This is a genomic window from Massilia sp. KIM, from assembly GCF_002007115.1.
In the GTDB taxonomy this organism is placed as follows: domain Bacteria; phylum Pseudomonadota; class Gammaproteobacteria; order Burkholderiales; family Burkholderiaceae_D; genus Telluria.
Genome location: NZ_MVAD01000001.1, coordinates 2,669,345 through 2,781,949 on the forward strand (window position 1 = coordinate 2,669,345; position 112,605 = coordinate 2,781,949).

The 112,605-nt window shown below is 68.5% G+C and carries 102 protein-coding genes, 1 tRNA gene and 1 pseudogene (2 of these 104 only partly in view); 38 read left to right on the plus strand and 66 right to left on the minus strand.

The features are described from left to right. A protein-coding gene (locus B0920_RS11610; protein ID WP_078032646.1) for a DUF4394 domain-containing protein crosses the window boundary here: on the plus strand, positions 1-580 show its end. The gene continues 1,073 nt to the left of window position 1, outside the view; the window shows 580 of its 1,653 coding nt (coding positions 1,074-1,653); its start codon lies beyond the left edge, outside the window; its stop codon occupies positions 578-580. Between the two features lie 42 nt (positions 581-622). On the opposite strand, the gene B0920_RS11615 is transcribed toward B0920_RS11610, so the two are convergent. Both B0920_RS11615 and B0920_RS11620 read right to left on the minus strand, forming a co-directional pair. After that, positions 623-1,324, minus strand: a complete 702-nt coding sequence (locus B0920_RS11615) for an anti-sigma factor domain-containing protein (protein WP_078032647.1) — start codon at positions 1,322-1,324, stop codon at positions 623-625. Next, complete coding sequence (locus B0920_RS11620; protein WP_078032648.1) at positions 1,321-1,878, minus strand: sigma-70 family RNA polymerase sigma factor; 558 nt, start codon at positions 1,876-1,878, stop codon at positions 1,321-1,323. The genes B0920_RS11615 and B0920_RS11620 overlap by 4 nt, the downstream gene beginning before the upstream one ends. A 375-nt stretch (positions 1,879-2,253) precedes the next feature. Between B0920_RS11620 and infA the strand changes: the two genes are divergently transcribed. Then, a complete protein-coding gene (infA, locus tag B0920_RS11625; RefSeq protein WP_078032649.1) occupies positions 2,254-2,520 on the plus strand; it encodes a translation initiation factor IF-1 in 267 nt (88 codons plus the stop codon). On the opposite strand, the gene B0920_RS11630 is transcribed toward infA, so the two are convergent. Next, positions 2,517-3,497: a GlxA family transcriptional regulator gene (locus B0920_RS11630; protein WP_078032650.1), complete on the minus strand. Its 981-nt coding sequence runs from the start codon at positions 3,495-3,497 to the stop codon at positions 2,517-2,519. The two genes, infA and B0920_RS11630, sit on opposite strands and share 4 nt — an antisense overlap. Positions 3,498-3,596: 99 nt before the next feature. Here B0920_RS11630 and B0920_RS11635 point away from each other — a divergent pair, with 99 nt between their 5' ends. Next, positions 3,597-4,220 (plus strand): cysteine hydrolase family protein, encoded by a 624-nt coding sequence (locus tag B0920_RS11635; protein WP_078032651.1) that lies wholly within the window; start codon positions 3,597-3,599, stop codon positions 4,218-4,220. A gap of 6 nt (positions 4,221-4,226) precedes the next feature. Here B0920_RS11635 and B0920_RS11640 read toward each other — a convergent pair whose 3' ends face one another. Then, on the minus strand, positions 4,227-4,970 hold the full coding sequence (locus B0920_RS11640; RefSeq protein WP_078032652.1) for an SDR family oxidoreductase: 744 nt from the start codon (positions 4,968-4,970) through the stop codon (positions 4,227-4,229). A gap of 92 nt (positions 4,971-5,062) precedes the next feature. Here B0920_RS11640 and B0920_RS11645 point away from each other — a divergent pair, with 92 nt between their 5' ends. Further along, positions 5,063-5,986, plus strand: coding sequence for an AraC family transcriptional regulator (locus tag B0920_RS11645; protein ID WP_078032653.1), 924 nt, complete (start codon positions 5,063-5,065; stop codon positions 5,984-5,986). Between the two features lie 11 nt (positions 5,987-5,997). On the opposite strand, the gene B0920_RS11650 is transcribed toward B0920_RS11645, so the two are convergent. From B0920_RS11650 to B0920_RS25605, 6 genes are all read right to left on the minus strand, one after another. Beyond that, positions 5,998-7,206 carry an MFS transporter gene (locus B0920_RS11650; RefSeq protein ID WP_078032654.1) on the minus strand — a complete coding sequence of 403 codons (1,209 nt, stop codon included), beginning with the start codon at positions 7,204-7,206 and terminating at the stop codon, positions 5,998-6,000. Continuing rightward, the gene (locus B0920_RS11655; RefSeq protein WP_078032655.1) at positions 7,203-8,075 is read right to left on the minus strand and encodes a hypothetical protein; all 873 of its coding nucleotides are present in this window, start codon (positions 8,073-8,075) and stop codon (positions 7,203-7,205) included. Before B0920_RS11655 ends, B0920_RS11650 begins: the two co-directional genes overlap by 4 nt. Positions 8,076-8,092: 17 nt before the next feature. Beyond that, positions 8,093-8,881, minus strand: a complete 789-nt coding sequence (locus B0920_RS11660; protein WP_078032656.1) for a hypothetical protein — start codon at positions 8,879-8,881, stop codon at positions 8,093-8,095. Continuing rightward, positions 8,878-9,393: a hypothetical protein gene (locus tag B0920_RS11665; protein WP_078032657.1), complete on the minus strand. Its 516-nt coding sequence runs from the start codon at positions 9,391-9,393 to the stop codon at positions 8,878-8,880. Before B0920_RS11665 ends, B0920_RS11660 begins: the two co-directional genes overlap by 4 nt. Positions 9,394-9,454: 61 nt before the next feature. Then, complete coding sequence (locus B0920_RS11670; RefSeq protein WP_078032658.1) at positions 9,455-9,745, minus strand: DnaJ domain-containing protein; 291 nt, start codon at positions 9,743-9,745, stop codon at positions 9,455-9,457. Between the two features lie 89 nt (positions 9,746-9,834). Continuing rightward, a complete protein-coding gene (locus B0920_RS25605; protein WP_143745714.1) occupies positions 9,835-10,014 on the minus strand; it encodes a hypothetical protein in 180 nt (59 codons plus the stop codon). A 122-nt stretch (positions 10,015-10,136) separates the two neighbouring features. Here B0920_RS25605 and B0920_RS11675 point away from each other — a divergent pair, with 122 nt between their 5' ends. From B0920_RS11675 to B0920_RS11685, 3 genes are all read left to right on the plus strand, one after another. Further along, positions 10,137-11,903, plus strand: a complete 1,767-nt coding sequence (locus B0920_RS11675) for a glutamine--tRNA ligase/YqeY domain fusion protein (protein WP_078032659.1) — start codon at positions 10,137-10,139, stop codon at positions 11,901-11,903. A 203-nt stretch (positions 11,904-12,106) separates the two neighbouring features. Continuing rightward, positions 12,107-13,948 (plus strand): CHASE domain-containing protein, encoded by a 1,842-nt coding sequence (locus tag B0920_RS11680; protein ID WP_229455392.1) that lies wholly within the window; start codon positions 12,107-12,109, stop codon positions 13,946-13,948. Positions 13,949-14,195: 247 nt separating this feature from the next. Next, positions 14,196-15,143, plus strand: coding sequence for a glycine-rich domain-containing protein-like (locus tag B0920_RS11685; protein WP_143745715.1), 948 nt, complete (start codon positions 14,196-14,198; stop codon positions 15,141-15,143). A gap of 85 nt (positions 15,144-15,228) precedes the next feature. Here the strand turns inward: B0920_RS11685 and B0920_RS11690 are convergent, their stop codons facing one another. The 3 genes from B0920_RS11690 to B0920_RS11700 form a co-directional block, all read right to left on the minus strand. Next, positions 15,229-15,489 (minus strand): hypothetical protein, encoded by a 261-nt coding sequence (locus tag B0920_RS11690; RefSeq protein WP_078032661.1) that lies wholly within the window; start codon positions 15,487-15,489, stop codon positions 15,229-15,231. A gap of 275 nt (positions 15,490-15,764) precedes the next feature. Next, entirely contained in the window at positions 15,765-16,034 is a 270-nt protein-coding gene (locus B0920_RS11695; RefSeq protein WP_078032662.1) for a hypothetical protein, read from the minus strand. 18 nt (positions 16,035-16,052) lie between these two features. Next, complete coding sequence (locus B0920_RS11700; RefSeq protein WP_078032663.1) at positions 16,053-16,943, minus strand: SDR family oxidoreductase; 891 nt, start codon at positions 16,941-16,943, stop codon at positions 16,053-16,055. A gap of 172 nt (positions 16,944-17,115) precedes the next feature. On the opposite strand from B0920_RS11700, the gene B0920_RS11705 reads away from it, so the two are divergent. Both B0920_RS11705 and B0920_RS11710 read left to right on the plus strand, forming a co-directional pair. Further along, on the plus strand, positions 17,116-18,144 hold the full coding sequence (locus B0920_RS11705; protein ID WP_078032664.1) for a CDP-6-deoxy-delta-3,4-glucoseen reductase: 1,029 nt from the start codon (positions 17,116-17,118) through the stop codon (positions 18,142-18,144). Then, entirely contained in the window at positions 18,141-19,391 is a 1,251-nt protein-coding gene (locus B0920_RS11710) for an MFS transporter (protein WP_078032665.1), read from the plus strand. Before B0920_RS11705 ends, B0920_RS11710 begins: the two co-directional genes overlap by 4 nt. A 20-nt stretch (positions 19,392-19,411) precedes the next feature. Here the strand turns inward: B0920_RS11710 and B0920_RS11715 are convergent, their stop codons facing one another. Then, complete coding sequence (locus B0920_RS11715; RefSeq protein WP_179119145.1) at positions 19,412-20,977, minus strand: methyl-accepting chemotaxis protein; 1,566 nt, start codon at positions 20,975-20,977, stop codon at positions 19,412-19,414. A 40-nt stretch (positions 20,978-21,017) separates the two neighbouring features. Continuing rightward, complete coding sequence (locus B0920_RS25960) at positions 21,018-21,308, minus strand: hypothetical protein (protein ID WP_179119146.1); 291 nt, start codon at positions 21,306-21,308, stop codon at positions 21,018-21,020. Positions 21,309-21,560: 252 nt separating this feature from the next. On the opposite strand from B0920_RS25960, the gene B0920_RS11720 reads away from it, so the two are divergent. Both B0920_RS11720 and B0920_RS11725 read left to right on the plus strand, forming a co-directional pair. Then, on the plus strand, positions 21,561-21,929 hold the full coding sequence (locus B0920_RS11720) for a DUF1330 domain-containing protein (RefSeq protein WP_078032667.1): 369 nt from the start codon (positions 21,561-21,563) through the stop codon (positions 21,927-21,929). Positions 21,930-22,311: 382 nt separating this feature from the next. Then, complete coding sequence (locus tag B0920_RS11725; RefSeq protein ID WP_078032668.1) at positions 22,312-22,686, plus strand: HPF/RaiA family ribosome-associated protein; 375 nt, start codon at positions 22,312-22,314, stop codon at positions 22,684-22,686. A gap of 47 nt (positions 22,687-22,733) precedes the next feature. Here B0920_RS11725 and B0920_RS11730 read toward each other — a convergent pair whose 3' ends face one another. Beyond that, on the minus strand, positions 22,734-23,531 hold the full coding sequence (locus B0920_RS11730; protein WP_078032669.1) for a helical backbone metal receptor: 798 nt from the start codon (positions 23,529-23,531) through the stop codon (positions 22,734-22,736). Positions 23,532-23,635: 104 nt separating this feature from the next. On the opposite strand from B0920_RS11730, the gene B0920_RS11735 reads away from it, so the two are divergent. The 3 genes from B0920_RS11735 to B0920_RS11745 all read left to right on the plus strand — a co-directional run bounded on the left by B0920_RS11735 (position 23,636) and on the right by B0920_RS11745 (position 26,509). Then, on the plus strand, positions 23,636-24,598 hold the full coding sequence (locus tag B0920_RS11735) for a GGDEF domain-containing protein (RefSeq protein ID WP_078032670.1): 963 nt from the start codon (positions 23,636-23,638) through the stop codon (positions 24,596-24,598). Positions 24,599-24,725: 127 nt separating this feature from the next. Then, a complete protein-coding gene (sbcB, locus tag B0920_RS11740) occupies positions 24,726-26,174 on the plus strand; it encodes an exodeoxyribonuclease I (RefSeq protein WP_078032671.1) in 1,449 nt (482 codons plus the stop codon). Positions 26,175-26,185: 11 nt separating this feature from the next. Continuing rightward, positions 26,186-26,509 (plus strand): hypothetical protein, encoded by a 324-nt coding sequence (locus B0920_RS11745; protein WP_078032672.1) that lies wholly within the window; start codon positions 26,186-26,188, stop codon positions 26,507-26,509. A 665-nt stretch (positions 26,510-27,174) separates the two neighbouring features. On the opposite strand, the gene pyrF is transcribed toward B0920_RS11745, so the two are convergent. Then, positions 27,175-27,996, minus strand: coding sequence for an orotidine-5'-phosphate decarboxylase (gene pyrF, locus B0920_RS11750; protein WP_078032673.1), 822 nt, complete (start codon positions 27,994-27,996; stop codon positions 27,175-27,177). A gap of 145 nt (positions 27,997-28,141) precedes the next feature. Between pyrF and B0920_RS11755 the strand changes: the two genes are divergently transcribed. The 7 genes from B0920_RS11755 (at position 28,142) to B0920_RS11785 (ending at position 33,002) form a co-directional block, all read left to right on the plus strand. Next, a complete protein-coding gene (locus B0920_RS11755) occupies positions 28,142-28,753 on the plus strand; it encodes a LemA family protein (protein ID WP_078032674.1) in 612 nt (203 codons plus the stop codon). A gap of 1 nt (position 28,754) precedes the next feature. Continuing rightward, entirely contained in the window at positions 28,755-29,585 is an 831-nt protein-coding gene (locus B0920_RS11760) for a YgcG family protein (protein WP_078032675.1), read from the plus strand. After that, the gene (locus B0920_RS11765) at positions 29,585-30,094 is read left to right on the plus strand and encodes a TPM domain-containing protein (RefSeq protein WP_078032676.1); all 510 of its coding nucleotides are present in this window, start codon (positions 29,585-29,587) and stop codon (positions 30,092-30,094) included. Before B0920_RS11760 ends, B0920_RS11765 begins: the two co-directional genes overlap by 1 nt. A gap of 50 nt (positions 30,095-30,144) precedes the next feature. Beyond that, entirely contained in the window at positions 30,145-30,912 is a 768-nt protein-coding gene (locus tag B0920_RS11770) for an SDR family NAD(P)-dependent oxidoreductase (RefSeq protein ID WP_078032677.1), read from the plus strand. 574 nt (positions 30,913-31,486) lie between these two features. Continuing rightward, positions 31,487-31,807 (plus strand): hypothetical protein, encoded by a 321-nt coding sequence (locus B0920_RS11775; RefSeq protein WP_078032678.1) that lies wholly within the window; start codon positions 31,487-31,489, stop codon positions 31,805-31,807. Between the two features lie 61 nt (positions 31,808-31,868). Then, complete coding sequence (locus B0920_RS11780) at positions 31,869-32,288, plus strand: VanZ family protein (protein ID WP_229455395.1); 420 nt, start codon at positions 31,869-31,871, stop codon at positions 32,286-32,288. Positions 32,289-32,459: 171 nt separating this feature from the next. Next, positions 32,460-33,002, plus strand: coding sequence for a hypothetical protein (locus B0920_RS11785; protein WP_143745716.1), 543 nt, complete (start codon positions 32,460-32,462; stop codon positions 33,000-33,002). A 152-nt stretch (positions 33,003-33,154) separates the two neighbouring features. Here B0920_RS11785 and B0920_RS11790 read toward each other — a convergent pair whose 3' ends face one another. The 6 genes from B0920_RS11790 to B0920_RS11815 form a co-directional block, all read right to left on the minus strand. Next, a complete protein-coding gene (locus tag B0920_RS11790; RefSeq protein ID WP_078032680.1) occupies positions 33,155-34,993 on the minus strand; it encodes a glycoside hydrolase family 2 protein in 1,839 nt (612 codons plus the stop codon). Then, positions 34,980-36,077, minus strand: a complete 1,098-nt coding sequence (gene galK / locus B0920_RS11795; RefSeq protein ID WP_078032681.1) for a galactokinase — start codon at positions 36,075-36,077, stop codon at positions 34,980-34,982. The genes B0920_RS11790 and galK overlap by 14 nt, the downstream gene beginning before the upstream one ends. Before the next feature lie 6 nt (positions 36,078-36,083). Then, the gene (locus B0920_RS11800) at positions 36,084-37,172 is read right to left on the minus strand and encodes a Xaa-Pro peptidase family protein (RefSeq protein WP_078032682.1); all 1,089 of its coding nucleotides are present in this window, start codon (positions 37,170-37,172) and stop codon (positions 36,084-36,086) included. Continuing rightward, on the minus strand, positions 37,169-38,263 hold the full coding sequence (gene galT / locus B0920_RS11805; RefSeq protein ID WP_078032683.1) for a galactose-1-phosphate uridylyltransferase: 1,095 nt from the start codon (positions 38,261-38,263) through the stop codon (positions 37,169-37,171). Before galT ends, B0920_RS11800 begins: the two co-directional genes overlap by 4 nt. Positions 38,264-38,665: 402 nt before the next feature. Beyond that, entirely contained in the window at positions 38,666-40,177 is a 1,512-nt protein-coding gene (locus B0920_RS11810; protein ID WP_078032684.1) for a dipeptidase, read from the minus strand. Positions 40,178-40,492: 315 nt separating this feature from the next. Continuing rightward, entirely contained in the window at positions 40,493-40,870 is a 378-nt protein-coding gene (locus B0920_RS11815) for a hypothetical protein (RefSeq protein WP_078032685.1), read from the minus strand. Between the two features lie 419 nt (positions 40,871-41,289). Between B0920_RS11815 and B0920_RS11820 the strand changes: the two genes are divergently transcribed. Next, a complete protein-coding gene (locus B0920_RS11820; protein WP_307188904.1) occupies positions 41,290-42,297 on the plus strand; it encodes an asparaginase in 1,008 nt (335 codons plus the stop codon). A 73-nt stretch (positions 42,298-42,370) separates the two neighbouring features. Next, a complete protein-coding gene (locus B0920_RS11825) occupies positions 42,371-43,393 on the plus strand; it encodes an SDR family oxidoreductase (protein ID WP_078032687.1) in 1,023 nt (340 codons plus the stop codon). Position 43,394: 1 nt separating this feature from the next. On the opposite strand, the gene B0920_RS11830 is transcribed toward B0920_RS11825, so the two are convergent. Then, positions 43,395-44,219: a hypothetical protein gene (locus B0920_RS11830; RefSeq protein WP_229455397.1), complete on the minus strand. Its 825-nt coding sequence runs from the start codon at positions 44,217-44,219 to the stop codon at positions 43,395-43,397. A 125-nt stretch (positions 44,220-44,344) separates the two neighbouring features. On the opposite strand from B0920_RS11830, the gene B0920_RS11835 reads away from it, so the two are divergent. Further along, positions 44,345-45,130, plus strand: coding sequence for a hypothetical protein (locus B0920_RS11835; RefSeq protein WP_078032689.1), 786 nt, complete (start codon positions 44,345-44,347; stop codon positions 45,128-45,130). Positions 45,131-45,134: 4 nt separating this feature from the next. Here B0920_RS11835 and B0920_RS11840 read toward each other — a convergent pair whose 3' ends face one another. From B0920_RS11840 to B0920_RS11920, 17 genes are all read right to left on the minus strand, one after another. Beyond that, the gene (locus B0920_RS11840) at positions 45,135-45,830 is read right to left on the minus strand and encodes a fumarylacetoacetate hydrolase family protein (protein ID WP_078033391.1); all 696 of its coding nucleotides are present in this window, start codon (positions 45,828-45,830) and stop codon (positions 45,135-45,137) included. A 58-nt stretch (positions 45,831-45,888) separates the two neighbouring features. Continuing rightward, positions 45,889-48,717: a GAF domain-containing protein gene (locus B0920_RS11845; protein WP_078032690.1), complete on the minus strand. Its 2,829-nt coding sequence runs from the start codon at positions 48,715-48,717 to the stop codon at positions 45,889-45,891. Positions 48,718-48,885: 168 nt separating this feature from the next. Next, on the minus strand, positions 48,886-50,211 hold the full coding sequence (locus B0920_RS11850; protein ID WP_078032691.1) for a DUF3422 family protein: 1,326 nt from the start codon (positions 50,209-50,211) through the stop codon (positions 48,886-48,888). Positions 50,212-50,248: 37 nt separating this feature from the next. Further along, complete coding sequence (locus B0920_RS11855; RefSeq protein ID WP_078032692.1) at positions 50,249-51,190, minus strand: LysR family transcriptional regulator; 942 nt, start codon at positions 51,188-51,190, stop codon at positions 50,249-50,251. 114 nt (positions 51,191-51,304) lie between these two features. Beyond that, positions 51,305-52,288, minus strand: coding sequence for a galactofuranose ABC transporter, permease protein YjfF (gene yjfF, locus B0920_RS11860; RefSeq protein ID WP_078032693.1), 984 nt, complete (start codon positions 52,286-52,288; stop codon positions 51,305-51,307). After that, entirely contained in the window at positions 52,285-53,403 is a 1,119-nt protein-coding gene (locus B0920_RS11865; protein ID WP_078032694.1) for an ABC transporter permease, read from the minus strand. Before B0920_RS11865 ends, yjfF begins: the two co-directional genes overlap by 4 nt. Next, a complete protein-coding gene (locus B0920_RS11870; protein ID WP_078032695.1) occupies positions 53,400-54,923 on the minus strand; it encodes a sugar ABC transporter ATP-binding protein in 1,524 nt (507 codons plus the stop codon). The genes B0920_RS11865 and B0920_RS11870 overlap by 4 nt, the downstream gene beginning before the upstream one ends. Positions 54,924-54,930: 7 nt before the next feature. Continuing rightward, positions 54,931-55,893, minus strand: coding sequence for an ABC transporter substrate-binding protein (locus B0920_RS11875; protein ID WP_078032696.1), 963 nt, complete (start codon positions 55,891-55,893; stop codon positions 54,931-54,933). 114 nt (positions 55,894-56,007) lie between these two features. Then, on the minus strand, positions 56,008-58,377 hold the full coding sequence (locus tag B0920_RS11880; protein ID WP_078032697.1) for a glycoside hydrolase family 127 protein: 2,370 nt from the start codon (positions 58,375-58,377) through the stop codon (positions 56,008-56,010). Between the two features lie 77 nt (positions 58,378-58,454). Beyond that, complete coding sequence (locus B0920_RS11885; RefSeq protein ID WP_078032698.1) at positions 58,455-59,996, minus strand: alpha-N-arabinofuranosidase; 1,542 nt, start codon at positions 59,994-59,996, stop codon at positions 58,455-58,457. Positions 59,997-60,024: 28 nt separating this feature from the next. Beyond that, the gene (locus B0920_RS11890) at positions 60,025-61,944 is read right to left on the minus strand and encodes a glycoside hydrolase family 97 protein (RefSeq protein ID WP_078032699.1); all 1,920 of its coding nucleotides are present in this window, start codon (positions 61,942-61,944) and stop codon (positions 60,025-60,027) included. Between the two features lie 168 nt (positions 61,945-62,112). After that, a complete protein-coding gene (locus tag B0920_RS11895) occupies positions 62,113-62,880 on the minus strand; it encodes an SDR family NAD(P)-dependent oxidoreductase (protein ID WP_078032700.1) in 768 nt (255 codons plus the stop codon). A gap of 33 nt (positions 62,881-62,913) precedes the next feature. Beyond that, a complete protein-coding gene (locus tag B0920_RS11900; protein ID WP_078032701.1) occupies positions 62,914-64,485 on the minus strand; it encodes an aldehyde dehydrogenase (NADP(+)) in 1,572 nt (523 codons plus the stop codon). Beyond that, positions 64,482-65,474: an AraD1 family protein gene (araD1, locus tag B0920_RS11905; RefSeq protein ID WP_078032702.1), complete on the minus strand. Its 993-nt coding sequence runs from the start codon at positions 65,472-65,474 to the stop codon at positions 64,482-64,484. The genes B0920_RS11900 and araD1 overlap by 4 nt, the downstream gene beginning before the upstream one ends. Positions 65,475-65,559: 85 nt before the next feature. Further along, positions 65,560-67,302, minus strand: a complete 1,743-nt coding sequence (locus B0920_RS11910) for an IlvD/Edd family dehydratase (RefSeq protein WP_078032703.1) — start codon at positions 67,300-67,302, stop codon at positions 65,560-65,562. Between the two features lie 200 nt (positions 67,303-67,502). After that, positions 67,503-68,381, minus strand: a complete 879-nt coding sequence (locus B0920_RS11915; RefSeq protein WP_078032704.1) for an SMP-30/gluconolactonase/LRE family protein — start codon at positions 68,379-68,381, stop codon at positions 67,503-67,505. Continuing rightward, positions 68,381-69,430, minus strand: coding sequence for an aldose epimerase family protein (locus tag B0920_RS11920; protein ID WP_143745717.1), 1,050 nt, complete (start codon positions 69,428-69,430; stop codon positions 68,381-68,383). The genes B0920_RS11915 and B0920_RS11920 overlap by 1 nt, the downstream gene beginning before the upstream one ends. Before the next feature lie 628 nt (positions 69,431-70,058). Here B0920_RS11920 and B0920_RS11925 point away from each other — a divergent pair. Then, positions 70,059-71,072, plus strand: a complete 1,014-nt coding sequence (locus tag B0920_RS11925; RefSeq protein ID WP_078032705.1) for a porin — start codon at positions 70,059-70,061, stop codon at positions 71,070-71,072. A gap of 88 nt (positions 71,073-71,160) precedes the next feature. On the opposite strand, the gene B0920_RS11930 is transcribed toward B0920_RS11925, so the two are convergent. Together B0920_RS11930 and B0920_RS11935 are read right to left on the minus strand one after the other, a co-directional pair. Next, positions 71,161-72,870 (minus strand): methyl-accepting chemotaxis protein, encoded by a 1,710-nt coding sequence (locus B0920_RS11930; protein WP_078032706.1) that lies wholly within the window; start codon positions 72,868-72,870, stop codon positions 71,161-71,163. 47 nt (positions 72,871-72,917) lie between these two features. Then, positions 72,918-73,397, minus strand: a complete 480-nt coding sequence (locus B0920_RS11935; protein ID WP_078032707.1) for a chemotaxis protein CheW — start codon at positions 73,395-73,397, stop codon at positions 72,918-72,920. 260 nt (positions 73,398-73,657) lie between these two features. Here B0920_RS11935 and B0920_RS11940 point away from each other — a divergent pair, with 260 nt between their 5' ends. Both B0920_RS11940 and B0920_RS11945 read left to right on the plus strand, forming a co-directional pair. Beyond that, on the plus strand, positions 73,658-74,188 hold the full coding sequence (locus B0920_RS11940; protein ID WP_078032708.1) for a GNAT family N-acetyltransferase: 531 nt from the start codon (positions 73,658-73,660) through the stop codon (positions 74,186-74,188). 89 nt (positions 74,189-74,277) lie between these two features. Next, positions 74,278-76,866: an ATP-binding protein gene (locus B0920_RS11945; protein WP_229455408.1), complete on the plus strand. Its 2,589-nt coding sequence runs from the start codon at positions 74,278-74,280 to the stop codon at positions 76,864-76,866. Here B0920_RS11945 and B0920_RS11950 read toward each other — a convergent pair. Then, positions 76,856-78,493, minus strand: coding sequence for a M28 family peptidase (locus B0920_RS11950; RefSeq protein ID WP_078032710.1), 1,638 nt, complete (start codon positions 78,491-78,493; stop codon positions 76,856-76,858). The genes B0920_RS11945 and B0920_RS11950 overlap by 11 nt on opposite strands. A 133-nt stretch (positions 78,494-78,626) precedes the next feature. Between B0920_RS11950 and B0920_RS11955 the strand changes: the two genes are divergently transcribed. Next, positions 78,627-79,034 (plus strand): putative quinol monooxygenase, encoded by a 408-nt coding sequence (locus B0920_RS11955; protein WP_218669354.1) that lies wholly within the window; start codon positions 78,627-78,629, stop codon positions 79,032-79,034. Between the two features lie 18 nt (positions 79,035-79,052). Here the strand turns inward: B0920_RS11955 and B0920_RS11960 are convergent, their stop codons facing one another. The 11 genes from B0920_RS11960 to B0920_RS12010 all read right to left on the minus strand — a co-directional run bounded on the left by B0920_RS11960 (position 79,053) and on the right by B0920_RS12010 (position 93,115). Then, positions 79,053-80,195 carry a sensor histidine kinase KdpD gene (locus tag B0920_RS11960; protein ID WP_078032712.1) on the minus strand — a complete coding sequence of 381 codons (1,143 nt, stop codon included), beginning with the start codon at positions 80,193-80,195 and terminating at the stop codon, positions 79,053-79,055. A gap of 124 nt (positions 80,196-80,319) precedes the next feature. After that, a complete protein-coding gene (gene kdpE / locus B0920_RS11965) occupies positions 80,320-81,012 on the minus strand; it encodes a two-component system response regulator KdpE (protein WP_078032713.1) in 693 nt (230 codons plus the stop codon). Next, positions 81,005-83,701: a DUF4118 domain-containing protein gene (locus B0920_RS11970; protein WP_078032714.1), complete on the minus strand. Its 2,697-nt coding sequence runs from the start codon at positions 83,699-83,701 to the stop codon at positions 81,005-81,007. Before B0920_RS11970 ends, kdpE begins: the two co-directional genes overlap by 8 nt. A 3-nt stretch (positions 83,702-83,704) precedes the next feature. Next, on the minus strand, positions 83,705-84,301 hold the full coding sequence (gene kdpC / locus B0920_RS11975; protein WP_078032715.1) for a potassium-transporting ATPase subunit KdpC: 597 nt from the start codon (positions 84,299-84,301) through the stop codon (positions 83,705-83,707). 11 nt (positions 84,302-84,312) lie between these two features. Then, on the minus strand, positions 84,313-86,412 hold the full coding sequence (kdpB, locus tag B0920_RS11980) for a potassium-transporting ATPase subunit KdpB (RefSeq protein ID WP_078032716.1): 2,100 nt from the start codon (positions 86,410-86,412) through the stop codon (positions 84,313-84,315). 3 nt (positions 86,413-86,415) lie between these two features. Beyond that, positions 86,416-88,152 (minus strand): potassium-transporting ATPase subunit KdpA, encoded by a 1,737-nt coding sequence (gene kdpA, locus B0920_RS11985; RefSeq protein WP_078032717.1) that lies wholly within the window; start codon positions 88,150-88,152, stop codon positions 86,416-86,418. Further along, entirely contained in the window at positions 88,152-88,241 is a 90-nt protein-coding gene (locus B0920_RS11990) for a potassium-transporting ATPase subunit F (RefSeq protein ID WP_078032718.1), read from the minus strand. The genes kdpA and B0920_RS11990 overlap by 1 nt, the downstream gene beginning before the upstream one ends. A gap of 210 nt (positions 88,242-88,451) precedes the next feature. Continuing rightward, on the minus strand, positions 88,452-89,216 hold the full coding sequence (locus tag B0920_RS11995; protein ID WP_078032719.1) for a TorF family putative porin: 765 nt from the start codon (positions 89,214-89,216) through the stop codon (positions 88,452-88,454). A 135-nt stretch (positions 89,217-89,351) separates the two neighbouring features. Continuing rightward, entirely contained in the window at positions 89,352-90,365 is a 1,014-nt protein-coding gene (gene rfaD, locus B0920_RS12000) for an ADP-glyceromanno-heptose 6-epimerase (RefSeq protein WP_078032720.1), read from the minus strand. Between the two features lie 34 nt (positions 90,366-90,399). Beyond that, a complete protein-coding gene (gene waaF, locus B0920_RS12005) occupies positions 90,400-91,422 on the minus strand; it encodes a lipopolysaccharide heptosyltransferase II (RefSeq protein WP_078032721.1) in 1,023 nt (340 codons plus the stop codon). A 55-nt stretch (positions 91,423-91,477) separates the two neighbouring features. Further along, entirely contained in the window at positions 91,478-93,115 is a 1,638-nt protein-coding gene (locus tag B0920_RS12010; protein ID WP_078032722.1) for an ABC-F family ATP-binding cassette domain-containing protein, read from the minus strand. 220 nt (positions 93,116-93,335) lie between these two features. On the opposite strand from B0920_RS12010, the gene B0920_RS12015 reads away from it, so the two are divergent. Continuing rightward, a complete protein-coding gene (locus tag B0920_RS12015; protein WP_078032723.1) occupies positions 93,336-93,731 on the plus strand; it encodes a DUF2946 domain-containing protein in 396 nt (131 codons plus the stop codon). Positions 93,732-93,832: 101 nt separating this feature from the next. Then, positions 93,833-95,986, plus strand: a complete 2,154-nt coding sequence (locus tag B0920_RS12020; protein ID WP_078032724.1) for a TonB-dependent siderophore receptor — start codon at positions 93,833-93,835, stop codon at positions 95,984-95,986. Between the two features lie 85 nt (positions 95,987-96,071). Here the strand turns inward: B0920_RS12020 and B0920_RS12025 are convergent. Next, a pseudogene (locus B0920_RS12025) lies at positions 96,072-96,662 on the minus strand (2-hydroxychromene-2-carboxylate isomerase); the annotation flags it as partial. A 17-nt stretch (positions 96,663-96,679) separates the two neighbouring features. Then, entirely contained in the window at positions 96,680-97,603 is a 924-nt protein-coding gene (locus tag B0920_RS12030) for a LysR family transcriptional regulator (protein ID WP_078032725.1), read from the minus strand. Positions 97,604-97,707: 104 nt separating this feature from the next. Between B0920_RS12030 and B0920_RS12035 the strand changes: the two genes are divergently transcribed. After that, a complete protein-coding gene (locus B0920_RS12035; RefSeq protein WP_143745781.1) occupies positions 97,708-98,463 on the plus strand; it encodes an SDR family NAD(P)-dependent oxidoreductase in 756 nt (251 codons plus the stop codon). Positions 98,464-98,478: 15 nt separating this feature from the next. On the opposite strand, the gene cyoE is transcribed toward B0920_RS12035, so the two are convergent. Continuing rightward, positions 98,479-99,405 carry a heme o synthase gene (gene cyoE / locus B0920_RS12040; RefSeq protein WP_078032727.1) on the minus strand — a complete coding sequence of 309 codons (927 nt, stop codon included), beginning with the start codon at positions 99,403-99,405 and terminating at the stop codon, positions 98,479-98,481. A 467-nt stretch (positions 99,406-99,872) separates the two neighbouring features. On the opposite strand from cyoE, the gene B0920_RS12045 reads away from it, so the two are divergent. The 5 genes from B0920_RS12045 to crtB are packed head-to-tail and all read left to right on the plus strand — an operon-like array spanning position 99,873 to position 105,818. Then, on the plus strand, positions 99,873-100,862 hold the full coding sequence (locus B0920_RS12045) for a polyprenyl synthetase family protein (protein ID WP_078032728.1): 990 nt from the start codon (positions 99,873-99,875) through the stop codon (positions 100,860-100,862). A 4-nt stretch (positions 100,863-100,866) separates the two neighbouring features. Continuing rightward, positions 100,867-102,171 (plus strand): glycosyltransferase, encoded by a 1,305-nt coding sequence (locus B0920_RS12050; RefSeq protein WP_078032729.1) that lies wholly within the window; start codon positions 100,867-100,869, stop codon positions 102,169-102,171. After that, entirely contained in the window at positions 102,164-103,351 is a 1,188-nt protein-coding gene (crtY, locus tag B0920_RS12055; protein ID WP_218669355.1) for a lycopene beta-cyclase CrtY, read from the plus strand. The genes B0920_RS12050 and crtY overlap by 8 nt, the downstream gene beginning before the upstream one ends. Beyond that, positions 103,348-104,850, plus strand: coding sequence for a phytoene desaturase (locus B0920_RS12060; protein ID WP_218669356.1), 1,503 nt, complete (start codon positions 103,348-103,350; stop codon positions 104,848-104,850). The genes crtY and B0920_RS12060 overlap by 4 nt, the downstream gene beginning before the upstream one ends. Beyond that, on the plus strand, positions 104,847-105,818 hold the full coding sequence (gene crtB / locus B0920_RS12065; RefSeq protein WP_078032730.1) for a 15-cis-phytoene synthase CrtB: 972 nt from the start codon (positions 104,847-104,849) through the stop codon (positions 105,816-105,818). The genes B0920_RS12060 and crtB overlap by 4 nt, the downstream gene beginning before the upstream one ends. Here the strand turns inward: crtB and B0920_RS12070 are convergent. Continuing rightward, complete coding sequence (locus B0920_RS12070) at positions 105,712-106,248, minus strand: sterol desaturase family protein (RefSeq protein ID WP_078032731.1); 537 nt, start codon at positions 106,246-106,248, stop codon at positions 105,712-105,714. The two genes, crtB and B0920_RS12070, sit on opposite strands and share 107 nt — an antisense overlap. 132 nt (positions 106,249-106,380) lie before the next feature. On the opposite strand from B0920_RS12070, the gene B0920_RS12075 reads away from it, so the two are divergent. After that, complete coding sequence (locus tag B0920_RS12075) at positions 106,381-106,791, plus strand: DUF2141 domain-containing protein (RefSeq protein WP_078032732.1); 411 nt, start codon at positions 106,381-106,383, stop codon at positions 106,789-106,791. 263 nt (positions 106,792-107,054) lie between these two features. Here B0920_RS12075 and B0920_RS12080 read toward each other — a convergent pair whose 3' ends face one another. The 3 genes from B0920_RS12080 to B0920_RS12090 are packed head-to-tail and all read right to left on the minus strand — an operon-like array spanning position 107,055 to position 109,767. Next, positions 107,055-107,948, minus strand: a complete 894-nt coding sequence (locus B0920_RS12080; protein ID WP_078033395.1) for an alpha/beta fold hydrolase — start codon at positions 107,946-107,948, stop codon at positions 107,055-107,057. 10 nt (positions 107,949-107,958) lie between these two features. Beyond that, positions 107,959-108,534: a DNA-binding protein gene (locus tag B0920_RS12085; RefSeq protein ID WP_078032733.1), complete on the minus strand. Its 576-nt coding sequence runs from the start codon at positions 108,532-108,534 to the stop codon at positions 107,959-107,961. A 24-nt stretch (positions 108,535-108,558) separates the two neighbouring features. Then, positions 108,559-109,767 (minus strand): cation:proton antiporter, encoded by a 1,209-nt coding sequence (locus B0920_RS12090; RefSeq protein ID WP_078032734.1) that lies wholly within the window; start codon positions 109,765-109,767, stop codon positions 108,559-108,561. A 349-nt stretch (positions 109,768-110,116) separates the two neighbouring features. Here B0920_RS12090 and B0920_RS12095 point away from each other — a divergent pair, with 349 nt between their 5' ends. Further along, on the plus strand, positions 110,117-110,533 hold the full coding sequence (locus tag B0920_RS12095) for a hypothetical protein (protein WP_078032735.1): 417 nt from the start codon (positions 110,117-110,119) through the stop codon (positions 110,531-110,533). A gap of 54 nt (positions 110,534-110,587) precedes the next feature. On the opposite strand, the gene B0920_RS12100 is transcribed toward B0920_RS12095, so the two are convergent. The 4 genes from B0920_RS12100 to B0920_RS12115 form a co-directional block, all read right to left on the minus strand. Further along, positions 110,588-110,986 (minus strand): VOC family protein, encoded by a 399-nt coding sequence (locus B0920_RS12100; protein ID WP_078032736.1) that lies wholly within the window; start codon positions 110,984-110,986, stop codon positions 110,588-110,590. Between the two features lie 93 nt (positions 110,987-111,079). Then, positions 111,080-111,346 carry a UBP-type zinc finger domain-containing protein gene (locus B0920_RS12105; protein ID WP_078032737.1) on the minus strand — a complete coding sequence of 89 codons (267 nt, stop codon included), beginning with the start codon at positions 111,344-111,346 and terminating at the stop codon, positions 111,080-111,082. A gap of 302 nt (positions 111,347-111,648) precedes the next feature. Further along, on the minus strand, positions 111,649-112,425 hold the full coding sequence (locus tag B0920_RS12110; RefSeq protein WP_078032738.1) for an HNH endonuclease: 777 nt from the start codon (positions 112,423-112,425) through the stop codon (positions 111,649-111,651). 113 nt (positions 112,426-112,538) lie between these two features. Next, positions 112,539-112,605 (minus strand) — tRNA-Ser (locus tag B0920_RS12115); it runs 24 nt beyond the window's last position.

Genomic DNA, 112,605 nt, shown 5'->3' on the forward strand with positions numbered 1-112,605 from the left:
CCCGGCGACCGGCGCGGCCACCTTCAAGGCCAGCCTGAGCGCCGACGCCAGCGACACCAGCGCACCCTACACCGCGCTGGCCGGCGCCGCCTTCGCGGTCGACTTCAACCCGGTGGCCGACCGCCTGCGCGTGATCTCGAACACCGGCCAGAGCCTGCGCATCAACCCGGACACCGGCGCCACCATCACCGACGGCGCGATCAACCGCGCCTCCGGCCCGGCCAGCGTCGCGGCCGCAGCCTACACCAACAGCATCCCGGGTGCGGCCACCACCCAGCTGTTCGACCTGGACGACACGGCCGACGTGCTGGCGCTGCAGAATCCGCCGAACGACGGCACCCTGACCAACGTGGGCATGCTGGGGCTGGACATCGCCGGGGACAATGCGCTGGATATCGCGGGCGGCGCCAACGGCATGGTGCTGGCGGCCCTGCGCACCACGGCCGGCGGCCCGAGCACGCTGTACCGCGTCGACCTGGCCACCGGCGCCGCGACGCCGGTCAACGGCGCCGCCACCCCGGCGACTTCGAACGTCGGCAACAACCTCGGCCTGCGCGACCTCGCGGTCTGGATCAGGTGATGAAGGCGGGCGGCGGCCGGATCAGCTCATGAAGGCCGCCGCTCAGCCCATCTTGACCGCGCGGCCGATGTAGAGGATCGGGCCGGTCGGACGGCCGATCGGCGAACCGGTGCGCGGTTCGAGGGTGATCTCGAACAGCTGGTTCGGCTCCACCGGCGGCAGCTTGTCGAGCTTGACCTCGACCGCCTGCCCCGGCTTGACCAGGCCCAGCGACACCGGCCCGCTCCAGCCGTCGGCCTTGGTCCAGAGCTGGAGGGCGCGCTCGTCCGGCACCACGGTGGACACCAGCGGCTCGAGGCGCAGCGTGTCCTGGTCGACCATCTTGAGCACCCATCCCGGCGCCGCGTTCTGCGGCGCCGCCAGCACCACCATGTAGCGCGGCGCCTCGACCTGCTGCAGGCGCAGGCCCACCACCACGGCCATGATGGCGGCGGCCGCGAAGCCGCCGGCGGCCAGTCCGCGCCACAGGCCCAGGCTTTCCCACCAGCGTGGGCGCCGCGCGCGCGGCGCGCTTGCCTGCGCCGGCGTCACGCTGTGCGCGATGCGTTCCCACAGGCGCGGTGGAGGCGCCACCGGCTCCACCAGCTGGTTCAGGGGCAGCAGGCGGCTTTCCCAGAAGCCGACGGCGGCGACCAGGGCCGGGTCATCCGCCAGGGCCTGCTCGACCTCGCGCCGCTCGGCGGCGTCCAGGGTGCCGAGCACGTATTCGCCGGCCAGCTCGAAGGGGTCGCGGTTCGGATTCATACCATGCACTCCCTCAGCGCGCTCAGTCCGCGCTTGATCCAGGCCTTCACCGTGCCCAGCGGCGACTTGAGACGGGCGGCGATCTCGCTGTGCGAGAAGCCCTCGACGTAGGCGAACAAAATGCTGTTGCGCTTGCCCGCATCGAGCCGCTCCAGGCAGTCGCGCAGCCGGCCCAGCTCTTCGCGCAGCTCGAAGGCCTCGAGCACGCCCTCGCTGCGGCGCTCGGCGTCGAGGTCGTCGAGCGCCTCCTCGTCCAGTCCCACTTCGCGCGCGCCGTCGCGGATCGCATCCAGCGCGCCATGGCGCACCACGGTGTAGATCCAGCCGCGCCCCGATCCGCGCGCCGGGTCGAAGCTCGCGGCCCGGGTCCAGATGTTGACGAAGGCGTCGTGCAGCACGTCCTCGGCGCGCTGGCGTTCGCGCACGATGCGCAGCGCCACGCCGAACAGGCGCGCGCTTTCCTGGTCATACAGGCGGCGCAGGGCCTGGCGCTCGCCACGGGCGATGGCGCTCAGCGCGGCCTCATAGTCGAAGGTCTCGGGTGCGGTCGTCACGGGGTCCGTTCTGGGTTGGGATTGGCCGGCGTGGCAGGATCAACAAGCTGGTCGATTATATAAGACGGGCCGCGCGCCGCCGCGTCGGCGGCGACAAAAAAATCAAGCCTGGAAATTCTGAAGAGCGTCCCCATCTCCTGTGGCAGACGCAGGACGACAGCGCCTGCGCCCGACGCCCGGCACCTGGCAGATAGCCTTGGCCGTGGCGCCCTTGCAAGAATGGCAGCCCTGCCACCGAGCCAGCCGTGACGCTGGCTCGTTCGTTTTCCCGCCGGCCCGCGCAGCGCGCCCGCCCGGCACGTTCCACCGTCACATCCGCCCGCCCTGCGCACTCGCGCCGGCCGCGGCATTCGTTAATTAACCGGAGAACCCATCATGGCAAAAGAAGAACTGATTGAAATGCATGGCGTCGTGTCCGAAGTCCTGCCCGATTCGCGCTTTCGGGTCGCTTGCGACAATGGCCACGAACTGATCGCCTACACCTCCGGCAGGATGCGCAAGAACCACATCCGCATCATCGCCGGCGACGCGGTCAGCCTGGAGATGTCGCCCTACGACCTGAAGAAGGGACGCATCACCTTCCGCCACCTGGCCAAGGGCAACGCCCCTGCCCGTCCCGCCAACCGCGGCGAGCGCCGCTAATCGCCCCCGGGCGCGTGCTGCGCCCGGAACTGCCTGCGGTAGGCCGAGGGCGAGGTGTGCAGCACCGCGCGGAAGTGCTGGCGCAGGGAGAGCGCGCTGCCGAAGCCCGCTTCGTCCGCGATCACCTCGACCGCGGCGTCGCTGCGCTCCAGCATGCGCTGGGCCTGGGCCAGGCGCTGGGCCAGTAGCCACTGCTTGAAGGAGGTCCCGGTGGCCTGCCGGAAGTGGCGCGTGAAGTGGCGCCGGCTCATGGCGGCGCGTTCGGCCAGCGCATCCAGGCTGTGGGCCAGCGACAGGTTGCGCGTCACCCACTCCAGCACCTCGGCGAAGCGTCCGTCGCTCGGGCTCACCGGCAGCGGGCGCTCGATGAACTGGGCCTGCCCGCCCTGGCGGTGCGGGGCCACCAGCAGCCGGCGCGCCACCCGGTTGGCCAGGTCCGCCCCGCGCAGCGCGCGCAGCAGATACAGGCAGCAATCCAGTCCCGCCGCCACCCCGCCCGAGGTCAGCACCTGGCCTTCGTCCACGTACAGCTTTTCCGGGTCGACCTTCACCTTGGGGTAGCGCGCGTGCAGCGCATCCGCGTAGGCCCAGTGGGTGGTGGCGGTCTTCCCGTCCAGCAGGCCCGCCTGCGCCATCGGGAAGGCGCCCAGGCACAGGCCGACCACGCGCGCGCCCTGGCCGGCGGCGCGGCGCAAGGCGTCCAGCAGCGCCGGCGGCGCAGGCCGGCAGTCGTCGTGCCAGGTCGGCATGATGACGATGTCGGCGCCGTCGACCGCGTCCAGGCCGTGGTCCGCCGCGATCGAGAAGCCGGCCGAGGTGGCAAGCGGCGCGCCGCCCTCGGCGCATACCAGCACCTCGAAGCCGCCCGCCTCCTCCGGCACGGCGCCGAACACCACGCCCGGCACCGACAGGTGGAAGGGCGTGATGCCGTCGAAGGCGATGACGGCGATGCGTACCGGTGAGGGAGACTTGGCCATGATGGCCCGATTCTATCGCAGATTGACCTTCGGGCCACTGTCGGGCTGCCGGCACGGGGCGCAGAATGCATCCCATACCAACCCAAGGAGGACAGCACCATGAGCACCACCCCGCGCCGCGCCCTGGTCGTCATCGACGTCCAGAACGAATATTTCGACGGCGGCCTGCCGATCGCCTATCCGCCGGTCAGCCAGTCCCTGCCCAACATCCTGCGCGCCATGGGCGCCGCACGCGAGCACGGCATCCCCGTGATCGTGGTCCAGCACGAGACGCCGCCGGGAGCCCCAGTGTTCGCCAGGGGTTCGCACGGCTGGGAACTGCATCCCGAGATCGCCGCCCAGCCGGCCGACCACCGCATCGACAAGACCATGGCCAGCGTGTTTACCGGCACCGGCCTGCGCGAGTGGCTGGCCGCGCGCGGGATCGACACCCTGGTCATCGCCGGCTACATGACCCAGAACTGCGACGCCGCCACCGCCTACGCCGCCGCCCATGACGGCCTGAAGGTCGAATTCCTGTCCGACGCCAGCGGCGTGCCGGCCTACGAGAACGCCGCCGGCAAGGCCAGCGCCGAGGAGATCCACCGCGTGTTCAGCGTGGTCTTCCATTCCAACTTCGCGGCGGTGAGCACCACCGAGGCCTGGATCGGCGCCGTCAAGGATGGCGTCGCGCTGGAAGTGGACAACGTCTACCTGTCGGCCCAGCGCGCGCTGCGCGGCTAGGACGCGTCAGGCCGCCACGGCCAACTGCTGCGCATCCTCGCCCGCGGGGATGCGCATTGGCGCGTTGGGGTCGGTCACCGCCCGCCATACCGCCTGCGCCACGTCCTGCGCCTGCGTCACCGGTCCGGCCTCGCGCGCCGCGCCGAACACCGCGTCGAGGAGCGGCCGGTACGCCTGCGGGACCTCGGCCTGCATGTGGCCGCGGGCATTCTCGCCGAAGCGGGTTCCGGGCGAGCGCCCCGGCAGCACCAGCCGCAGGCGGATGCCGAGCGGCGCGACTTCCAGCGCCAGCGATTCCGTGAACGCGTTCACGGCGGCCTTGCTGGCCGTGTAAACGGACAGCAGGGGCAGCGGCTGGTAGGTCACGCTCGAGGTGACGTTGACGATGGTGCCGCCGCCCCGTGCGCGCATGCCGGGCAGCACCGCCTGGGTCAGGGCGATCGTGCCGAGGGTGTTGGTGTCGAACACGCTGCGCGCGGTCGCCATCGAGGTCGCCTCGAGCGGGTACAGCACGCCGACGCCGGCGTTGTTGACCAGCGCATCGACCGGGCCTGCCGCGTCCAGCGCGCGGGCGATGCTGTCGTGATCGGTGACGTCCAGCGCCAGCAGGCGCAGGCGCTCGGACGCCGGAAACAGCGACGGATCGGGCTTGCGCATGGTGGCGACCACGCGCCAGCCCTGGCCGAGGAAATGGCGGGCGATGTCGAGCCCGAAGCCGGACGAGCAGCCGGTGATCAAGATGGTTTGCATGGACACTCCTTGAATGGTGGAGCTCCCAGCATAGGCGAGCAAGCCAGGACGCGCTACAATCGACCATCCATAATTCGTTTGCGAGAGTCCAGATGAGCGATCCCTTGGCCGAGATGGTGGCCCTGCTCCAGCCCGCCGCCCGCCTCGTCAAGCTGGTCGGCGCTGCCGGCGCCTGGGGTGCGCGCCGTGTGGAAACCGGGCAGCCCTCCTTCTGCGCGGTGCTGGACGGCCACCCCGTGCTGACCCTGCAGGGGGAAGCGCCGCTGCCGCTGGCGCCGGGCGACTTCGTGCTGGTCCCTGCCACCTGGGAGTTCACGATGTCGGGCGCGGCCGCGCCGCCGGCCGCCGCCTTCGAGCGCGCGCCGCTGCAGCTCGGCCCGGGCGAAGTCCGGCACGGCGACCCGGAGGGCGAACCCGACACCCGTTTCGTGATCGGCCATTGCGTGTTCGGCGCGCCCGACGCCGCGCTGCTGGTGTCGCTGCTGCCGCGCATGGTGCACGTGCGCGGCGACGCCCGCCTGGCCAGCCTGGTCGAGCTGGTGCGCGACGAATCGCGCGCCCAGCGTCCCGCACGCGACGTGGTGCTGGCGCGGCTGCTCGAAGTGCTGCTGATCGAAGCGCTGAGAAGCGCGGACGGCACGGCCGCCGCGCCCGGCCTGGTGCGCGGCCTGGCCGATCCGCGCCTGGCGGCGGCGCTGCGCCGGATCCATGCGCAGCCCGCCCAGGCCTGGACGGTGGCCGAGCTGGCGAAGGAGTCGGCGCTGTCGCGCTCCGCCTTCTTCGAGCGCTTCAGCGCAGCGGTCGGCATGGCGCCGATGGAATACCTGCTGGCCTGGCGCATGGCCCTGGCCAAGGACTTGCTCCGGCGCGGCGCCTGCCGCATCGCGGAAGTGGCGCAGCGGGTCGGCTACAGCTCGGCCAGCACCTTCAGCGTGGCGTTTACCCGCCACCTGGGCGTGCCGCCGGCGCGCTTCGCGCGCGACGGGACCACGAGCTCCGCTTCCCCGCTCCAGTAGCGGGCGCCCCCTTACTTCGCCAGCGCAACCGGCGCCAGGCCGCGCAGCCGCAGCGCGATGCCCAGCGCCAGCAGCAGCACGCCGCCCAGCATGGCCACCACGCCCGGCCAGGCCCAGTGTTCCCACACGTAGCCGGTGGCCCAGCCCACCACGCTCGAACCCAGGTAGTAGAAGAACAGGTAGATGCCCGAGGCCAGCGCCTGGGGCGGCTGGGCGCGCCGTCCGACCCAGCTGCTGGCCACCGAATGCGAGGCGAAGAAGCCGAAGGTGGCCAGGCCGACGCCCAGCACCACCGCGAGCAGCGAATCGTGCAGGGTCAACAGCAGGCCACCGATCATGAGCAGCAGCACCAGCCACAGCACGTTGCGGCGGCCGATGCGGTCGCCCAGCCGGCCGGCCCACATCGAACTGAACATGCCCAGCAGGTAGAGCAGCGACAGCGCCCCGACCGCGGCCTGGCGCAGCTCGAAGGGCGGCGCCAGCAGCCGGTAGCCGATGTAGTTGTAGAGGCTGACGAAGGCCCCCATCAGCAGGAAGGGCAGGGCGAACAGCCAGGGCAGGCCGGGGTCGCTCAGGTGCAGGCGCAGCCCGGCGAGGAAGCCCGGCCCGCGCCAGCGCGGCGCGTTCGCATGGCGCGAAGGCGGCAGGCTGCGCGCGAATTCCCAGGCCGCGACCAGGCCCGCCACGCCGAGCAGGCCGACCGCGATGCGCCAGGACACGAAGTCGCTGAGCAGGGCCGAGAGCACCCGCCCGCTCATGCCGCCGAAGGCGCTGCCGCTGATGTACATGCCCATCGCCAGCCCGAGCGAGGTCGGCTCGATCTCGTCGCTGAGGTAGGCCATGGCCACCGCGGGCAGGCCGCCCAGCATCAGGCCGAGCAGCGCGCGCACCGCGACCAGCTGCGGGTAGCTGGCGGTTAGCGCGCAGGCGATGCTCAGCAGCGCGCCGCTGTACATTGAGGCCACCATCACGGTCTTGTGGCCCCAGCGCTCGGCCACGCTGCTGGACGCCAGCAGGGCCAGCGCCAGGGTGGCGGTCGAGCTGGAGAGCGCCAGGCTGCTCTGGGCGGGGGTCAGGTGGAAGTCCTGCGCCAGCAGCGGCATCAGCGGCTGGACGCAGTACAGCAGGGCGAAGATGGAAAAGCCGCCGAAGGCCATCGCGCGGTTGATGCGCCGGAATTCCGGACTTCCGGACGCGATCCGACCGCGCGCCGCGCTCACGGGTAGTCGGCCTCGAGCTCCGAGCCGGCGTAGTTTTCCAGTTCGGTGAACAGTTGCTTGAGGCTGGCCTTGGTGCGGATGTTCTGCAGCACCGTGCAGTGCGTGCGGTAGGTCTCGATGCGCTCGGCGATCACCGCCTTGTGGGCGTCCGGCACGCGCGCGATCAGCTCGGCCCAGCCGGCCTCGAAGTCGGGATCGTTCTTGCGCACCGACTTGACGAAGCGCTCGAACTCCTTCTGGCCGGTGCGCGCGGTGATGCGCCCTCCCCCTTCGACCGCGAAGATGATCGCCAGCGCGATCACGCCCTCGGCGTTCAGGTCCGGATCCTCGACCGGTCCTTCGTAGTGGTTGCGGCGCAGCCATTGGGCGGCGCGCACGATGGCCTGCACCTTCTTGCGCTGCTCGACCTGGCCCAGGTAGCGCTCGTAGCCCGACCAGCTCTCGCCCGGGTCGGCGGTGCACAGGTCGACGAACAGCTCCTTCAGGCGGCGCTGGCTGTACACCGGATCGTTGTCGTACTCGCCCACCAGGCTGTCCTCGGGCAGCGCGGCCAGCTCGCGGATCAGGCGGAAGCCCGCCTGGAACACGAACTCGGCGCCCTCCTCGATCAGCACCTCGAGCGACTCCAGCTCGTCCTCGGTGTCGGCCAGGTGCTCCAGGCCCAGCGAGACGCCGCCCACGGTCAGCAGCAGCGCGCGCTGGATGCCTTCCGCGGTGCGGTCATTGGTGAACTTCTCGGCCACCATCGCGGTGATGCCGGACAGCTCGTCGGCCAGGATCGCGGCCTCGTCCGCGCTGGCCTCGGCCGGCAGCAGCTTGATCGCGCGCACCAGGCGCGGCGGCTTTTCGATGACGATTGCAGGCAGCATCGCTCCGTTCGCCCCCGTCACGAGAAGATGTCCGTGCCCATGCTGCGGCGTGTGCTGCGGCGCGGCAGGCTGCGCACCGACGGCACCTGCTTGCGCAGGCGGTACAGCAGTTCGCGGGTGGTGCGCTGCTGGAACTCGGATTCCTCGTCCGGGTCGTCCGGCAGCTCGATGTCGGCCATCTCGGCGCTGTGGCGGAATTCCGGGAACACCTCCAGCAGCGAACGCTCCCAGCCGTCCTCGCTGGCCTTGGCCAGGTCGATCGCCAGCGGCACGATGTCGCTGTCGCCGCTGGTCTGGCCAGTCACGTAGCGCCCCTTGGACAGGATTTCGCCCGCCACTTCCAGGATCTCCTTCGGCGCCAGCGACCAGATGATGGCGAACACGGTGGCGCCGTGGTCGGTGCTCGAGGCGGCGGCCAGCAGCTCCTGGCGGCGCTCCTCGTCATCCTGGGCGTACACCACGCCATACACATGGTTGAACAGGTTCTCGGCGATCCGTTCCGGATCGTCCTCGATCATGTCGTCCGGCCAGGTCGCGGCGAGGTAGGCCAGGCTCTCGGCCCAGGCCGCGGGCGGCACCAGCATGGTGGCGAGCGAGGTCTTGGAACCGTCGAAGCCCGACAGGTGCAGGGCGGTGACCTGGGGCGGCAGTTCCTGCAGCACCTGGGCCACGGCGTAGTCGCCGTGCTCCTCGGCCGCCTTGGAGAACACTTCCTCGGCGTGCTCCAGGGAGCCTGCCAGCACCAGTTCGCCGACCTGCCTGGTCAGCGCGGGCAGGTTGCTGCCCTTGTTGTCGTCGTCGCTCATTCGCGCTCCCCTCCTTCCGGATCGAACAGCTGGGTGAAGTCATCCGTGGCGGCCGTGCTGTCCATCTCGTCGTCCTCGTCGCCGTCGTCGCCCTCGGCCAGCTGGTCGAGCGACTGGTCGATGTCGTCCCAGCGGCCCTGGTTCTTGTACAGGAAGGCGGTGATGATGGCCTGGCGCGCCAGTTCCGGGTGGTTGGCGGTCATGGAGGCGTACATGGCCTGGCCATCCTCGCCGCCGCATTCGGCCATCGCGAACACGCGCGCCGGGTCGCCGCCCTCGTAGTCGGCGGCCTCGCGCATCAGGCCCTTGGGGTCCTTGAAGCGGATCTTGTCGACCAGGGCGAAGGCCATCAGGTTGACGTCGTCCAGGCCCGAGCCGCCGGCGTATTCGGCCACCAGCGCCCCGACCATCATGTCGTAGTTCTTGCGGTTGGGCGGGTCGCCCAGGGTGCCCTCGATCTGCCCTTCCAGTTCACGCGACTGGAAGGAGAATTCGGGATGTACGTGTTTCATCGTGGTTGTCCTGTTGATTCATGGTTGCCGCGCGCGGGCGGACCCTGCGGCCGTCGGCGCGTCAGGCCTGGAGATTGACGCCGTTGAGCGCGAACAGCGAGCGCCACAGTTCGAAGGCCTCGGCCTCGGCGTCGAGCACGATGCGGTGGTTGACGCTCTGGTTGTACTCGTCGCGCTTGACGGGGTCGGACAGGATCTCGTACGCCTTGGTCACTGCCTTGAAGCGCGCTTCCGCGCCCGGCGCCTGGTTGCGGTCCGGGTGGTAGCGCATCGCCAGCGAACGATAGACCTTCTTGATCTCGTCGTCGCTGGCGTTCGGCGCGACGCCGAGGATCGCGTATAAATTTTCCACTTGGAACTCTCCCGGCAACAGCCGCCCGGCGGACGGCAAAACAGAGATTATCCTATAGAAAACGTCAACTTGTCAGGCTTGCCTAGCGGCTAACACCGGTAGGGAGGCAGCAAGGACGGCCGCGGGTGCGCCGGCGGCGGCGCCGGACGGCCGGGCGGCGCCGGCGGCAGCGACGGCATGGGCAGGCTGCCGACGGCCAGCAGCCAGGCCCGCACCAAGTCCGGATGGGTGGCGAGGGTTTTCATGGATTGACCTTGCAAGGGTGTCATGGGTCCTCCAAGTATGGGCGCACGCCTTGCCGCGCACCGTGCGCTCCACCACATAGGGAACCAGGGTGGCCCCCGTCTACGGTAAAATGATGGGAATAACCTTTCCATCCATACCCATTTTCATGAGTAACGATAAGAATACCCCGGCGGCCGGAAACGCGCCGGCGCCGACCCTGTCGTCGAATTTCGTGCGCGCCATCGTCGAGAACGACCGCGCGGCCGGCACCCACAAGCGCGACGGCATGCCGGATGTGATCACCCGCTTCCCGCCCGAACCCAACGGCTACCTGCACATCGGCCACGCCAAGTCGATCTGCCTGAACTTCGGCCTGGCGCGCGACTACGCCGGCCGCTGCCACCTGCGCTTCGACGACACCAATCCCGAGAAGGAAGACCAGGAATACGTCGACACCATCATGGACAGCGTGAAGTGGCTCGGCTTCTCCTGGGAGCAGGGAGGCCAGGAATACCTGCACTACGCCAGCGATTATTTCGACCAGCTGTACGAGATGGCCGAATACCTGATCCGGACCGGCAAGGCCTACGTCGACAGCCAGAGCGCCGAGGAGATGGCAAAAAACCGCGGCAACTTCGGCACGCCGGGCACCAACTCGCCTTTCCGCGACCGCCCGGTCGAGGAATCGCTGCAGCTGTTCCGCGACATGAAGGCCGGCAAGTACAAGGACGGCGAGCATATCCTGCGCGCCAAGATGAGCGAGGACGCGATGGCCTCGCCCATCATGACCAACCGCGACCCGGCCCTGTACCGCATCCGCCATGCGCACCACCACCGCACCGGCGACAAGTGGTGCATCTACCCGATGTACGACTACACGCACCCGATCTCGGACGCGCTGGAGAACATCACCCATTCGCTGTGCACGCTGGAGTTCACCGACCACCGCCCCTTCTACGACTGGCTGGTCGAGACCCTGGCCGACGGCGGCTTCTTCCAGCGCCCGGTGCCGCGCCAGTACGAATTCGCGCGCCTGAACCTGACCTATGTCGTGACCTCCAAGCGCAAGCTGCGCTCGCTGGTCGACGAGGGCATCGTGAGCGGCTGGGACGACCCGCGCATGCCGACCATCGTCGGCCTGCGCCGCCGCGGCTACACGCCGGAATCGATCCAGCTGTTCTGCGAGCGCATCGGCGTTTCCAAGGCCGACGGCTGGATCGACATGAGCACCCTGGAAGGCGCCCTGCGCGACGACCTCGACCCGAAGGCGCCGCGCGCCATCGCCGTGCTGCGTCCGCTCAAGCTCATCGTCGACAACTTCCCCGAGGGCGAAGCCCACGAGTGCACCTCTCCGGTCCACCCGCACCACCCGGAATGGGGCGTGCGCCGCTTCCCCTTCACCCGCGAGCTGTGGATCGAGCGCGAGGACTTCATGGAAGTGCCGACCAAGGGCTACTTCCGCTTCACCCCGCCGGTCGGCGACCAGCCGGGTTCGCGCGTGCGCCTGAAGTACGGCTATGTGGTGGAATGCACCGGCTACGACAAGGACGCCGAGGGCAACGTGACCGCGGTGCACGTGAAGTACTTCGAGGATTCCAAGTCGGGCACCCCGGGCGCGGACAACTACAAGGTCAAGGGCAACATCACCTGGGTCAGCGCCGCCAGCGCGCTGCAGGCCGAGGTGCGCCTCTACGACCGCCTGTTCCTCGACCCGCAGCCGGACGCCGGCGGCAAGGACTTCAAGGCCGCGCTCAACCCGAACGCGCTGGAGACCGTGACCGCCTACCTGGAGCCGGGCCTGAAGGACGCGGTGGCCGACCAGCGCTTCCAGTTCGAGCGCCACGGCTACTTCGTGGCCGACCGCGTGGAGTCGACCCCGGGCAAGCCGGTGTTCAACCGCGTGACCACGCTGAAGGACAGCTGGGGCAAGTAAGCCTTCGCTGTCGCCCCGCAAAACCGCCGCGGTTCACGCCCCGGCGGTTTTTCTTTTGCCTTCGGATGCATGTCGCCATGGAAAGGACTGTGGTATTTACGATAACCTATCAGGTTTGATAGGTATCATGTCCCGCGACATTGCTTAGCTTAACAATATTGATTCACGTTAAGTAGGCCCTTTCACGATCCGGGAACCAGACGATGACGCCAGACCGCCACCCAGCCGGGATGTTCGCGAGCCCGGCCGTCGTCGTGACCGGCGCCCTGCTGTCGCTCATGGTCGGCTGCGCCGGCTACCTGGCCACCGCCGAAGCGATCGAGAGCGACGCCCGCGCGCGCTTTCGCACCATGGCGCGGGCGGCCCAGTACACCATCGACGCGCGCATCAAGAGCTACAGCGACGTGCTGCGCGGAGTGGCCGGCCTGTTCCGCGCCGACCCGGAAACCAGCGCCGGCCAGTTCCACCAGTACGTCGAGCAGCTCGACATGGCGCGCAACTTCCCCGGCATCGAGGTCATCAACTATGCGCGCAGCGTGCGCGCGCCGGCGCTGCCGGCGCTGGAAGCCGAACTGCGCGAGCGCATGCGCGGCCTGGGCGTGGTCAGCGACCATCTGCCCCTCGCGCCCCAGCCCGGTCGCGACACCTATACGGTGCTGGTCTACATCGAACCGCGTTCGCGTCCCGATCTCGAGAAGCTCGGCATGGACCTCGAGGCGCGCAGCTACACGCGCCAGGTGCTGGCCCATGCGCGCGACGCCAACGTGCTGAGCGCCTCGGGCACCCGGATCGCGATCCAGCCCGGCCCCAACCAGAGCAGCCAGGCGCTGCGCCTGCCGGTCTACCGCAGCAGCATGCCCACCGCGACCATCGCCCAGCGGCGCCTGGCCTACGTCGGCTCAGCCGGCATCGGCTTCAGCGTGTCGCGTTTGGTGGGCGGGGTGCTCGACGAATTCCCGGTCAAGGGCACGCGCCTGGTGCTGTCCGACCTCAGCGAGGTCCCGGCCGAGCCGGGCGAACTGCCGCCGCGCGCCATCCTGTACGACAGCATGGCCACGGTGCGCCAGCCCCACCCGCCGCCGCCCAGCGAGGACGGCGTGTTCTCGGCCAGCCTGCCGATCGAGTTCAACCAGCGCCTGTGGCGCGCCGACTTCAGCATCGCGCGCTCGGCGCTGTACACCAGCTTCGACATGTACTACCCCTGGCTGGCGGCCTTCGCCGGCGGCATGAGCACGGCCCTGCTCTACGCCCTGTTCCAGACCATGGCCTCCTCGCGCCGCAACGCCCTGCGCATGGCCGAGGACATGACGCGCGAGCTGCGCGCCAGCCAGGCCAAGCTCCAGGCCAGCCACGAGAAACTGCGCATGCTGGCGGCGCACGCCGAGCAGATCAAGGAAGGCGAACGCAAACGCATCGCGCGCGAGATCCATGACGACCTGGCCCAGAACCTGCTGGCCCTGAAGATCGAAGCCGAGATGCTGGCCAACCGCACCCGCGGCGGCGCGCACCGGCGCCTGCACGCGCGCGCCCAGGACACGGTGCGCCAGATCGAGCTCACCATCCGCAGCGTGCGCCAGATCATCAACGACCTGCGGCCCAACGTGCTCGACCTCGGCCTGTCGGCGGCGGTCGACTGGCAGGTGGCCGACTTCGGGCGCCGCACCGGCATCGTGTGCGAGCTGGTGGACGACGGCGAGGAGCACCGCATCGACGACCACTGCGCCACCGCCTTCTTCCGCATCCTGCAGGAATCGCTCAACAACGTGGCGCGCCACGCCCACGCCTCGCATGTCTGGATCGACCTGCGCCAGCACGCCGACATGCTGACCATGACCATCCGCGACAACGGCGTCGGCATGCAGCCGGGTAGCCGCAACCGCAACGGGTCCTTCGGCCTGGTCGGCATCGAGGAAAGGGTCGGCATCCTGGGCGGCTCGTTCTCGATCAGCAGCGGGCCGGAAACCGGCACCACCATCGTGGTCACCATCCCCGTCACCAGCCCGGCCGCCCCCGCCGGCGCGTCCTCCGTTCCCGTCGCCGCCTGAGCCTGTCGAAAAGCTGCTGCGAAGCAGTTGTGCTCAAAAAACACCAGATGTGCTTGCTTGACCGAGGTCAACAGTTTCCCTGCGCGCACGCAGGAAAATGTTCACTGCTGTCACCGGTCAAGACCCGGTCCCGGCCTTTTTCCCATCCGTTCACAGAGGAGGACCATCGTCAAGTACGCCAACAGTGCCAAAACAGGGATCTACGCAGTACCCCCACCATCACAATACTGAATACGAGGTGATCACGATGTCGACGAATACCGAATTCGAAGCTCTCCAAGCCCTTGACCTCACACCGATCAAGTTGAAACTGATGCACGTGGAATCGGGCGAAGGCTGGTCCGAAGTACGCGCCAACGCCGTCGAGACGGAGTACCGGCGCTTCCTGTTCCTGATGAAGAAGTACCCTGACTGCGCGGCTTCGCCGACGGTGGACGTCGACACCTTCTGGCACTACCACATCCTGGACACCATGAAGTACGCACGCGACTGCGAGCAAGTGTTCGGCTACTTCCTGCACCACTACCCCTACGTCGGCATCGGCGAAGGCGCCGTCGAAGGCGAACAGGTCGCAGCCGGCGAGCGCATGCGCGCCCTGTACGCCGCCGAGTTCGGCGCACAGGCCGCCGGCAAGCAGGCATGGTGCGCCTCGCCGGGCAAGGCAGCCGACAGCGCATGGTGCGCGTCGCCGGGCAAGGCGGCCGACAGCGCATGGTGCGCTTCGCCGGGCAAAGCCGCCGGCAGCGCATGGTGCGCCTCGCCGGGCAAATCCGCCGGCAGCGCATGGTGCGCCTCGCCGGGCAAATCCGCCGACAGCGCATGGTGCGCCTCGCCGGGCAAGGCCGCGGACAGCGCATGGTGCGCTTCGCCGGGCAAGGCCGCTGACAGCGCATGGTGCACTTCGCCGGGCAAAGCCGCCGACAGCGCATGGTGCGCCTCGCCGGGCAAGGCGGCGAGCAAGGGGAACGACACCGCATGGTGCGCTTCGCCGGGCAAGGGCGTCGCGACCGCATGGTGCGCGTCGCCCGGCAACAAGATCGCCGAGGCCGTCAAGACCGCATGGTGCGCGTCCCCGGGCAAGGACCTGAGCGCAGCGGGCGACACCGCATGGTGCGCTTCGCCTGGCAAGTCGGCATCCCAGGCCGGCGCCACCGCCTGGTGCGCCTCGCCGGGCAAGCAACTGCTCGCTGCCTGAACAGACACGGCCCCGTCTTCCCGCGGCCGGCCGGCGGATGCCTCCGCCCGCCGGCCGCGGCGTTTCCGCCCCGCTCGCTCCCCTCTCAGGCGGCCGCCCCGGCCTCTTCCTTGACCATCAACGCGCGCAGTTCGCGGATGCTGAAGTCGCTGACCTCATGCATGCGCAGCAGGATGGTGGCGCCGATCGGCAAGGTGTTGTGGCGGATCTTGCTGATCACCGGAGGCGCGACTTCCAGCACGCGCGACAGGGCCGCGTCGTTCTTCAGGCGCAGCCTGGCGATGATGGCGTCGAGGACGCGGTTGGGATCGTATTGCGCACCGGGCGGCAGGCGTCGGATAGGCATGGCGGCTCTTTCAAGAATATTGTAAATTTGATAAATTCGTAAATCTTTCGGCGAAAGTTAACCCCTGGAGCTCAAACGGCACCTTTTATATGGCATTTTTCGCGGAATGCGAAATCATACACATACTGATTAATCTTTGCTCAAGACCCTGATTTTTTGCTATCGGCAGGGGCGTGACGGGGCGCGGCCATGCTTGGGGCATGGCCGGATCGTGGGAAGGACGGTGGAATGGGCCGGGGCGGCCTGACGCGCTTGCTTGCGCTGCTTATTTGCGCTTACTTGCGCTTGGCGGGCTGCTTCGGCGCCGACGTCGACGCGCGACGCGGCGCCTGGCGGCCGCCCCTGGCATGGGCGCTGGCCTGGTACAGGGTGCGCGCATCGGCATGCGCGCGATCGAGGGTGCGCATCGACGGCTGGTCGTCGTGGGCCACGAAGTAGTCCTTGTCCTGGGCCTCGACCACGATCCTGATCGCGGCCGCGTCGTCCAGGTTGTACTTCTCGACGATCAGGGTCGTCACTTCATCCAGGTATTCTTCGTAAGTCATGGCTTCTCCTCGGGGCCGTCATTGTACCGGCGCCATGCGGGCCAGCGCCATGTCCACGTCCGGATAGCGCAGGCGCACGCGCAGCTCGCGCTTCATGCGCGTGTTGTCGAGCCGGCGCGACTCCGACATGAAGGACAGCAGCATCGGGCTCACCACCTGGCGCAGCTCGGCGCGCGGCAGGCGCGGCGGCCTGGGCATGCCGAAGCGGTCCGCCACCGCGTCGAAGTAGTCGCCCATCTTCATGCGCGTGTCGTCCACCGCATGATAGACCCGTCCCGGCCGGCCGTGCAGCAGCGCCTGCAGCACGATGCGCGCCAGGTCGTCCGCATGCACGTGGCTGGTGTACACGTCCTCCTCAGGCCGCAGCGCCGGCGTGCCCTGCTCCAGGCGCTTGAGCGGCAGGCGCTCGCGCGCGTAAATACCCGGCACGCGCAGGATGGCCAGCTGCACGCCGCCGGCCACGGCCCAGGCGCGCAGGACCCGCTCGGCATCGACCCGGCGCGCGGCGCGCGGGTTGCGCGGCGCGACGGGCCGGTGCTCGCGCACCAGCGCGCCGCCGCAATCGCCGTACACCCCGGTGGTGCTGACGTAGACCATGCGGCGGACGCCACCACCCAGTGCCGCCGCCAGGCGGCGGGTGCGCAGGTCGCGTTCGCCGTCCTGCTGGGGCGGCGCCAGATGCAGCACCCAGGGCGCCAGCCCGCGCAGGCGCGCCAGCGTGTGCGGCTGGTCGAGATCGGCCACCACGGGCACCGCGCCGGCGGCGCGCAGCTCGGCGCAGCGCTCGTGCTGGCTGGTCAGGGCGAACACGCGGAAGCGCTCGCGCAGCAGCGGCAGCAGGCGCATGCCGACGTCGCCGCAGCCGACGATGAGCAGGCGCGGACGGTCGAAGGCGGGGATGGTGGTCATGGTCGGGGGCGCGTAAAGCCGCCTACTCTAGCACAGCAGACGGGGCGGCGCCGGGCGGCGGATGGCGCTCCGGTGTAGAATAGCGCCCCATTACGTTGGCAAAACGCCATCAGATCAACCCGCGGCGCCATGCCGCCCGCGTCCAGCGCGACGCCCAACCGAACGACATCGCATGAGCTTCCAGATTACCGTCCAGCCGAGCGGCCACCAGTTCACCTGCGAGGCCGACGAAACCGTCCTCACGGCCGCCATCCGCGCCGGCATCGGCCTGCCCTATGGCTGCAAGAACGGCGCCTGCGGCTCCTGCAAGGGCAAGGTCCTCGACGGCCAGCTGCACCACAAGCCGCACCAGCAGCGCGCCCTGACCGAGCTCGAACAGGCCCAGGGCATGTCCCTGTTCTGCTGCGCCGTGCCCGAGGCCGACCTCGTGATCGAGGCGCGCGAAGTGGGCGGCAGCAGCGAATACCCGCTGCGCAAGATGCCGACCCGCATCGCCGCGATCCGCCGCGCCGCGCCCGACGTCGCCATCCTCAGCCTGCAGCTGCCGGCCAACGAGGCCCTGGCCTACCGCGCCGGCCAGTACATCGAATTCCTGCTCAAGGACGGCAAGCGCCGCGCCTACAGCATCGCCAACGCGCCCTCCTTCGACGGTCCGCTCGAGCTGCACGTGCGCCACATGCCGGGCGGCCTGTTCACCGACCACGTGTTCGGCGCCATGAAGGAACGCGACATCCTGCGCTTCGAGGGCCCGCTCGGCACCTTCTTCCTGCGCGAGGAGTCGAACAAGCCGATCGTGCTGCTGGCCTCGGGCACCGGCTTCGCGCCGGTCAAGGCCCTGGTCGAGCACCTGATGCACCTGAAATCGACCCGCCCGGTGCGCCTGTACTGGGGCGGACGCCGTCCGCAGGACCTGTACATGGACGCGATGTGCCGCGCCTGGGAAAGCGCCCTGCCCGACTTCCGCTACGTGCCGGTGGTGTCGGACGCCCAGCCCGAGGACAACTGGCGCGGCCGCGAAGGCTACGTGCACGCGGCCGTGATGCAGGACATTCCCGACCTCTCAGGCTGGCAGGTCTACGCCTGCGGCGCGCCGGTGATGGTGGACTGCGCGCGGCGCGACTACGTGGCCGAGTGCGGCCTGCCGGCGGACGAGTTCTTCGCGGATTCCTTCACCTCCGAAGCCGACCTGGCGCAGTCGTGAGCGTGGCGTCCCCGGGACGCCTGGCGGTCCTGCGCAACCGCAACCTGTCCCTCTACCTGTCCGCGCGCTTCCTCGGCACCCTGGCGGTGCAGATGCAGAGCGTGGCCATCGGCTGGCAGGTCTACCAGATCACCGGCAGCCTGTTCGACCTCGGCCTGATCGGCCTGGCCCAGTTCGCGCCCTTCCTGGTGCTGATCCTGTGGGCCGGCCACGTGGCCGACCGCCACAACCGGCGCCTGATCGTCCTGCTGTGCATGGCCACCCAGCTCCTGTGCAGCCTGATGCTGGTCGCCTTCACCGCCAGCGGCAGCCGGACGGTGTGGCCGGTGTTCGTGATCCTGGTGCTGTTCGGCAGCGCGCGCGCCTTCATGATGCCGGCCTCGCAGGCGGTGCTCAAGAACCTGGTGCCGGACCACGCCTTCAGCCAGGCGGTGGCGCTCGGCTCCTCGACCTTCCACGTGGCGGTGATCGCCGGCCCGGTGATCGGCGGCCTGCTGTACGCCCTCGGCCCCCAGGTCGTGCACATGAGCGCGAGCTGCCTCCTGGCGCTGGCGGTGCTGCTGATGGCGGGCACGCGCAGCGTGCAGCAGGTGGTGAACAAGGCGCCGGTCAGCTGGCACACCCTGCTCGAAGGCCTGCGCTTCGTGTGGTCGCGCCCGATCGTGCTCGGCGCGATCTCGCTCGACCTGTTCGCGGTGCTGTTCGGCGGCGCGACCGCCCTGCTGCCGGCCTACGCCCACGACGTGCTGCACGCCGGCCCCACCGGCCTGGGCTTGCTGCGCACCGCGCCCGGCGCCGGCGCGGCCCTCTGCTCGATCCTGCTGGCGTTTTATCCGATCACGCGCCGGGTCGGCGCCTGGATGTTCGGCGGGGTGGCGCTGTTCGGCCTGTGCACGCTGGTGATGGGCCTGACCGACAGCTTCCCGGTGGCGCTTGGCGCGCTGTTCCTGCTGGGCGCGGGCGACATGGTGAGCGTCTACATTCGCCACCTGCTGGTGCAGTACGAGACCCCGGACGAGATCCGCGGCCGGGTCAGCGCCGTCAACGCGGTCTTCATCGGCGCCTCCAACGAGCTGGGCGAATTCGAGTCTGGCGTGACCGCCGGCTGGCTGGGCCTGGTGCGCGCCATCCTGCTGGGCGGCGCCGCCACGCTGGCGGTCACCGGGCTGTGGGCGCTGCTGTTCCCGGTGCTGTCGAAGATGGACCGCTTCCCGCACCACGAGGGCGGGAAGGCGGCAAAGGCCTAGGCCGACGCCCAGGCCGAGACTTAGGCGGCCAGCGCCTGCGCCTGGCCGCGTTCGGCGTCGAGGCGGAAGCGCCCGACCTGTTCGCGCAGGTGGCGCGACTGCTCGTGCAGCGACTGGGCCGCGCTGCTGGCCTGCTCGACCAGGGCCGCGTTCTGCTGGGTCAGGCCATCGACGTGGCCGAGCGCGTCGCTGATGTCGCGCACCTGGCTGGCCTGGCTGTCGCTGGCCGCGGCCATCTCGCGCATCGCGGCCGACAGCCGGTTCACGCTGGCCACGATCTGGGCCATGGTCTGGCCGGCCTGGCCGACCAGGGCCGAGCCCTCGCCGATCGCGCTCACCGATTCGCCGATCAGGGCCTTGATTTCCTGGGCCGCCACCGCCGAGCGCTGGGCCAGGTTGCGCACCTCGCCCGCCACCACGGCGAAGCCGCGACCCTGCTCGCCGGCGCGCGCCGCTTCCACCGCCGCGTTCAGGGCCAGGATATTGGTCTGGAAGGCGATGCCGTCGATCACCGCGATGATGTCGACGATGCGCGCCGAGGCGGCGTCGATGGTGTCCATCTTCTCCACCACCTTCTCCATCAGCGCCCCGCCCTGCAGCGCCACGCTGGACGCCGACGCCGCCACCTGCTCCGCGGCCTGGGCCGAGTCGGCGTTGTTGCGCACCGTGGTGGTCAGCGAGGCCATCGAGGCCACGGTCTGCTCCAGCGAGGCCGCCTGCGAGGAGGTGCGTTCGGACAGGTGCTGGTTACCGGCCGCCATCTCGTCGCTCACCGTGGAGATCTCGACCGCGCCGTGGCGCACTTCGCGCACGATGCGCTCCAGGCCCAGGCGCATCCCGTGCAGGGTGCGCATCATGGTGCCCAGTTCGTCCTTGGTGCGCGCTTCCAGCTTCACGGTCAGGTCGCCGCGCTCGACCGCCTCGGCGAAGCGGCAGGCGCGTTGGATCGGACGGGTGACGCTGGACGTCACCATCAGCGCGAGCAGCGCCGCCAGCAGCGCCGCCGCCGCCGAGATCGCGACCACGATCCAGCGCGCGCGGCTGGTGACGGCGCCGATGTTGTCGCTGGCGGCGCTCATGTCGGCCTCGATGGCGTCGATCGCGGCGTCCAGATCGACCACTACCCTGCGCCGCAGCGGGGTGCATTCGTTGATCAGGAAGGCGCCGAAGCCTTCCATCGCCATGCTCTCGCGATACTGGCGCACGCGCAGCAGTTCCTTGGCCATGAGGCGCAGGCCGTCGCTGGCCTTGTCGTAGGCGGGGCGGCCGGCCAGCACCGGCTCCAGCTTGTCGAGGCGGGCCATGTAGGCTTCGCGCTGGCGGTCCAGCAGGTCCAGTTCGGCGCGCGCCTGGGCCTCGTCCTGGACGATGTAGGCGTTGCGCGCCGAGATGCCGGTCTGGGCCACGGTTTCGCGGATCTCGTACAGCGGCTCCAGCTGCTGCTGGCGGATGACCGTGGCGGCGTCGATCGCGTCGACCGTGGCGCCGAGGCGGTTCAGGGCGATGAAGGTAATGGCCAGCATCAGGGCCACCACCAGTCCGAAGCACAGCGCGAGGCGCGTGCCGATGTTGAGATTCTTGAACATGATTCCCTGGTAGAAGCGGTTCCGGGCTGGGAAGGACGCGTCAGCGTCCCGCGGGCGGCTGCTCGACCCAGCCCTGGTCGAGGAAGCGGGCGGCCAGGAGGTCCTGGATGCAAAAGGCGTAGGCGAGCGACAGCAGCGGCAAGGTGAAGGCCACCATCCAGCCGCAGCACAGCAGGATGGGGATGACGAGGATGACGCCGGCCATGAAGACATGGGTCCAGAGTCCTTGGTAGGCCAGGTAGGCGATGTTGCCGAACAGGGCGAGCAGCGAGCTGCGCGTCCCGACGGTCTCGCAGCGGCCTGTGCCGGGGTGCCTGAATGTGGTCGCCATGATTGAAAATATGAACAGATGAGCCGATTCTACAAATCGGGGACGCCGGGAAATCTCTCAAATCGTTGCAATTGAGAAAAATATGTTTAGCGAGCGGGCTAAACAGGCCGCGATCAGCGGAATTCACATCCGCGCGCGTGGCAGAAGTGCGACAAGCGGGCCGCCGCGAGCGTCTTTCGATTACCTGACAAGTAATCGCCGCCTCCGCTCAGCCCATCGACAATGTGCTCCATCAAACATCAGGAGGACACCATGAGCGCATATGCCATCGCCATCATCGACAGCACGACCATGAACCAGGAGATCGTGCATTACCTGGAGCGGATCGACGCGACGCTCGCGCCCTATGGCGGCGAATACGCGATCCATGGCGGCCCGTGCGCGGTACTGGAAGGCAGCTTCGACGCCGACCTGGTCGCGATCCGTTTCCCGGACCGCGAGCAGGCGCTGGCCTGGTATCGCTCGCCCGAATACCGCGCCATCCAGCCCCTTCGCAGCGCCAACACCGTCGGCCGGGTGTTCGTAGTCGACGGCGTCCCGCCCGGCCACCGCGGCATCGATCTGCTCACCCCGCCAAGTCTCAAGCCCCACGCCGCGCCACAGTCGACACGCGCCAGCTAAGCGCCTACTCGCACGAGTCCCCTAGAACAACTGGGGTCGGAGTCGAATTGTTTGACAACTTTTGACAATTGCTCGAAAAATCGACTCCGACCCTCTTTTTTTCTTTGCACATTGGCAAAATCGGGTGCACGCCGTTTGAGTTGTCGCAGGCTCGGCTTACTTGTGCTTCTGACGATCCATGCTTTGGCGAGCTCGACGAGCAAAAAACAAATGGGGTCGGAGTCGAGTTTTCGATCTAGAGTGAAAAGTTGTCAAACAATTCGACTCCGACCCTAGTTTTCGCGGTTTGAAGCCGACTCTGCTTTTGTAAGGGCGCGGGATCGGGCGCGGCGGTTTTGGTGGGACGTGTAAGATGGGGAAAACGTGACAACAGGAGCAAGCCATGCAAATCAACGTGAATACCGATAACACCATCTCCAATCACCAGGGGCTGGACGAGCATGTGGAATCCGTCGTGCGCTCCTCCATCGGACGCTTCGACGGCCACGTCAACCGGGTCGACGTGCACCTCAGTAACGAGCACCGCGAGAAGAAGGCCGACGGCGGCAACTACTGCATGATGGAAGCGCGCGTTTCCGGCTACCAACCGGTGGTCGTGCACGACCACGGGGTCGACCTGCGCCAGGCCATCCACGACGCCGGCGCCAAGCTGGCCCGCGCCCTCGACAGCGCCATCGGCCGCCTGCAGGATAAGAACAAGCACAGCACGCCCGCGATCGTCGATCCGCTCTCGGACAAGCACCTGACGGATTCCTGATCCGCCAGCCCTCCATGCCGGCACGTCCCCCGGGGCGTGCTTTTTTTTCAGCCTTCCAGCATCTCCCGCAGTAAGCGCAGGTAGCGCAGGCCGGCCAGCGCGCGGCTGCCATACCAAGACATCATCTCGCCGTCGACCAGCAATACCGGGATGCCGAGCTGCTTCTCGAGCGCATCCGCATGCGCTTCCGTGAAGCGGTAGGGCTCGGTCGACAGCAGCACCGCGTCCAGCCCGTCCACCAGCGCCTGCGACCACTCGAAGCGCGGATAGCGCGCCTGCCCCAGATCGGGGATCTTCCAGCCCAGCTCGGCCAGCATGGCGGCGATGTAGGTGCCCGCCGAAATGCTCATCCACGGATCCTGCCAGATGCAGTACAACACCGTGCGCGGCGGCCCCGGCGGCAAGGCGCGCAGCTGCGCGAGTTCGTCCTCGAACTGCGCGCACCAGGCTTCGGCCCTCTCCTCTACGCAGAACACGCCGCCCATCAGCCGCGCCAGCTCCAGGTTGTCGCGCGGCCCGAGCGGATGGGTCACCACGATGTGGGGGACGAATTCGGCCAGCGCGTCCACGGTCGGTTTTTCATTTTCGTCAATGTTGACCACCACGTGGGTGGGCGCCAGCCGGCGGATCTTGTCGAGATTGACGTCCTTGGTCCCGCCCACCTTCGGAATCGCCGCCACCGTTTCTTTCGGATGGATGCAAAAGCCGGTGCGCCCGACCAGCTGCGGGGCCAGGCCCAGATCGCACAGCAGTTCGGTAATCGAGGGCACCAGGGAGACGATGCGGGCGCCCGGCGCGGGCGCATGGACGCGGCCGAGCGCGTCGCGGAGAGCGGAATTGGTCATGGCGGTATTGGACCACTGTTGTTTATGGAACGCCACCCCAAACTCAGCAGTAACTTGCGGTATCATGCAATGGATGTTGACTGTAAGCACGCTCGAGGATTCACTTGGAACAGATCGGCACCTTTGGTGCTTCCCGCTATACCGCCCGCGACCTGCAACTCTTCCGCGGCGAACATGACCCCGCCGTTGCCGCCGCCCTGGCCGCCTGCACGGTGGTGCGGCTGGCGTGCGGGCAGCGCATCGAGGACGGCGCCCGCGCCCGGCTCTACATTGTGCTGTCGGGCATGCTCGAGATCGCATCCAACACCCTGACCGGCGACGACGAAGGCACCAGCCGCATCCTGCCCGGCGAGAGCGCGGGCGAACAGGCGGTGCTGGACGACGCGGTCAACCTGGCCGCCATGACCGCCCTCGAGGACTGCGAGCTGCTGGTGGTCGAGTCGGACCTGGTGTGGGAACTGATCGACCGCTCCAACGTCCTGGCGCGCAACCTGCTGCGCCTGCTCTCCTTCCGCGTGCGCGCCGCCAACGCCCTGCTGCGCCGGCGCCAGAAGCTGGGCGAGTTCTACCGCCAGCTCTCGCTCAACGACGGGCTCACCGGCCTCTACAACCGCGCCTGGCTCAACGAAATGCTGCCCAAGCTGGTGGCGCGCGCCCGCCAGGACGGCGCCCCGCTGTCGCTGGTGATGATCGACCTCGATCACTTCAAGCGCTTCAACGACACCCACGGCCACCTGGCCGGCGACGCCGCGCTCTCGGCGGCGGCCAATGTCATCCGCAGCGCCCTGCGTCCCTCGGACTTCGCGGTGCGCTACGGCGGCGAGGAAATGCTGGCGGTCCTGCCCGACACCAACGCCGAGCTGGCCACCATAGTGGCCGAGCGCCTGTGCCTGCGCCTGCGCGCGGCCATCGTATTCCCCGACATGCGCCTGGCCCTGCCCCATCTCACCGGTTCCTTCGGGGTTGCCTGCCTGGCACCGGGCGGCGACGAACGCAGCCTGGTGGCCGACGCCGACGCCGCCCTCTACCGCGCCAAGCAGGCCGGCCGCGACCGCGTCAGCGCCTGATCCCCGCGTCCCCCCTGAGCACACGGGCCGAGGGCGCGGCCATGACGGCTAGCCATGACGGCTAGCCGTGACGGCGCGGCCGATCTATGCCACCATGGCGGCCGTCCGCATACGACAAGAAGAATACATGAGCACCCATACCTTCCTCTGGCACGACTACGAAACCTTCGGCGCGACCCCGCGCCGCGACCGCCCGGCCCAGTTCGCCGCGATCCGCACCGATGCGGCGCTCAACGAGATCGGCGAGCCGATCATGCTGTACTGCCAGCCGGCCAACGACTTCCTGCCCGATCCGCAGTCCTGCCTGATCACCGGCATCACCCCGCAGCAATGCCTCGAGCGAGGCGTGCCGGAGTATGAATTCGCGCGCCGCATCGAGGCCGCCTTCAGCGAACCCGGCACGGTCGGGGTCGGCTACAACACCATCCGCTTCGACGACGAGGTGACCCGCTTCCTGTTCTGGCGCAACCTGATCGACCCATATGCGCGCGAATGGCAGAACGGCTGCGGCCGCTGGGACCTGCTGGACGTGGTGCGCATGGTCTACGCCCTGCGCCCGGAAGGCATCGAATGGCCGACCCGCGAGGACGGCAAGCCGAGCTTCCGCCTGGAGCACCTGAGCGCCGCCAACGGCCTGGCGCACGACAGCGCCCACGACGCGCTGTCCGACGTGCGCGCCACCATTGCCCTGGCGCGCCTGATCCGCGACAAGCAGCCGCGCCTGTTCGACTTCTGCCTGGAGCTGCGCCGCAAGGACCGCGTTGCCGCCGAGATGGGCCTGCATCTCGACCCGTCGCAGCGCCAGCCCTTCCTGCACGTGTCCGGCATGTTCCCGGTCGAGTACGGCTGCCTGGGCCTGGTGTGGCCGCTGGCCCAGCACCCCACCAACAAGAACGAGATCCTGGTCTGGGACCTCCGCCACGATCCGTCCGAGCTGTTCGGCCTGGACGTCGAGACCATCCGCATGCGCATGTTCACGCGCAGCGCCGAGCTGCCCGAGGGCGTGAGCCGCCTGCCGGTCAAGAGCGTGCACCTGAACAAGTCGCCGATGCTGGTGGGGAACCTGAAGACCCTGAAGCCGGAGCTGGCCACGCGCTGGGACATCGACCTGGAGCGCGGCCGCGCCCACGCCGCCATCGCCGCCGCCGGGCGCGACATGAAATCGGTCTGGGCCCAGGTGTTCCAGAAGCCGGCCGCGGGCGATGCGGTGGACGTGGACGAAGACCTGTACGGCGGCTTCGTCAGCAATGGCGACCGGCGCAAGCTGGAATCGCTGCGCGCCGAAGCGCCCGCCGCCCTCGCCGGCCAGCGCCCCAGCTTCGAGGACGAGCGCCTGAGCGAGCTGCTGTTCCGCTACCGCGCGCGCAACTTCCCGCACACCTTGTCGGAGCAGGAAATGCAGCGCTGGGAAGATCACCGCGCGGCCCGCCTGTTCGACGGCGCGGCCGGGGCAAGGACGGTGGAGCAGCTGTTCGGCGAGATCGACGCCTTGTCGGAGACGGCGGACGAGCGGGCCGAGGAGATCCTCGGGGCGCTCTACGACTATGCCGAGCAGATCGCGCCGGCGCGTTATTGAAAGGGGAAGCGATGAACAAACCACCTTCGCTGCTGTGGCTGGCGGGAGTGCTGCTGGCCCTGGCCCTGTTCGGCGTCGTTGGGGCGAAGTACATGCTCAAGACGCATTCGAGCAATACCATGAGCCAGCTGGGGACCGTGTGGCCGCAGGTCGAGAGCATGCCGGAGCAGGACAAGAACTTCCTGGTGGAGTTGGCACTCACCTGCAATCTGTCTACGCGTGAGGCCGTGCGGGCCGAGACGGTGGATTGCCTGCGTTCGGCGGCGGACAAGCTGGGGCCGGAGGCGAAAGGCAGGCTGGAGGGCTTGCTGCGGCAGGGCTCCAATCAAGGCTGAAGGAATCTCGCCCCGGCACCGCTCGTCAGCGTGAAACCGTCGCACCGGCGTAGGCCCTTAACCGTCGCATCGGCGTCGGCCCTTAACCGTCGCACCGGCGAAGGCCGGTGCCCCAGTCCGTGGCGCTGCGGCAGCGCATGCAGAACTTGGGTTCCGGCCTTCGCCGGAACGACGTGCATGAGCTAATAGATGGCCCTCAACCGTCGCACCGGCGAAGGCCGGTGCCCAAGTTCGGGGCGCTGTCACGGCGCTTGCAGAACTTGGGTTCCGCGGGGCCGCCGAGGCCTTCGCGGGAACGACGTGCATGGGCTGGTGGGATGTGGGTCAGTATCAGCCGCGATGTACGTGGATCGCATCGCGCTGCTCCATCGCATCTTCCTCTCGTTAGCCTACAACCGTCGCACCCGCGAAGGCGGGTGCCCAAGTTCGTGGCGCTGTGGGAGCGCATGCAAAACTTGGGTTCCGGCCTTCGCCGGAACGACGTGCATGGGCTGGTGGATAGCCCTCAACCGCCGCATGTGCGAAGCCTCGAAACCGTCGCACCGGCGAAGGCCGGTGCCCAAGTTCGTGGCGCTGCGGCGGCGCATGCGGCACCTGGGTTCCGGCGGGACCGCCAAGGCCTTTGCCGGAACGAGCTGCGAGGGCTGGTGAAACGTGGTTCGCCCTCAGCCGCGATGCGCGTTGATCGCGTCGCGCGTCTCCATCGCCACCCGGCGCGCGGCCGCGGCGAAATCCTCGCCCTCCTTCGGCGCTGCGTACAGAATGGCGCGCGAGGAATTGATCATCATCCCGGTCCCGTCGGCGCTGCGGCCCGCCTTGACGGTCGCTTCGATATCTCCGCCCTGGGCGCCGATGCCCGGAATCAGCAAGGGCATGTCCCCCACCAGCTTGCGCACCTGCGCGATCTCGTCGGGGAAGGTCGCCCCCACCACCAGCGCGCTCTGGCCGTTCTTGTTCCACTTGTCGGCCACCAGGCGCGCCACGTGCTGGTACAGCGGCACCCCGCCCACGTCCAGGAACTGCAGGTCCGAACCGCCCGCGTTCGAGGTGCGGCACAGCACGATCACGCCGCGGTCATCCCAGGCCATGTAGGGCTCCACCGAATCGAAACCCATGTAGGGATTCACCGTCACCGCGTCCGCGCCATAGCGCTCGAAGGCCTCGCGTGCGTACTGGTGGGCGGTGGCGCCGATGTCGCCGCGCTTGGCGTCCAGCACCAGCGGGATGTGCGGGTAGGTGTCGCGCAGGTAGCGGCAAATGGCTTCCAGCTGATCCTCCGCCCCCAGCGCCGCGAAATAGGCGATCTGCGGCTTGAAGGCGCAGGCCAGGTCGGCGGTCGCGTCGATGATGGCCTTGCAGAAGCGCGCGATGCCGTCCGGCGCGTCGCGCAGCTCGGCCGGCAGGCGCGCCAGGTCCGGGTCGAGGCCCACGCACAGCAGCGAATTGTTGCGGGTCCATGCCGCCGACAGCTTGTTAATGAAATTCACGTGGCACCCCTTGTAACTTAGTCATGGCAAACCCAATATTGTACCCGGCAGGCTTGCGGCGGGCAGCAATCCGGCGCCGACGCGCCCTCGCCCGGGTATTTACTGTATATTTTGCTTATTCAACAACTTGTACGGACTAACCATCATGACGCATTCCCTGTTCTCCCGCTGGTTCCGATTCCTCAGCGTGGCCGTGCTGGCCACCACGCTCCTGAGCGGCTGCGGCTACAACGAGTTCCAGACCAAGGACGAGGCCGTCAAAGCGTCGTGGGGCGAGGTGGTGAACCAGTACCAGCGCCGCGCCGACCTGATTCCCAACCTGGTGAACACCGTCAAGGGCTATGCCTCGCACGAGCGCGAAACCCTCGAAGCCGTCACGCGCGCCCGCGCCCAGGCCACCAGCTTCCAGATCACGCCCGAGGTGCTGAACAACCCGGAAGCCTTCCAGAAATTCCAGCAGGTGCAAGGCGAACTGTCCGGCGCACTCTCGCGCCTCATGGCCGTGTCCGAAAAATATCCCGACCTGAAGGCCGACACCAGCTTCCGCGACCTGCAGTCCCAGCTCGAAGGCACCGAGAACCGCATCACGGTGGCGCGCCAGCGCTACATCGCGGCGGTCCAGGACTACAACGTCACGGTGCGCAAGTTCCCGAATAACCTGACGGCCATGGTCTTCGGCTACGAGACCAAGCCTTCCTTCACCGTCGAGAACGAGAAGGCGATCTCGACCGCGCCGACCGTCGACTTCGGCAAATAAGATGGGGCGCCTGCGCTGCCTCTGGTCCCTGGTGCTGGCCCTGGCCTTCCTGGCCGCGGCGCCAGCCTTCGCCCAGCTCAAGGAAGTGCCGCCGCGCGCGGCGCGCGTCACCGACCAGGCCGGCATGCTGGAAGCGGTCCAGCGCCAGCGCCTGGAAGCCGTGCTGGCCGACTACGAGGCCCGCACCGGCAGCCAGATCGCTGTCCTGCTAGTCGCCTCCACCGAGCCCGAGGCGATCGAGCAGTACAGCATCCGCGTCGCCGATGCCTGGAAGCTGGGCCGCAAGGGCGTGGACGACGGCGTGCTGCTGCTGGTGGCGCGCGACAACCCGAGCGCGCTGCGCCGCCTGCGCATCGAGGCCGGGCGCGGCGTCCAGGGCGTGCTGACCGACGCCCAGTCGAAACGCATTCTGCAGGATGTGATCGCGCCGCATTTCCGCCAGGAGCATTACTACGAAGGCCTGGTGGCCGGCGTGGGGGCGATCGCCGCCCTGCTCGACAAGGAAAGCTTCCCGGCGCCCCAGGAGCCGCGCGGGCAATCCGGGCCGGTGCAGGACGAGGGTGTCGGCGGCTGGCTGTTCGGCCTCATTCCCCTGATCGTCGGCTTCCTGATCCTGCGCTCCATGTTCCGCCCGCGCCGCTCGCGCATCGCGCCCGGCTGGGGCCATAGCAGCTTGGGCAGCGCGACCACCGGCTTCATTCTGGGCAATATCATCGGCAATATGCACCGCGGCGGAGGCGGCGGCTTCGGCGGGGGCGGCGGCTTCGGCGGCGGCGGCTTTTCGGGAGGCGGCGGCAGCTTCGACGGCGGCGGCGCCTCGGGAGACTGGTAATGGGCTTCGCACAAAGACTGCGCCGTGCATGGCGTCACCTGAGCAGCAGCAAGGCCGAGGCCAGGCGCGCCTTCCCCGACGCCACCCTGCGCGCGATCGCCGAGGCCATCACCCAGGGCGAACAGACCCACCGCGGCGAAGTGCGCGTGGTCGTCGAGCGCGCCCTGCCCCTCGACTGCGCCTGGGACGGCGTGAGCAACCGCGAACGCGCCATCGCCCTGTTCGCCGACTGCGGCGTGTGGGACACCGAGGACAATTGCGGCGTGCTGATCTACGTGAACCTGGCCGAGCACAAGGTCGACATCGTGGCCGACCGGGGCATCGACCGCCGCATCGACCGCGCCACCTGGCAGGCCGTGTGCCGCACCATGACCGAGGGCTTCAAGCAAGGCAGGTTCCACGACGCCACGCTGGCCGCCATCGGCCAGGTCAACGACCTGCTGCGCCAGCATTTCCCTGCCGACGGCGCCCGGCCCAACGAATTGCCTGACAAACCCCTGATGCTGTGAGCGGCGCTGTGGGTAGAATGGCGGCTTTCCCTCATCAGCGAAAGGCCGCCATGAAACTCCAACAGAAGATCGCCATCGTCACCGGGGCCAGCCAGGGCATCGGCTATGCCTGCGCCGAACGCCTGCTGCGCGAAGGCGCCCAGGTCATGCTGGCCGACATCCGCCCCGAAGGGCGCGACGCCGCGGCCCGGCTGGGCGCAGGCGCACACTTCTTCCAGGCCGACGTTAGCCGCAAGACCGAAGTCGAGGCCCTGGTCCAGGCCACGCTGGACGCCTTCGGGCGCATCGACATCCTGGTCAACAATGCCGGCGTCACCCACGCCGCCGACTTCCTCGATCTCGAGGAAGAGGACTTCGACCGCGTGCTGCGCATCAACCTGAAATCCATGTTCCTGTGCAGCCAGGCCGTGGCGCGCCACATGGTGGCGCGCGGCGAAGGCGGCAGCATCATCAATATGTCGAGCGTCAACGCCGAGCTGACGATTCCGAACCAGGTGCCCTATGTGGTGTCGAAGGGCGGCGTCAACCAACTCACCCGGGTCGCGGCCATCAGCCTGGCCCAGCACGGCATCCGCGTGAACGCCATCGGCCCCGGCACCATCCTCACCGAACTGGCGAAACAGGCGGTGCTCGGCAGCCCGGAAGCGCGCCGCACCATCCTGTCGCGCACCCCGCTCGGCCGCTGCGGCGAGCCGGAGGAAGTGGCGTCCATCGCCGCCTTCCTGGCCAGCGACGACGCCTCCTACATGACCGGCCAGACCCTGTATGCCGACGGCGGGCGCATGGCGCTCAACTACACGGTCCCGGTGCGCGAATAAGCGCCAGGAATACGCGCTCAGGCCAGATATGCGTTATTGGAATGTCTGGTATCCGCAATCTAAATTGGACTGATATTTGGAGGCCCAGCATAATGCACCTGTCTCCACTATTCTCCTCCAAGAAAATAGTCTTCAAGCCCGCTCTGAGCGGGCTTTTTTTTGTCCTGGCGCGGCACAGGACGGCGACCAAATCTGGTTTCGATCTTCGCGCTTCGGCTTGGTTCCCTCGATCCTGCGCACTGTTGAGAACTGTCACACCTGCGTCACAAAGCTTCCCTATACTTTGACTCACCTGCCGCACACGCAACCGATATGCGTGGTGGCAGCAAGGTGTGGTGCGCCGGGGGCGCAGCCACACCGACCGCTTTCTCTGTCTCTTGGCCCTATCTTGGGTTGTGCCCGCCCGTTCCAGGTGGGCATTTTTTTCTCCCGTGTAGCAACAGTGCAAGAAAAAACTCGCCACAGAGCTTGAAGCCTTGCGGCATTTGGGCAATGATGAAGTTCGTGCAGCTGCTTTTCTTTTTCTTGAGGGCGGTTGCGGCGTTACCACGACACGATAATGGGAGCCTGACCTATGAGCGTACGTGCACCTGACTTGAACTCGCACTTGCCCGGCGATACCGCCGTGGCATGCCGGCGTCACCACGAGGCCGGAGACCTCATCCTCAGCGAACTGAATCCGCAAGCCGTCGTCGACCATCTCGACGGCGACACAGTCCCGCTCAACCTGCTGACCTTCGGCCAGGTACGCGAAGTCTGCCCGAAGTGCCAGCACACCCATCTCAAACTGGTGCTGCGCCAGAGCAGCGTGCGCAAAGCCCATCTGTTCTGCGCCGATTGCGCCGCCTGCTTCGACGCGCACTACGCCGACGGCGCTCCGGCGCTGACAATCTAACCGGAACTGTTGTGTGGGCAAGGAGCCCCGGGGCATGGTATGGTTGGCATTTTGACCAGCCATGCCCGCCATGCCCGCCATGCCCTTCCTGTCCACCCTGCTGACGCTCGACGCCACCGCCCGCCTGCGCCTGCGCGCCGTGGCCCTCGCCCTGTTCGCCGGCGTCGTGATCGCCGGCTCGATTCCCGGCGCGCGGGCCAGCGTGGGAGTATGGGTGACCGGACTGGTGCTGCACGGCTGCACCTATGGCTTCCTGACCGCGCTCTGGTACCTGGGCAGCGCCGGCGGCGCCGCCGCGCGCGCCGCCAAGGCCGTGCTGGCGATCGCCCTGATGGGCGCCTTCGACGAGCTGGTGCAGAGCTTCCTGCCCTACCGCTCGGGCGACATTCGCGACTGGCTGATCGACATCACGGCCGCCCTGCTCGCCTCCGGCGTGCTGGCCGTCTGCACCCTCAAGGCCGCCCCGGCCCGTCTTCCCTGAGACCGGCGCACGGAACAACGCCGTAAAAAGTTCCGTGCTTTACCCTTCTGCTTGATCCAGTCGAGCTCCAGCCCGAGTCCGCTGGAACGCCCGCCCCGTTCCCGCCTCTTAACAGCGTGGCGCGCTGCATCGTCACGCACACCCACTGAAACCAACACACGAGGAGCGAACATGAAGCGACAACAAAGAAGCGTGGTCCTGGCGGGCTTGCTGGCGGCGGCGCTGGTCTTGTCCGGCTGCAAGAGCATGGGCTGGGGCGGGGAATCCGGCGCCTCGGGTTCGAGCTCGTCGGGCGCGACCACGGGCAGCGGTGGCCAGTCCGGCAGCGGCGGTTCCAGCAGCCATGGCTCGGGCAGCGCCACCGGCGGCTCGGGCAACCCCATCGGCAGCAGCGGCAGCCAGGGCGCTTCCGGCGCGGCCGGCGCCACCGGCTCCTCGTCCGCCCAGGAAGGGGCAGCCGGCGCGGGCCAGTCGATGGCCCCCAACGGCACGGTGCTGGTGATCGAGGCGGTTCCCTCGGCCGCGGCCGGCATGAACGGCAGCGCGACCAGCGGCTCCAGCGGCAGCCAGGGGGCCACCGGCGGCAGCGCCGACGCCTACCGCATCACCCTGCGCATGGACGATGGCAGCACCCAGGTGATCATGCAGGGCACGCCGCCCGATTTTCGCAGCGGCGACCGGGTGCACGTGGGCGGCGGCGCCATCCAGCGCTGAGGCCCCGCCCCGCCTCCCGACCGCGCGTAGGCAGGCGCGGTCCACTCCGCGCGGCCCAGGCAGCGTCGCCCGGGCGACCCGGCACGGCTGACCTGGCACGGCTGACCCGGCCCCGGCCGAGCTTGCTCGCCCGGGCGACCCCGCGCCGGCGTTCAGGCGGGTGGCCGTTGCTGCGGGTCCGGCAGCAGCGGGTCGCCGCTCGCCTCCAGGTCCTTGCGCGGCTGCAGGCTCACGTTGCGCGTGGCGGCGCTGATCACCTCCAGCGGCAGCTTGGGCGTGCGGTCCGCATTCAGCAGGCCGTTGGCTTCCTGGAAGGTGTCGGTGAACTGGGTGTAGCAGAAACCGCTGAACATGAAGGTCTCGTTCACCACCTGCAGCAGGCGGCGATACAGGTTCAGGAAGCTGTCCGAGGTATGCGCGCGGGTATAGCCCCAGGTGGTCTTGTCCGCTTCCGGATCCTGCTTCGGATCGTAGGCGATGCCGCCGAACTCGGTCAGCACGATCGGCTGGCCGCGATGCGGGAAGCCGTCCAGGGTGAGGATGCGCCCGCCCGGACGACGCTGGTCGAACAGGGTGCGCACCGGGTCGGTGACCGCGTAGCGCGCCTGCAGCTTCTCGGGGTCGCAGTCGTAGTCGTGGATGCCGAGGATGTCGGTGGCCGAGGCTTCCCAGCCGTCGTTGCCGATCACCGGGCGCGTCGAATCGAGCGTGCGCGTCAGGTGATAAAGGGCTTCGACCGCATTGCGATGCGCCTGGGTCAGGGTCAGGTTGGGCACGCCCCAGGATTCGTTGAAGGCGACCCACACGATGATGCAGGGATGGCTGTAATCGCGCTGGATGGCCTCGGTCCATTCGCGCACCATGCGCGTGATCGCGCGCGAACTGAAGCGGTAGGCCGAGGGCATTTCTTCCCACACCAGCAGGCCCAGGCGGTCGGCCCAGTACAGGAAGCGCGGGTCTTCGATCTTCTGGTGCTTGCGCACGCCGTTGAAGCCCATCGCCTTGACCAGTTCGACGTCGCGCTTGAGGTGCTGGTCGGACGGCGCGGTCATGAAGGATTCCGGCCAGTAGCCCTGGTCGAGCACCAGGCGCAGCTGGTAGGGCCGGCCGTTGAGCATGAAGCGGTCGCGGTTGATCGACACCGAGCGCAGCGCCGTGTAGGAACGGATGCGGTCCAGCACCACGTCGCCGCAGCGCAGGGTGACCTCGGCGTCGAGCAGGGTCGGCCGTTCAGGGCTCCACAGGATTTCGTTGCGCGAGTCGTCGATGCCGGGGTCGGACAGCGCGATCTTGCGGTTGGCCTCGCCGGCCAGCAGCTTGTAGTAATCGTCCGCGAGCAGCTGCTCGCCATGCCAGATCTTGACCTCGACGAACAGTTCGCGCTGGGTGTCGCCGGTCGCGAACACCTCGCAGCCGATCTCGTAGGTCTCGAAGATCGGGGTCCAGCGCAGCGACTGGATATAGGTGGGCGCGACCTGCTCGACCCACACGGTCTGCCAGATGCCGGTGGTGCGCGGATACCAGATCGAGTGCGGCTCCAGCAGCCAGTCCTGCTTGCCGCGCGGCTTGGCCAGGTCGGCCGGATCATCCTCGACCCAGACGGTGACGGTCTGCTTGCCGTCCTCCTTCATGGCGCCCGTGATGTCGGCCGAGAACGGCGTGTGGCCGCCTTCGTGCTCGGCCACCAGCTGGCCGTTCACCCACACCCGCGCCGAGTAGTCGACCGCGCCGAAGTGCAGGATGGTGCGGCCGTCGTTGGCCGCCAGCTCGAAGTCGCGCTCGTACCAGCAGACGCGGTGGAAGCCCGTGTCGTGGATGCCGCTCATCTCGGTTTCCGGCGCGAAGGGCACCGTGATCTCGTGGGTCCATTCCTTGACGCCTTCCGGCATGCTGTAGCGTCCTTCGTCGTCGAAGCAGAATCGCCACTTGCCGTTCAGGTTCAGCCACTGGTCGCGCACCAGTTGGGGACGGGGGTATTCAAACTGAGTCATTATTATCCTTTCGGTCAGTCGGAACCGGAACCAGGATCCGGCCCTGTCGTCCTTGTTGGTTGTATGCCGCCAGCGCGATGGCGGCGGCCTCCTGCGCGTGGCCGGCCCGGCACAAGGCCACGCAGGCGCCGCCGAAGCCGGCGCCGGTCAGGCGCGCCCCGAGCACGCCGGGCGCCTTGCGCAGCGCGTCGCACAGGGCGTCCAGCTCGGGAATCGACACCTCGTAATCGTCGCGCAGGCTGAAGTGGGAAGCGTTCATCAGTTCGCCGAAGCGCTCGGCGCTCACGCCCTTCGCCGCCTCCAGCACGCGCAGGTTTTCATGCACCACGTGGCGGGCGCGCTCGCGCAGCGGCGAAGGCAGCGCTTCCACCGACTGCGGATCGGCCACGTCGCGCAGCGCCTGCACGCCCAGCTTGCGCGCCGCTTCCTCGCATTCTGCGCGCCGCTCGTTGTACTTGCTGGCCGCCAGCTTGCGCGCCACGCCGGAGTCGACCACGATCACCTCGGTCCCGGGCGGCAGCGGCACCAGGCGGTGCTCGAGGGTGCGCGCATCGATGAACAGCATGGTCTCCTGGTCTGCCAGGCTGGACGCCATCTGGTCCATGATCCCGCAGTTCACGTGCGCGTACTCGATCTCGGCGCGCTGGGCGATGCGCGCCAGCTTCACGTCGTCGAGTTCGAAACCCAGCAGCGCGCGCATGGCGCGCAGGGTCGCCACTTCCAGCGCCGCCGAAGACGACAGGCCGGAGCCGACCGGCAGGTTGGTCTCGACGTAGATGCGCAGCGGCGGCACCTCCACGCCCTCGGCCTGGACCAGCCGGATGCAGCCCTCGATATAGCTGCCGAAGCCCTGCGGCGGGCTGCCGTCCTTGGGGAAGGTGACGGTGGCGTCCAGGGTCGGCGAATAGAAGTGGAAGTGATCGTCGCCGCTGCGGCTCATCGCCACCACGGTGCGCTGGGGCGTCGCCGCCGGCAGCATGTAGCCGTCGTTGTAGTCGGTATGCTCGCCCAGCAGGTTGACGCGCCCCGGCGCCGAGGCGTTCACCTCGGGCGCGCCGCCGAAAAAGGTGTCAGTCGTTACCATCGTTAATCACGCCTCCAGCCAAAGCGGCCGCTTGCGGCCATGTACGTCCAGCGCCGGCCAGCCGGGGTCGAACGTCAGGTTCTCGAGCCCTTGCGGGCCGAGCAGGAAAGTGTCTTCGATCTTCATGCCGGCGAAGCTCGGATTGAACGCGAAGGCCATGCCGGTCTCGAGCTGGGTGGCGGTGCTCGGCCCGGCGAGGATCTCGCGCGCCTGGTAGCCGGTGATGCCGCCCTGGTGGTGCTCGGCGATCGCGTCCTCGCGGTCGGCGTGGCGGTAGGCTTGGGCCAGCGCGTGGTACACGGCCGACAGCGACTTGCCCGGCGCCACCGCCGCCAGGCCGGTGGCCTCGACGTCGTGCAGGACCCGCTGTTCCTCCGGCGCCGGGCCGAAGCTGACGAAGCGCGTCAGGTTGGCGTACAGGCCGTGGCGACGGGCGCAGAAGACCAGCATCGCGCGCCGGCCGATCGGCTCGGCGGACGGGGTCGGATGGCGGTACAGCGGCAGGCGCCGCTCGCCGGCGGCCAGCACCAGGGCCGGGTGGATGCCGCGCCGCCACAAGGCCTCGGCGCCGGCGCCGGCCAGCTCGAATTCGGTCCACTCCGGCCGCGCGCGGCGCAGCGCCTCGCTCATGGCCTCGGCGGCCTCGCGTCCCAGCAGGCGGTAGCGCTCATGCTCGCCCGGTCCCAGCACCAGGCGGCGCTGGCGCAGGGCCAGGGGCAGCGGCTGCTCGCCGTTCACGGGCCGGTCCGACAGCAGGACGCGTCCCGCCGCCGCGTTCTGGACGTAACGCTCGCGCAGCTCGGGTTCGGCCCAGGGCTCGATGTGGAAGGTGAAGCCGGGCGGGATTTCCTCGGCGCGCAGGCGCTCGGCCTCGATGGCGTCGGTCAGCACGCAGGCTTCGTCGGCCGTGACCAGCACCTCGGCCACGCCGGTGTCGGCGGCCAGCAGCACGCTGCTGGAGCCGCCCGCGGTGACCCAGGCGAACCAGTCCACCCCGCGCAGCCGGATCGCGCCGGCGCCGGCCTGGGCCAGCGTGGCGCGCAGCAGCGCCAGCTTGTCCGCGACCTCGGCGGCACGCGCCTCCAGTCCCATCATGCCGGGTCCTCCAGCCTGACCTCCACCTGCTGCAGTTCATAAGCCGTGGTCTCGGGCAGCACGTCCATCGCGAACATGCCGGCCGCCAGCTCGGTGCCGGCCAGGTACTTGAGCCGGTCCTTGGTGCGGTAAGGCGGATAGAACTGGCAATGCAGCTGGGTTTCCGGATGCTCGGCGCCGTCGGTCGGCGCCTGGTACCAGGCCATCAGGTAAGGGAAAGGCCGGTTCCACAGGTTCTCGTACTTGAGCAGCACGGTCTTGAGCGCGCGCGCCAGGCTTTCGCGCTGGGGCGGCGTGAGCGCCGCGAAGTCCTTGCAGGGCGCGGTCGGCATCACCCACACCTCGTAGGGGTAGCGCGCGCAGGCCGGCACGAAGGCGATCGCGTACTCGTCCTGGAACAGCACGCGCTTGCCGTCGGCGGCCTCGTCGCGCGCCATGTCGCACAGCAGGCTGGCGCCGTGCTGCAGGTAGTACTCGCGTTCCTGGGCCAGCTGGCGCGCCGGCACCGCCGGCACGAAGGGATAGGAGTAGATCTGGCCATGCGGATGGTGCAGGGTCACGCCGACCTCGGCGCCGCGGTTCTCGAAGGGCAGCACGTAGTGGATATGCGGCTGGCTGCCGATGCGCACGGTGCGGTCGCCCCAGACCTGGAGCAGCAGCTCGATGCGCGACAGCGGCAGGTAGGCCAGGCCGGCGTCCGGGTTCTGGGTGAACACCACCACCTCGCAATGGCCGTTGGCCGGCGCGGTCGGCACCGTCAGGGTCGGCGGGTCGTGCGACTCCAGCGCCAGCGAGGGGAAGCGGTTGTCGAACACCGCGATCTCGTAGTCGCCAGCCGGCATCTCGGTCGGGTGCTCCGGATCCTTGATCGGCGCCAGCGGGTTGTACTGCGGCGGCGGCTGGTAAGTCCTGTTCTGGCGGAAGGCCGCATAGGTCACCCACTCGCCGCGCAGCGGATGCCAGCGCAGGTGGGGATTCGCGTGCTGGGGATCGGCAAAGGGACTGGGCGCGGTGAGCCCCTCCGGGATCGGCTGGTTGCTGTAGAGAGTGAGATTGCGTCCGTCCGGTTTCTTCAGGTCTTTACTGTGCATGGCAATGGATGATTGTCGTTCACGTCCGGCGCGAGCCCGGCAGGAGCCGGAGCGACCGGCACGGACAAGCGTGCCCGGATCGATGCGCTCGCGGATAAGACGATCCTATCATGCTGTTTTCGCCACATTTTTCGCACGTACAAGCCTCATTTTCCAAGCGTCAATGAGACCTTGGGACCAGGGTAGGCGCCCTCTGGCCCAAGCCCTTGACTCTCCAAGGGAGAACGCATGGGGTAGCGCTATCAGCAGCCCCTTGTGTAAGCTCAGTCCTACAAGATCGCTAGAATTTTTTACACGTTTTGGCAAGCAAAACGCTGACAGGCGGCAGAGCGGCCAGAGGAGATCCGGCCAGCGCCATGGGACGGAAGGCAGAGGCCAGCCGGCCCCTGCCCTCCTGGGGACTTATCTGGCCAGCTCGGCCAGCACCGCGGTGTACATCTGCAGGTTCAGCAACAATTGCTTGGTGGTGATGAATTCATGCTCCGAGTGGCCGGTATAGACCTTGCCCGGCATGGCCGGGCCGAAGCTGACGGCATTCGGGAACAGGCGCGAATTGGTGCCGCCGCCGATCGCGACCGGCTTCGGATCCTTCATGCCGGTGAAGTACGAGAACACCTTCATCAGGGTCGGCAGTTGCGGCGGATTCTTCTGCACCCAGGGGTCGCCGATGCGCACCGCGATGTTGGACAGCGCCAGGTTGCGGCCCTGCCATTGGGCCAGCGCGGCATTGATCTCGTTGCTCAGCTGCTCGCCAGTCTTGCCCTGCGGGCGGCGCAGGTTGATCGACACTTCGATGCCGTCCTCGCGCTGCTTGATCACGGTGGGCGCGAAGCTCATCGGCCCCATGAAGCCGTCGCGGTAGGCGATGTTGCCGAATTTCTCGCCATGGATGCCGGTTCCCACCATCTCGTTGAGGTAGTTCACCACGCCGCCGGCGGTGGTGTTGGTCCAGGGGCGCACCGCCAGCGCGTCGGCCAGCATGCTGATCGCGTTCACGCCGTCTTCCGGCTTGGAGGAGTGGGCCGAGACGCCCTTGGCACGGATCGCCAGGCTGCTCCCCTGCCATGCGAAGTCGTAGCGCATGCCCTCGTGCCGCGCGCCGCGCGCACGGATCGCCTTTTCGAGTTCCGGGTTGGCGTTGGCGATCAGCGCGTTCGCGTCTTCCGGAATCTGGCTGCCGAAAAAGCCGCCGCCGAATTCCGCCACCCAGGGCTCGCCCTCGGGCGCGGCCTGGGCGCCCGCCTTCGGAACGGTCACCGCCACCGTGCCATAACCCTTCTCGGCCGTCACCGCCGGGTACTCGGCGTCGAGCGTGATGTTGATCTGCGGCGGCTCGTGGGTCTTGAGGAATTCGACCAGCGGCTGCCAGTCCGATTCCTCGCCCATGTAGACGTAGAGCTCGATGCGCTTGGAGAGCGGCACCTGGCGGTCCTTGAGGGCCTTCATCGCGTAGAGCGCGGTGGCGATCGGCCCCTTGTCGTCCTCGGCGCCGCGCGCCAGCAGCTTGCCCGGCTCGCTGGTGCGGTCGAGCTCGAAGGGCGATTTCTTCCACTTGCTCGCATCCACCGGCTGCACGTCGCCGTGGGTGATCACGCCGACCCGCTCGCTGCCCGCGCCCAGGCCGACGATCACCACCCAGCCGTGGTCGGCGTAGTCGAGGCCGAGACGCTCGGCTTCCAGCTTGAGCGCGTTCTTGAAGGCGATGTGGACCGGATTCTGGTCCGAGGGGAGCTTGGGGTCGGCCACGGTGTTGTAGCTGACCAGCTTGGCCAGGGTCTCGACGATGTCCTGGCGGTAGGCCGAGACCGCATGCTTGGCGGCCTTGACGGCGGCGTCCCCGGGTACGGCGGGCGCCGCATTGCCTGCAAGGGCGGTAGCCAGCAGCAGGCTGGCAAGCAGAGTTCTTCTCATCATGTGTTGCCGGTCTCCAGTTTGCAAAAGCGCAATGAGTCTAGCATGGGCCCGGCAGGGATGGTGCGCAGCGCGGGCGCGTGCAAGCGCCGCCGGCAAGGCGGGAGAACGGCACGGGGAAGATGTGGGCGGGTGGAGCGGCGCAGGGTGCGCGGAGAGGCTGAAGATGCAGGCCGGCGGGCAGTTCCGCGCGCGGGTCCCGCATCCTCGCTGGGGCTTGCAAAGTGTGGTGCGCGGAAGTATCGCCGTGGCCCACCATGGCGATCTCCTCAGCGCAAACCATTGGGTCCGGCCGGCCCGGCGGCCGGCCGCGTCGGATCAGCGCTTGGCCAGGATCTGGCGGCCACCCGGCTCGGTCACGCGCACTTCTTCGGCCGTGCGACGGTCGCCGTGGAAGCTGATGCGCATGTCCTTGCTCGGCGCGACGAAGCGGTTCTTGCCGACGTGGATCAGTTCGACCGGGCCGTCGCCGAAGTCGGCGTACACGGTGCGGTTCTTGCCGGTGACGGTCAGCACGCGGCCGTCTTCCAGTCCGTACTCGCCCTGCACTTTGGTGTAGTTGGTCCAGGTCAGGTGCACCTGGGCGGCCGGCGAGGTGACGACCACGCGTTCGGTGCCTGCGCCTTGCGGGCCGGCCATGGCGGACATCGAGAGGACGGCGGCGCCGGCGAACAGAGCGATACGGTTGATGCGCATGATGAAATTCCTTTCAGGTCGAAATCTGGAGAACGGACCTGGCGGCATGCTGTCTTGCGATTCGCCACGCGGTCCACGCTGTCGGTTTCGCCAGCGTCTGTGTTTGTCTGGCGATGTGGGAAGTCTAGTCTTGTCAGGATTGGCAACAAGCGGCGAAGGCATGAGGCGCTGAAAATGGGCGATGAAATGCGAAAAACGCGCCCTGGACGGGGCATGCATATTCGCGTGCGGCGAGCACGTCTGCACGCAGTGCATATCTCCTCCGCGAGAGGTCCGATGCAAGCCAGAAAGCCCGTCGCGACGGGCTTTCTGCGATATCGACGCAAGCGCGGCCGGGCGTGCGTCCTGCTGCATCAAGATGCCGTAGAGTAGCGTCATCCAATCATTTTTTTAGGCCCGATATGCACCCGATTCCCTTGGTGGCGACCACCCGTGGCTATGCCGACAGCGGCCTGGTCGTCGAGAACGTGCACAGCGGTTCCATCGCCGTGGTCGACACGGCCGGACGCCTGCTGTGGCAGGCGGGCGACCCGCATTACCCGACCTTCACGCGCTCGGCGCTCAAGCCCTTCCAAGCCCTGCCCTTCATCCTGTCGGATGGCCCGGCGCGCTTCGCGCTCACACGCGACGAGCTGGCCCTGCTGTGCGCCAGCCATTCGGGCGAGGAGCGCCACCTGGCCGGGGTGAGGTCGATCCTGGACAAGATCGGGCTCGACCCCGGCCACCTCGAATGCGGTTGCGCCACGCCCTTGTATTACGAGGCGGTGGGCAAGCCGGCGCCCCAGGACCGCAGCTGGACGCCGCTGCACCACAACTGTTCCGGCAAGCACAGCGGCTTCCTGGCCTGGTGCCGCCTGCACGGCGCACCCACCCAAGGCTATGTCGAGCCCGGCCACCCGCTGCAGCAGGCAATCCGCAGCACCCTGGCCGACACCGCCGGCATGCCCGAGGATGCGATGGCGACCGGCATCGACGGCTGCTCGGCGCCCAATTACGCGATGCCGCTGTCGCGCCTGGCCCACCTGTATGCACGCCTCGCGCAGGGAAACAGGGACGAAGCGCTGGGCGGCGCCATGGGCCAGCTCTTCGATGCGATGACAGCGCGGCCCGACCTGGTCTCGGGCGAGGAGCGCACCGACCTGCACTGGATGACGGCGGGCGGCGGCGACTGGGTCGCCAAGATCGGCGCCGACGCGGTGCAGGCGATCGGCGTGCGCTCGGCCGGGATCGGGATCGCGATCAAGATCTCGGACGGCAACAGCCGCGCATTGCATCCGGCCGTGTTCGGCGTGCTGGACCAGCTCGGCATGCTCGACGACGCGCGCCGCGCGCAACTCGAACGCTATCGCCAGCCTCCGATCAGGAATGCGCGTGGCGTGGCGGCGGGCGACATCCGCACGCTGTTTACGCTGCAGCCGGCGGGCTGAACGTTCCACGGGGTATCGAACGCACATCAGGCGGCTATCGTCGTAGCATGAAACGCATTGCCCCGGAGGTCACATGCGCGTCCTGCACCGCCACGCCAGCCTGTTCCTGCTGTTCGCCAGCCTGCTGCTGGGCGGCTGCGCCACGCTCTCGGGCAGCGACGCGGCCGCCATCGGCGGCAAGACCTATGTCGTCACCGGCGCCTCGAGCGGACTGGGACGCGGCGTCGCCGAGCGGCTCGGCAGCCTGCGCGCCAACGTGGTGCTGGCTGCGCGCCGCACCGACGCCCTGGAAGAGGTTGCCGCGCAGGTCAGGGCCAAGGGCGGCGCGGCCCTGGTGATCGGCACCGACGTCGCCAGGCCTGAGGAAGTTCAGCGCCTGGCGCAGGCGGCGGTGCAGCGCTTTGGCCGCATCGACGTGTGGATCAACAATGCCGGTGTCGGCGCGATCGGCCGTTTCGAAGAGATTCCGCTGGAAGACCACGCGCGGATCGTCGACGTGAATCTCAAGGGCGTGATCTACGGCAGCCATGTGGCACTGCGCCAGTTCCGCCAGCAGAACGGCGGAGTCCTGGTCAATATTGGCTCGGTGGAAAGCGAAGTGCCGCTCGCCTACCACGCCAGCTACGCCTCGACCAAGGCGGCCGTGCTGGGCCTGGGACGGGCGCTCAACGAGGAGTTGCGCCTGGCGGGGCTGCGCGACCGCATCCAGGTCGCCACCGTGCTGCCCTGGGCCACCGACACGCCCTTTTTCACCCATGCGGCCAACTACACCGGGCGCCGGTCGCGCATGCCGTTCATGGACGACCCGGCCAAGGTGGTGGAGGTGATCGTGCGCGCCTCGGTGCATCCGCGCGAGGAAGTGCCGGCCGGCTGGAAGGCGCGTGGCGCCTATTGGTCGCACCGCGTCGCTCCCGATCTCACCGAAAGGATCTCGGCCAACATCGCGCATACTCAGCAATTCGAGAAGGCGCCGCCGATGGCGCCGACCAGCGGCGCGGTGCACAAGCCGATGCAGGGCGCGGCCACGCGCGGCGTCGACGGCGGCATCCGCGCCCGCATGCGCCAGGAGGACGCGGCGCGCGAAGGCGGCGACTAGGCTAGGCCGCCAGCCGGCGCAGCATGGCGGCCACCGCGTCCAGCACCGTCCTGTCGCCCCAATACTCATTGTGGGCGAGCGGGTTCCAGCTGCGCAGCACCATGCTCAGCACGCCGTCGTTGGCGTTGATGGCGCGGTCCTCGACCAGCGCCCGGTAACCGGGCGACAAGGGCTGCAGCGGCCAGCCGAGCGCGTCGTCGGGATCGTAGAAGTTGATCCACTTGAACAGGGGCGTCGGCGGCGCGATCGGGATGATGTGCATCTCCTTGTGCGCGGCTACGAAGATCGGGATGTTGCAGCCGGTCGTGACCAGGCCGGCGCAGCTGCCGCCGCCCAGGAAGCTCTTTTCGCTGGCGGTGAGGGTCCGGTTGTAGGTCGCCTGGGCCCAGGCGTCGATGTTGCGCCAGATGCCGGCGCCGACCGGCTTGCCGGCGGCGGCCTTCTGGGCGTCGTACAGGTAGCTCGACAGCACCTGGCAGCCGAGCGACTGGGCGAGGAACACCACCGGCATGCTCGGACGCACCGCGTGGGCCGACATCAGGGTGCGCGCGATCTCGCCCTGGGCCAGCTCGTAGACCGAGCCCGGGATCTCCTTGCGGTTCTCCAGCCCGGCGGCGTCACCGAAGCCGAACAGCACGAACTTGCGCAGGTCGTCGTAGCGCACCTCGCTGCCCGACTTCACCCGGTCCCAGACCATGTACTGGTTGTCCTGCAGGATCTTCTGGTAGTACACCGAGTACATGCTGGCCTGATCGGCGACCGTCCCCAGGCGGGCCCGCACGGCCGCCATCAGCCCGTCGGCATAGTTGGGAAGGGTTTCTCCCATTCCATGCACCGTAATGAGTGCCACCTGCGCCATGATCGCCTCCCTCGTACTGCGCTATCTCAAGTCTACAGCGTACCAAACCTGAGGTAATCGCGAGCGCGTTGCGGAACTGGCACAATCCGGACATGGACATCCTGTTTGACCGCTATCGCGAGCACATCCGCGCACTGGACCTGGCGCAGATCGCTTCCGCGTCCGACATACCCGAACACTTCCTGCTGGCGCGCGAAGGCCGCTACAGCAGCTGGTACATCCCCTTCGAGTCGGTCAACCCGGCGGCGCGGGTGGTCGTGGTCGGGATCTCGCCCGGCTTCGTGCAATGGAAGAACGCGATGCGCGAGGCGCAGCGCCAGCTCGCGGCGGGCGCCGCGCGCGCGGACATCCTGCGCGCGGCGCGCCTGACCGGGGCCTTCAGCGGGGCGATCCGGCCCAACTTCGTGGCCCTGCTGGATGCGATCGGGGTGCAGCGCTGGCTCGGGATCGCGAGCTGCGCCAGCCTGTTCGACGCGCACGCGGAGCTGGTGCAGGTGAGCGCGATCCTGCGCCACCCGGTGTTCGTGGATGGGAAGAACTACAGCGGGACGCCGGCCATGCCCCGCCATGCCTTCCTGCGCGAGCAGATGCTGCGCTATTTCGCCCAGGAGGCCGCCATGCTGCCGGACGCGCTCTACATCCCGATGGGAGCGAGCGTGGGCGAAGGGCTGGACTGGCTGGCGCGCGAAGGCCTGCTGCGCGCGGACCGGATACTGCATGGGCTGCCGCATCCGTCCGGAGCGAACGCGGAGCGCGTCGCCTATTTCCTGGGGCGCAAGGACAGGGCGGCCCTGTCGGCCAAGACCAATGGCGCGCAGATCGATGCCGCGCGCCTGGCCTTGCTCGAGCGGATGCGGGCGGTGATCGGCGGGGGCTGAGCGCTCAGCGCGTCCCGATCACCAGTTCGAATTCGCCGACGCCGTCCACGCCGCCGCGCAGGCGGTCGCCGGGCTGCAAGGCGGCGACACCGGAGGGCGTGCCCGAATAGATCAGGTCCCCGGCCTGCAGCGTGACGAAGCGCGACAGATAGCTGATCACCTCCGCCACGCCCCAGATCATCTCGTTCAGGTCGCCCTCCTGCTTCAGCTGCCCGTTCACCTCGAGCCAGATCCTGCCCTGCCCCGGATGCCCCACGTCGGCCACCGGCCGCAGCGCGCTGCACGGCGCCGACGCATCGAAGCCCTTGGCCATGTCCCAGGGCCGGCCGGCGTCCTTGGCCACCGCCTGCAGGTCGCGCCGGGTCAGGTCCAGTCCCACGCCATAGCCCCACACCAGCCCGAGAGCCTGTTCCGGCGCCACCTCGGCCCCACCGGCGCCCAGCGCCACCACCATCTCGACCTCGTGGTGCAGGTCGGCGGTCATGGGCGGATACGGGACCGTGCCGCTGGCGGGCACCACCGCGTCGGCCGGCTTGGTGAAGAAGAACGGCGGCTCGCGCGAGGGGTCGCTGCCCATCTCGCGCGCATGGGCGGCGTAGTTGCGGCCGACGCAGAACACGCGGCGCACCGGGAAACGGGCGGAGGAACCCGCCACGGCCACCGAAGGCTGGGCGGGAGCGGAGATGACGAATTCGGACATGCTCATCCTTTCATAGACGGAAGGCCTATGATAACCGCGCCGCCCGCCGCGCGCCGGGTCAGGCCGCCGCGGCAGCCTGGGCTTGGGCCGGGGCCGGGGCCGGGGCCGAAGCCAGGTCCTGGGCCGGAGCCAGGTCGGGGACCGGGACCGGGACCGGGACCGGAGACTCCGCCGAAGCCAAGGCCGGGGCCAGGGCCGCGCTCGCGGCCGCGGCGTCGAGGATGCGCACCAGCGCCGTCATGTCCACCGGCTTGACCAGGTGGTGGGCGATGCCGGCCGCCAGCGACCGCTCGCGGTCCTTCGGCTGGCCATAGCCGGTGATCGCCACCAGCACCGTGTGCGCAGTCTCCGGCTGGGCGCGCAGCTTTTCCGCCAGCTGGTAGCCGTCCATGTCGGGCAGGCCGATATCGATCAGCATCAGGTCCGGGCGCTCGCTGCGCGCACGCCGCAAGGCCGCCGCCGCATCGTAGTCGACCGAGGCGGCGTAACCCTGCACCGTGAGCAGGGTGGCCAGGCTGTCGGCCGCATCGGCGTTGTCGTCGACCACGATCAGGCGCAGCTGGCGCTGCGGCGCGAGGCCGGCGCCCGCTCCCGCGTCCTGGGGCGCGGCCGGCGCGCCCTGGTCCGCCGTCACGCAGGGCAGGCTCAGGGTGAAGCTGCTGCCCAGGCCCACGCCGTCGCTGTGGGCCGTCACCTCGCCTTCGTGCAACTCGACCAGCTTCTTGACCAGCGCCAGGCCCAGGCCCAGGCCGCCCTGGGAACGGGCCAGGGTGCGCGCGCCCTGGGTGAACAGGTCGAACACGTTCGGCACCAGGTCGCCCGGCATGCCCGAGCCGTTGTCGCGCACCTGCAGCTGCATGCGGCCCTCGCGCGCCTCGAGCTGCAGGGAGATCGCGCCGGCCTTCTGGGTGTACTTGGCGGCGTTGTTGAGGATGTTGGCCACGCTTTGCACCAGGCGGGTCTGGTCGCCCTTCACCCAGACCGGCTGGTCGGGCATGCGCAGGGTGACCTGGTGGGCCTTCTCCAGCACCAGCGGGCGGGTCTGGTCGAGCGCCCCCGCGACCACGTCGCGGAAGTCGATCACGCCCAGCTTGAGCTTGACCAGCCCGCGCGTCACGCGCGAGACGTCGAGCAGGTCGTCGATCAGGCGGCTCATGTGGCGCACCTGGCGGCTGATGATGGTGCTGGTCTGGCAGATCCGCGGCTCGCTCGCGAACTGCATGCTGAGCAGGCTGGCCGAGCTGCTGATCGGCGCCAGCGGATTGCGCAGCTCGTGCGCCAGCATGGCCAGGAATTCGTCCTTGGTGTGGCTCAGGCGCTCGGCCTTCACCCGCGCCGCGCGCTCGCTCTGCAGCAGCGCGTCGCGCTCGCATGCCGACTTCTGCGCGTATTCGTAGAGGCGCGCATTGTCCATCGCCACCGCAGCCTGGGCGGCCACGCCGGCGATGATGCGCTCGGTGCGTTCGGTGAACACGTCCGGCTCGGCATGGCCGAAGAACAGCCCGCCCAGCACCCGGCCCGAACGCGACACCACCGGCACCGCCAGGTAGCTGCGCAGCGGCAGCTGGCCGTCGGCCACGCCCTGCTCCCAGGCGGCGTGGCGCGGGTCGCGGCGGATGTCGTCGCAGCGCAGCGGACGGTCGCCGTCGAACACCGGGCGGAAGATCGCGCTGGCCGGGAGCAGCTCCAGGCTCTCGTGGAGTTCGCGCGCGGCGCCCGAGAGCGCGTGCAGGTGCGGCGTCTCGCCGTCGCCTTCGCCCTTGTAGAAGAAGGCGCCGAAGCGCGCGCCCGAGAGTTCGACGCCGGCGTCGGTCACGGCCTGCAGCAGCGCGTTCAGGTCGAGGGTCGAGGCCAGCACCTGGCCGGTACGGTTGACCATCTCGAGGATGCGGGTCTCGTCGCGCAGGGTTTCCTCCACCCGCGAGCGGCGCACCACCTCGCGCGTATGGCGCGCCACGTCCTCGGCCATCGCCACCTCCTGCTCGGCCCAGTGGCGCGCGCGCGGCTCGTGCAGGTAGAAGATGGCCGCCATCTCGCCCTCTTCCATGATCGGCACGATCACCATCGAGCGCGCGCCGATGCTGGCATAGCCTTGCGCATAGGGCGCGGCGCGCGGGTCGAGCGCGATGTCGTCCAGGCACAGGGTGCGGCCTGCGCGCAGCTGCTCGATGATGGCGGGGCCGAAGCTGTCCAGCGGACGCGATTCGCCGGCCAGGCTAGCCATGCTGCCGTCGGTCCAGTCGCGGTCGACGCTGACGAAGCGCCCGCCGGGGTCGATCTCGCCGTAGCCGACCCGCCCCACGCCCAGGGTCTCGCCGGTCATCGCGCTGGCCGCTTCCATGATGTGGACCGCGTCGGCCAGCCCGCCAAGGGTGTCGCTCAGCTTCAGGTGGAAGGCGTGACGGTGCTCGGACAGCACGTCGGAGGTGGTCTCGGCCAGCACGCAATAGACGCCGACGACCCGCCCCGCATGGCGCACCGGCGAGTAGGAGGCGCAGAAATAGCGGCGCTCGCGCTTGCCGTTGCGGACGAATTCGCTCAGGGCGTTGTGCAGCTGGACCGATTCGCCGGCCAGGGCGCGCTCGAAGCTGGCGCGCACGCGCGGCCACAGTTCGGGACGCACTTCCGGGAAGGGCGCGCCCTGGGCGTCCGGGTGCCCGTCTCCCAGCAGCTCGCCGTAGGCCGCGTTGTAGAACATGCGCAGCTCGGGTCCCAGGGCCATGAGCATGGGGAAGCGTGACGTGGAAATCAGGTCGGCCAGCGCACGCGGGCCTTCCGGCCAGGTGGCGGGTTCCCCGAGGGGATAGGTGGGCCATACGCGGCCCTGCGGATGGTCCGGCAGCGTCACACCGCCGACAGCCACAAGTGGAATGCTGTCGTTGCTCATCAGGATCAGCCCAGTTCGGGTTCAGGCAAGGCTGGCGTGCACCGTGCGCCGTCGCGCAGGCCGCTTGTTGTTTTGTTGCACAGCCGCTAACTTTTTTAGTCGGGCGATTATAGCCATCAACAAAAACGGGGCGCGCGCGATTGCCGCGCCCGCCAAATCGGGGCGGCTTCAGTGCGACTTGTCAATACGGCGGTGCAGGCGGCGCTGGGCCAGCCAGACCCCGCCCGCCACCAGCGGCACCAGCACGCCGAGGGCGAGATCGGGGTCGAGCGGCAGCCCGGCCGCCTTGGCGGCCTTGCCGGCGTAGCCGAGCAGGCCGACCAGGTAATACGAGATCGCCGCCACCGACAGCCCTTCCACCGCCAGCTGCAGGCGCAGCTGCTGGGCGGCGCGCGCGTTCATCGATTCGAGGATGCGGCGGTTCTGCATCTCCTGCACGATGCCCACGCGGGTGCGCAGCAGGTCGTTGGTGTCGGCGATGCGCCGTCCCAGCGCTTCCTGGCGCGCGCTGGTGGCGGCGCAGGTGTTCATGGCCGGGGTCAGGCGCCGCTCCATGAATTCCTCGACCGTGGGCGAGCCTTCGATGCGCACTTCGCGCAGCTCCTCGATGCGGGCGCGGACCAGGTCGTGATACGCCTTCGAGGCCGAGAAACGGTAGCCGTTGGCCAGCGACAGCTGCTCCATGCGCGCCGCCAGGCGCGTGATCTGCTCCAGCAGCCGGCCCTCGTCGCCGCAGCCGCCCTCCCCGGGCTGGGCCATGTCGGTGGCGACCATGGCGTCGGCCAGGGCCGCCAGTTCGGCCTCGACGCGATCCAGCTCGCGGCCCACGGCGCGCGCCGCCGGCAGGCCGAGCAAGGCCATCATGCGGTAGGTCTCGATCTCGAGCACCCGCTGCACCAGGCGCCCGCCCTGCAAGTGGCGCATGCCGATGTCGCGGATCACGAAGCGGCTGAAGCCGTCGGCCTGGATCGCGAAGTCGCTCCACACTTCCGCGCCCTGCATCACCGAGGAACCGGCCAGCAGGCTGCGCTCGAACACGGCCGGCAGCTGGGCCGCGTCCTGGCTCCCCTTGATCAGCACCACGTGGGCCGCCGCCATCAGGCGCCCGGCGAGCTGGCTCATCCAGGACTCGGGCAGGAAGGCCAGCGGCATGTGGGCGAAGGCCTGCGGGAGCGCGAGCACTTCAGGCAAGGGGGCGGTGACGGTGTAGGTGGCGAACTCGGTGTGGCACTCCCACTTCAGGCGGAAGGCGCCGAAGTCGTGGAAGAAATGGCTGGCGCCATGGCGCGGCGCGGCCACGCCGAAGTGCTCGCACAGGCTTTCGAGCAGCAGGTGCTGGGAGTGGGCCCGAGGCGGGCCGGATTCCACGCCGTGGTAGATGGCCAGGTGGGTGATGGCCTCGGGCGCGTTCAGGGACAGGAAAGGACGCGAATGCAGTTCGGCCGCGAGCGGCACCCGCATCGCGTGGTTCAGTGCTCCCACTATCGCGTTCACGCCGGCCTCCGCTCAAGACGCCGACGCGACCCGCCGGCTAGTAGATTTCGCTGGCGGCCAGGCGCACCTGCTTGAGCAGCAGGTCCGCGCCCGGCGACAGCAGATGGTCCTGCTGCCTGATGATACCGAAGGCGTCCATCTTGCAGGGTAGTTCGATCGAGAGAATCCGCATCACGTTGAGCGAGGCATAATACTGGGCCACTTCCTGCGGCATCACGTGCAGCGAATCGGTCTGCTGCAGCAGCGCCGTCACCAGCAGCAGCGCGGTGGTGTCGACCACGTTCACCGGCGGCTCCAGCCCGGCGCGGCGGAACATCATGTCGAAGCGGTGGCGCAGGATGCTGCCCGGCGGCGGCAGGATCCAGGGCCGGCCGGCGATGTCCTCGAGGGTCAGCTGGCCCTGGTCCAGCAAGGGATGGCCGGGCCGCACCACGGCGCAGGCCGGCTCCTCGGTCAGCTCCTCGTAGATCAGGCCCGTGCTGTCCTCCTTCTCCAGGATGCGGCCGATCACGAAGTCGAGGGTCCCGTGCTGGAGCTTGTCGAGCAGGACGTTGCTGGACTCGAGCTGCACGCCGATGCGCAGCAGCGGCGCCTGCTCCTTGATGCGCGCGATCGCGCGCGGCAGCAAGGCCATCGCCGGCGACATGATCACGCCCACCTCCACCTGCCCCGCCAGGCCGGCCTTGAGCGCCACGATGTCGTCGTGGGCCAGGGCCAGGCTGGTGAGCGCCATGCGCGCGTGACGGATCATGGTCTCGCCGTAGATGGTCGGCTCCATGCCGCGCGGCAGGCGCTCGAACAGGCGCACGTCGAGCATCTCTTCCAGGTCCTTGATCTGCTTGGACGCCGCTGGCTGCGTCATGTGCAGCTCCTCGGCCGCGCGGTGGATGTTGCGGTAGTCGTCCAGCGCGATCAGGAGCAGCAGCTGGCGGGTCTTGAGACGCGCCTTCAAAAACCAGTTCGGGTTCGTGGTATCCATCAGGAAATAGTATCATTTTGGATATCGACCCGGCCGCCATTCGTGCGAGCGCTTGTCATTGGCAACCCGGCGCTTGCCGGTCCTGGCGGCGGGCGTCTTTCATCGGCGCGCGCATCAGCGCTTGAGCCTGAAGGACATCACCCGCTGCACCACGCAGAACACGAACAGCAGCGCCCCGATGACGATCTTGGTCCACCAGGAGCTGAGCGTGCCGTCGAAGGCGATCAGGGTCTGGATGGTGCCCAGCACCAGCACCCCCGACAGCGCCCCGGCCACGTAGCCGTAGCCGCCGGTCAGCAGGGTGCCGCCGATCACCACGGCCGCGATCGCGTCCAGCTCGGCGCCCTGGGCGTGCAGTCCGTAGCCAGAGAGCATGTAGAACGAGAACAGCACCCCCGCTAGCGCCGCGCAGAAGCCGCTGAAGGCGTACACCAGCACCTTGGTGCGGCCGACGTCCAGGCCCATCATGGCCGCCGACTGCTCGTTCCCGCCGATGGCGTAGACCGCCCGCCCGAAGGCGCTGAAATGCGCCAGCCACACCGCCAGCGCCAGCATCAGCAGCGCGATGATCGCCCCCGGCGACAGGAAGCCGCCCAGGAAGGGAACCTGGGTCTGGGACATCGCCACGAACAGCGGATCCTCGATGGTGATCGACTCGATGCTGATCAGGTAGCACAGGCCGCGCGCCAGGAACATGCCGGCCAGGGTCACGATGAAGGGCTGCAGCCGGAACAGGTGGATGATTAGCCCCATCCCGCCCCCGAACAGGGCGCCGAGCAGCAGCACGGTGGCGATCACCGCCAGCGGCGGCCAGTGCGCCACCTGCAGCAGCCAGGCCGAGATCATGGTCGCCAGCGCCAGCACCGCGCCCACCGACAGGTCGATCCCGCCCGACAGGATCACGAAGCCCATGCCGATCGCGATCACCAGCAGGAAGGCGTTGTCGATCAGGAGGTTGAGCATCACCTGGAGCGACAGGAAGCCCTCGTAGAAGACGCCGCCGATCAGCAGCATCGCCGCCAGCAGCACCACGGTGACGAGGGAGGTGAAGGAAGGCAGGGCGGGCAGCGCCCGCACGCCGCGCAGGACCGCGCTCATGCCGCCCTCCGCTTCCACAACTGCTTGAACTGGTCGGACTGCGAGATGCAGACCAGGAACACGACGACCGACTTGACGACCATGTTGACCTCGGGCGGCACGCCCAGCGAATAGATGGTGTACGTGAGCGTCTGGATGATCAGCGCCCCGATCAGGCTGCCCACCAGCGAAAACTTGCCGCCGGCGAGCGAGGTGCCGCCCAGGGTGACGGCCAGGATCGCGTCCAGTTCGAGCAGCAGGCCGGCGTTGTTGGCGTCGGCGCTCTTGACGTTGGAGCTGATCATCAGGCCCGCCATGCCGGCGCAGGCCGCCGAGAACACGTACACGAACACGATCAGCGCCGCCGTGCGGATGCCCGCCAGGCGCGCCGCCACCGGGTTGATGCCGACCGACTGGATGAACAGGCCCAGGGCGGTGCGCCGCATCAGCAGGCTGGTCACCGCGAACACCGCGGCCACCACGAACAGCGCGAACGGCAAGCCGAGCAGGTAGCCGCTGCCGAGGAAAAAGTAGGGCTGGTAGTAGACGGTCACGATCTGCCCGTCCGTCAGCAACTGGGCCAGGCCGCGCCCCGCCACCATCAGGATCAGGGTCGCGACGATGGGCTGCAGGCCTAGTCCCGCCACCAGGGCGCCGTTCCACAGCCCGCACAGCAGGGCCGCGCCCATGGCGGCCAGCAGGGCCAGCGCCATCGGGGTCTGGGCCACGTATTCGGGCACGCCGTTGTTGATGACCATGGTGCCGCCGACCAGCATCGCCGCCACCGTGCCGGACAGCGCCACCACCGCGCCCACCGAGATGTCGATGCCGCGCGTGGCGATCACCAGGGTCATGCCGATCGCTGCCAGCATCAGCGGCGCGGCGCGGTTGACGATGTCGACCAGGCTGCCGTACAGGTGGCCGTCCTTGATCTCGAGGTGGAAGAAGCCGGGGATGAGGAAGAAGTCGATCAGCAGCAGCGCGGCCAGGGCGGCGAGCGGCCGGAACAGCGGATGGGCCAGTGCCGCCGCGAATCGGGAGGCAGCGGGCGACGCCGCCGCCGGCGCCGGCGCGGCCGCGGGCGAGGCAGGGGAAGCGGGGGGCGCAGGACGCCGGGTCTCGTCCTTGACGCTCATGCCGCGCCCTCCCCTGCGATCACGTGCAGCACCGAGTGCTCGTCGAGCTCGCCGCGGCGGTACTCGCCGCAGGCCTTGCGGTCGCGCATGACGACGATGCGGTCGCTCACGCGCAGCACCTCGGGCAGCTCGGACGAGATGAAGAGGATGGCCATGCCCTTGCGGCACAGGGTGCTGACGTAGTCCATGATCTCCTGCTTGGCGCGGACATCGATGCCGCGCGTGGGTTCGTCGAGGATCAGGAGCTTCGGATCGGTCGCCAGCCAGCGCGCCAGCAGCACCTTCTGCTGGTTGCCGCCCGAGAGCGAGCCGATCGGCGTTTCGATGCTGGCCGTCTTGATCCCCAGCTGTTTGACGTAGTGCTGCGCCAGCTCCTGCTGGCGGCGCAGCGGGATCGCCCGCAGCAGGCCTTCCCTGGCCTGCAAGGCGAGGATCAGGTTCTCGCGCACCGACAGCGACAGGATCGCACCTTCGTGCTTGCGGTCTTCCGAACAGAAGCCGATGCCCTCGCGGATCGCGTCGCGCGGGGTGGCGAAGCTGCGTTCACGGCCGCCGATGCGGATCGCGCCGCTGTCCGCCTTGTCGGCGCCGAACAGCAGGCGCGCGGTCTCGGTGCGGCCGGACCCCAGCAGGCCGGCCAGGCCGAGCAGCTCGCCCTTGCGCACCGCGAGGTCGACCGGCGCCAGCACGCCGCGCCGCGCCAGGCCTTCGGCGCGCAGCAGGACCTCGTTCGACGAGGTGTCGCCGCAGGCGCTTTCCGGCAACTGCTCGGGCGCCTCGGCCGGCGCGCCGATCATCTTGTTGACCAGGGCCAGGCGCGTCAGCTCGCTGCACAGGTATTCGCCTTCGCGCTCGCCGTTGCGCATCACCGTGATGCGGTCCGAGATCGCATAGGTCTGGTCGAGGAAGTGGGTGACGAACAGGATCGCCATGCCCTGCTCGCGCAGCGAGCGCAGCACCGAGAACAGCAGCTGCACTTCGGCCTCGTCCAGGCTGGAGGTGGGTTCGTCGAGGATCAGCACCTTGGCCGAGACGCTGGTGGCGCGGGCGATGGCGACCATCTGCTGGATCGCCAGCGGATAGGCCGACAGCGGGCGCGTCACGTCGATCTCGACCTGCAGGCGCGCCAGCAGCGCGGCGGCTTCGCCGCGCATGCGGCGCCAGTCGATCATGCCGAAGCGGCGCGGGTAGCGGCCGATGAAGATGTTCTCGGCCACCGACAGGTTCGGGCACAGGTTCACTTCCTGGTAGACCGTGCTGATGCCCAGGTCCTGGGCATGCTGGGTCGAACGGGGCGAGATCGCCACGCCGTCGAGGACGATGCTGCCGCGTTCCGGCTGGTAGACGCCGGTGAGCACCTTGATCAGGGTGGACTTGCCGGCGCCGTTCTGGCCCATCAGGGTGTGCACTTCGCCCGGATACAGGCGCAGGCCCGCATCCGACAGCGCCTTCACGCCCGGGAACTGCTTGTGGATGCCGGAAACGTCGAGCACCGGCGCCGCGTTGGTCGAGGCGGGCATGGTCGCCTCAGTATTTACGGTTCGGGAATTCCTTGGCCGCGACTTCAGCTGGGAACACACCCTCGTTCACGGTGACGCGCTTGGGCACCGGCTTGCCGGCCTTGACCTGCTGCGCGAGCTGGATCAGCTGCGGTCCGATCAGCGGATTGCACTCCACCGTCACGTTCAGCTTGCCCTGCAACATGGCCTCGAACGCGCCGCGCACGCCGTCGATCGAGACCACCAGGATGTCCTTGCCCGGTTTCAGGCCCGCTTCCTCGATGGCCTGGATCGCGCCGATGGCCATGTCGTCGTTGTGTGCGTACAGCACGTTGATGTTCTTGCCCTCGGACTTGAGGAAGGCTTCCATCACTTCCTTGCCCTTGGCGCGGGTGAAGTCGCCAGTCTGGGAGCGGATGATCTTGAATTTAGGGTTGCCGGCGATGACTTCGGCGAAGCCCGCCTTGCGGTCCAGGGCCGGCGCCGAGCCGACCGTGCCCTGCAGCTCGACGATGTTGTAGCTGCGGTTCGGGTTCTTCTTCGCGTGCTCGACCAGCCAGCGCGCGGCGCGGCGGCCCTCTTCCACGAAGTCCGAGCCGATGAAGGTGACGTAGAGCGAGGGGTCGCTGACCTTGACCGCGCGGTCGCTCAGGATGACGGGGATCTTGGCGGCCTTCGCTTCGCGCAGCACCGTGTCCCAGCCCGATTCGACCACCGGCGAGAAGGCGATCACGTCGACGCGCTGGGCGATGAAGGAGCGGATCGCCTTGACCTGGTTTTCCTGGCGCTGCTGGGCGTCGGCGAACTTGAGGTTGACGCCCGCCTTCCTGGCGGCGTCCTTGATCGACGCGGTGTTCGCGGTGCGCCACTCGCTTTCGGCCCCGACCTGGGAAAAGCCGATGGTGAGCGGTTTGGCCGCGAAGGCGGGGGCGCTGGCGACGATCGATGCCGCCATGGCCGCGCCCATGATCTTCCTGCGGGTGAGTCTCATCACGTGTCTCCGGTATTGTTGTGCCAACAATCCTAGAATAAAGCGAGATACTATTCCAATCAAATTTTCAAGCGTAGCGATACCGAAAACGATATTTGTACATACAGTAGCCGTTCAGCGCAGCAGGCGCAAGCCATACAGGGTGGCTGGCTTCGAGCCCGCCCTGGTGAGGAACTTCACGCTGAGCGCGCCCTTGCCCGCCGCGAGCACCGGGGCCGGGATGGGGAAGTCGCGGCTGTACAGCGCTTCCGGGCCATCCCCGTCCAGCGTGACGGAGGCCAGCAGTTCGCCGTTGACGAGGAGGTCGAACTGCCGCCCCGCGTCCGCCTTCGCGAAGCTCAGCCGCAGTAGCTTGGCCTCGCGCCGCGGATCCTTGAGTTCATAGCTGAACCACTTGCTGGCGCGGCGCCAGTGGCGGCCATGGCTGATGCCCGCCTCGCCGCCCTCCCCCTGGTAGAAATGATCGGCCTCCGGCTGCTGCTCGCCCGGGGCCACCTGGTCGATGGTGCGCGCGTCCAGCGCCAGCCGCTCGGCCTCGCGGGCGGCGTTGGCTTCCTGGATCTGCCGCAGGCCGGCCGGCGTCGCGTGCTGCCAGTACATCGTGTAGCGCGACTCGTGCAGGCGGAAGAACGGGACGAACTCGGTCCTCGCGCCATCGGCCCCATGCACCAGGCCGGGCGCGGTGAAGGTCAGCGGCTTGCCCTTGACCGGCTTGAACCTGCGGATGAAGTCCTGGGTATCGCTGACGAAGAGCGGCGCCGCCTCCAGCGGGCAGATCTGGCCGCTGGCGATATGGCCCATGCGCGAGTCGTCGGCCAGGAAGTTCAGCTTGTCGTCGCCGAACAGGCGGGTGCGCGCCGCCAGCACCACCGGGCCGTGCAGCACGGCGTAGTAATTGGACTGGTCCGGCATCCGCTCCAGCCGCGTGCGCATCGGCAGGCGGACGTCCACCCGGTCGCCCTTCTTCCACGCGCGCGCCAGGCTCACGTAGCCGCCGGGCTGGCCGTCGACCGGCACGGCCTTGCCGTTGACCGCGATCCGCATGCTGCCGGGAGCGACCCAGCCCGGGTAGCGGATCTTCATCGTGAAGGTCCCGCCCTCCTCCACCGTCAGGCGGGTGCTGTCCGTGTCGGGAAAACTGGTGCTCTGGGTGAGCTTGACGCCGCGCGCCCGCCAGTGCAGGGTCGAGGGGATGAACAGGTTCACGAACAGCGCGTCGCCCTCGTGCGCGTAGATGAATTCGCCGTACTTGGCGTGGCTTTCGATGCCCGAGCCGACGCAGCACCACATGCCCTGGTCCACCTGGGAATACACCCGGTAGTGATTGGGCCGCATCGGCGTGAAGTAGACGAAGCCGCCGCCCGGCCGCTGCGAGGCCAGGATGTGGTTGTAGAGCGCGCGCTCGTAATAGTCCCCATAGCTGCCCTTCTGCTCCGACTGGAACAGCATCTGGGTCAGCTTGAGCATGTTGTAGGTGTTGCAGGTCTCCGGGCCCTCGACCTCGTCGATCATGGGGCCGAAATCCTGGCGGTCGTGGAAATGCTCCTTGACGCTGTTGCCGCCGATAGCCACCGTGCGGTGCCCGACCACGGTCTGCCAGAAGAATTGCGCCGCATGGTCCAGGTCCGCGCGCTGCTCGAGCGTGAAACTGCGGTCGGACGCCAGGTCGGCGATGCGCTTGAAGCCGATCACCTTGGGGATCTGGGTGTTCGCGTGCAGGCCGGTGAGCTTGTCGTCGCCCTTGGCCAGGGGCGCGAGGATGGCCTGGTGCGAGAAGCGCAGCGCGAGGTCGAGGTATTTGCGCTCGCCCGTCATCGCGGCCACGTCGGCGAAGATCTCGTTCATGCCGCCATGCTCGCTGCGCAGCATGCGCTGCATCTGTTCGTCGGACAGGCGCGCGCTCAGGCCCAGCGCCCAGTCGGACAACTGGATCAGCATGGCGCGCGCGTCCTCGTTGCCGGCGTAGCGGTAGGCGTCGCGCAAGCCGGCGTAGACCTTGTGCAGGTTATACCAGGGCACCCACTTGCCGTTGACGGAAAAATTGTCCGCCTCGAGCTTGCCGGCGGCGACGTCGCGCCAGACCTGGCGGCCGCCGGGAATGCCGCCCAGGTAGCCGTCGCCATTGGCTTGCTGGGCGCGCTTGAGCTCCGCCACGAAGTAGTTCAGGCGGCGCAGCACCTCGCCGTCGCCGGTCGAGGCATGCATCATGGCCAGGGCCGACAGGTAGTGGCCGCCCATGTGGCCATCCAGTCCGGACGACTCCCAGTTGCCGTAGCCCGGCTTGCGCGGCGCCAGTCCGGCCTCGCGCAGGAAAGGCGCGAGCAGCCGGTCGGGCTCCATCGCCATCAGGTAGTTCAGGTCGGTGGTCTGGGCGTCGAGGAAGGGACCGGGCGTCAGGCGCACGTCGGACAGCGGGAACAACTCCGCCGCCTGCGCCCAGGCGCCCAGGACCAGGAGGGACAGCGCGGCGAGTCGGGTCTTCATCTCTGCAGGACGCCTTCCGGTGAAGAGGTTGATGCTGCGTGGACGGCTAGGCCGTCCACGCAGGGCTCAGCACATGCTCAGGCGTCGACCGACACCACGATGACCGCCTTGGCCGGCACCTTCAGCGTCAGCTTGCCGTTCGCGGCTTTCGCGCTGTAGGCGGCCGGCTTGATCGCCTGCGGCTTGTCGAAGGTGTTGTGGGCGTCCATCGCGTCGGCGGTCAGGATCTGGCCGCTGACCCCGGAGACGTTCTGGCTCGCCACGTTGAGCTGGATCTCGCTGGCGCGGGTCGGGTGGGTGTTGACCAGGGCAACCCAGGTCTTGCCGTCCTTGCCCTTGGCCGCCGAGGCGCTGATGCCCGGCACGCTCTTGCCGTTGACCGAATAGGCCACGTCGTTGTCCACCGCCACCGGCAGCGAGGTCGCATCCTGGAAGGGGATGTACATCTTGTAGGTGTGGTAGGTCGGGGTCAGCAGCATCTTCTCCTTGTCGGTGATGATCATCGCCTGCAGCACGTTCACCATCTGCGCGATCATGGTCATGCGCACCCGCTCGGCATGGGCGTGGAAGATGTTGAAGTTCAGGGCCGCCACCACCGCGTCGCGCAGGGTATTACGCTGGAACAGGAAGCCCGGATTGGTGCCCGGCTCCACGTCGTACCAGGTGCCCCACTCGTCCACCATGAAGCCGAGTTTCTTCTGCGGGTCGTTCTTGTCCAGCACGGCGACGTTGCGGCGGACGAAATCTTCCATGCGCATGGTCTGCTTGATGGTCGAGAACCATTCCGACTCGGGGAAGCCGGTGGCGGCGCCCTTCTTGTCCCAGTCGCCGGTCGGCAGCGTGTAGTAGTGGAAGCTGATGCCGTCCGTGCCCTTGGCGGCTTCGCGGCTCAATACGTCGGTCCAGGTGGTGTCCTCGCCGTGACCGCCGCTGGCGATGATCTTCGGACGCGCCCCCGGCGGCGTCTTCAGGAAGGTCGCGTAGTGGTTGTACAGATTGGCGTAATACTCCGGCTTCATGTTGCCGCCGCAGCCCCAGGCCTCGTTGCCGATGCCGAAGTAGGCGACCTTGAAGGGCTTGTCGCGGCCGTTCTTGCGGCGCTGCTCGGCCAGGGTCGACTTGGAATCCGAGGTCATGTACTCGAGCCACTCGGCCATCTCCTGCGGCGTGCCGGAGCCGAGGTTGCCGTTGACGTAGGCCTCGGTGCCCAGGATCTCGACCAGGTCGAAGAATTCGTGGGTGCCGACCGCGTTGTCCTCGGCCACGCCGCCCCAGTGGGTGTTGACCTTCACCGGACGCTTGTTGCGCGGGCCGATGCCGTCGCGCCAGTGGTACTCGTCGGCGAAGCAGCCGCCCGGCCAGCGCACCAGCGGCACCTTCAGCTCCTTCAGCGCGCCCACCACGTCGTTGCGCCAGCCGCGGGTGTTCGGGATCTTCGATTGTGGGCCGACCCACAGGCCCTCGTAGATGCCGGTGCCCAGGTGCTCGGCGAACTGGCCGTACACGTTCCTGTTGATGACCGGGCCGGGCTTGGTGGTGTCCACCGTGACGCTCACCTGGGCGAAGGCCGGCACGGCCGCCAGGGCGAAGGCGAGGATGGTGGGCTTGAGTAAGTTCATGCGTGTCTCCTGTTGTTGTACGGGCGTTCTATTTGAATACGGCGACGAAGCCGCCGTGCGCTTGGATGGTGATCCTGTTCTTGCCGGCCCGGATGGCGGTGTCGGCGAAGCTGCGTTCGCCCTTCCCGTCCGTGACCAGGGTGCCGCTGCGTCCTGCCAGGAAGGACAGGTCGAGATCGAAGCTGCGTTCGCTGTCGTCGGCATTGAAGCCGGCCACGTACCAGCTGTCGCCGCTGCGGCGCGCGAGGATGGCGTAGCGGCCCGGATAGCCGTCGATGAAGCGCACGTCGTCCCAGCTGCGCGGCAGGTCCTGCAGCAGGGTTTTCACGGCGGGCGGCACGCCGGCCATGCCTTCGGGGCGCTCGGCGAAATGCTGGATCCCGGACAGGAACAGCACCGACTGGGCCAGCTCGAAGCCGTTGCGGGTGGCGCGCTTGATCTTGGGGATGTCGCCGAATACCACGGGAGTGAAGTCCATCGGATCGAACAGGTTGCGGGTGAAGGGCAGCATGGCGGCGTGGGTGGCGACGGCGTCCTGGTCGCGCTGGCCGAAGGTCGCGAATTCGAAGCCGCGCACCGCCTCCGCCGTCATCAGGTTGGGATAGGTGCGCGACCAGCCGCGCGGCAGGGTCGATCCGTGGAAGTTCACCAGCAGGCCAGCTTTGGCGGCGTCGTTCAGGATGTCGACGTAGTAGGCGATCATCGACCTGCCGTCGCCGGCGAAGAAGTCGATTTTGACGCCCTTGACGCCAAGCTCGCGCAGGCGGGCGAACTCCTTCTGGCGCTGGGCAGGCGTGAGCAAGGCGCTCTTGGGGCTGTACGGCGTCTTGTTCCAGTCGCCCGAGGAGTTGTACCAGACCAGGATGCCGACCTTCCTGGCTTCGGCATAGCGCACCAGCTCTCCCAGCTTCTCGTAGCCGATCTTGCGGTCCCAGTCGGCGTCGACCAGCGCGTAGTCCCATTTCATGTCGGCGGCGAAGTCGACGAAGCGCTTCTGCACCTCGAACACGGTGCCGTCATCCTTGAGCAGGGCCCAGCTCCAGGCCGCGTGACCCGGCTGGATGCGCGCCTGGTCGATGGCGATGGCGGGCGCCGCGAGGTCGGTGCCGAGGGTGGACTCGACCAGGGTCTTGAGCGTGCCCAGGGCCACGATGCGCCAGGGCGTCAGAAGATCGCCGCGGCTTTCGGCCAGCAGGCCGCCCTTGGTGAACACCTCCGCGGCGGCCGGCGGCGCGAGGCGGTAGACGCCGCCGAGCGACTGCGAGGCCAGGCGCGACGCGTGGAAGCTGCCGTCCATGCCCGCTTCGGTCAGGGCCACCCAGGTGTCGCCGGTGCGGAACAGGGCCGGGAAGACCCAGCCGGCGCCCAGGGTCGACGGGGTGCCGACCGGGATCTCGCGCTGGTAGTGCTCTTCGTAGGACGGATTGGTGTTGCTCCAGCCGGTCTGGGCGACCGCCATCGGCTGCAGCCAGGCCTTGGCCTGGGGGTCGAAAGCGAAGCCGGTGGATTCGCTCACGAACTGCTTGCGGGCCAGCCTGGGGTCGCGCACGGCGTAGCGGAAGGCGATGCCGTCGTCGGATGCGCGGAACACCACTTCCATGGTCTGGCCCGCCGCGTTGCGCACGGTATAGGTCTGTTCGTTGGCCTGGTAGCTGATGCGGCGCTTCTTCGCCGTGGCGAGCTCGTAGGCGTCCCGGACGGGCCTGACGGCCGATTCGGCGGCGACGGTGAGCTTGCCGCCGAAGTCGGCGCCCTGCAGTGTCAAGCCGAGGGGGGACGGCAGGATGACCGGCTTGCCGTCGCGCGTGACGGCGTAGCTCAGGGTGCCGTTGGCGGACACGGAGACGTCGACCTTGATGCGGCGGTCGGGGCTGCTCAGCGTGGCGGCCTGGGCCTGGGCGCACAGCAGGGCGATGATGGCCAGCGGGATACGGCAGCTTGCGTTCATGGTGGACTCCGAAGAGCCGCCGTCATCCCGGCGCAGGCCGGGATCCAAGTTGATCGATCAGCCGGCAAACTGGGATCCCGGCCTGCGCCGGGATGACGGTGGTAGGTTAGCGGAAACAAGGGACGGACATGGCAAGGACGGCGCGAGCCTGAGCCAGGCACGCGCTCGTCAAGTCCACCCCGCATCCACCACGAAGTCCTGGGCCGTGCACATCCTGCTGTCGTCGGCCCCGAGGAAGAGCACCATGCGGACCACGTCGTCCGGCATCAGCTTGCCCGGCAGGCACTGCGCCTTTTTGATCTCCTCTTCGGCCGCCGCGTCCACCCACAGGTCGAGCTGGCGCTGGGTCATCACCCAGCCAGGCGTCACCGTATTGACGCGCACACCGAAGGGGCCGAGGTCGCGCGCCAGGCTGCGCGTCAGGCCGATCACGGCCGCCTTGGTGGTCGCGTACACCGGATAGCCCGCGCCCTTGGCATGCCAGGACATGGAGCTGAAATTGATGATCGATCCCCCGCCCTTCCTCTTCATCCCCGGCAGCACCGACTGGATGGTGAAGAACATCGGACGCTGGTTGATGGCGATGCGCTCGTTCCAGTAGTCGAGCGAGACGTCCTGGATGTCGTGGCGCTGGTCGTTGGCGGCATTGTTGACCAGCACCTCGAAGTCGCCCAGCTGTTCGGCCAGCTCGGCCATCGTGCGCTGCAGCGCCGGAATGTCGGTGATGTCGCAGTGACGGAACACCGGGGCCGGATAGCCGGCCGCGCCCAGCCGCTCGCACAGCGCCTCGCTGGCCTGCTTCGCGATGTCCACGAAGGCGACCACCGCGCCCTGCTCCACGAAGGCGCTCACGATCGCTTCGCCGATGCCGGTGCCGCCGCCCGTGACGAACACGCGCTTGCCCTGCAGGCTGGGATACTTCGCTAATCGGTTCATGCTGTCTCCATGCTTCTTATTGTGCGGCCCTTGTCAGTCCCTGGTCAACGCACCATCGCGGCGGCGCCAGATCGCCAGCGGATTACCGTCGCGCAGGGCCTCCGGCAGCAGCTCGTCCGGCAGGTTCTGGTAGCACACCGGACGCAGGAAGCGGTTGATCGCGCCGGTGCCCACCGAGGTGCTGCGTCCGTCCGCCGTCGAGGGGAAGGGACCGCCGTGCACCATGGCGGTGGAGACCTCGACCCCGGTCGGATAGCCATTGGCCAGGATGCGGCCGACCTTGCGCTCCAATACCGGCAGCAGGGCCTTGGCCTCGGCGTAGTCCTCGCGCTCGATCTGCAGGGTCGCCGTGAGCTGGCCTTCGAGGGCCTCGGCCACCTGGCGCATCTGGCCGGCGTCGCGGCACACCACCAGCACCGAGGCCGGGCCGAACACTTCCTCGTGCAGCTCGTGGCGCGCCAGGAAGTCCTCGGCGCTGGTGCGGAACAGCGCCGCCGCGCCCTTGCCTTCCTCGTGCTCCAGGCGCGCGAGCGTGCTCACCGCCTCGTTGCCGGCCAGCGCGGCGACGCCCTTGTGGTAGCTGTCGGCGATGCCCTGGCTCAGCATCACGGCCGCCTGGGTCGCCTGCAGGGCCTCGGTGGCCGCCGCGCAGAAGTCGGACAGGCCAGGGCCATCCACGGCCAGCACCAGGCCGGGGTTGGTGCAGAACTGGCCCACGCCCAGGGTCAGGGAGGCGGCGAAGCCCTTGCCGATCTCCGCGGCGCGGCGCTCCAGCGCATGCGGCATCAGGAACACCGGGTTGATGCTGCTCATTTCGGCGTACACCGGAATCGGCTGCTTGCGCGCGGCGGCGACCGCCATCAGCGCGGTGCCGCCGGAGCGCGAGCCGGTGAAGCCGACCGCCTGGATCGCCGGGTGGCCGACCAGGGCCTGGCCGATGCCCTTGCCGGTGCCGGTCAGCAGCGCGAACACGCCGGCCGGCAGTTCGCACTCCTGCACCGCCCGGGTGACGGCGCGCGCCACCAGTTCGGAGGTGCCGGGGTGGGCTGAATGGGCCTTCAGGACCACCGGGCAGCCGGCCGCGAAGGCCGAGGCGGTGTCGCCGCCGGCCACCGAGAAGGCGAGCGGAAAGTTACTGGCGGCGAACACGGCGACCGGGCCGAGGCCGATCATGCGCATGCGCAGGTCCGGGCGCGGCGGGGTGCGCTCGGGCAGCGGGGTGTCGAGCCGCGCGTCCAGCCACGATCCTTCGCGCAGCAGCGTGCCGAACATGCGCAGCTGGTTCACGGTGCGCATCCGTTCGCCCTCCAGGCGCACGCGCGGCAGGCCGGACTCAAGCATCGCGCGTTCGATCAGCTCGTCGCCGATGGCGAGGATCTGCTCGGCCACCGTGTCCAGGAAGTGGGCGCGCTCCTCGTTGCTGGTGGCGCGGAAGACGTCGAAGGCCTCGCCCGCCAGGCGGCAGGCGCGGTCGATCTGCTCGGGCGTGACCATGTGGAAGCTGGGTTCCAGGTAGTCGCGCAGGGTCGGGTCCCAGGCTTTGAACGAGCCCGCGCCGCCGCGTTCGCGCGCGCCGCCGATGAAGGCTTCTCCGGTAATCGTCATAAGGTCTTCACTTTCACGTATTGGGTTTCACGGATGGCCAGCCGGTTGCGCAGGGCCGGGCCGAAAATCGGCGACTCGACCTCGAAGGTCTCGCCCGCCTCTACCCGCACGCCGTCGGCGAAGCTGAGGGTGGCGGTGCCGAAGAAATGGATGTGCACGTCGCCCGGGCGCTTGAACAGGCCGTACTTGAAATGGTGGTACTCCAGGTTCTCGATGCTGTGCGACATGTTCTGCTCGCCGCTCACGAAGGCCTTTTCCCAGCGCACCTGCCCTGCCTTGTCGCGGATGCGCGAGACGCCCTCGACGTGGGCCGGCAGCTCGCCCACCAGCAGGGCCGGGCCGACGCCGCAGTTGCGCAGCTTCGAGTGCGCGAGGTAGAGGTAGTTCTGGCGTTCGGTGACGTGGTCGGAAAACTCGTTGCCGATCGCGAAACCGAGGCGATAGGGCTGGCCGTCGTCGCCGATCAGGTAGAGGCCGGCGATCTCCGGCTCCTCGCCGCCGTCGAGCGCGAAGTCGGGCATGTCGAGCTCCTGGCCAGTGGCGCGCACGATTGAGCCGTCGCCCTTGTAGAACCATTCCGGCTGCACACCCGGCGTGCCCGGGGCCGGCTTGCCGCCTTCGACGCCGAGGCGGAACATCTTCATCGAGTCGCTCAGGCTCTCGACCTCGCCGCCGATCTTCTTGTGCATGGCGTCGCGGGTGTCGGCGCTGCCCAGGTGGGTCAGGCCGGTGCCGGTGACCTGGCAGTGGGCGGGGTCCGGATGGTCGAGCGGGGCCAGGATGCGGCCGGCGGCGGCCAGCTCTTCGTAGCGGAAGTGTTCCTGGCCGGCGGCGGCGTCGGCCAGCTCGCCCAGCGTGGCCCTGGCGGCGATGGCGGCGCGCGCCAGCTCCAGCGTGCTGGCGTAGCCGTTGACGACCCGCACCAGGTCTTCGTGCAGGATGCCGATGCGGCGCTCCCCGGATTCGGTCTTGAATTGTACGAGCAGCATGGCCCGGTCTCCTTGTCGCTATATGTCCGCCGGATGAACGCGCGCGCCTGCGCCGGCAGGCGCAAGCGCGCGCGTCCCCGCCGGATCAGTGGGAATGCTTGGGAACCGCCGAACCGCGGCAGCCCACCAGGAAGTCGAAGTCGCAGCCCTCGTCGGCCTGCAGCACGTGGTCGAGGTAGAGCTGCTGGTAGCCGCTCTTCTTCTGCGGCTGGTTGGCCTCGGCGCGGTCGGCCAGGCGGCTGCGGATCTCCTCGTCGGACAGCTCGAGATTCAGCAGCCCCTGGTGGCAGTCGAGCTGGATCATGTCGCCGTCGCGCACGATGCCGAGCGGGCCGCCGGCCATCGCTTCGGGCGCCACGTGCAGTACCACGGTGCCGTAGGCGGTGCCGCTCATGCGCGCATCCGAGATGCGCACCATGTCGGTGATGCCGCGCGCCAGCAGCTTGGGCGGCAGGCCCATGTTGCCCACTTCGGCCATGCCCGGGTAGCCCTTCGGGCCGCAGTTCTTCATGACCAGGATCGAGTGTTCGTCCACGTCCAGCTCGGGATCGACGATGCGTTCCTTGTAGTGGTCGAAGTCCTCGAACACGACGGCCTTGCCGCGGTGCTTCATCAGGTGGGGCGAGGCGGCCGAGGGCTTGAGCACGGCGCCGCGCGGGGCCAGGTTGCCGCGCAGGATGCAGATGCCGCCGTCGGCGATCAGGGGATTGTCCAGCGTGCGGATCACTTCGTCGTTGTAGATCGGCGCGTCCGCGCAGTTCTCCCACAGGCTCTTGCCGTTGACGGTGAGCGCATCCTTGTGCGGCACCAGGCCGCCTTCGCCCAGGCGGCGGATCACGGCCGGCAGGCCGCCGGCGTAGTAGAACTCTTCCATCAGGTAGCGGCCCGAGGGCAGCAGGTCGACCACGGTCGGCGTGCCCTTGCCGATGGCGGTCCAGTCCTCCAGCTCGAGCGGCACGCCGACGCGGCCGGCGATGGCTTTTAAATGGATCACGGCGTTGGTCGAGCCGCCGATGGCGGCGTTCACGCGGATCGCGTTCTCGAAGTTCTCGCGCTTGAGGATCTTGGAAAGCTTCAGGTCTTCGTGCACCATCTCGACGATGCGGATGCCGGACATGTGGGCCAGCACGTAGCGGCGCGCGTCCACCGCCGGAATCGCGGCGTTGTGCGGCAGCGAGGTGCCCAGGGCCTCGGCCATGCAGGCCATGGTCGAGGCGGTGCCCATGGTGTTGCAGGTGCCGGCCGAGCGCGAGTGGCCGGATTCGGCGGACAGGAATTCGTGCATCGTGATCTTGCCGGCCTTGGCCTGCTCGTGCAGCTGCCAGACGGCGGTGCCGGAACCGATGTCCTTGCCGTTCAGCTTACCGTTGAGCATGGGGCCGCCGGTGACGACGATGGTCGGCAGGTCGACGCTGGCCGCGCCCATCAGGAGGGCCGGGGTGGTCTTGTCGCAGCCGACCAGCAGCACCACGGCGTCCATCGGATTGCCGCGGATGGATTCTTCGACGTCCATGCTGGCCAGGTTACGGGTCAGCATGGCGGTCGGGCGCAGGTTCGATTCGCCATTGGAGAAGACGGGGAATTCGACCGGGAAGCCGCCGGCTTCGAGGATGCCGCGCTTGACGTGTTCGGCCAGCTTGCGGAAGTGGGCGTTGCAGGGAGTGAGCTCGGACCAGGTATTGCAGATGCCGATGATGGGTTTGCCCTGGAATTCGTGGTCGGGAATGCCCTGGTTCTTCATCCAGCTCCGGTACATGAAGCCATTCTTGTCCTGGGTTCCGAACCAGGCCGCGGAGCGCAGCGTGGTGGTCTTCTTTTGCTCGGACATGCAGAGTTCTCCTCGTTATTCTTCGGCCTAGGGCAGCTGCACCACCCTGGTGTCTCCCGATCAGCGATGAGAAATACTAAAATGCACGTAGATAACTTTCCAATCAATTTTTAGCAGGGATCGATACCGTTTTTCGTATCCCGGCCGCGGAATGCGGCTGCAGGCCGGCGCGCAAAACGCCGGCCCCACCTGCGCATGCATCAGGCGTGGAGAAAGCGGTTTTCCGGCAGTCCGCGCACATCCAGCGGCTGGCGCAGCAGCGCCCCGGACAGGGGAGCGCGGGCGCGGTCGCCCTCGGTCATGCCCAGGTGGGCGGTGGTGAGGTAGAGGGTGGAGAGCTCCAGGCCGCCGAAGGCCGGGCAGCTCGGCTGGGGCGCGTCGACCTCCAGCACGCGGTCGAGGCGTCCGTCCGGCGCGAAGCGCATCACCTGGCCCGCGCCCCAGCGCGTGCTCCACAGATAGCCCTCGGCGTCCACGCAGGAACCGTCCGGCTCACCGGGCGCCGCATGCGCGGGCACGAAGTCCCGGGTCGCGCCCACCTCGCCGCTGCAGGGGTTGTAGTCGGCGTAGCGGATCTCGCGCGTCATCGAGTCGGCGAAGTACATGCGCCGCCCGTCCGGGCTGAAGCAGATGCTGTTGGCGATCGCCGCGTTCCCGATCGGCAGGCGCTCGAGGCTCAGGTCGAGGTTGAGGCGGTAGAAGCCGCCCAGCGCCGTTTTGGGGTTCTCGTCCTGGTTGAACATGCCGAACACGAAGCGCCCCTGGCGGTCGCAGCGGCCGTCGTTCAGGCGGGTCGCGGGGATGTCGGCCTCGACCTCGCAGATGCGGCTCACCCGCCCGGTCGAGAAGCTGAAGAAGGCCAGGCCCGAGGCAAGCCCCAGCAGCAGGCGGTCGGTGCTGCCGGTGAGGGCGAAGCAGCACAGGCGTTCGGGCATGGGCCAGCTGCGCGTCTCGCCGCTGGCCGGCGTGTGCGCCCATAGCCTGGCGGCCGGGATATCGGTCCACAGCAGGCGCTGGCTGCGCTCGCACCACAGCAGGCATTCGCCCAGCTCGTGCCGGGTGTCGAGGAAGGGCTCCATCAGCCCTCGACCGCGAAGCGGAAGCGCGATTCGGTCTGGTAGACCTGGCCGGGGCGCAGGATCACGTTCGGGAAGTGCGGCTGGTTGGGCGAATCCGGGAAGTGCTGGGGCTCGAGGCAGAAGCCGCTGCGGTGCTCGTAGGTATGGCCCTTGCCGCGCAGCGAACCGTCGAGGAAGTTCCCGCTGTAGAACTGCACGCCGGGCTCCTCGGTCCAGAGTTCCAGCACGCGGCCCGACACCGGCTCCAACACGCGCGCGGCGCGGCTCATCCCGCCGCCCTTCGGCTTGTTGAGCACGAAGTTGTGGTCGTAGCCCAGGCCGTGGCGCAGCTGCTTGTCGGGCTGGCCGACGCGCTCGCCGATCGGGCGCGGGGTGCGGAAATCGAAGGGCGTGCCGGCCACCTTGGTCAGTTCGCCGGTGGGAATGGATTCGGCGTCGATGGCCACGAAGCTGTCGGCGTCGATCTGCAGCTCGTGCCCGAGGATGTCGCCCTCCCCCGCCAAGTTGAAGTAGCTGTGCTGGGTGAGGTTGACCGGGGTCGGCTGGTCGGTCATCGCATGGAAGCGCACCACCAGTTCGTTGTCCTCATTGAGCTGGTAGACCACGGTGACGTCCAGATTGCCGGGGTAGCCCTGCTCGCCGTCCACGCTGCGGTAGCTCAGGCGCAGGCTGTCGCCCTCGATGGCTGCTTCCCACTTCACCACGTGGAAACCCTGCGGGCCGCCATGCAGGTGGTTGTTGCCGTTGTTCGTCGGCAGGACCACCTCGCGGCCGTCGAGCATGAAGCGTCCCTTGGCGATGCGGTTGCCGTAGCGGCCGATCAGGGCGCCGAAGTAAGGGCTGTCCGCGAGGTAGGGCTCGACCGTGTCGAAGCCCAGCACCACGTCGGCCATGTTCCCGTCGCGGTCGGGCGCGTGCAGCTCGGTGATGATGCCGCCCAGGTCGATGATCTTCGCCACCATGCCCTTGGCATTGGTGAGGGTGAATTGCGTGATGGCGGCGCCGTCGGGCAATCGGCCGAAGGGCGCCTGCGTGATCGCGGTGTGCACGTTGTTGTTGTCCTTAGCGTGAGCGTGATGCGTGGACGGCCGGCCCGCCAGGCCGTCGATGTCATGATCCTAGCATGGGCGGTAAACAGGCCCGCGCGCCCTTGGCCAGGCAGGCCGGGCGGCCCGGCGTGGCTGCGCGAGCGTCCTTGCCCTGCCGCGCCCTCCTTCTCTACAGGAATGGTAGGCAATGGACCGAGAACGATCCAATCAATTTTTCGGCCGCTGAGATATCGAAAAAGGTATCGGAGCCTGCGCCAATTTGTCGCTCGCACACGCGGAAAGCGGCTGAACTGTATTCGTTTTACAACGCAACGCTTGTTGCAGCACAAGCTACATAAGTATGTGCGGAAACATTATTGGGAAAACAATTGCCCAGATGCTAGTGTAGGCCCCGTGAATACTTTCCGAGCGAAAAGCTCTTGCAAATCAACGCACAAGCGCAAGTCATTTCCTCTGGCCGCCTGCCGGCGTGCGCGCACGCCGCCCGGCGAAAGCTGGTGTAAGCGACAAGACAGCCTGGCTTGCTAGGCTTGCCGAGCCCCGGTCTTTTGCCCGAGGGACAATGACAACAAACCATCGTGATGTCATCATCGATGGACAACCCATACCAACCACTGGAGAGACACCCATGAAGCACAAGCTCCTCGCAGCAGCCCTGATCTCGAGCCTGCCGCTGTTCGCCCACGCCCAGACCAACGTCCAGGTCTACGGCCTGATCGACGCCTCCTTCGGCGTCGAAGACAGCGACGCGCCCGGCGAGAAAAGCCGCACCGTGGTGCAGTCGGGCACGCAGTCGAGCAGCCGCGTCGGTTTCCGCGGCACTGAAGACCTGGGCAATGGCCTGAAGGCGCTGTTCAACATCGAAGCCGGCCTGGCCACCGATACCGGCCTGGGCGATTCCTCGCTGTTCCAGCGCCGCTCGGTCGTCGGCCTGCAAGGCAGCTTCGGCACCGTCACCGTCGGCCGCGAATACAGCCCGCTGAACTTCGTGGCGGCCGGCGGCGACATCCTGGGCCAGGGCTTCTACGGCACCAACCTGGCCTCCTTCGGCACCAACCGCCTGACCCGCCGCCTGTCGAACTCGGTGAACTACCGCAGCAACCAGATGAACGGCTTCACCCTGAACGCGGGCTATTCGGCCGGCGAGCGCCAGACCGACCCGTCGGGCGACCTGCAGGGCGCGTCGCTGGAATACGCGAACGGCGGCCTGTTCCTGGCGGCCGGCTATCACAACGTGGAGCGCCTCGCGACCGGCGACGACAAGGAGTACGGCTTCGGCGCCGGCTTCAAGTTCGGCGACTTCGAGGTGAAGGGCAGCTACCTGGTGGCCGACCAGACCGGCGCCAACAACAAGTACGAGCACAAGAACATCGGCGCATCCTACGCCACCGGCGCCAACAAGTTCTTCCTCAACTTCCAGCAGCAGGAAATCGAGACCGGGGCCAAGGGCAATGCCGTCACCCTGGCCTACACCTACACCCTTTCCAAGCGCACCAACATCTACAGCACCTACGCCAAGCTGCGCAACAACGGCCGCGCCACCTTCGGCCTGACCTCGGCCGGCAATACCGTGGCCGTGCCGACCACCGCGCTGGGCTCGGACCCGAGCGCCTTCAACGTGGGCCTGCGCCACTCCTTCTAAACGGACTGCGCAAGCAAAAACGGCAAGCCGATGGCTTGCCGTTTTTTTTTGTCCGCGCGGACGGTGCTGCGTCCGCGCTCCGCCTCGATCAGAACTCTTCCCAATCGTCGCCCGGGTTGCCCGCCACTACCTTTGCTTTGGCCGGGGATTTGGCCACGGCCGGCTTCAGGCTTGCCGGCTTCGCGGCGGTCAGCGCGCGCGGCGCGGGCCGGGCCGGCGCCGCCTTCACGCTCGCGGCAGCCGAGGCCTGGGCGGCGCCGATGTGAAACACCGCCACCGCCTGCGCCAGGCGTCCCGCCTCTTCCTGCATCTGGGCCGAGGCGGCAGCCGCTTCCTCGACCAGGGCCGCGTTCTGCTGCGTGGTCTGGTCCATCTGGGTCACGGCCACGTTGATCTGCTCGATGCCGGAGGTCTGCTCCTGGCTGGCGGCGGTGATCTCGGTCATGATGTCGGTCACGCGGCGCACGCTCTCGACGATCTCCGCCATCGTGGCGCCGGCTTCGGCCACCAGCTTGCTGCCGTTCTGCACCTTGTCGGTCGAGTCGCCGATCAGCGCCTTGATTTCCTTGGCCGCCGCGGCCGAGCGCTGCGCCAGGTTGCGCACTTCGCTCGCCACCACCGCGAACCCGCGGCCCTGCTCGCCCGCACGGGCCGCCTCGACGGCGGCGTTGAGCGCCAGGATGTTGGTCTGGAAGGCGATGCCGTCGATGACGCCGATGATGTCGTTGATCTTGTTGGCCGAGGCGCTGATCTCTTCCATGGTGCCGACCACCTGGCCGATCACCTCGCCGCCGCGCGCCGCCACGCCCGACGCGGTCTCGGCCAGCACGTTGGCCTGGCGCGCGTTGTCGGCGTTCTGCTTGACGGTGCTGGTCAGCTCTTCCATCGAGGACGCGGTTTCTTCCAGCGCGCTGGCCTGCTGCTCGGTGCGCGAGGACAGGTCCTGGCTGCCGGCAGCCACCTGGGCCGCCGCCACCGAGATGGTGTCGGTGCCGGCGCGCACGGTGCCGACGGTGCGCACCAGGCTTTCGTTCATGCTCTTGAGGGCCTGCAGCAGCTGGCCGGTCTCGTCGCGGGTGCTGACCACGATCTCGCTGGTCAGGTCGCCGGCGGCCACGGTATTGGCCACTTCCAGGGCGCGCGCCACCGGACGGGTGATCGAACGCGTGATCCACCAGGCGACGGCGGCAGCCAGCGCCAGCGCCGCGGCGCCGAGGCCCCACATCAGCATGGTGGTGTTGCGGTAGGTGCTGGCCGCCGCCTGCGCGGCCTCCTGCGCCATCTGCTTCTGCAGCGCGGTCTGTTCGGCGGTGACCTTCTTCAGGCGGCCCAGCAGCGGACGCAGTTCATCCTTCAGGTAGGCGCGCGCGGCATCCTGTTCGCCCGCGTTAATGTGCTTGATCAGGCGCTCCTGGCCGGCCACGTAGCGCTCGGACTCGGACTTCATTTGCGCCAGCAGTTCCTTGCCCTTGGCGCTGGTCAGGGTCTTGTCCAGGTTGTCCAGGACCTCCTGCATGGTGCGGCGGTGCGTGAGCACGGCGTCCATCTGGGCCTGGCGGTCGGCCGCGTCGTCGGTCAGCATCATGTTGCGCAGGGCGATCGCGATGTCGTTGATCGCCGCCTGCATCTGGCTGGTCTGCTCGATGCGCGGCATGCGGTTGTTGACGATTTCGTCGGTGCCGTCGTTGATGCGCGCGAGCATGGCATTGCTCATCATGATCTTCATCACGAGCATGGCGCACACGATGCCGAAGCCGAGGGCGAGGCGTTTGCCGATCTTGAGGTTGGCGAGGTTCATGATTGTGTTCTCTCTCTTTTTTACCGCCTGCGGCGGCATATCGTTGTTCAGGCGGCGCGCGGCAGTGCCGCGATCAGACCCAGCTCTTCCGACTGCATCAGTTTGTCGATGTCGAGCAGGATCAGCATGCGCTCGCCCAGCGTGCCCAGGCCGAGCAGGCAATCGGTTTCCATCGTGCTGCCCATCTCGGGCGCAGGGCGGATCTGGTCGTCGGTCAGCGTGACCACGTCCGACACGCTGTCGACCACCATGCCGATCACGTGCTGGGCGATGTTCAGGATGATGACCACCGTGAAGCTGTCGTAGCTCGGCTCGCCGACGCCGAACTTGATGCGCATGTCGACGATCGGCACGATCGCGCCGCGCAGGTTGATGATGCCCTTGATGTAGTCCGGGGCGCTGGCGAGCCGCGTCGGGGCCTCGTAGCCGCGGATCTCCTGTACCTTGAGGATGCTGATGGCGTACTCTTCCTTGCCCAGGCGGAAGGACAGGACTTCGCGTTCTTCAGTTGTCTTTACGTTTTCCATGTGTGTGCTCACTGATTCGTCCGCAGGGTATTCACGTTGCCCTACAGCAAGCACATTACGTCCACTTTGGTGCGGACTCGATGGACGAATGGCAAGAACCGCAAAATTTTTCCCATTTTTAGTGCGGAATATGGCGGCTACACAACAGCTAACCGGTAGTCGCTCTTCAGTGCATATTCGCATGTGATCTCTTCGGCAAATCCGGCCTTGCCTTGGCACGCTTCCTGCGTCAACAACAGCTACGTCCATCAGGAGCCTCCATGATCATCCACCGACTCAACCCCCGCGCCATGGCCGAGCTGCGGCCGCAGCTCGCCACCCTTCTGCTCGACGCGGTGGCGGACGGCCACGTGGTAGGTTTCCTTGCCGGTCTGGACCAGGATGGGCTGGAAGCCTACTGGAGCGGGATCGGCGCCGAAGTGGCGGCCGGCACGCGCATGGTGCTGGCTGCGGAGCGCGGCGGCCAGCTGATCGGCTGCGCCCAGCTCGACCTGTACGTGCCGCCCAACGGCGCCAACCGCGCGCGCGTGGAACAGTTGCTGGTCCATTGCACCGAGCGCCGGCGCGGCGTCGGCACGGCCCTGGTCCAGGCCCTCGAGATCGAGGCGCTGGGCCTGCGCCGGGGCCTCCTGATGCTGGAAGCCGAAGCCGGATCCGGCGCCGAGCAGCTCTGGCTCAGGAACGGCTACACGCGCGCCGGCGAGCTGCCTGAATTCGCCTGCTCGCCGAACGGCCACTGGCGCGCCGCGGCGATCTATTACAAGACCCTGTTCGTCCGCGCACGCCGCTGAGCGCAGCGCAGGGTTGCGCACGGCGTGCGCGGTGCTATTTCCGCGTTTGCACGTAGAATCGGCTGTCCAGTGTGCCCGATAAAAACAACGTGACCGGTCCCCTCTCCCCGACGACCCGCAGGCCCTTGCGCGCCTACCTGCTCTGGCTGGTGCTGGCCACCCTGCTTCCGGGCCTGGTCGGGGCCTCGCTGTTCTTCATCCACCAGTACCAGAAGACCCGGATCCAGTTCGAGAAGAACACCCTGCAGACCGTGCGCGCCCTGGTGCACACGGTGGAAAGCAAGCTGCTGCAGGGCCAGGCCATCGCCCAGACCCTGTCCACCATGGAGGCGCTGGAGCGCGAAGACTTCGCGCGCGCCCACCGCCAGGCGCGCGAAGCGCTGTCGCTGGCCGGCGCCAGCATGAACGCGGTGCTGCGCGACCGCCGCGGCCAGCAGGTCCTGAACACCGCGCTCGACTACGGCAGCGCGCTCCCCCTCGACCACTCGCCCCAGATCGACAAGGTGTTCGCCAGCGGCCGTCCCTCGGTGTCGAACGTCTTCATCGGCGCGGTGCGGCGCGCCCCGACCGTGAGCATCGACGTGCCGGTGCTGGTGCGCGGCGAGATCGCCTATGTGCTGAGCGTGGCCCTGTGGCCCGACAACTTCGCCGACGTGCTCACGCCCAAGTCGGTGCCGGACGGCGCCATCGCCTCGATCTTCGACGGCGCCGGCGTCATCTTCGGGCGCAACGTCAATGCCGAGCGCTATCTCGGCAAGCGCGCCACCGACAGCCTGTACAAGGGGATCCAGCGCTCGCGCGAGGGCGTGTTCGAGGCCGCGACCCAGGAAGGCACGGAGGTCCTGACCTTTTACTCGCGCTCCGAACTGACCGGCTGGGGCGTGGCCGTGGGCCTGCCGCGCGAGACCCTGGTGCATGCGCTGCTGGAGCCGCTGGCGGCGCTGGTGACCGGCACCCTGGTCCTGTTCGGAATCGGCCTCTTGCTGGCCTGGCGCATCGGCGGGCGCCTGGCGCGCTCGGTGCGCGGCCTGCAGGCCGGCGCCGAGGCGCTCGGCAAAAGCCAGCCGGCCCCACCCTTCCCCGACTTCGAGGTGGCGGAAGCCGCCGAGGTGGCCGAGGCGATCGGCAACGCCTCGCGCCTGCTGGCCGAGCGCGCGCAGGCGCTGGCGGCCAAGGAGGGCGAGCTGCGCGAGTCCCAGCTGCTGGCGCGCTTCGGCACCTGGCACTGGTCGCTGGTGGACGGCGCCATCGAGACCTCGAGCTCGGTCACGGCCATCTTCGGGCGCGCCGTGCCGCCCTTCGAGGCCCAGCGCGGCGACCTGCTGCCCGAGGAATCCTGGCTGCGCGTGGACGCCACCCGGCGCGAGCTGCAGGAGCACGGCGGCAGCGCGCGCCTGGAGCTGCAGGTCAGGCACGCCATGGGGCACCGGATCTGGATCGACTGGCGCTGCGACAGCATCCGCGACCTCGACGGCCGGGTGGTGGCGCTGCGCGGCGCCGTGCAGGACATTACCGAGCGGGTCAAGGCCGAGGAGGCGCTGCGCCACGCCGACCAGCGCAAGAACGAATTCCTGGCCATGCTGGCCCACGAGCTGCGCAACCCGCTGGCCCCGATCGCTTCCGGCGCCCAGCTGCTGGGCCAGGACCGGCTCGAACCGGCGCGGGTGCGCCAGATCAGCGAGATCATCGCGCGCCAGGCGCGCCACATGGCCGGGCTGGTGGACGACCTGCTGGACGTCTCGCGCGTCACCCGGGGGCTGGTGGTGCTGGCCAAGCAGCGGCTCGACATCAACGAGGTGGTGTCCGACGCCGCCGAACAGGTCCAGGACTTCGTGCGCAACAAGCGCCAGCACCTGGAAGTGCGGCGGTTCCCGGAACCGGCCCACGTGATGGCCGACCGCAAGCGGCTGGTGCAGGTGGTGGGCAATCTGCTGCACAACGCGGTGAAGTTCACCGCCGACGGCGGCGCGGTCACGCTGACGGTGAGCGCCGACGCGCACACGGTATGGATCGACGTGCGCGACAACGGCATCGGCATGCTGCCGCAGGAGCTGGAGCGCGCCTTCGACATCTTCGTGCAGGGCGAGCGCACGCTGGAGCGCGCGCTCGGCGGCCTGGGGATCGGCCTGGCGCTGGTGAAAAGCCTGGTGCAGCTGCATGGCGGCGCGGTGTCGGTGCACAGCGACGGCCAGGGCCAGGGCAGCAGCTTCACCGTCTCCCTGCCGCGCTGCGCCGAGCGCGGAGGGCTTGCGGGCGACGACAGCGCCCGCTCGGGGCCGGCCGCGCGCCACCTGAAGGTGATGATCGTGGACGACAACCAGGACGCGGCCGACGTGCTGTCGATGTACGTGGCGGCTTGTGGGCATGCGGTGCTGGTGGAACACGATTCGCTGGCGGCGCTCGCGCGCGCGCCGGACTTCGGGCCGGACGTCTGCCTGCTCGACATCGGCCTGCCCGAGCTCGACGGCCACGAACTGGCGCGCCGCCTGCGCGCCGATCCGCGCACCCACGGCGCCCTGCTGGTGGCGGTGACCGGCTACGGCCAGGAACAGGACCGGCGCGCCAGCGCGGCGGCCGGCTTCGACCACCACCTGGTCAAGCCGGTGGACATGGACCGCCTGGGCCGCATCCTGGATGCGGCCACGCCGGCGGCCGCCGCGCAGACGCCTAGCGCTTGACCTTGGAGAAGGCGTCGCCCTTCTTCCAGCTCGGCATCTTCGGATCGTTCGCCACCGCATAGCCCAGGTTGAGGGTGAACTGGGCCTGCTGCACCATGCCCGACAAGTCCCACTCGGGCAGGTATTCGTCGCTGGTCTGGTGGTAGCGCTGCTTGAAGCCGACCATCTTTTCGCTCGAGGCCTCCTGGCCGTGCTCGAACTCGAAGTGGCCGTCGCCCGAGAACACCGCCGAGCCCACGTTAAACGCCGGCACGCCGGCCTTGGCGAAGTTGAAGTGGTCGGCGCGGAAGTAGGAGCCCGACAAATCGGGGATGGTGGGCGCGAGTTTCAGGCCCATTTTCTTCGCCACCTGGGCGGCGGTGTCGTACAGGCTGCTGCGCTCGGCGCCCGGCACGCCGATGTCCCGGGTGCGGCCCACGAAGTTCAGGCTGTCCAGGTTGAGGTCGGCGGCGGTGCGGGCCAACGGCACCACCGGGTTCTGCACGTAGGCCGCGCTGCCCAGCAGGCCCTGTTCCTCGGCCGCCGGCCACAGGAAGACCTGGGTGCGGCGCGCCGGCTTCTTGACCGCCTCGGCGGCCATGGCCAGCAGGGCCGCGGTGCCGGAGGCGTTGTCGATCGCGCCGTTGTAGATCTTGTCCTTCTTGCCCTCGGCCGCCTGGCCTTCGTCGATGCCCAGGTGGTCCCAGTGCGAGGAATAGACCACCGCCTGCTCCTTCAGCTTCGGGTCGGTGCCCGGCACGATCCCGACCACGTTGAACTGCTCCACGCTGCGAATCGCCGACTTGAGCTCGACGCGGGCGGCGATCTTCAGGTCCACCGGGCGGAAGTCGCGCCGCTCGGCCTGGGCGCGCAGCTGGTCGAGGTCGAAGCCGCCGGCGGCGAACAGTTCCCGCGCCGTGTCCTCGTGCAGCCAGCCTTCGACCGGATTGCCGGGGCCGGCCAGGTGGAAGCGCTCGTGCGAGAAGCCGTTGGCCGGCACACTCCACGGGTAGGACGAGGACGGCGTGGTGTGGATCAGGAGCGCGCCGGCGGCGCCGCGGCGCACCGCCTCCTCGAACTTGTACAGCCAGCGGCCGTACCAGGTGTAGGCCTTGCCGGCGAAGCGGTTCGGCTCCTCGGCGGTGGGCTGGGGGTCGTTGACCATCATGACCAGGATCTTGCCCTTCATGTCCTGGCCCTTGTAGTCGTCCCACTTTTCCTCCTCGGCGGCGACGCCGTAGCCGACGAAGACCAGCGGCGCGTCGAAGGACAGCGCGGACTTGCCGCTGGCGGTCCCGAACACGATGCCCTTGCCGATCTCGGGCGCGATCTGTTTGCCGCCGGCCTGGAAGCGCACGCTGCTGCCCGGCAGCAGGCGGGTGCCCTCGATGGACACCTTCTGGCGGTAGCCGCCGTCCGGGAGGGGCTTCAGGCCGATCAGGGCGGCCTGGGTCTCGAGGTAGCGCACCGCCAGGTCGCCGCCGCGCTGGCCGGTGCCGCGGCCCTCGAACAGGTCGTCGGCCAGGAAGGACAGGTGGGCGCGCAGGGCGGTCTCGGAAATCGCGGGCGCGAGCTGCTGGGCGTGGGCGGTGTGGGCCAGGACCAGGGCGCCGGCGGCCAGCGCCTTGGCAAGGGATTGGGATCGCATGGGCATCGGAAAAGTGGGAAGAGTGGCGAAACAGCCATCTTACCCCAGCATGCATATCTCGCGGGCGGGGGCTTGGCCCGGCCCGCGCGCAGGCATATACTGGCCCGCTCCAGGCTTTATCGACAGGTGGCCCATGCCCGTATCCCGACGCACCGCGGTCGCTTTCTTCACCGCCCTTCCCCTGGCCGCGAGCCAGGCTGCTCCCGCCTCCACCACCAAGGACTCACCACGCATGTACGGACTGATCGGAAAAATGCGCGCCCAGCCGGGCCAGCGCGACGCGCTCATCGCGATTCTTCTCGAAGGCACGGCGGCGATGCCGGGCTGCCTGAGCTACACGGTCGCCAAGGACCTGGGCGATGCGGACGGCATCTGGATCAGCGAGACCTGGGACAGCCAGGCCAGCCACAAGGCCTCGCTCTCGCTGCCGGCGGTGCAGCAGGCGATCGCCAGGGGAAGGCCCCTGATCGCGGGCTTCGACACCAGGGCCGAGCTGGAGCCCGTGGGCGGCCACGGATCGATGCGCAAGTCGACCGCCTGAACGGCCGCGCCGCGCGTTTCAGGCGGCCGTCGGCGCACCCGCGAAGGGGCGCGCATCGGCCGGCACGTCGATGACGAAGGAAGTCCCGTCCTCGGCCGAACTCGACATCATCACGCTGCCCCCGTGCGCCTCCACGATGCGGCGCACGTAGGGCAAGCCCACGCCCCAGCCGTCGCTGTCTTCCTGCTTGCCGGCGCGCCGGTAGAGCTGGAAAATGCTCTCGCTGTCTTCCGGCGCGATCGGATCCCCTTCGTTGTGCACCATCACCTGCACCCGCTCCGTGGTGGTCGACAGCACCAGCCGGATCGGGTCGCGCGAACCATACTTGATCGCATTGTTGACCAGGTTCTCGATCGACCGCTGCATGGCCTCCCTGTCCCACCAGCCCGTGATTGGCGCCACCTCCAGGTCGAGCTCCACCGCGTGCAGGGCCTGCGCGTACTGCGCCACCTCGCGCGCCACGTCCGCCATGTCGAACTCGGTGATGTCGAGCTGGATGGCGCCGGTCTTGCAGAACGAGATCCGGTCCAGCATGTCGCGCGTCATGGCGTCGATGCGCCGGGTGCTGGCGATGATCTTGCCGGCGTAGCGCCGCACCGCGTCGTCGTCCGAGGTGTGGCCGATCATCTCGGCCGCCATCTGCGCCGTCGACAGCGGGGTGCGCAGGTCGTGGGCCATCGCGGCCACGTACTGTTCGCGCAGCGCCGCCTGCACCACGGCGAAGGCGTTGGCGCTCTCGCGGATGGTGGCGTCGATGCTCGATGTGACCAGGGTGCGCTCCTCGGCGCTCAGCAGCACCCCGCCCCGCTCCAGCTCCGCGAACAGGGTGTCGCGGAAGATCTGCAGCTCGTGGATCAGGGCCGTGGCGTCGTAGACCGTCATGCGCGCGCGCTCGCCGCCATGCTCGCTGGCCACCGCGCCCAGGTCGTTGTGGGCGCGCGCGGTGTAGCCGGGCGTGAGCAGCGCGGCCAGGGTGTCGAAATAGGCCGGCAGGGTGTTTTCCAGGATCGGGGGCGCCAGCGCCCGCGCCTGCAGCACGGTCTTGCGCACGTTGGCCATCCACGCGTCCAGCACCTGGGTGCGCAGGGCCAGCATGGCCCTGGTCGTCGGCGACAGGTCTTCCTGGTCAGGCGAAAGATGTCCGGTCAGGTTGGCGTTCACGCGGCGTTCCTGGGTGTTGGTTAATGAACAACGGGCGTGAGGCAAGTCTACACGAGGGCGCAGGCGCACGGCGCGTGGATGGCGCGCGTGCAGGCGCCTGCAATCTATGCCGGCAGGAAAGAGATCAGCCCGGCCAGAGGCGGTAGCCGACCCCGGTTTCGGTGAGCAGGTGGCGCGGCTGCGCGGGGTCGGTTTCGAGCTTGTGGCGCAGGTGGCCCATGTAGATGCGCAGGTAGTGGCCGCTCTGCGCATGCCCCGGCCCCCATACCGCGCGCAGCAGCTGGGGTGCGGTCATCACGCGCCCGGCATTGCTCACCAGCACCGAGAGAAGCCGGAATTCCAGGGGCGTGAGGTGGACGTGCTGGCCACCGCGGGTGACGGCGCGCTGTTGCAGGTCGACGACAATCTCGCCGAAGCGGAACTGGCTGTCGGCCGTCGCCGCGGGTTGCCGCTGGCGGCGCAGGGTGGCGCGCACCCGCGCCAGCAATTCGCCGGTGCCGAAGGGCTTGGTCAGGTAGTCGTCGGCGCCGGCGTCGAGGGCGCGGATCTTTTCGCTTTCCATGGTCCGCGCCGAGAGCACGATGACCGGCACCGCCGACCAGCGCCGCAGGTCCTGGAGGAAGGCCACGCCATCGCCATCCGGCAGGCCGAGGTCGAGCACGATCAGGTCCGGGCGGCGGGTGCCGGCGTCGATCAGGCCGCGCTGCATGCTGGCCGCCTCGTGCACGTGCCAGCCCTCCTCTTCCAGCGCGGCGCGCACGAAGCGGCGGATCTGCGGTTCGTCCTCGACCAGCAGGGCGTTCGGGGTGTCAGTCATGCGGGGTGTCCATCGCGTCGGTTTCCGGTTCAGGCAGGGGCGGCGGGGCCTCCAGGGGCAGGGTGAAGACGAAGCCGGCCCCGCCCAGGGGCGATGCCCCGGCGCGGATCGTGCCGCCGTGGGCTTCGACGATGGCGCGGCAGATCGCCAGGCCCAGTCCCACGCCCGGCAGGGCCGATTCGCGCTCGCCGCGCACGAACTTGCCGAACACCGCTTCCTCGCTGCCGGGGCGCAGGCCGGGGCCGTCGTCGTTCACGCTCACCTCCAGCACCTGGCCACGCACGGCCGCATCGACCTCGATGCGCGCGGCCGGCGGCGTGTATTTTGCGGCATTCTCGAGCAGGTTGCACAGCACGCGTTCGATCAGCACCGGGTCCAGCTTCACCAGGGGCAGGTCCGCCGGCAGGCGGGTCGAGACCGTTCTTCCCTGCAGCGCCGCCCCGCAGGCGCGCAGCGCGCCGCCAAGCACCTCTTCGAGCGACTGCCAGTCGAGGTTCAGGCGCACCGCGCCGCTTTCGATGCGCGCCATGTCAAGCAGGTTGGCGACCAGCGCGCCCATGCGCACCGATTCCTCGCGCAGGGCCTCGGCCAGCCCGCGCTGTTTGCCGGACAGCGCCGGCTCGCCGCGCAGCAGCGACTCGGACAGGCCGACCAGGGCGGTCAGGGGCGTGCGCAAGTCGTGCGAGAGCGCCGCCAGCAGAGAGTTGCGCAGGCGCTCGGACTCCATGCTCACCAGCGCCGCCTGGGCCACCTCGACGTAGTGCACGCGCTCCAGCGCGATCGCGGCCAGCGCGCCGAGGGCGTCGAGCTGGCGGCGCTGCTCCGGGCTGGGCAGCCACTGGCCGCCCGCCGGATCGATCGCCAGCACGCCGCGGGTGCGCATCGGCGCCACCAGCGGCAGGTAGAAAGCGGCGCTGGCAGGCAGGGTGTCGGTGCCCAGGCCCGCCGGGCGCGCCTGGTCGAAGGCCCATTGGGCCACGCCCAGGTCGACGCCGCCCTCCCCTGGCGGCATGCGCAGCCGCCCCTCGGGGTCGGGCAGCAGCAGGGTGGCGCGCGCGCCGAAGGCGTTCTGGATCACGGCGCGGCTGGCGTCGAAGACCTGCTCGGCCACCAGCACGCCGGACAGCTCGCGCGCGAACTCGTACAGGGCGCGCACGCGCCGCTCGCGTTCGCCGGCGGCGCGCGCCTGGAAGCGCAGGCCGGCCGTCAGGTGGCCAGTGATCAGGCCCACGGCCAGCATCACGCCGAAGGTGATCAGGTACTGGAAGTCGGACACCGCGAAGTCGAAGCGCGGCGGCACGAAGAAGAAGTCGAAGCAGGCCACGCTCACGCAGGTGGCCGTCACCGAGGGCGCACGGCCCAGGCGCACCGCCACCAGCAGCACCACCAGCAGGAAGAGCATGGCGATGTTGGCCAGGTCGAGCCAGGCCAGCAGCGGGCTCGCCAGCGCCGCCGCCAGCAGGCTGGCGCCGGCCGCCAGCGCGTGCGCCGCGAAGCGCGGCCGGGCCGGCGCCTGGACCGACGCGGGCGCGCGCGCCTGAGGCTGGGCCACGGCCGGCAGGCCGATCTCGATCAGGTCGACGCCGGGCGCCTGCCTTGCGAGGCGGCGCGCCATGCCGGCGCGCCAGCGCCAGCCTGGACGCGCGCGACCCAGGGCGATGCGCGACAGGTTGTGGTCATGGGCGTAGTCGAGCACGGCGTTCACGGCATCCTCGCCGCTCAGGACGGCCGTCGTCGCGCCCAGGTTCTGGGCCAGCGCCAGCGCCTCCAGTGCGCGGGCGCGGCGGGCGGACGGCAGGCGCGCCATGCGCGGCGTGTCGACCACCACCGCATGCCAGGGGCTGCCCAGCTGGGAGGCCATGCGCGCCCCGCTGCGCACCAGGTGGGCCGGGTCGCCGCTTGGGCCGACGCAGACCAGCAGGCCGGCCCCGGTCTTCCAGATGCCGTCCACCGACTGCTCCACGCGCCAGGCGCGCACCTCGCCTTCGACCCGGTCGGCGGTGCGGCGCAGGGCCAGCTCGCGCAGGGCGATCAGGTTGCCCTTCCTGAAGAAGTTGCCGGCCGCGCGCTCGGCCTGGGCCGGCTGGTAGACCTTGCCCTCGCGCAGGCGCGCCAGCAGCGCGTCGGCCGGCAGGTCGACCAGCACCACCTCGTCGGCGCCATCGAAGACCCGGTCCGGCACGGTCTCGGCCACGCGGATGCCGGCGATGCCGCCGACCACGTCGTTAAGGCTTTCCAGGTGCTGCACGTTGACGGTGGTGTAGACGTCGATGCCGGCCGCCAGCAGCTCCTCGACGTCCTGCCAGCGCTTGGGATGGCGCGAGCCGGGCGCGTTGGAATGGGCCAGCTCGTCGACCAGCACCAGTCCTGGCGCGCGCGCCAGGGCGGCGTCGAGGTCGAATTCCTCCAGCCGCCGGCCGCGGTGTTCGAGCACGCGGCGCGGCAGCAGTTCGAGGCCGTCCAGCAGGCGCGCGGTCTCCTGCCGGCCGTGGGTCTCGACGACGCCCACCAGGGGCGCCCTGCCCTCGGCCCGCAGCTTGTTCGCTTCCTGCAGCATGGCATAGGTCTTGCCGACCCCGGCCGAGGCGCCGAAATAGATGCGCAGCCGCCCGCGCGCGGCGCGGCGCTCCTGCGCGTGCATCTGGGCGAGCAGGAGGTCGGGGTCGGGGCGCTGGCGGTCGTGGGGCATCGCTTAGCGAGTATGCAGGGTTTCGCCCGCCTTTTCCATATCCAGCGCCAGATTCAGCGCCAGCACGTTGACCCGCGGCTCGCCGAACACCCCCAGCCAGGGATGCTGGGCGTGGCGCGCGACCAGGGCCTCCATCCGGGCGGGATCGAGCCGGCGCGCCCGCGCCACGCGCGGCGCCTGGTAGCGCGCGGCGGCGAGGCTGATCTCCGGATCGAGGCCGCTGGCGGAAGCCGTCACCAGATCGGCCGGCACCGGCGCCGTGTTGCCGGGATCGTGCGCGCGCAGCGCCGCGATGCGGGCCTTGACCGCCTCGTGCAGCGCCGGGTTGAGCGGCCCCTGGTTGGAGCCGCCGGAGCCCGCGCCATTGGCCGGCAGCGGCGCCGTGGCCGAGGGGCGCCCCCAGAAATAGCCGGGCTGGGTGAAGGACTGGCCGATCAGGCGCGAGCCGATCACCACTCCCTCGCGGCGCACCAGGCTGCCGTTGGCCTGTTCGGCGAAGACGGCTTGCGCGACGCCGGTCACGGCCAGCGGATACAGCAGGCCGCACAGGACGCTGAGCGCGCCGAACAGGACCAGGGCGGGACGAAGAACGTAAAGCATGTCGGCTCCTTTCAAGCCAGGTTGAGCGCGGCCAGCGCCATGTCGATCAGCTTGATGCCGGCGAAGGGCAGCAGCAGGCCGCCCAGGCCGTAGACCAGCAGGTTGCGGCGCAACAGGGCCACCGCGCCCACCGCCCGGTAACGCACGCCCTTGAGCGCCAGCGGGATCAGGAACACGATGATCAGGGCGTTGAAGATCACCGCCGACATGATCGCCGAGGCCGGGCTGCTCAAGTCCATGACGTCGAGCGCCTTGAGCTGGGGGTAGGTTCCCACGAAGGCCGCCGGGATGATCGCGAAATACTTGGCGATGTCGTTCGAGATCGAGAAGGTGGTGAGCGCGCCGCGCGTCATCAGCATCTGCTTGCCGATTTCGACGATCTCGAGCAGCTTGGTCGGGTTGGAATCCAGGTCGACCATGTTGCCGGCCTCCTTGGCCGCCTGGGTGCCCGAATTCATCGCCACCGCCACGTCGGCCTGGGCCAGGGCCGGCGCGTCGTTGGTGCCGTCGCCGGTCATGGCCACCAGCTTGCCCTCGGCCTGGTAGTCGCGGATCAGGGCCAGCTTCTGTTCCGGCGTGGCCTCGGCCACGAAGTCGTCCACGCCCGCCTCGGCGGCGATGGCGGCGGCGGTGAGGCGGTTGTCGCCGGTGACCATCACGGTCTTGACGCCCATGCGGCGCAGCTCGGCGAAGCGCTCGCGGATGCCGCCCTTGACCACGTCCTTGAGCTCGACCACGCCCATCACGCGCGCGCCGTCCAGCACCACCAGCGGGGTGCTGCCGCGGCGCGCGGCCTGCTCGACGCTGCGCGCCACTTCGTCGGGATAGGGCTGGCCGAGTTCCTTCAGGTGGCGGCGGATGGCGTCGGCCGCGCCCTTGCGCACTTGCCGGCCCGGCAGGTCGATGCCGCTCATGCGGGTCTGGGCGCTGAAGGGCACGAACTGCGCCCCCAGGCCTTCCATGGCGCGCTCGCGGATGTTGAAGCGGTTCTTGGCCAGCACCACGATGCTGCGCCCTTCCGGGGTCTCGTCGGCGAGCGAAGCCAGTTGCGCGACGTCGGCGAGTTCGCGCTCGTTCACGCCGGGCGCCGGCAGGAAGGCGGCGGCCTGGCGGTTGCCGAAGGTGATGGTGCCGGTCTTGTCGAGCAGGAGCACGTCGACGTCGCCGGCCGCCTCCACCGCGCGGCCCGAGGTGGCGATCACGTTGGCCTGCATCATGCGGCTCATGCCGGCCACGCCGATGGCCGACAGCAGGCCGCCGATGGTGGTCGGGATCAGGCAGACCAGCAGCGCCACCAGCACGGTGACGCCCACCGGCTGGCCGCCGCCCGCCGCCTCCACCGCGAAGCGGGAGAAGGGCAGCAGGGTCACGGTCACCACCAGGAACACGATGGTGAGCGCCACCAGCAGGATGGTGAGGGCCACCTCGTTCGGGGTCTTCTTGCGCGCCGCGCCTTCGACCATGCCGATCATGCGGTCGAGGAAGGTCTCGCCCGGATTGGCCGAGACCCGCACCACCAGCCAGTCCGACAGCACCCGGGTGCCGCCGGTGACGGCGCAGAAGTCGCCGCCCGATTCGCGGATCACGGGCGCCGATTCGCCGGTGATGGCGCTTTCGTCGACCGAGGCGACGCCGTCGACGATCTCGCCGTCCACGGGGATCACGTCGCCCGCCTCGACCAGGAAGAACATGCCTTTGCGCAGTTCGTCCGACTTGGCCGGGTGCCAGGGGGTGCCGTGGATCGGGTGCGGCAGCTTCTTGGCCATCACGGTCTGGCGCAGGCTGCGCAGCGAGGCCGCCTGGGCCTTGCTGCGCCCTTCCGCCAGCGCCTCGGCGAAGTTGGCGAACAGGATGGTGAACCAGAGCCAGACCGCGGTGGCGAGGATGAAGCCGGCCGGGGCCTCGCCCTGCCCTGCCAGGGCCTGCAGCCACAGCAAGGTGGTCAGGATGCTGCCGACGTAGACCACGAACATCACCGGGCTGCGCAGCTGGGTGCGCGGGTGCAGCTTGCGGAAGGCGTCCTTCACGGCCGGCCACACCAGGGCCGCATCGAACAGAGTCAGGGCGCGGCGCGGGCCCGCCGTATGGAGTTGGGGGATCGATTGTTCCATGGCTTATTTCCCGAACAGCTGGAGGTGTTCCACGACCGGGCCGAGGGCCAGCGCGGGAACGTAGTTGAGGACGCCGACCAGCACCACGACGGCGCCGAGCAGGCCGATGAACATCGGGCCGTGGGTTGGCATGGTGCCGGCGGTGACGGCCAGGCGCTGGCGGCGCGCCAGCGAGCCGGCGATCGCCAGCACCGGCACGATCACGGCGAAACGGCCAAACCACATCGCCACCGCCAGCAGGCTGTTGTAGAAGGGCGTGTTGGCGGACAGGCCGGCGAAGGCGCTGCCGTTGTTGTTGGCGGCCGAGGTGAGCGCGTACAGGATCTCGGAGAAGCCGTGCGCGCCCGGGTTGGCGACGCCGGCCTTCCCAAGGTCCACGCCGACCGCGAGCGCGGTGCCGGCCAGCACCAGGCAGGGCGTGACCAGGATCACCAGGGCGGCCATCTTCATCTCGTACGCCTGGATCTTCTTGCCCAGGTATTCGGGGGTGCGGCCGATCATCAGGCCTGCGATGAAAACGGCCAGGATCGCGAACACCAGCATGCCGTACAGGCCCGAGCCGACGCCGCCGAAGATCACTTCGCCGAACTGCATCATCACCAGCGGCGCCATGCCGCCCAGGGGCATGAACGAATCGTGCATGGCGTTGACCGCGCCGCAGGAGGCGGCGGTGGTGACCACCGCGAACAGCGAGGATGCGGCGATGCCGAAGCGGGTCTCCTTGCCCTCCATGTTGCCGCTTGAAGCGTCCATGCCCAGGGCTACCAGCTGCGGATTGGCCTGCTGCTCTGCCGCGTAGGTGAGCAGGCAGGCGGCGACGAAGATGATGGTCATGGTGGCCAGCACCGCCCAGCCCTGGCGGATGTCGCCCACCATGCGCCCGAAGGTGAAGCAGAGCGCCGCCGGGATCAGGAAGATCGCAATCATCTGGGCGAAGTTCGTCAGCGCATTCGGGTTCTCGAAGGGGTGGGCCGAGTTGGCGTTGAAGTAGCCGCCGCCGTTCGTGCCCAGCATCTTGATCGCCTCCTGCGAGGCCACGGGACCCATCGGAATCGCCTGGGTGACGGCCGTGCCCTGGGCGTGCACGACCGGCTCCAGCAACTGGGCCTGGACCTGGCCGGAGAAATTCTGGATCACACCCTGCCCCGCCAGGAACACGGCCAGCAGCAGCGACAGCGGCAGCAGCACGTAGAGGGTGGATCGCACCAGGTCGGTCCAGAAGTTACCGACCGACTCGCTGGAACGGGCCGCGAAGCCGCGAATCAGGGCGAAGGCGACCGCGATGCCGGTGGCGGCAGAGAAGAAGTTCTGGCAGGCCAGGCCCAGCATCTGGGTCAGGATGCTCATGGTCTGCTCGCCGCTGTAGCCCTGCCAGTTGGTGTTGGCGACGAAGCTGACCGCGGTGTTGAAGGAGGAGTCGGGGCTGACGTTGGCCATGCCGTCCGGGTTCAGCGGCAGCCAGGCTTGGACCCGCTGCAGCAGGTAGACGAAGACCGCGCCGAGCGCGTTGAAGACGATCAGGGCCAGGGCGTAGCCCTTCCAGGTCTGGTCGGCGCTGGCGGCGGGGCCGGCGCAGCGCATCAGCACGCGCTCGATGGCGCCGAGCCAGCGCAGGCCGGAGATGTGACCCGGTTTGAGGCCGCTGCCGGCCACGTGGGCCATCAGGGCGCCGAGCGGCCAGGCCAGCGCCAGCAGGACCGCCAGGAAGGCGGCCAGCAGCAGGAGGAATTCGGCACTCATCACAGCTCCTCCGCCTTGAACAGGGCCACCAGCAGGTAGACCAGGAGGGCGGCGGCGCTCAGGCCGCCGACGAGGTAGGCAAGATTCATGATGTCCCCTTGACGCGCGCGCAGCCGACGGCCAGCAGCCAGGTCAGCAGCACGAACACGAGGAGAGCGCCGAGGAAGATGATGTCCATGGACGTTCGCTTTCAGCGTGGTTGTTGTTGGGTGGAGCGTAAGGGGGCCGCGCGAAACGGGGCGTAAAAAGCCGGCGGCGCCCTGTAAACGCGGTGTAAACGGGGTGTAGGCGCGCTCGCCTCAGAAGCTGCGGCTCAGCGTGAGCTGGAGGGCGTCGCGTCCGAGGTACTTGCCGTTGGCGGGCGAGGCGTAGGCGGCGCGGCCGGCGTTGGTGCCGACATAGGCCAGGGCCACGCTGGCCAGCGCATACTGGCGCGTCAGGCCGATCTTCCAGTCGCTGTAGTCGGCGGCGGGGTTGCCGCGCACGCGCTGGCGGCCCGCATGTACTTGCAGGCCCAGGCTGTCGGACAGTGCGAAGTTCGCGCCGAGGTCGAGGTAGCCGCTGTCCTCGCTGTCGACGAAACCGAACAGGTTGGTGGTGGCCTGCGAATACTTGAGGTAGGCCGGCCCCATGCCCAGCTGGACATAGAGCTCGGTGGTGTGGGCGCTGGCGAAGCCGCGCACCTGTCCCAGGCCGTTGTCCGGGTACAGGTAGCGCAGCACGCCCAGGTCATAGCTGACGGAACCCGGCAGTTCGCCGCGCTTGCCGGCGTCGAGGTCGAGTTCGATGTCGCCGTCGCCGCCGGCGTCGCGCGTCCAGCTGATGGTCGAGGCCCAGGCCCCCGCGTACAGGCCGGTGGGGGTGTGGGTGACATCCACTCCGCCCTGCAGCGCGGGGCGCAAGCGGGTCTGGGAGATGCCCCGGTAGCGGTAGTCGCTGGTGAGGGCGGCGTTGAAGGAAAGGGTGGTGGCTGGCGCGGGAGCGTCGGCCGGGGTTTCGGCTTGCGCCTGGGCGGGGCCGGCCAATGCGAGGCCGGCGAACAGCGCCTGGATCGGTGCTTTCATGGAATCCTGCTTCTTGTTGTTGAGGCAGGACCAGCTTAGCGACCGGGGCGTAAAAGTCGGGTAGAAAGGCGGGCGCGGCGCATATACGCGGTGTATATGCCGTCCTTACGCCGCGCCTGGGTCAGTCCGTCGCGATCAGCGCGCGGGCTGCTTCTGCAGCCACTCCATGTACTTGGCCACGCCGCCCGCCACGTCGGTGAACTCCTCATGGTAGCCGGCGGCGCGCAAGGCCGAGATGTCGGCCTGGGTGAAGCTCTGGTACTTGCCCTTGAGCTTGTCCGGGAAAGGCAGGTATTCCAGCAGGCCCTTGGCGATGATCTCGTCCAGGCTCCAGGCCGGATTGCCCTTGTTGGCCAGCGCGTTGACGGTGGCCACCGCCAGGTCGTTGAAGGGCTGGGCGCGGCCGGTGCCGAGGTTGAAGATGCCGCGCTGGTCGGGGTGATCGAGGAAGAACAGGTTCACCTTGACCACGTCGTCCACGAAGATGAAGTCGCGCATCTGGGTGCCAGCCTCGTAGCCGTCGTTGGCGCCGAAGAGCTTGACCTTGCCCTCTTTCTGGAACTGGTGGAACTGGTGGAAAGGCACCGAGGCCATGGTGCCCTTGTGGCCTTCGAGCGGACCGTAGACGTTGAAGTAGCGCAGACCGACCACCTGGTGGCCGGTGTCCTTGCCGCGCGAACGGCCATGCCAGTGGCGGCGCACGTACTGGTCGAACAGGAATTTCGAATAGCCGTAGACGTTCAGCGGGCGCTCGTGCTCGCGCTCTTCCCTGAACACCGTGCCGCCGCCGTACACCGCCGCCGACGAGGCGTAGATGAAGGGGATGTTCTGGCGCTGGCAGAACTCGAACAGCTCGATCGTGTACTCGTAGTTGTTCTTCATCATGTAGCGCCCGTCCATCTCCATGGTGTTGGAGCAGGCGCCCTGGTGCAGGACGGCCGTGAACTTGCGGTCGAACTGGCCGGCCTTCAGGCGGGTGATGAAGTCTTCCTTGTCGAGGTAGTCGGCCAGCTCGGCGTCGACGATGTTGTGGAACTTCTCGGGGCGCGACATATTGTCGACCGCGAAAACGGAAAACGGCTGGCGCTGCGACAGCGCGTGCACCAGGTTCGCGCCGATGAAGCCTGCTGCGCCTGTGACCAGAATCATGGTTGTCCTCTTCGTGTATTCGTTGCGCCGCGCCTCAAGCCGCGGCAAGCATGGGTTGCAAGGGCTGCCACACGGCCTCGGGCAGGATCTGCTTCATGCAGTTCTGGTGCCCCAGCGGGCATTCGCGCTGCTGGCAGGGCGAGCATTCGATGTGCAGCCACAGCACCTTGGCCAGCTCGGACAGCGGCGGCGTGTGGCGCGGGTCGGTGGGGCCGTAGATCGCCACCACCGGACGGCCCAGCGCCGCGCCGATGTGCATCAGGCCGGAGTCGTTGGTGACCACGGCTGCCGCGCGCGAGATCAGGGCGATGGCCTCGGACAGCGAGGTGGTGCCGGCCAGGTTGTGGGCCTCGGGCACGATGGCCGTGATCTCTTCGCACACCGCGCGGTCCTTGGGAGAACCCATCAGCAGGATCTGCACGTCGGGCCGGTGGCTGCGGATGGTGCGCGCCAGCTCGGCGAAGTACGGGGCCGGCCAGCGCTTGGCCGGGCCGAATTCGGCGCCGGGGGCGAAGGCCACGTAGGGGCCGGGCGGCAGCGCCAGGCGCTCCGCCGCCGCCTTGACCTGCGCCGCGTCGACCGCCATCACGGGCTCGGGCAGCTTGTCCGGGCGCGGCAGGTGGCGCACCGGCTCGTCGGCCAGGGCCGCGTAGAACTGGGCCATCGGGCGCGGCGCGGCCTTGTCGTCGTGGTGCATGACGTTCACCAGGCCGTAGCGCATCTCGCCCTTGTAGCCGACCCGCTTCGGGATCCCGGCCAGCCAGGGGATCAGCGCGAACTTGAGCGTGTTGGGCAGCACGTAGGAGTCGGCGTAGCCGCGCGCCTTGAGCATCTGCGCGAACTGGCGGCGCTCCTTGAGCTGCAGCGCGCCGTGCTTGAAGGGCGCCTCGATGACCGTGTCGACCTCGCGCATGGCCTTCCAGACCGGCGCCACCCAGCCAGGGGCCAGGACGTCGATCGGGCGTTCCGGATGGCGTTCCTTGAGCCGGCGCAGCAAAGGCTGCGCCATGACGGCGTCGCCGATCCAGTTCGGGGAAATCACAAGCGTGCGCAACATGATCGTTCTCGTTCAGCGGGGCGGACCGCCCCTGGGTTCGTAACGCGCGATTATATCAATCAACGGCGACCGGCTCGCCGTCCCACTCGTCCAGCCGCCAGCCGTCCGGGCCGGCCTGCAGGCGGTGGGTCAGCCCGATCCGGTCGAGGAACACCCGGTCGTGGGACACCACCGCCAGCGCGCCCTGGAAGCCGTTCAGCATCGCTTCCAGCGCCGCCAGCGACGGCAGGTCCAGGTGGTTGCCCGGCTCGTCGAGCAGCAGCAGTTGCGGCGGCTCCTCCGCGTACAGCGCGCAGGCCAAAGCCGCCTTCAGGCGCTCGCCGCCGCTGAGCTGCCCGGTCGGACGCTGGACCGTGGCCGCGTCCAGCCCGAGCTGGACCAGCCAGGTGCGCAGCATGTCCTGCCCCACGCTGCGGTTCAGCGCCAGCAACTGGTCGAGCGTGGAGCGGGCCGGGTCGAGCGTGGCGAACTGCTGGTCGAGCCAGGCGACCCGCGCCGGCAGGCTGCGCTCGCCCGCCAGCGGCGCCAGTTCGCCGGCCAGCACTTTCAGCAGGGTCGACTTGCCGCAGCCATTGGGGCCGAGGATGCCGACCCGCTGCCGCCCGCCCAGGTGGAGGCTGATGCGCGCGTGGGGCGCGCGGGCATAGGGCAGCAGCACGTCTTCCAGCGCCGCCACCCGCCGCCCGGCCGGCGCGGACGCCTGGGCGGCGTGGATGCGCACCGCCGCGTCCTCGCGTACCCGGCCCGCTGCCTCGACGACCTGGCGCTGCTGTTCCTCGCGCGCCGCCTCGTGCTGCTGGCGCAGGCGCCCGCTGCTGCCTTCGCTGCGTTCCTTGCGCCCGCCCAGCAGGATGGCGGCCTGGTTGGCCTGCTTGCCCTCGCGCCGGCCCTGGGCCTGGCGTTTGTCCTGGCGCTCGCGCTGCTCGCGGCGCGCCTGCTCGTCGCGCCGTAAGGCCAGGCGCGCCTCCTCCAACTGGCGCGCGGCGCTGTCCTGCTCGACCCGCCGCGCCTCCTCATAGAAGGCGAAGTCGCCGCCGTAGCTGCGCAGGCCCTGGGGCGACAGCTCGAGGATGCGTTCCATGACGCCCAGCAGTTCGCGGTCGTGGCTGATCACCAGCATGCCCTTGCGCCAGGCCAGCAGCCAATCGATCAGCGCATGGCGGGCGGCGCGGTCGAGATGATTGCTCGGCTCGTCCAGGATCAGGTAGCCGGGGTCGAGCAGCGCGGCGCCGGCCAGGGCCACACGCATCGCCTGGCCGCCGCTGAGCGAGGATGCCGGGGTGTCCGGCGCGAGGCCGGGCAGGCCGAGGCGCGCCAGTTCCTGCGCCAGCCGCTGGGGAAGGTCCCAGTGCTCGCCCACGGCGTCGAAGTCGGCCGGATCCGTGCTGCCGGCCTCGATGCGCGCCAGCGCGTCCAGCACCGGCCCGACGCCGGCCAGGGCGGCGACGTTGACGGCATCGCCCTGCCCCGCATGCTGGGCCAGGTAGAACACCGGGGCCTGGCGCAGGCAGCGGCCGGAAGTTGGGGCCAGTTCGCCCGCCAGCACGCGCGCCAATACGCTCTTGCCGGCGCCATTACGGCCGACCAGGCCGCTGCGGCGGGTGTCGAACTGCTCGCTGAGATCGGAAAACAGGACCCGCCCGTCGGGCAGGATGAAGGACGCGCGTTCGAGCGCGAGGATGGTGGTCGTCATGGATGCTCCAGGAATGCCGGCGAACTTCCCTGCCAGGGCGGGAAGGCGAAGATCGGGGCCGTCGGGGGACGGCGGCATCAATGGCGCATCGGACTGTACCTCCAAAAACGAATCGTTCGCATTCTAGCGCAAAGCGCCCGGGGTCTGTCTAGCCCGCCGCGAGATGGACAGATTGTCCACCCGCGCGCACGCCCGTGTGACCGACGGTATAATTTTTCGCATGGCCAGATTGCGCAAACGACAAGCATTCACCGGATGGATCGCCCTGCTGGCCTTCCTGTTCGGGCTCGTCCTGCCCACGGTCACCCAGGCCGCCGGCATGTCCGGCCAGCGCGTCCTGACTACCGACATATGCAGCGCCACGGGCACCAAGCAGATAGTGACCGTGATCGACGCCGGCATGCCCGACGCCGACAGGCTGATGCAAGGCATGGCCCACTGCGACCTGTGCTGCTCCCACCACCATCCGCCGCTGGCCCCGCCCGCGCATGCGGTCCTTCTGCTCCCGGGCGAACTCGCGCGCGGCGACTATCCACCGCTGTTCTACCGGGCGCCGGCCACCCAGTTCGCCTGGTCTCCGCTCCAGTCGCGCGGACCGCCCGCTTCCGCTTCCTGATCTTGTGCTCTCCGTGAGGTCCGCCTGCGCGACCTCACGCCCTCGAACGACCGTGTCCGGGCGCCATCGCACTGTGCTCGGCCACGCGAACAGGAACCACCATGACCAAGCATCCCTTTACCGCAGGCCGCGCCGCGCTGGCGCCGGCCCTGCTACTCGCCTGCGCCTGCGCCCAGGCCCAGGACGATATTCCCACCGTCGAAGTCACCGGCCAGGCCCCGCGCGCCGCCGGCTGGCTCGATCTCGACACCGCCTCGGACGCCGGCAGCCGGCTCGGCCTCACGCCGCGCGAGACGCCGGCCAGCGTCACGGTGGTCGACCGCGCCCTCATCGAGCTGCGCGGCGCCCAGGACACGCAGGAGATCCTGCGCGCCATTCCCGGCGTGACCGCCCACAACGCGCCGGGCAGCATCGGGGTCAGCTACCGCGGCTTCGGCAGCGGCTCGGTGAGCCAGCTGTTCAACGGCATCAACGTGCAGTACGCGATCGCCGCCCGCCCCGTCGACAGCTGGATCGTCGACCGGGTCGAAGCCATCGGCGGCCCGTCGAGCTTCCTGTACGGCGCCGGCGCCGTGGGCGGCTCTATCAACGTCGTCACCAAGCTGGCCGAGGCGCGCGAGTTCTCGGAAGCGCGCCTGCGCCTCGGCACGCAAGACCTGGCCGAGACCTCGGTCGGGCTGAACCGGCGCGTGGACGACGGCCATTACGCGCGCATCGACCTCAATCACAAGAACACCGGCGGCTGGACCGACGGGACGCATACGCGCGCCACCCAGCTCGCGGCCTCGCTGCGCTCCAGCCTGGGGCGCGGACTGGCGCACACCCTGGCCTACGAATTCCAGCAGGAAGACGTCGACCGCCCCTACTGGGGCACGCCGCTGCTCAACCCGGCGGCGGGCAGGCTGCGCATCGACGAGCGCACCCGCTTCAAGAACTACAACAGCGCAGACGGCGTGTACGACCAGCGCATCCACTGGCTGCGCTCGATCACGGAATGGCGGGCGGGCGAGGCCCTGCGCCTGACCAACACCTTCTATCTTTACGACGCGCTGCGCGACTACCGCAACGTCGAGACCTACCGCTTCAACCCGGCCAACACGGCGGTGGTCCGCTCGGCGGCGCTCCTGCAGCGCCACGACCAGCGGCTGGTGGGCAACCGCATCGACGCGGTGTACCGTGGCAGCCTTGCCGGGCGCCGCAGCGACTGGGCCTTCGGCCTGGACCTGAGCCGCAACCGGCAGACGCGCTTCCCGAACAGCCTGTCGAACACGGTCAGCACCGTGGACCCATACAGCTTCCTCACCGAGCGCTTCTTCGACATTGCGGGCATGCGCCCGGGCTTCCGGCCGGACCGCGACAACAAGGTGCTCACCGCCGCCGTCTACCTCGAGAACCGCAGCGCCCTGCTGCCGGCACTGAATCTGGTGACGGCCCTGCGCCGCGAGCGCATCGAACTGGACCTGACCAACCGGCGCGAGGTGACCAGCACCAACCCGGCGGGCTTCGAGCGCCGCTACCATCCGACCACCGGCCGCATCGGCCTGGCCTGGGACCTGGCGCCGGGCGCGATGGCGTATGTTCAATACGCTACGGCGGCCGATCCGCCCTCGGGCGTACTGTCCACGGCCTCCTTCGCCGACGTGCGCAACAACAGCGAGCTGACCGAAGGCCGGCAGACCGAGATCGGCGCCAAGTTCGACTTCTGGAACGGCAGGGGCACTGCCACCGTGGCCGCCTACGACATCACGCGCCGGAACATCGCCAGCCAGGATCCGGACAACAGCCTGCTGACGGTGCTGGTCGGCGAGCAGTCGGCGCGCGGGGTCGAACTGTCGGCCGGCGTGCAACCGCTATGGGGGCTGCGGGGGCTGGCCATCCAGGGCAGCCTCGCCTGGGTCGACGCCCGGTACGAGAACTACCGCCAGGGCGGCGTCTCCCTGGCCGGCAAGACGCCCAACAATACGCCGGAGCACGTGGCCAACCTGTGGGTCTCGTACGAGCCGGTCCACGGCCTCAGGCTGGACGCCGGCCTGCGCCGCGTCGGCAAGGTGTACGCGGACGCCGGCAATACGCTCAGCTGGCCGGGCTATACCCTGCTCGACCTCGGCCTGCGCTACCAGATCGACAAGCGCCTTGCGCTGGTCGGCCGGGTGCGCAACCTGCAGGACAGGATCTACGCCGCCAACCTGAGCAGCGGCATGGCCTACCTGGGCGCGCCGCGCACGGCGGACCTGGCGCTGCACTACGCCTACTGACGCAGGCTGAAGCGCCGGCAGCGCCGTCCGCCGCGCAACCACGCACGGGCTGGGGCAAGCGGCCCTGCGCGGCCTCGAGCGCGTCTTCCAGCCGGTCGTCGCCCCAGAACATCTCGCCGCCCGCGAAGAAGGTCGGCGCGCCGAAGATGCCGAGGCGGCGGGCCTCCTCGGTCTGGGCGCGCAGCGCCGCCTTGGCCGCATCCTCTCCGGCCGCGCGGATGATGGCGGCGGGATCGGCCACCAGGCCGTCGAGGGCCGCCAGCGCGGCCTCCGGGGACGCGATCTCCTGGTCCTGCACATAGTTGCGCGCGGTGATGCGGCGGCAAAACTCGCCGACCCAGGGCTCCCCGGCGGCGAGCAGTGCGATCCTGCTTCCGAGCACCGAGCTGCGCGGGAACTCGCTCGGGCGGCGGAAGGCCAGCCCATAGCGGGCGGCGCGGCGCTCGACGTCGCGCCAGGCGTAGGCGCCCTTTTCCTTCTGCTGGACGAAAGGCGCTTCCTTCCAGCCCAGCTCCTTGAAGATCGGGCCGAGCAGGAAGGGCTTCCAGTGCACGCGGACGCCGGCGCCGCGCGCCGCCTCCTCGATGCGCATGAGCGTGAGATAGCTGTAATTGCTGCCGAACTCGAACCAGAAGTCCAGCACCTGCTCCGGGGATGTCGTCATGGCCGCCTTCATCGGAAGTTGGTGGAGCCTCAGTATACGTCCAGGCGCGGCCGCGCATCGTAGGCGGCGAACAGCTCGACCGCCCAGTCGACGAAGACGCGCGCCTTGCCGTTCAGGTGGCGGTTGGGCGGGTACATCACGTACATCGGGAAGCGCGGCTGCGACCAGTCGGGCAGCACGGGCACCAGCTCGCCGCTGTCCAGATGGCGCTGAAGGGCGAAGCGGAAGTTCTGGCCTATGCCCAGCCCGGCGATCAGGGCGCCGGCATGGGCCGTGCTCTCGTTGACCGCCCAGTGGCCGGCGGTGTCCACTTCCACCTCCTCGCCCTCGCGCTGGAACAGCATCGGGAAGGACCGGCCGCTGAGCGAGGAAAAGTAAGCCACCAGCCGGTGGCCGCTTTCCAGCTCGCGCGGGTGGCGCGGCAGGCCATGCTGCGCTACGTAGCTGCGGTGGGCGCACACCACCATCTCCAGCTCGCACAGCTTGCGCGCGATGAGCGAGGTCTCCGCCAGCTCGCCGCCCCGGATCACGCAGTCGATGCCCTCGCCCACCATGTCGGCCTGGCGGTCGCTCACGCCCAGGTAGAGATCGATGTCAGGATAGCGCGCGCGGAAGTCCGGCAAGGCCGGGACCAGGATCAGGTTGGCCAGCACCGAGCCGACGTCCACCCGCAGCCGCCCCTTGGGCTGGGCGCGCGAGCGGCCCGCCTCGGCGTCCATGTCCTCCAGCTCGGCCACCAGGCGCAGCGCCCTTTCGTAGTATTGCGCGCCCTCGGGCGTGACGGTCGTGCGGCGCGTGGTGCGGTGGATCAGGCGCGTGCCGAGATGCTCCTCCAGATCCTGGATCAGCTTGCTGGCCGTGGAACGCGGCAGGTTGAGCTGATCGGCGGCCTTGGAGAAGTTGCCGGCTTCGGCGATGCGCAGGAAGGTGCGGAGGGCAAGGAGCTGGTCCATGAGGGCCGATTATGCATTGCTGTGGATGGTATTTCCATGATAACCGGATTTATCCGCGCTCATGGAATATCTACACTCCTCCCATCAACCAACTCAAGGAGGACATCATGAGCAAACTGAACGGCAAAATCGCACTCGTCACCGGCGGCTCGACCGGCATCGGCCTGGCCACCGCCCAGCTCTTCGCCAAGGAAGGCGCGCGCGTCTTCATCACCGGCCGCCGCCGGGCCGAGCTGGACGCCGCCGTGGCCGCCATCGGCCCCAACGCCACCGCGATCCAGGCCGACTCCACCCGCCAGGAAGACCTCGAGCGCGTGGTGGCCACCATCCGCGACGCCGCCGGGCGCCTCGACGTGCTGTTCACGAACGCCGGCGGCGGCGACATGCAGCCGCTGGGCCAGATCACCGCCCGCCACGTGGACGAGGCCTTCGAGCGCAACGTCAAGGGCGTGCTGTTCACCGTGCAGTCGGCCCTGCCCCTGCTGTCGCAGGGCGCCTCGATCGTGCTGACCGGCTCGGTCACCGGCTCCACCGGCACCGCGGCCTTCAGCGTCTACAGCGCCACCAAGGCGGCGGTGCGCAACTTCGCGCGCAGCTGGATCCTGGACCTGAAAGAGCGCCGCATCCGCGTCAACGTGGTGAGCCCTGGCCCGGTGCGCACGCCGGGGCTGGTGGAACTGGCGGGGGACGATCCGGCGGCGCAGCAAGGCCTGCTGGACGCGCTGGCCAGCCAGGTGCCGCTCGGCCGCGTGGCCGAGCCGGAGGAGATCGCGAAGGCGGTGCTGTTCCTGGCGTCGAGCGACGCCAGCTACGTCAACGGCGCCGAGCTGTTCGTCGACGGCGGCATGGCGCAGGTGTGAGGCAGCGGATGGGCTTCAGCCCATCAGGTAGTGGTCGGCCAGCAGGGCCGCGAACAGCAGCGCGAGGTAGAGCACCGACCACTTGAAGGCCTTGCGCGCCACCAGGTCGCTGTAGCGGCGGTGCACCAGCCAGCCGTGGCGCAGGAACACGCCGTTCAGCAGCGCGGCCGCCAGCAGGTAGAGCGGCCCGCTCATCCCCACCACCCAGGGCAGCGCCGTGCCGGCCGCCAGCGCGATGCTGTAGTACCAGACCATGCGGCCGGTGTAGGCCATCCCGTGCGTCACCGGCAGCATCGGCAGGCCGGAACGCGCGTAGTCCTCGCGGCGGTACATCGCCAGCGCCCAGAAATGCGGCGGCGTCCACAGGAAGATGATCATCACCAGCAGCCAGGCCTGGTGCGGCACCTCGCCCGCCACCGCCGCCCAGCCCAGGGCCGGCGGCATGGCGCCGGCCAGGCCGCCGATGACGATGTTCTGCGAGGTGTTTGGCTTGAGCAGGATGGTGTAGATGAAGGCGTAGCCGACGAAGGTCGCCAGGGTCAGCCACATGGTGAGCGGATTGACCATCCAGTACAGCGCCGCCATGCCGGCGCCGCCGATCAGGCTCGAGAACACGATGGTCTGGGCCGCGCTCAATTCGCCGCGCGCGGTGGCGCGGCGCGCGGTGCGCGCCATGCGGGCGTCTACCTTGGCCTCGATCAGGCAGTTGACGGCGAAGGCGGCGCCGGCCAGCAGCCAGATGCCGCCCGCGCTCCAGAACAGCAGGCCCCAGCCGGGGAAGCCGTCGGTGGCCAGCAGGCTGCCGATCACGGCGCAGAATACGGTGAGCAGGGTGACGCGCGGCTTGGTGAGGGTCCAGTACTGGGACAGACGGCTAGCCTGCGAGGGCTGGCACGCGGACGCGGGCGCCTGGTCCCCCAGGGCGATTTCGAGGTTCGACATGGTAATCCGTGGAATGGTTCGCGGCATCCCGGAGGCTGTGCCTGGGACCGGAAGACGTGCTGGTCGGTCGCGAGCGGGAGCGCGCCGCGCGCGGTCACTCAGGCAGACGAGCGGCGGCAAAATCCGAATGCTACTGGAATTCTCCCGTTTTAGCGCTTGGGCAAATCGTCCCAGTTGATGGACAGGCAAGAACGTCCCGGTTTCGACCCGCCCTTGCCTATCGTGCCACACACCTTTTGACCCGCTTCCCTGTACGATGCGGAACAATTGATGCATCAAAGCATGCATCGTCGGGCAACTTCGCCCAAACAAGCAATATAAGTGTCACTTTTCCTGACCCGCGTAAAGGCGCTGGCCAGGTGGCACACTTTTGCAATAATTGATTATTGCTCAATATTGTTTAATGTATGATGGGCTTGAACGTTGTCGTAGTTTTACCTTCCGGCCCTCTGCATAAGGAATAGCGCATGACTACCAAGACACGGCGGTTCAGCAAGTTCGAGATGGAGAAACGTGACGACCCATCCCTCGAAGAGCTCGCAGCCATGCGCGACGAGCTGGAACAACGCATCGAATTGCTGCTCGCCGACGGCGGCAGCGGGTCCGACCTCCTCACCCTGGCCATGCGCGCCGGCGCCCTCAGCGCGGGCAAGCGCATGCGCCCCCTGCTCCTGATGCTGGTCGCGCGCGACCTCGGCTGCAATTCCCAGGCCGTGATCGATGTCGCCTGCGCGGTCGAGCTGGTACATGCGGCCTCGCTCATGCTCGACGACCTGCCCTGCATGGACGACGCCAAGCTACGCCGCGGCAAGCCCGCCATCCACGTGCAGTTCGGCGAAGACGTGACCATCCTGGCCGCGATCGGCCTGCTCAGCCGCGCCTTCGGCGTGATCGCTTCGCATCCCGACATTGCGCCCCTCACGCGTGCACGGCTGGTCAGCAAGCTGTCCGAGACGGTCGGCGCCCAGGGCCTGGTGCGCGGCCAGTTCATGGACCTGCATGGCAGCGCGCGCACGGCCGCCGACATCGCCGCCACCAATGAGCTCAAGACCGGCGTGCTGCTCGGCGTCGCGGTCGACATGGCCGCCATCCTGGCCCAGACCGACGACAACGTATGCGCCGCCCTGCGCGCCTTCGCCTTCGCCGCCGGCCAGGCCTTCCAGATCCGCGACGATTTCCAGGACGGCCCCGGCGCCGACAGTGCGCTGACCGGTAAGGACACCGGCAAGGACGTGGGCAAATCGACTTTCGTCAATACCCTCGGCCAGGACGAGGCCCAGCGCCGACTGGCTGCCCACCTGTCCGACGCCGACCGTTTCCTGGCCGACGCCATGGGCGGCAAGCAGCGCACGCGCCGCTTCGTGCGCAGCCTGTTCTCGCAAGGGATGCCGGCCTTCGGCATGTCCGGCGTTCGCAGCTTCGCCGAGGGCGCGGCACGCGACGCACACGTCACTTGACGCCATGGCGCACTTTGCCGTCGTAACACCCGCGTTCTACAGCCACTTCAACGCGATGTCCGCGCTCGCGGTCGAGCTGATCGACCGCGGCCATCGCGTCACCTTCATCCACCGCCCGGATGCGGCGATGTGGGTGGCGGACGCGCGCATCGGCTTCTACGCGGTGGGCGCCGATACCCACCCGCCCGGCTCGGTGCACGCGGCGCTGCGCCGCGCCGCCAACCCGGGCAGCCCGCTCGGCCTGCGGCGCGTGATCGCCGACATGGCCGACACCACCGACATGCTGTGCCGCACCCTGCCGGCCGCCTTCGAGGCCCTCGGGATCGACGCCGTGCTGGCCGACCAGATGGAAGCCGCCGCCGGCATGGTGGCCGAGGCGCTCGGCATTCCCTTCGTGTCGGTGGCCTGCGCGCTGCCGGTCAACCGCGAGCCGGGCATTCCGCTGCCGGTGATGCCCTTCGAGTACGGCGACAGCCCGCGCCATCTCAAGATGTACGAGGGCTCGACCCGCGTCTACGACTGGATGATGGGGCCGCACCGCCAGGCGGTCGCGCGCCACGCGCACCGCCTCGGGCTGGGCGAACGCGACAACCTGCACCACTTCCTGTCGCCGCTGGCCCAGGTCAGCCAGAGCACCTCAGGCTTCGACTTCCCGCGCCGCGAGTTGCCCGCCCATTTCCACCACGTGGGCCCGCTGCGCTTCACCCGGCGCGCCGCCAGCGCCAAGGACCACGACTACTTCGTCCCCGAGGTCGCCGACGACCGGCCCTTCATCTTCACCTCGCTGGGCAGCATGCAGGGCTCGCGCTTCTCCCTGTTCCGCCGCATCGTGCGCGCCTGCCGCCCGCTCGGCGCCCAGCTGCTGGTCGCCCATTGCGGCGGCCTGAATGCGGCGCAGGAAGACGCCCTGCGACGCGAAGGCGCGACCTGGGTATGCGCCTTCGCCAAGCAGGACGTGGTGCTGGCGCGCGCCGACGCCGTGGTCTCGCACGCGGGCGTGAACACGGTGATGGACGCGATCGCCACGCGCACGCCCATGCTGGTGCTGCCGATCGCCTTCGACCACCCGGGCGCGGCGGCGCGCGTGCTGCATGCCGGGATCGGCCTGCGCGCCTCGGCGCGCTTTTCCAGCCCCGCGACCATCCGCAAGCACGTGCGCACCCTGCTCGACGACCCGTCCTTCGCGCGCCGCATGGAGCCGCTGGCCGAGAACCTGCTGCACGCCGGCGGCACCCCGCGCGCGGCGGACATCGTCGAAGCGGCGCTGCGCCTGACCCGCGAACCGGACGACGTGGCCTGCCTTGGATAAACCGGACGACCTGCTGGATGCCGACCTGATCCTGGTTGGCGGCGGCCTGGCCAATGGCCTGATCGCCTGGCGCCTGCTGAGCCAGCGCCCGGCCCTGCGCCTGCTGCTGCTCGAGCAGGACGCGCGCATCGGCGGCAACCACACCTGGTCTTTCCATGACGGCGACCTGGACGCCGCCCAGCGCCAGTGGATCGCCCCGCTGGTGTCGAAGCGCTGGCCGCGCTATGACGTGATCTTCCCGCAGCACGCTCGCACGCTCGACAGCGGCTACGCCAGCGTGAGCTCCGAGGATTTCGCGCGCGTGATCGCGCCCGCGCTCGGCGCGGCGCTGCGCCTGGACGCCCGCATCGACACGCTCAGCCCCACCAGCGTGCGCCTTGCCGACGGCCAGACCCTGCGCGCCCGCGCCGTGATCGACGGCCGCGGCATGCGCCCCAGCAGCCGCCTGGCGCTCGGCTACCAGACCTTCCTCGGCCAGGAAGTGCGCCTGGCGCGGCCGCACGGCCTGTCGGCCCCGATCATCATGGACGCCAGCGTGGCCCAGCAGGGCGGCTACCGCTTCGTCTACGTGCTGCCCTTCGGGCCGCAGCAGTTGCTGATCGAGGACACCCATTACGTGGACACCCAGGCCTGGGAGCCGGAACGCCTGCGCGCCAACATCGCGGCCTATGCGCAGGCGCGCGGCTGGGAGATCGTCGAACTGCTGCGCGAGGAAAGGGGCTCGCTCCCCATCGTGCTGGCCGGCGACTTCGACGACTACTGGAGCGACCTCCAGGGCCAGCCCTGCGCCGGCCTGCGCGCAGGTCTGTTCCACTCGACCACCGGCTACTCGCTGCCGCATGCGGTGCGCCTGGCCGAGCGCATCGCCACCCTGCCGGAACTCGACGCGCCGCGCCTGTTCGAGGCGATCCACGCGGAGGCGCGCAGCGAATGGCGGCGCCAGCGCTTCTTCCGCATGCTCAACCGCATGCTGTTCCTGGCCGGCAGCCCGGACCACCGCTGGCGCGTGATGCAGCGCTTCTACCGCCTGCCCGCGTCCTTGATCGCCCATTTCTATGCCGGCCGCCTGAGTTTGGGCGACAAGGCGCGCATCCTGTCCGGCAAGCCGCCGGTGCCGGTGCTGCAGGCCCTGTCGGCCGTATGCAAGATCCACCCTCGTCAGATCAGGAAACACGAATGAACGCCATGAAGAAAGCAGTCGTCGTGGGCGCCGGTTTCGGCGGCCTCGCGCTGGCCATCCGCCTGCAGGCCCAGGGCGTGCAGACCACCCTGCTGGAAAAACGCGACAAGCCGGGCGGACGCGCCTACGTCTATGAAGACCAGGGCTTCGTCTTCGACGCCGGCCCCACGGTCATCACCGATCCCTCGGCCATCGAGGAGCTGTTCACCCTGGCCGGCAAGAAGATGAGCGACTACGTCGAGATGCTCGAGGTCTCGCCCTTCTATCGCCTGTGCTGGGAAGACGGCAGCCACTTCGACTACGCCAACGACCAGGAAGCGCTGGACCGCCAGATCCACGCCCGCAATCCGGCCGACGTGGCCGGCTACCACCGCTTCCTCGCCTATTCGAAGGCGGTGTTCGAGGAAGGCTATATCAAACTCGGCGCCGTGCCCTTCCTGTCCTTCCGCGACATGGTGGCGGCCGGCCCGCAACTGGCGCGCCTGCAGGCCTGGCGCAGCGTCTACGGCATCGTCTCGCGCTTCATCCAGGACGAGCACCTGCGCCAGGCCTTTTCCTTCCATTCGCTGCTGGTGGGCGGCAATCCCTTCGCCACCTCCTCGATCTACACCCTGATCCACGCCCTGGAACGCCGCTGGGGCGTGTGGTTCCCGCGCGGCGGCACTGGCGCCCTGGTGCGCGGCCTGGTGCGCCTGTTCGAGGACCTCGGCGGACGCGTCGAGCTCAACGCGCCGGTGGCGCGTATCGAGACCAGCGGGTCGCGCGTGAGCGGCGTGCGGGTGGCGGACGGCCGCCTGTTCGAGGCTGACGCGGTGGCCTCGAACGCCGACGTGGTGCACACCTACGGCGACCTGCTCGGCCAGCACCGGCGCGGCCAGTCCGAGGCGAACGCCCTGCGCAAGAAGCGCTTCAGCAATTCGCTGTTCGTGCTGTACTTCGGGCTCGACCACCATCACAGCCAGCTCCAGCACCACACGGTGTGCTTCGGGCCGCGCTACCGCGAGCTGATCAAGGACATCTTCCAGGGCGACGCCCTGGCGGAGGACTTCTCGCTCTACCTGCACGCGCCCTGCGTCACCGATGCCTCGCTGGCGCCGCCCGGCTGCGGCAGCCACTACGTGCTGGCGCCCGTGCCCCACCTGGGCAATGCGCCAATCGACTGGGAGGTCGAAGGCCCGCTGTACCGCGACCGCATCTTCGACTACCTCGAGCAGCGTTACATGCCGGGCCTGCGCAGCCAGCTCGTTACCAGTCGCATCTTCACCCCGCTCGACTTCCGCGACCAGCTCAACGCCCACCTGGGCTCGGCCTTCTCGCTGGAGCCGATCCTGACCCAGAGCGCCTGGTTCCGCCCGCACAACCGCGACGCAGAGCTGTCCAACCTCTACCTGGTGGGCGCCGGCACCCATCCCGGCGCGGGCGTGCCGGGCGTGATCGGCTCGGCCAAGGCCACCGCCGGCCTGATGCTCGAGGGCGTCCATGCCGGGGTGGCGGCATGAGCGAGGCCCTGCTCGACCACGCCACCCAGACCATCGAGGTCGGGTCCAAGAGCTTCGCCGCGGCGGCCAGGCTGTTCTCGCCCGAGGTGCGGCGCAGCGTGCTGATGCTGTACGCCTGGTGCCGCCACTGCGACGACGTGGTGGACGGCCAGGAGCTCGGCTTCAACGCGGCGCCGTCGGCTCCGCACGATGCGCGCGCCAAGCTCGAGGAGCTGGTCGACCTGACGCGCCGTGCTTATGCCGGCGAGCGCATGCGCGACCCGGCCTTCGCCGCCTTCCAGGAAGTGGCCCTGGGCCACGCGATGCCGCCACGCTTCGCCTTCGACCACCTGGCCGGCTTCGCGATGGACGTCGAGGGCGCGCGCTACGAGACCATCCACGACACCCTGCGCTACTGCTACCACGTGGCCGGCGTGGTCGGCCTGATGATGGCCACCATCATGGGCGCCAGGGACGCGGCGGTGCTGGACCGCGCCTGCGACCTGGGCCTGGCTTTCCAGCTCACCAACATCGCGCGCGACATCGTGGAGGACGCCGCCATCGGGCGCTGCTACCTGCCGGCCGAATGGCTGCGCGAGGCCGGGATCCCGCCCGACGAAGTGGCCCATCTGCGCCACCGCGAAACGCTGGCCCGGGTGGCCGCTCGGCTGGTCGATTACGCGGAGCCGTATTACGACTCGGCCGGGGTCGGCATCGCCGCCCTGCCCTTGCGTTCGGCCTGGGCGATCGCCACCGCGCGCAACGTCTACCGGCAGATCGGGATCGAAGTGAAGCGGCGCGGCGCGCGCGCCTGGGACGAGCGCTGCGGCACCTCGAAGGCGACCAAGCTGTGGCTGCTGGGGAAAGGCGGCGTGAGCGCGCTCACTTCGCGTCTGGGGACGATGCCGGAACGTCCTGGCGCCCTGTGGCAGCGGCCTGGCGGTGCTCCCGGAACGAACCCTGGTGGCGCGCTTGCAGCTGACGCTTGAGTTCCTCGACGGGCGGCGCGTACAGGAAGCCGAAGGACACCGCGCCGTCCTTGCCCTCGACCGCGTGGTGCATGCGGTGGGCCTGGTACAGGCGCTTGAGGTAGCCGCTCTTCGGCACGTAGCGGAAGGGCCAGCGGCGGTGCACCAGGCCGTCGTGGGCGACGAAGTAGAGGAAACCATAGGCCGTCATCCCGGCGCCTATCCATTCGAGCGGATGGGCGCCGCGGGTGCCGAACCAGATCAGGGCGATGGCGACGGCGGCGAAGACCACGGCGTACAGGTCGTTCTTCTCGAACCAGCCGCGACGCGGTTCGTGGTGCGAGCGGTGCCATCCCCAGCCGAAGCCGTGCATGATGTACTTGTGCGCGACGATGGAAAACACTTCCATCATCACGACGGTCAGGACGACGATCAGGGCGTTCTGCAGCATGGCTGGGTGGTCGAATCGGCAAGCATTAGGATGCCACAGCCTACCATATCCGCCTGCAGCGCACGGCGCGCCGGCACAGCTGGCAGGATTTCTTACTCACAACAAAACCGGTTCATCAGCAAAGGATTCGCCATGATTCGCTTCCCTCTCCTCCCTCTTCTCGCCGGCCTGCTGCTCGCCGCAGGCGCTTCGGCGGCCACGGTCGAAGTGCGCGTGACCAAGGTCGGCCCGAAGGGCAAAGTGAACGTCGCGGTGTGCGACAAGGAGCGCTTCCTCAAGCAGTGCCTCTACCACGCCTCGGTGCCGGCGAAGGCCGGCGAAACCGTGGTGAGCATCCCCGACGTGCCGGCCGGCACCTGGGCGGTTCTGGCTTACCAGGACGAGAACGAGAACGGCCAACTGGACCGCAACGTGATCGGCATCCCGAAGGAGAACTACGGTTTCAGCCGCGACGCCAAGAGCATGTTCGGGCCGCCGAAGTTCGAGGCGGCGGCGATCCAGGTCGGCGAAGGGACGGTGAAGGCGGAGGTCGCCCTCCATTGAGTAAGGAGAACGGCACAGTCCCCATAGGCCAACGGTATTCGGATCAAGGATGGCGCTGGGCCACATTGGGCCCCTGCGCTTGTTGGGGGCTGAGCTGATCCTGCGATCGCCCATGCATCCTCAGGCGCTTCCAGGGCTGGTTCGTCGTCTTGACGCAAGCGCCCAATGACTGCCAAAACCGCTTATTACCTCCCTTCGTCGCGCCCTGCTCCGAACCGAGAACGTCCGGAGCCGCGGACCGGATGCGCAAGCCGGCGTAAGTTTCAGGCGGCGGTCAGGAAGGGCAAGGCGCGCGCCAGCAAGGCCTCCGGCGCCTCTTCTGGCACGTAGTGGCCGCAGGCCAGCGCTTCGCCCTCGACCTGGTCGGCCACGCGCCGCCATTCTTCGAGCGGCCGGAAGCAGCGGTGCACCACGCCCTCGGCGCCCCATAGCACCAGGAGCGGCATGGCCAGGCGGCGGCCAGCGTCGCGGTCGGCGCGGTCGTGTTCGAGGTCTATGCCGGCCGCGGCGCGGTAATCCTCGCAGATGCCGTGGGCGGCGCCGGGCAGGCCCAGGCAGCGCTGGTACTCCGCCAGCGCGCGCGGATCGAAAGGCGCAAGGCCGCTGCTGCGCCGGCCCATCACGTCGGTGACGTAGGCGCGCGGGTCGGCCTCGATCAGGCGCTCGGGCAGCGGCGCTGGCTGAATCAGGAAGAACCAGTGCCAGTAGGCGCGGGCGAAGGCTTCGCCGGTCTGTTCGTACATGGCCAGGGTGGGCGCGATATCTAGCAGCACCATGCGCGCGACTGCCTGCGGATGGTCGGCCGCGAGCCGGTGCGCGACACGGGCGCCGCGGTCGTGGGCCATCACCTTGAAGCGCTCGAAGCCGAAGCTGCGCATCACGGCCAGCATGTCGGCGGCCATGCTGCGCTTGCTGTAGTTGGCGTGATCAGGCTCGCCCTGGGGCTTGGACGAGTCGCCGTAGCCGCGCAGGTCGCAGGCCACCACCGTGAAGCGCTGCGCCAGCGTGGGCGCGACCTTGTGCCAGATGGCGTGGGTCTGCGGATGACCGTGCAGCAGCAGGAGCGGCTCACCGGCGCCGCCGATGGTGGCGCGGATGGTCAGGCCGGGTTCGACCTCGACGTCGTGGGTGCGGAAGTGGGGGAAGAGTTCGGTCATGCCGCTCATCTTACTTGAGGGGCCAGAGGTCGTCGATCTCGAAGGCGTCGGAGCGGGCGCTGGTCAGGACGCTGCTGAAGGGCGAGATGTCGCGGCTGCCGCAGCGCGAATTCGACATCAGGACGCCGAAGTTGCCCAGCCCGTCCGTCGCCGGACTGCGGCGCGGGCTGGCGCGCTCGCGCACCTGGGCAGGGGCCTGGTCGGCGAGCGGCGCGCCTTCCAGCTTTTCCAGACGCGCGGTGAGCAGGGCCACGGTGTCGCGCAGCTCGGCCAGCTCGCGGTCCTTGTCGCGCAGGGCCTGCTCCTGCTGCGCGTGCAGCTTGCGCATGTGGCGCTCGGCCTCGAGGTGCAACTGCTCGGCCAGTTGGGCGATCAGGTCTTGCAGCGCGCGCTCGGTGTCGGCGCGCTGCAGGCCGGCGCCGGCGCCCTCGCCTTCCAGCTCCTTGAGGTATTTGTGGATGGTCGACTTGGAGCCGGTGTCACCGAGGGCGCGGCGCACCGCGTCGGCCGAGGGATAGGCGCCCTCCGCCAGCAGGCGGTCGCGCACTACCCTCACCTGCGACTTGGTCAATCCGCTACGCGCCATCTTTACGTCCTCTCGTTTGCATCTTCAGGAGCTGGCCTGACTCACCAGCCCGCGGTTGTGATCACGGTTGAGTTTCGGGTGCACCACCGGAATTGTCAACATCGTGCTGGCGGCCGCCATCAGGAGCAGCGCGGTGAAGGTCTCGCTGGTGATGATGCCCTTGTCGAGCAGGATGTTGGCGAAGATGATCTCGATAAGGCCCTTGGTCTGCAGCAGCCAGCCGATGACCGAGGCTTCGCCGCGCTTCCAGTTGAGCAGCTTGCCCGCGATGTGGGCGCCGGCGAGCTTGCCGCCCACGGAGGCGAACAGCAGCAGGCCGGCGACCACGAACACCGCATAGCCGCCCAGGTCCCACTTGGTGCGCAGGCCGGTGCTGAGGAAGAAAACCGGCATCAGGACCAGCAGGACGTTGCGGAACAGCGTATCCAGGTGTTCCTGCTCGAACCAGTCGGCATCCATCACCACGCCGGCGAGGAAGGCGCCGACCATGAAGTGCAGGCCGGCCCAGTCGGCGCCGAGGGCGCAGACGATCAGCCAGATCAGGGCTGCGTACCAGCGGTCGCGCTGCTCCAGACGCGGCATGAGGCGGCGGTACAGGAAGGTGGCGGCGCCGAAGGCGAGCATGAAGCCGAGCTGGCGGCCGACGCGCTCCCAGTCGAGCATGATCAGGGCCAGCACGGCCCAGATCGCGACGTCGTCCAGGCTGGCGTAGCGCAGGATGCGCTGGCCCATGGGCTGGCGCAGGATGTCGAGTTTTTCCATCAGGAGGACCAGCACCGGCAGCGCGGTGACGGCGCAGGCCATGCCGGTGCCCAACATGAACTGCCAGGTGGAGGCCTTGGGGCCGACCCAGCCGGGCATCGAGAGCAGCAGGAGCGCGGCGCCGCAGCCGAACAGCAGCGGCATGCCAAGCGAGAGGCCGGCGGTGGTGGCGCTTTCGCGGCGGTATTGCCAGACTTTTTTCAGGTCGAGTTCGATACCGGCGAGCATCACGAAGAGCATCACGCCCCAGGTGGAAATGCCGCTGAGGATCTTGACGACATCGGGGGTGAAGACCCAGGCGTGGTAATCGGGGAAGACGGCGCCGAGCACGCCCGGGCCGAGGACGATGCCCATGATGATTTGGACCACCGCCAACGGGGCAAAGTAATCGGTCTTGAACAGGCGCCAGACCAGATAGGGCGCGGTGAAGATCAGCAGCATTGCGATCAGGAAGATTTCTGTGGTGCTCATGGGTCCCCTTGTCGTTGTTGTGATTACGTAATTACGTAATTCGCGATGGTATAGAACAATTTGCAATTCGGGAAGTGGTTTGCGGGAAAATCTGGGATCGTTTCCAGGGTGAGAGGTCGACCGGGCTGTTCGGAGCGGCTCGACTGGCGGGAAACTACCGTACTCAGCCATTGTTTTGCCCTCGAGCTGACCCTCGTGGGGCCTCCGCTTCGCTATCCAGACGAATCCCGTGGCTCCCGGGACATCGCTTCCATGCGTCGCGCCGGCGATTACCTGGCAAGTAATCGCGGCACGATCCACGCCGCACCACAATGGCCTCACCGATTCATTCAACCCAAGGAGAGACGCCATGAACACCATCCAATCTTCGCGCCTGCTGAAGTTCGCTTTCGCCGCCGATGCGGTCGTCAGCGGAGCGGTCGCTGTTCTTCAACTGGCCTTGACGGATGCCTTGGCCGCCCTGCTGGGGCTGCCGCACATGCTGCTGCTGGAGAGTGGAATCTTCCTCGTCGGCTATGCAGCCTTGCTGGCGGTACTGGCGCGCAAGGACAGCCTGCCGCGCGCACTGGTGCTGTTCCTGGTGCTTGGCAACGTGGGATGGGCGCTTGGCTGCGGGCTGACGATTGCGCTGACGAGCCCCGGCGCGCTGGGCGTCGGGTTCGTACTGGTACAGGCGGTCACGGTGCTGGTTTTCGCCGGACTGCAGTTGGCCGGGCTGAAAGCGTCGGCGCCCGGTGCGGCGAGCGCCCATCCCCGGGTTGCATGAGAACAGGCGCTCCGGACGCATGCCGGAGCGCCTATTACGCCGATGGCGTGCAGCTCAGGCTTGCGGCTCGGCCCAGACCAGATTCCACAGGTGGCCGTCGATGTCTTCGAAGCCCTGGGTGTACATGCAGCCGTGATCCTCGGGCGGATGCGGCGTCCGTCCTCCCGCTGCGATCGCCTTGGCGATGAGGCCGTCGAGCTCTTCCTTGCTGTCGCATGTCAGGCACAGTATGACCTCGTTGCCCTCCTTCGCCGGGAGCAGCGGTTTGTCGATGAGGGATTGGAAGAAGGGCTCGGTCATCAGCATCGCATGGATGCTGTTTTCCACGATGACGAGCATGGCGGTATTCTCGCTGCCGTATTGAGCGTTGAAGCTGAATCCGAGCGCGGAAAAGAAAGCCTTGGACTTTTCCAGGTCCTTGACTGCCAGGTTAACGATGATCTGCCTGTTCATGGGGGCCTCGTCTGAAACGGTGGGTGGGAAACCGGTGCATCACCACCACGACGAATAGGATTCCATGAATTCGACAGCTATCGATTCGCTTTGCTAGACAGGGTCTTTGACGACACGGTCGATGTAGCACCAGCCCCAGGTCTCGCCCGGCTCTTTCGAGCGGATTACCGGGTGGCCGGTCTCCTTGTAGTGACGCGTCGCGTGCTTGTTCTTCGACGAGTCGCAGCAGCCGACGTGGCCGCATGTGAGGCAGACGCGCAGGTGAACCCAGCTGTCGCCGATCTTGAGGCATTCTTCGCAGCCGGCCGTATTGCCCGGCTGGAGAACAAGGCCATCGAAATGCTCGCATCCTTGATTCATCGAGTCTCCTGAGCGCTCTTGCCGACGTGAGACCTTGATCTCACCATTGCGCTTCCGGCACCGCCAGCGACGGCATCCAATGAAGCGGAAGTAGTAGCGTTTTGTCCGATGCCAATTGTAGAACGGACGACCCTGGTTAATGCCCGAAATTACAATGACTCTGCCATGAGCGGGAGAATGGCTCCATCCGTAGTTCACGTCGATACCAGTCTGGCCTTCAACGATATTCTAGACATGAGCGGAAGACCCAAACCCAGCTACAAGTAGATCGCCCCTGCAGTAAAAACCTCTTGCCCTACTAACTAGCCTCGGGCAGGTTTTGTATGGGCGAGGCTCCATTGCTGTTCCAGTGCTGCGATTGACGGCCACTGCGCCAAATCCAGTGGAAGCATCAGAGAGGCCCCCGATAGACCTTGGTAAGTCGGGTCACTGACTTCGGGGCTTACCCACACCGTGCGAGTTCTCGGCTCTACCGCGATCAGCCCCAAGTCCCAGAGCGTATGCAGGTCTGCTCGTAAAAGCAGCCCATTAGTGATCGCGTTTGTCTCTGGACCCATATACGGTGTGATGTGAGCGGCCTCTAGTAGAGGGATGACCGAACAGCCAGTAATCGCACAGCGCCCGTCATAAGCGCCAATGAGTGCCTTCCTGAACTTCTGCTGACCTCGCCGCCGAACGACTTCTCGCAACACGCGTGCTCGTGCATCCTCTTGGCCCTTTGGGTCAAAAGGCCCACTTGACTCAGCTTCAATCTTTGCAACCTCCTTTTGGTGTGGCCCGTACTCATCTGGCTTCGCATCGCGGCTCGAATCAAGGGCTTGGAGATATTTTTGATAGTTGCTAAGCGCGGCGGCGTACATCCCGTTCCCGGTCTCATTTCGGTCCTTGAATTCAGGTGTTCGCCTTAATTGCTCGGACAGGGTGACAAACTCTGTCAGATCGGGGATCTCTGCAATTGGCTTCGTCGTAAGCCCATGAGCCAGAGCCCAATTAGTCAATCTTCCTTGAATCGCACCCGAATAACTATTGGCCGACTTCTCGGACAAACCGGCAGATCTCATCCACTCGACAAAGTCCATCTTGCCCCTTCAAAAAGATATTGAACAGGCAAGATAGCATCGTTTTCAATAGCGAACATCAAATCTATAGCGCAAATGCAAAGGGCCGCTCGAAAGCGGCCCTTATAAATGCTTGGCGGAGAGAGGGGGATTCGAACCCCCGATAGGCTATGAACCTATACACGCTTTCCAGGCGTGCGA

What these genes read in the sequence shown, in the direction of transcription:
- sbcB (WP_078032671.1), top strand. Translation starts at nt 24,726, where the DNA reads ATGAGCACCCATACCTTCCTCTGGCACGACTACGAAACCTTCGGCGCG.
- rfaD (WP_078032720.1), bottom strand. Translation starts at nt 90,365, where the DNA reads ATGATTCTGGTCACAGGCGCAGCAGGCTTCATCGGCGCGAACCTGGTG.
- araD1 (WP_078032702.1), bottom strand. Translation starts at nt 65,474, where the DNA reads ATGCTGCTCGTACAATTCAAGACCGAATCCGGGGAGCGCCGCATCGGC.
- B0920_RS11675 (WP_078032659.1), top strand. Translation starts at nt 10,137, where the DNA reads ATGAGTAACGATAAGAATACCCCGGCGGCCGGAAACGCGCCGGCGCCG.
- B0920_RS11810 (WP_078032684.1), bottom strand. Translation starts at nt 40,177, where the DNA reads ATGATGAGAAGAACTCTGCTTGCCAGCCTGCTGCTGGCTACCGCCCTT.
- B0920_RS11885 (WP_078032698.1), bottom strand. Translation starts at nt 59,996, where the DNA reads ATGAACTTACTCAAGCCCACCATCCTCGCCTTCGCCCTGGCGGCCGTG.
- waaF (WP_078032721.1), bottom strand. Translation starts at nt 91,422, where the DNA reads ATGTTGCGCACGCTTGTGATTTCCCCGAACTGGATCGGCGACGCCGTC.
- B0920_RS11835 (WP_078032689.1), top strand. Translation starts at nt 44,345, where the DNA reads ATGGACATCCTGTTTGACCGCTATCGCGAGCACATCCGCGCACTGGAC.
- B0920_RS11935 (WP_078032707.1), bottom strand. Translation starts at nt 73,397, where the DNA reads ATGGAAAACGTAAAGACAACTGAAGAACGCGAAGTCCTGTCCTTCCGC.
- B0920_RS11785 (WP_143745716.1), top strand. Translation starts at nt 32,460, where the DNA reads ATGAAGCGACAACAAAGAAGCGTGGTCCTGGCGGGCTTGCTGGCGGCG.
- B0920_RS11755 (WP_078032674.1), top strand. Translation starts at nt 28,142, where the DNA reads ATGACGCATTCCCTGTTCTCCCGCTGGTTCCGATTCCTCAGCGTGGCC.
- B0920_RS25960 (WP_179119146.1), bottom strand. Translation starts at nt 21,308, where the DNA reads ATGGCGACCACATTCAGGCACCCCGGCACAGGCCGCTGCGAGACCGTC.
- B0920_RS12015 (WP_078032723.1), top strand. Translation starts at nt 93,336, where the DNA reads ATGGCCAGATTGCGCAAACGACAAGCATTCACCGGATGGATCGCCCTG.
- B0920_RS11970 (WP_078032714.1), bottom strand. Translation starts at nt 83,701, where the DNA reads ATGCCCCACGACCGCCAGCGCCCCGACCCCGACCTCCTGCTCGCCCAG.
- B0920_RS12045 (WP_078032728.1), top strand. Translation starts at nt 99,873, where the DNA reads ATGACTACCAAGACACGGCGGTTCAGCAAGTTCGAGATGGAGAAACGT.
- B0920_RS11930 (WP_078032706.1), bottom strand. Translation starts at nt 72,870, where the DNA reads ATGAACCTCGCCAACCTCAAGATCGGCAAACGCCTCGCCCTCGGCTTC.
- yjfF (WP_078032693.1), bottom strand. Translation starts at nt 52,288, where the DNA reads ATGAGCGCGGTCCTGCGCGGCGTGCGGGCGCTGCCCGCCCTGCCTTCC.
- B0920_RS11865 (WP_078032694.1), bottom strand. Translation starts at nt 53,403, where the DNA reads ATGAGCGTCAAGGACGAGACCCGGCGTCCTGCGCCCCCCGCTTCCCCT.
- B0920_RS12070 (WP_078032731.1), bottom strand. Translation starts at nt 106,248, where the DNA reads ATGCTGCAGAACGCCCTGATCGTCGTCCTGACCGTCGTGATGATGGAA.
- B0920_RS11790 (WP_078032680.1), bottom strand. Translation starts at nt 34,993, where the DNA reads ATGACTCAGTTTGAATACCCCCGTCCCCAACTGGTGCGCGACCAGTGG.
- B0920_RS11730 (WP_078032669.1), bottom strand. Translation starts at nt 23,531, where the DNA reads ATGACCAATTCCGCTCTCCGCGACGCGCTCGGCCGCGTCCATGCGCCC.
- B0920_RS12110 (WP_078032738.1), bottom strand. Translation starts at nt 112,425, where the DNA reads ATGGACTTTGTCGAGTGGATGAGATCTGCCGGTTTGTCCGAGAAGTCG.
- B0920_RS11765 (WP_078032676.1), top strand. Translation starts at nt 29,585, where the DNA reads ATGGGCTTCGCACAAAGACTGCGCCGTGCATGGCGTCACCTGAGCAGC.
- B0920_RS11655 (WP_078032655.1), bottom strand. Translation starts at nt 8,075, where the DNA reads ATGCTGCCTGCAATCGTCATCGAAAAGCCGCCGCGCCTGGTGCGCGCG.
- B0920_RS11660 (WP_078032656.1), bottom strand. Translation starts at nt 8,881, where the DNA reads ATGAGCGACGACGACAACAAGGGCAGCAACCTGCCCGCGCTGACCAGG.
- B0920_RS12020 (WP_078032724.1), top strand. Translation starts at nt 93,833, where the DNA reads ATGACCAAGCATCCCTTTACCGCAGGCCGCGCCGCGCTGGCGCCGGCC.
- B0920_RS11830 (WP_229455397.1), bottom strand. Translation starts at nt 44,219, where the DNA reads ATGGGAGAAACCCTTCCCAACTATGCCGACGGGCTGATGGCGGCCGTG.
- kdpE (WP_078032713.1), bottom strand. Translation starts at nt 81,012, where the DNA reads ATGACTGACACCCCGAACGCCCTGCTGGTCGAGGACGAACCGCAGATC.
- B0920_RS12030 (WP_078032725.1), bottom strand. Translation starts at nt 97,603, where the DNA reads ATGGACCAGCTCCTTGCCCTCCGCACCTTCCTGCGCATCGCCGAAGCC.
- B0920_RS11720 (WP_078032667.1), top strand. Translation starts at nt 21,561, where the DNA reads ATGAGCGCATATGCCATCGCCATCATCGACAGCACGACCATGAACCAG.
- B0920_RS11900 (WP_078032701.1), bottom strand. Translation starts at nt 64,485, where the DNA reads ATGACGATTACCGGAGAAGCCTTCATCGGCGGCGCGCGCGAACGCGGC.
- B0920_RS12090 (WP_078032734.1), bottom strand. Translation starts at nt 109,767, where the DNA reads ATGAGCACCACAGAAATCTTCCTGATCGCAATGCTGCTGATCTTCACC.
- crtB (WP_078032730.1), top strand. Translation starts at nt 104,847, where the DNA reads ATGAGCGAGGCCCTGCTCGACCACGCCACCCAGACCATCGAGGTCGGG.
- B0920_RS11890 (WP_078032699.1), bottom strand. Translation starts at nt 61,944, where the DNA reads ATGAACGCAAGCTGCCGTATCCCGCTGGCCATCATCGCCCTGCTGTGC.
- B0920_RS11630 (WP_078032650.1), bottom strand. Translation starts at nt 3,497, where the DNA reads ATGGCCAAGTCTCCCTCACCGGTACGCATCGCCGTCATCGCCTTCGAC.
- B0920_RS11615 (WP_078032647.1), bottom strand. Translation starts at nt 1,324, where the DNA reads ATGAATCCGAACCGCGACCCCTTCGAGCTGGCCGGCGAATACGTGCTC.
- B0920_RS25605 (WP_143745714.1), bottom strand. Translation starts at nt 10,014, where the DNA reads ATGACACCCTTGCAAGGTCAATCCATGAAAACCCTCGCCACCCATCCG.
- B0920_RS11680 (WP_229455392.1), top strand. Translation starts at nt 12,107, where the DNA reads ATGACGCCAGACCGCCACCCAGCCGGGATGTTCGCGAGCCCGGCCGTC.
- B0920_RS11760 (WP_078032675.1), top strand. Translation starts at nt 28,755, where the DNA reads ATGGGGCGCCTGCGCTGCCTCTGGTCCCTGGTGCTGGCCCTGGCCTTC.
- B0920_RS12080 (WP_078033395.1), bottom strand. Translation starts at nt 107,948, where the DNA reads ATGACCGAACTCTTCCCCCACTTCCGCACCCACGACGTCGAGGTCGAA.
- B0920_RS11640 (WP_078032652.1), bottom strand. Translation starts at nt 4,970, where the DNA reads ATGCAAACCATCTTGATCACCGGCTGCTCGTCCGGCTTCGGGCTCGAC.
- galK (WP_078032681.1), bottom strand. Translation starts at nt 36,077, where the DNA reads ATGGTAACGACTGACACCTTTTTCGGCGGCGCGCCCGAGGTGAACGCC.
- B0920_RS11825 (WP_078032687.1), top strand. Translation starts at nt 42,371, where the DNA reads ATGCGCGTCCTGCACCGCCACGCCAGCCTGTTCCTGCTGTTCGCCAGC.
- B0920_RS12085 (WP_078032733.1), bottom strand. Translation starts at nt 108,534, where the DNA reads ATGGCGCGTAGCGGATTGACCAAGTCGCAGGTGAGGGTAGTGCGCGAC.
- B0920_RS11635 (WP_078032651.1), top strand. Translation starts at nt 3,597, where the DNA reads ATGAGCACCACCCCGCGCCGCGCCCTGGTCGTCATCGACGTCCAGAAC.
- B0920_RS11995 (WP_078032719.1), bottom strand. Translation starts at nt 89,216, where the DNA reads ATGAAAGCACCGATCCAGGCGCTGTTCGCCGGCCTCGCATTGGCCGGC.
- infA (WP_078032649.1), top strand. Translation starts at nt 2,254, where the DNA reads ATGGCAAAAGAAGAACTGATTGAAATGCATGGCGTCGTGTCCGAAGTC.
- B0920_RS12075 (WP_078032732.1), top strand. Translation starts at nt 106,381, where the DNA reads ATGATTCGCTTCCCTCTCCTCCCTCTTCTCGCCGGCCTGCTGCTCGCC.
- B0920_RS11950 (WP_078032710.1), bottom strand. Translation starts at nt 78,493, where the DNA reads ATGCGATCCCAATCCCTTGCCAAGGCGCTGGCCGCCGGCGCCCTGGTC.
- B0920_RS12060 (WP_218669356.1), top strand. Translation starts at nt 103,348, where the DNA reads ATGAACGCCATGAAGAAAGCAGTCGTCGTGGGCGCCGGTTTCGGCGGC.
- B0920_RS11700 (WP_078032663.1), bottom strand. Translation starts at nt 16,943, where the DNA reads ATGACCACCATCCCCGCCTTCGACCGTCCGCGCCTGCTCATCGTCGGC.
- kdpB (WP_078032716.1), bottom strand. Translation starts at nt 86,412, where the DNA reads ATGGAACAATCGATCCCCCAACTCCATACGGCGGGCCCGCGCCGCGCC.
- B0920_RS11925 (WP_078032705.1), top strand. Translation starts at nt 70,059, where the DNA reads ATGAAGCACAAGCTCCTCGCAGCAGCCCTGATCTCGAGCCTGCCGCTG.
- B0920_RS11685 (WP_143745715.1), top strand. Translation starts at nt 14,196, where the DNA reads ATGTCGACGAATACCGAATTCGAAGCTCTCCAAGCCCTTGACCTCACA.
- B0920_RS12010 (WP_078032722.1), bottom strand. Translation starts at nt 93,115, where the DNA reads ATGACGACCACCATCCTCGCGCTCGAACGCGCGTCCTTCATCCTGCCC.
- B0920_RS11715 (WP_179119145.1), bottom strand. Translation starts at nt 20,977, where the DNA reads ATGTTCAAGAATCTCAACATCGGCACGCGCCTCGCGCTGTGCTTCGGA.
- galT (WP_078032683.1), bottom strand. Translation starts at nt 38,263, where the DNA reads ATGCACAGTAAAGACCTGAAGAAACCGGACGGACGCAATCTCACTCTC.
- B0920_RS11955 (WP_218669354.1), top strand. Translation starts at nt 78,627, where the DNA reads ATGCCCGTATCCCGACGCACCGCGGTCGCTTTCTTCACCGCCCTTCCC.
- B0920_RS11915 (WP_078032704.1), bottom strand. Translation starts at nt 68,381, where the DNA reads ATGGAGCCCTTCCTCGACACCCGGCACGAGCTGGGCGAATGCCTGCTG.
- B0920_RS11870 (WP_078032695.1), bottom strand. Translation starts at nt 54,923, where the DNA reads ATGCCCGCCTCGACCAACGCGGCGCCGGTGCTCGACGTTTCCGGCATC.
- B0920_RS11910 (WP_078032703.1), bottom strand. Translation starts at nt 67,302, where the DNA reads ATGTCCGAGCAAAAGAAGACCACCACGCTGCGCTCCGCGGCCTGGTTC.
- B0920_RS12095 (WP_078032735.1), top strand. Translation starts at nt 110,117, where the DNA reads ATGAACACCATCCAATCTTCGCGCCTGCTGAAGTTCGCTTTCGCCGCC.
- B0920_RS11775 (WP_078032678.1), top strand. Translation starts at nt 31,487, where the DNA reads ATGAGCGTACGTGCACCTGACTTGAACTCGCACTTGCCCGGCGATACC.
- B0920_RS11815 (WP_078032685.1), bottom strand. Translation starts at nt 40,870, where the DNA reads ATGCGCATCAACCGTATCGCTCTGTTCGCCGGCGCCGCCGTCCTCTCG.
- B0920_RS11695 (WP_078032662.1), bottom strand. Translation starts at nt 16,034, where the DNA reads ATGACTTACGAAGAATACCTGGATGAAGTGACGACCCTGATCGTCGAG.
- B0920_RS12100 (WP_078032736.1), bottom strand. Translation starts at nt 110,986, where the DNA reads ATGAACAGGCAGATCATCGTTAACCTGGCAGTCAAGGACCTGGAAAAG.
- B0920_RS11780 (WP_229455395.1), top strand. Translation starts at nt 31,869, where the DNA reads ATGCCCGCCATGCCCGCCATGCCCTTCCTGTCCACCCTGCTGACGCTC.
- B0920_RS12105 (WP_078032737.1), bottom strand. Translation starts at nt 111,346, where the DNA reads ATGAATCAAGGATGCGAGCATTTCGATGGCCTTGTTCTCCAGCCGGGC.
- B0920_RS11665 (WP_078032657.1), bottom strand. Translation starts at nt 9,393, where the DNA reads ATGAAACACGTACATCCCGAATTCTCCTTCCAGTCGCGTGAACTGGAA.
- kdpC (WP_078032715.1), bottom strand. Translation starts at nt 84,301, where the DNA reads ATGCTTTACGTTCTTCGTCCCGCCCTGGTCCTGTTCGGCGCGCTCAGC.
- B0920_RS11690 (WP_078032661.1), bottom strand. Translation starts at nt 15,489, where the DNA reads ATGCCTATCCGACGCCTGCCGCCCGGTGCGCAATACGATCCCAACCGC.
- B0920_RS11845 (WP_078032690.1), bottom strand. Translation starts at nt 48,717, where the DNA reads ATGAGCAACGACAGCATTCCACTTGTGGCTGTCGGCGGTGTGACGCTG.
- B0920_RS11990 (WP_078032718.1), bottom strand. Translation starts at nt 88,241, where the DNA reads ATGAATCTTGCCTACCTCGTCGGCGGCCTGAGCGCCGCCGCCCTCCTG.
- B0920_RS11705 (WP_078032664.1), top strand. Translation starts at nt 17,116, where the DNA reads ATGAGCTTCCAGATTACCGTCCAGCCGAGCGGCCACCAGTTCACCTGC.
- B0920_RS11725 (WP_078032668.1), top strand. Translation starts at nt 22,312, where the DNA reads ATGCAAATCAACGTGAATACCGATAACACCATCTCCAATCACCAGGGG.
- B0920_RS11940 (WP_078032708.1), top strand. Translation starts at nt 73,658, where the DNA reads ATGATCATCCACCGACTCAACCCCCGCGCCATGGCCGAGCTGCGGCCG.
- B0920_RS11880 (WP_078032697.1), bottom strand. Translation starts at nt 58,377, where the DNA reads ATGAAGACCCGACTCGCCGCGCTGTCCCTCCTGGTCCTGGGCGCCTGG.
- kdpA (WP_078032717.1), bottom strand. Translation starts at nt 88,152, where the DNA reads ATGAGTGCCGAATTCCTCCTGCTGCTGGCCGCCTTCCTGGCGGTCCTG.
- B0920_RS11895 (WP_078032700.1), bottom strand. Translation starts at nt 62,880, where the DNA reads ATGAACCGATTAGCGAAGTATCCCAGCCTGCAGGGCAAGCGCGTGTTC.
- cyoE (WP_078032727.1), bottom strand. Translation starts at nt 99,405, where the DNA reads ATGTCGAACCTCGAAATCGCCCTGGGGGACCAGGCGCCCGCGTCCGCG.
- B0920_RS11875 (WP_078032696.1), bottom strand. Translation starts at nt 55,893, where the DNA reads ATGAGACTCACCCGCAGGAAGATCATGGGCGCGGCCATGGCGGCATCG.
- B0920_RS12050 (WP_078032729.1), top strand. Translation starts at nt 100,867, where the DNA reads ATGGCGCACTTTGCCGTCGTAACACCCGCGTTCTACAGCCACTTCAAC.
- B0920_RS11645 (WP_078032653.1), top strand. Translation starts at nt 5,063, where the DNA reads ATGAGCGATCCCTTGGCCGAGATGGTGGCCCTGCTCCAGCCCGCCGCC.
- B0920_RS11770 (WP_078032677.1), top strand. Translation starts at nt 30,145, where the DNA reads ATGAAACTCCAACAGAAGATCGCCATCGTCACCGGGGCCAGCCAGGGC.
- B0920_RS11745 (WP_078032672.1), top strand. Translation starts at nt 26,186, where the DNA reads ATGAACAAACCACCTTCGCTGCTGTGGCTGGCGGGAGTGCTGCTGGCC.
- B0920_RS11855 (WP_078032692.1), bottom strand. Translation starts at nt 51,190, where the DNA reads ATGGATACCACGAACCCGAACTGGTTTTTGAAGGCGCGTCTCAAGACC.
- B0920_RS11800 (WP_078032682.1), bottom strand. Translation starts at nt 37,172, where the DNA reads ATGATGGGACTGGAGGCGCGTGCCGCCGAGGTCGCGGACAAGCTGGCG.
- B0920_RS11840 (WP_078033391.1), bottom strand. Translation starts at nt 45,830, where the DNA reads ATGTCCGAATTCGTCATCTCCGCTCCCGCCCAGCCTTCGGTGGCCGTG.